At 60.5% G+C, this 115,343-nt stretch carries 101 protein-coding genes and 3 pseudogenes (1 of these 104 running past the window's edge); 50 read left to right on the top strand and 54 right to left on the bottom strand.

Annotation, left to right across the window (positions count from 1 at the left end; genetic code table 11):
• The 4 genes from CRO59_RS03285 to CRO59_RS03270 all read left to right on the top strand — a co-directional run.
• A protein-coding gene (locus CRO59_RS03285) for an ABC transporter permease (protein ID WP_097086391.1) crosses the window boundary here: on the top strand, positions 1 to 655 show its 3' portion. 281 nt of this gene lie to the left of the window's left edge; only the last 655 of its 936 coding nucleotides appear in the window; its start codon lies off the left edge, out of view; the stop codon is at positions 653 to 655.
• On the top strand, positions 645 to 1,454 hold the full coding sequence (locus CRO59_RS03280; RefSeq protein ID WP_097086390.1) for an ABC transporter permease: 810 nt from the start codon (positions 645 to 647) through the stop codon (positions 1,452 to 1,454). Before CRO59_RS03285 ends, CRO59_RS03280 begins: the two co-directional genes overlap by 11 nt.
• A 165-nt stretch (positions 1,455 to 1,619) precedes the next feature.
• The gene (locus CRO59_RS03275; protein WP_097086388.1) at positions 1,620 to 3,044 is read left to right on the top strand and encodes a gamma-aminobutyraldehyde dehydrogenase; all 1,425 of its coding nucleotides are present in this window, start codon (positions 1,620 to 1,622) and stop codon (positions 3,042 to 3,044) included.
• Positions 3,045 to 3,264: 220 nt separating this feature from the next.
• Positions 3,265 to 4,749, top strand: a complete 1,485-nt coding sequence (locus CRO59_RS03270) for an APC family permease (RefSeq protein WP_097086386.1) — start codon at positions 3,265 to 3,267, stop codon at positions 4,747 to 4,749.
• Between the two features lie 44 nt (positions 4,750 to 4,793).
• Here the strand turns inward: CRO59_RS03270 and CRO59_RS03265 are convergent, their stop codons facing one another.
• Together CRO59_RS03265 and CRO59_RS03260 are read right to left on the bottom strand one after the other, a co-directional pair.
• Positions 4,794 to 5,420, bottom strand: coding sequence for an RloB family protein (locus CRO59_RS03265; RefSeq protein WP_097086384.1), 627 nt, complete (start codon positions 5,418 to 5,420; stop codon positions 4,794 to 4,796).
• A 2-nt stretch (positions 5,421 to 5,422) separates the two neighbouring features.
• Positions 5,423 to 6,676, bottom strand: a complete 1,254-nt coding sequence (locus CRO59_RS03260; protein ID WP_097086382.1) for an ATP/GTP-binding protein — start codon at positions 6,674 to 6,676, stop codon at positions 5,423 to 5,425.
• A gap of 439 nt (positions 6,677 to 7,115) precedes the next feature.
• On the opposite strand from CRO59_RS03260, the gene CRO59_RS03255 reads away from it, so the two are divergent.
• Positions 7,116 to 7,622, top strand: a complete 507-nt coding sequence (locus CRO59_RS03255) for a Bro-N domain-containing protein (RefSeq protein WP_097086381.1) — start codon at positions 7,116 to 7,118, stop codon at positions 7,620 to 7,622.
• Between the two features lie 49 nt (positions 7,623 to 7,671).
• On the opposite strand, the gene CRO59_RS03250 is transcribed toward CRO59_RS03255, so the two are convergent.
• A complete protein-coding gene (locus CRO59_RS03250; RefSeq protein ID WP_003222012.1) occupies positions 7,672 to 7,857 on the bottom strand; it encodes a hypothetical protein in 186 nt (61 codons plus the stop codon).
• Positions 7,858 to 8,249: 392 nt separating this feature from the next.
• Between CRO59_RS03250 and CRO59_RS03245 the strand changes: the two genes are divergently transcribed.
• A complete protein-coding gene (locus tag CRO59_RS03245) occupies positions 8,250 to 9,878 on the top strand; it encodes a glucan biosynthesis protein D (RefSeq protein WP_097086379.1) in 1,629 nt (542 codons plus the stop codon).
• 159 nt (positions 9,879 to 10,037) lie between these two features.
• Here CRO59_RS03245 and CRO59_RS03240 read toward each other — a convergent pair whose 3' ends face one another.
• From CRO59_RS03240 to CRO59_RS03225, 4 genes are all read right to left on the bottom strand, one after another.
• Positions 10,038 to 10,571, bottom strand: a complete 534-nt coding sequence (locus CRO59_RS03240; protein WP_097086377.1) for a GNAT family N-acetyltransferase — start codon at positions 10,569 to 10,571, stop codon at positions 10,038 to 10,040.
• An 82-nt stretch (positions 10,572 to 10,653) separates the two neighbouring features.
• Entirely contained in the window at positions 10,654 to 11,760 is a 1,107-nt protein-coding gene (locus tag CRO59_RS03235) for an NADH:flavin oxidoreductase/NADH oxidase (protein ID WP_096795213.1), read from the bottom strand.
• Between the two features lie 268 nt (positions 11,761 to 12,028).
• A complete protein-coding gene (gene recJ, locus CRO59_RS03230) occupies positions 12,029 to 13,738 on the bottom strand; it encodes a single-stranded-DNA-specific exonuclease RecJ (protein ID WP_097086375.1) in 1,710 nt (569 codons plus the stop codon).
• A gap of 55 nt (positions 13,739 to 13,793) precedes the next feature.
• Positions 13,794 to 14,336, bottom strand: a complete 543-nt coding sequence (locus tag CRO59_RS03225; RefSeq protein ID WP_003222001.1) for a YaeQ family protein — start codon at positions 14,334 to 14,336, stop codon at positions 13,794 to 13,796.
• 146 nt (positions 14,337 to 14,482) lie between these two features.
• On the opposite strand from CRO59_RS03225, the gene CRO59_RS03220 reads away from it, so the two are divergent.
• Together CRO59_RS03220 and CRO59_RS03215 are read left to right on the top strand one after the other, a co-directional pair.
• A complete protein-coding gene (locus CRO59_RS03220; protein WP_027610976.1) occupies positions 14,483 to 15,682 on the top strand; it encodes a CaiB/BaiF CoA-transferase family protein in 1,200 nt (399 codons plus the stop codon).
• Complete coding sequence (locus CRO59_RS03215; RefSeq protein ID WP_027610975.1) at positions 15,630 to 16,589, top strand: TIGR02285 family protein; 960 nt, start codon at positions 15,630 to 15,632, stop codon at positions 16,587 to 16,589. The genes CRO59_RS03220 and CRO59_RS03215 overlap by 53 nt, the downstream gene beginning before the upstream one ends.
• Positions 16,590 to 16,764: 175 nt before the next feature.
• On the opposite strand, the gene CRO59_RS03210 is transcribed toward CRO59_RS03215, so the two are convergent.
• The 7 genes from CRO59_RS03210 to xerD all read right to left on the bottom strand — a co-directional run bounded on the left by CRO59_RS03210 (position 16,765) and on the right by xerD (position 24,070).
• On the bottom strand, positions 16,765 to 17,046 hold the full coding sequence (locus CRO59_RS03210; RefSeq protein WP_027610974.1) for a DUF3509 domain-containing protein: 282 nt from the start codon (positions 17,044 to 17,046) through the stop codon (positions 16,765 to 16,767).
• 162 nt (positions 17,047 to 17,208) lie between these two features.
• Positions 17,209 to 17,616 carry a response regulator transcription factor gene (locus CRO59_RS03205; RefSeq protein WP_027610973.1) on the bottom strand — a complete coding sequence of 136 codons (408 nt, stop codon included), beginning with the start codon at positions 17,614 to 17,616 and terminating at the stop codon, positions 17,209 to 17,211.
• A gap of 116 nt (positions 17,617 to 17,732) precedes the next feature.
• On the bottom strand, positions 17,733 to 19,097 hold the full coding sequence (locus CRO59_RS03200) for a transporter substrate-binding domain-containing protein (protein WP_096795209.1): 1,365 nt from the start codon (positions 19,095 to 19,097) through the stop codon (positions 17,733 to 17,735).
• A gap of 119 nt (positions 19,098 to 19,216) precedes the next feature.
• The gene (thrC, locus tag CRO59_RS03195; protein WP_027610971.1) at positions 19,217 to 20,626 is read right to left on the bottom strand and encodes a threonine synthase; all 1,410 of its coding nucleotides are present in this window, start codon (positions 20,624 to 20,626) and stop codon (positions 19,217 to 19,219) included.
• A gap of 66 nt (positions 20,627 to 20,692) precedes the next feature.
• Entirely contained in the window at positions 20,693 to 21,997 is a 1,305-nt protein-coding gene (locus CRO59_RS03190) for a homoserine dehydrogenase (protein ID WP_007908972.1), read from the bottom strand.
• Positions 21,998 to 22,128: 131 nt separating this feature from the next.
• A complete protein-coding gene (gene dsbC, locus CRO59_RS03185; protein ID WP_007967782.1) occupies positions 22,129 to 22,860 on the bottom strand; it encodes a bifunctional protein-disulfide isomerase/oxidoreductase DsbC in 732 nt (243 codons plus the stop codon).
• A 313-nt stretch (positions 22,861 to 23,173) separates the two neighbouring features.
• Positions 23,174 to 24,070, bottom strand: coding sequence for a site-specific tyrosine recombinase XerD (gene xerD / locus CRO59_RS03180; RefSeq protein ID WP_007967784.1), 897 nt, complete (start codon positions 24,068 to 24,070; stop codon positions 23,174 to 23,176).
• A gap of 108 nt (positions 24,071 to 24,178) precedes the next feature.
• Here xerD and CRO59_RS03175 point away from each other — a divergent pair, with 108 nt between their 5' ends.
• A complete protein-coding gene (locus CRO59_RS03175) occupies positions 24,179 to 25,987 on the top strand; it encodes a sodium:proton antiporter (RefSeq protein WP_097086373.1) in 1,809 nt (602 codons plus the stop codon).
• 32 nt (positions 25,988 to 26,019) lie between these two features.
• On the opposite strand, the gene CRO59_RS03170 is transcribed toward CRO59_RS03175, so the two are convergent.
• The 6 genes from CRO59_RS03170 to ffh all read right to left on the bottom strand — a co-directional run bounded on the left by CRO59_RS03170 (position 26,020) and on the right by ffh (position 30,108).
• Positions 26,020 to 26,433 (bottom strand): acyl-CoA thioesterase, encoded by a 414-nt coding sequence (locus tag CRO59_RS03170; RefSeq protein ID WP_007908981.1) that lies wholly within the window; start codon positions 26,431 to 26,433, stop codon positions 26,020 to 26,022.
• Between the two features lie 91 nt (positions 26,434 to 26,524).
• Positions 26,525 to 26,875 carry a 50S ribosomal protein L19 gene (rplS, locus tag CRO59_RS03165; protein ID WP_003175895.1) on the bottom strand — a complete coding sequence of 117 codons (351 nt, stop codon included), beginning with the start codon at positions 26,873 to 26,875 and terminating at the stop codon, positions 26,525 to 26,527.
• Between the two features lie 45 nt (positions 26,876 to 26,920).
• A complete protein-coding gene (gene trmD, locus CRO59_RS03160) occupies positions 26,921 to 27,673 on the bottom strand; it encodes a tRNA (guanosine(37)-N1)-methyltransferase TrmD (RefSeq protein ID WP_097086371.1) in 753 nt (250 codons plus the stop codon).
• A gap of 3 nt (positions 27,674 to 27,676) precedes the next feature.
• Positions 27,677 to 28,213, bottom strand: a complete 537-nt coding sequence (rimM, locus tag CRO59_RS03155; RefSeq protein ID WP_003221979.1) for a ribosome maturation factor RimM — start codon at positions 28,211 to 28,213, stop codon at positions 27,677 to 27,679.
• 5 nt (positions 28,214 to 28,218) lie between these two features.
• Positions 28,219 to 28,470, bottom strand: a complete 252-nt coding sequence (gene rpsP, locus CRO59_RS03150) for a 30S ribosomal protein S16 (protein ID WP_003185073.1) — start codon at positions 28,468 to 28,470, stop codon at positions 28,219 to 28,221.
• 261 nt (positions 28,471 to 28,731) lie between these two features.
• On the bottom strand, positions 28,732 to 30,108 hold the full coding sequence (gene ffh, locus CRO59_RS03145) for a signal recognition particle protein (RefSeq protein WP_007967791.1): 1,377 nt from the start codon (positions 30,106 to 30,108) through the stop codon (positions 28,732 to 28,734).
• A 195-nt stretch (positions 30,109 to 30,303) separates the two neighbouring features.
• Here ffh and CRO59_RS03140 point away from each other — a divergent pair, with 195 nt between their 5' ends.
• From CRO59_RS03140 to CRO59_RS03130, 3 genes are all read left to right on the top strand, one after another.
• Positions 30,304 to 31,116 (top strand): inner membrane protein YpjD, encoded by an 813-nt coding sequence (locus CRO59_RS03140; RefSeq protein WP_027610969.1) that lies wholly within the window; start codon positions 30,304 to 30,306, stop codon positions 31,114 to 31,116.
• A gap of 12 nt (positions 31,117 to 31,128) precedes the next feature.
• Entirely contained in the window at positions 31,129 to 32,361 is a 1,233-nt protein-coding gene (locus tag CRO59_RS03135) for a transporter associated domain-containing protein (protein ID WP_097086370.1), read from the top strand.
• A 346-nt stretch (positions 32,362 to 32,707) separates the two neighbouring features.
• Entirely contained in the window at positions 32,708 to 34,024 is a 1,317-nt protein-coding gene (locus CRO59_RS03130) for an MFS transporter (protein WP_047601383.1), read from the top strand.
• Positions 34,025 to 34,117: 93 nt separating this feature from the next.
• Here CRO59_RS03130 and purT read toward each other — a convergent pair whose 3' ends face one another.
• The 5 genes from purT to CRO59_RS03105 all read right to left on the bottom strand — a co-directional run bounded on the left by purT (position 34,118) and on the right by CRO59_RS03105 (position 37,415).
• Positions 34,118 to 35,299: a formate-dependent phosphoribosylglycinamide formyltransferase gene (gene purT / locus CRO59_RS03125; RefSeq protein ID WP_097086368.1), complete on the bottom strand. Its 1,182-nt coding sequence runs from the start codon at positions 35,297 to 35,299 to the stop codon at positions 34,118 to 34,120.
• Positions 35,300 to 35,398: 99 nt separating this feature from the next.
• A complete protein-coding gene (locus CRO59_RS03120; RefSeq protein ID WP_096795203.1) occupies positions 35,399 to 35,866 on the bottom strand; it encodes a VUT family protein in 468 nt (155 codons plus the stop codon).
• A gap of 165 nt (positions 35,867 to 36,031) precedes the next feature.
• Positions 36,032 to 36,247: a DUF1289 domain-containing protein gene (locus CRO59_RS03115; protein ID WP_096795202.1), complete on the bottom strand. Its 216-nt coding sequence runs from the start codon at positions 36,245 to 36,247 to the stop codon at positions 36,032 to 36,034.
• Entirely contained in the window at positions 36,244 to 36,768 is a 525-nt protein-coding gene (locus CRO59_RS03110) for a gamma carbonic anhydrase family protein (protein WP_025112181.1), read from the bottom strand. The genes CRO59_RS03115 and CRO59_RS03110 overlap by 4 nt, the downstream gene beginning before the upstream one ends.
• A 47-nt stretch (positions 36,769 to 36,815) precedes the next feature.
• Positions 36,816 to 37,415, bottom strand: a complete 600-nt coding sequence (locus CRO59_RS03105) for a CoA pyrophosphatase (protein WP_007967803.1) — start codon at positions 37,413 to 37,415, stop codon at positions 36,816 to 36,818.
• 146 nt (positions 37,416 to 37,561) lie between these two features.
• On the opposite strand from CRO59_RS03105, the gene CRO59_RS03100 reads away from it, so the two are divergent.
• The 7 genes from CRO59_RS03100 (at position 37,562) to nagE (ending at position 46,125) form a co-directional block, all read left to right on the top strand.
• Positions 37,562 to 38,113 carry an NUDIX hydrolase gene (locus tag CRO59_RS03100; protein WP_027610966.1) on the top strand — a complete coding sequence of 184 codons (552 nt, stop codon included), beginning with the start codon at positions 37,562 to 37,564 and terminating at the stop codon, positions 38,111 to 38,113.
• Positions 38,114 to 38,162: 49 nt separating this feature from the next.
• Entirely contained in the window at positions 38,163 to 38,678 is a 516-nt protein-coding gene (locus CRO59_RS03095) for a murein L,D-transpeptidase family protein (protein ID WP_027610965.1), read from the top strand.
• Between the two features lie 282 nt (positions 38,679 to 38,960).
• A complete protein-coding gene (locus CRO59_RS03090; RefSeq protein WP_027610964.1) occupies positions 38,961 to 39,692 on the top strand; it encodes a GntR family transcriptional regulator in 732 nt (243 codons plus the stop codon).
• Positions 39,693 to 39,716: 24 nt separating this feature from the next.
• Complete coding sequence (gene nagA / locus CRO59_RS03085) at positions 39,717 to 40,823, top strand: N-acetylglucosamine-6-phosphate deacetylase (protein ID WP_095138282.1); 1,107 nt, start codon at positions 39,717 to 39,719, stop codon at positions 40,821 to 40,823.
• Positions 40,804 to 41,826: an SIS domain-containing protein gene (locus CRO59_RS03080; RefSeq protein WP_097086366.1), complete on the top strand. Its 1,023-nt coding sequence runs from the start codon at positions 40,804 to 40,806 to the stop codon at positions 41,824 to 41,826. Before nagA ends, CRO59_RS03080 begins: the two co-directional genes overlap by 20 nt.
• Before the next feature lie 34 nt (positions 41,827 to 41,860).
• Positions 41,861 to 44,374, top strand: a complete 2,514-nt coding sequence (gene ptsP / locus CRO59_RS03075) for a phosphoenolpyruvate--protein phosphotransferase (protein WP_097086364.1) — start codon at positions 41,861 to 41,863, stop codon at positions 44,372 to 44,374.
• Between the two features lie 35 nt (positions 44,375 to 44,409).
• Positions 44,410 to 46,125: an N-acetylglucosamine-specific PTS transporter subunit IIBC gene (gene nagE, locus CRO59_RS03070; RefSeq protein WP_097086362.1), complete on the top strand. Its 1,716-nt coding sequence runs from the start codon at positions 44,410 to 44,412 to the stop codon at positions 46,123 to 46,125.
• An 82-nt stretch (positions 46,126 to 46,207) separates the two neighbouring features.
• Here the strand turns inward: nagE and CRO59_RS03065 are convergent, their stop codons facing one another.
• The 4 genes from CRO59_RS03065 to purL form a co-directional block, all read right to left on the bottom strand.
• Complete coding sequence (locus CRO59_RS03065; RefSeq protein ID WP_097086360.1) at positions 46,208 to 46,501, bottom strand: hypothetical protein; 294 nt, start codon at positions 46,499 to 46,501, stop codon at positions 46,208 to 46,210.
• Between the two features lie 244 nt (positions 46,502 to 46,745).
• The gene (locus CRO59_RS03060; protein ID WP_097086359.1) at positions 46,746 to 47,108 is read right to left on the bottom strand and encodes a DUF6124 family protein; all 363 of its coding nucleotides are present in this window, start codon (positions 47,106 to 47,108) and stop codon (positions 46,746 to 46,748) included.
• 1,147 nt (positions 47,109 to 48,255) lie between these two features.
• Positions 48,256 to 48,567, bottom strand: coding sequence for a YqfO family protein (locus CRO59_RS03055; RefSeq protein ID WP_097086744.1), 312 nt, complete (start codon positions 48,565 to 48,567; stop codon positions 48,256 to 48,258).
• 5 nt (positions 48,568 to 48,572) lie between these two features.
• A complete protein-coding gene (purL, locus tag CRO59_RS03050) occupies positions 48,573 to 52,469 on the bottom strand; it encodes a phosphoribosylformylglycinamidine synthase (protein ID WP_097086356.1) in 3,897 nt (1,298 codons plus the stop codon).
• Positions 52,470 to 52,754: 285 nt separating this feature from the next.
• Here purL and mltF point away from each other — a divergent pair, with 285 nt between their 5' ends.
• Positions 52,755 to 54,215, top strand: coding sequence for a membrane-bound lytic murein transglycosylase MltF (gene mltF, locus CRO59_RS03045; protein ID WP_097086355.1), 1,461 nt, complete (start codon positions 52,755 to 52,757; stop codon positions 54,213 to 54,215).
• A 126-nt stretch (positions 54,216 to 54,341) separates the two neighbouring features.
• Here mltF and pdxJ read toward each other — a convergent pair whose 3' ends face one another.
• The 8 genes from pdxJ to lptF form a co-directional block, all read right to left on the bottom strand.
• A complete protein-coding gene (gene pdxJ, locus CRO59_RS03040; RefSeq protein WP_097086354.1) occupies positions 54,342 to 55,085 on the bottom strand; it encodes a pyridoxine 5'-phosphate synthase in 744 nt (247 codons plus the stop codon).
• Between the two features lie 39 nt (positions 55,086 to 55,124).
• Positions 55,125 to 55,814 (bottom strand): DNA repair protein RecO, encoded by a 690-nt coding sequence (recO, locus tag CRO59_RS03035; RefSeq protein ID WP_097086352.1) that lies wholly within the window; start codon positions 55,812 to 55,814, stop codon positions 55,125 to 55,127.
• A gap of 168 nt (positions 55,815 to 55,982) precedes the next feature.
• Positions 55,983 to 56,885 carry a GTPase Era gene (gene era, locus CRO59_RS03030; RefSeq protein WP_003221935.1) on the bottom strand — a complete coding sequence of 301 codons (903 nt, stop codon included), beginning with the start codon at positions 56,883 to 56,885 and terminating at the stop codon, positions 55,983 to 55,985.
• Entirely contained in the window at positions 56,878 to 57,567 is a 690-nt protein-coding gene (gene rnc / locus CRO59_RS03025) for a ribonuclease III (RefSeq protein ID WP_024011703.1), read from the bottom strand. The genes era and rnc overlap by 8 nt, the downstream gene beginning before the upstream one ends.
• A gap of 183 nt (positions 57,568 to 57,750) precedes the next feature.
• Positions 57,751 to 58,605, bottom strand: coding sequence for a signal peptidase I (gene lepB, locus CRO59_RS03020; RefSeq protein ID WP_025112167.1), 855 nt, complete (start codon positions 58,603 to 58,605; stop codon positions 57,751 to 57,753).
• 9 nt (positions 58,606 to 58,614) lie between these two features.
• The gene (lepA, locus tag CRO59_RS03015; RefSeq protein WP_003221926.1) at positions 58,615 to 60,411 is read right to left on the bottom strand and encodes a translation elongation factor 4; all 1,797 of its coding nucleotides are present in this window, start codon (positions 60,409 to 60,411) and stop codon (positions 58,615 to 58,617) included.
• A gap of 172 nt (positions 60,412 to 60,583) precedes the next feature.
• Positions 60,584 to 61,645 carry an LPS export ABC transporter permease LptG gene (lptG, locus tag CRO59_RS03010; protein ID WP_007965162.1) on the bottom strand — a complete coding sequence of 354 codons (1,062 nt, stop codon included), beginning with the start codon at positions 61,643 to 61,645 and terminating at the stop codon, positions 60,584 to 60,586.
• Complete coding sequence (lptF, locus tag CRO59_RS03005; protein WP_097086350.1) at positions 61,638 to 62,759, bottom strand: LPS export ABC transporter permease LptF; 1,122 nt, start codon at positions 62,757 to 62,759, stop codon at positions 61,638 to 61,640. The genes lptG and lptF overlap by 8 nt, the downstream gene beginning before the upstream one ends.
• Positions 62,760 to 63,067: 308 nt before the next feature.
• Here lptF and CRO59_RS03000 point away from each other — a divergent pair, with 308 nt between their 5' ends.
• From CRO59_RS03000 to rlmF, 5 genes are all read left to right on the top strand, one after another.
• Positions 63,068 to 64,558 carry a leucyl aminopeptidase gene (locus tag CRO59_RS03000; protein ID WP_097086348.1) on the top strand — a complete coding sequence of 497 codons (1,491 nt, stop codon included), beginning with the start codon at positions 63,068 to 63,070 and terminating at the stop codon, positions 64,556 to 64,558.
• A 60-nt stretch (positions 64,559 to 64,618) separates the two neighbouring features.
• A complete protein-coding gene (locus tag CRO59_RS02995) occupies positions 64,619 to 65,047 on the top strand; it encodes a DNA polymerase III subunit chi (RefSeq protein ID WP_095138269.1) in 429 nt (142 codons plus the stop codon).
• A gap of 8 nt (positions 65,048 to 65,055) precedes the next feature.
• On the top strand, positions 65,056 to 65,442 hold the full coding sequence (locus CRO59_RS02990) for a DNA polymerase III subunit chi (RefSeq protein ID WP_097086346.1): 387 nt from the start codon (positions 65,056 to 65,058) through the stop codon (positions 65,440 to 65,442).
• Between the two features lie 249 nt (positions 65,443 to 65,691).
• Positions 65,692 to 68,538, top strand: coding sequence for a valine--tRNA ligase (locus CRO59_RS02985; RefSeq protein ID WP_007965170.1), 2,847 nt, complete (start codon positions 65,692 to 65,694; stop codon positions 68,536 to 68,538).
• Positions 68,539 to 68,772: 234 nt separating this feature from the next.
• Positions 68,773 to 69,792, top strand: coding sequence for a 23S rRNA (adenine(1618)-N(6))-methyltransferase RlmF (gene rlmF, locus CRO59_RS02980; RefSeq protein ID WP_097086343.1), 1,020 nt, complete (start codon positions 68,773 to 68,775; stop codon positions 69,790 to 69,792).
• 185 nt (positions 69,793 to 69,977) lie between these two features.
• Here rlmF and CRO59_RS02975 read toward each other — a convergent pair whose 3' ends face one another.
• A complete protein-coding gene (locus CRO59_RS02975; RefSeq protein ID WP_003221909.1) occupies positions 69,978 to 70,259 on the bottom strand; it encodes an HU family DNA-binding protein in 282 nt (93 codons plus the stop codon).
• Positions 70,260 to 70,654: 395 nt separating this feature from the next.
• On the opposite strand from CRO59_RS02975, the gene yejK reads away from it, so the two are divergent.
• The gene (yejK, locus tag CRO59_RS02970) at positions 70,655 to 71,659 is read left to right on the top strand and encodes a nucleoid-associated protein YejK (RefSeq protein ID WP_027610948.1); all 1,005 of its coding nucleotides are present in this window, start codon (positions 70,655 to 70,657) and stop codon (positions 71,657 to 71,659) included.
• A complete protein-coding gene (locus CRO59_RS02965; RefSeq protein ID WP_097086341.1) occupies positions 71,659 to 72,009 on the top strand; it encodes a glutaredoxin family protein in 351 nt (116 codons plus the stop codon). The genes yejK and CRO59_RS02965 overlap by 1 nt, the downstream gene beginning before the upstream one ends.
• A 117-nt stretch (positions 72,010 to 72,126) precedes the next feature.
• Here CRO59_RS02965 and CRO59_RS02960 read toward each other — a convergent pair whose 3' ends face one another.
• From CRO59_RS02960 to CRO59_RS02920, 9 genes are all read right to left on the bottom strand, one after another.
• Positions 72,127 to 73,062, bottom strand: coding sequence for a glutathione S-transferase family protein (locus CRO59_RS02960; RefSeq protein WP_097086339.1), 936 nt, complete (start codon positions 73,060 to 73,062; stop codon positions 72,127 to 72,129).
• An 84-nt stretch (positions 73,063 to 73,146) separates the two neighbouring features.
• Entirely contained in the window at positions 73,147 to 73,449 is a 303-nt protein-coding gene (locus CRO59_RS02955) for a GIY-YIG nuclease family protein (RefSeq protein ID WP_097086337.1), read from the bottom strand.
• A 39-nt stretch (positions 73,450 to 73,488) separates the two neighbouring features.
• Complete coding sequence (locus CRO59_RS02950; protein ID WP_097086334.1) at positions 73,489 to 73,959, bottom strand: nuclear transport factor 2 family protein; 471 nt, start codon at positions 73,957 to 73,959, stop codon at positions 73,489 to 73,491.
• A gap of 235 nt (positions 73,960 to 74,194) precedes the next feature.
• Positions 74,195 to 75,481: a CynX/NimT family MFS transporter gene (locus CRO59_RS02945; protein ID WP_097086332.1), complete on the bottom strand. Its 1,287-nt coding sequence runs from the start codon at positions 75,479 to 75,481 to the stop codon at positions 74,195 to 74,197.
• Complete coding sequence (locus CRO59_RS02940) at positions 75,471 to 76,130, bottom strand: FadR/GntR family transcriptional regulator (RefSeq protein ID WP_097086330.1); 660 nt, start codon at positions 76,128 to 76,130, stop codon at positions 75,471 to 75,473. Before CRO59_RS02940 ends, CRO59_RS02945 begins: the two co-directional genes overlap by 11 nt.
• A 135-nt stretch (positions 76,131 to 76,265) precedes the next feature.
• On the bottom strand, positions 76,266 to 77,030 hold the full coding sequence (locus tag CRO59_RS02935) for an amino acid ABC transporter ATP-binding protein (protein ID WP_003221897.1): 765 nt from the start codon (positions 77,028 to 77,030) through the stop codon (positions 76,266 to 76,268).
• Between the two features lie 13 nt (positions 77,031 to 77,043).
• Positions 77,044 to 78,141 carry an amino acid ABC transporter permease gene (locus CRO59_RS02930; RefSeq protein ID WP_096795183.1) on the bottom strand — a complete coding sequence of 366 codons (1,098 nt, stop codon included), beginning with the start codon at positions 78,139 to 78,141 and terminating at the stop codon, positions 77,044 to 77,046.
• Between the two features lie 10 nt (positions 78,142 to 78,151).
• Positions 78,152 to 79,333 carry an amino acid ABC transporter permease gene (locus CRO59_RS02925; RefSeq protein ID WP_097086328.1) on the bottom strand — a complete coding sequence of 394 codons (1,182 nt, stop codon included), beginning with the start codon at positions 79,331 to 79,333 and terminating at the stop codon, positions 78,152 to 78,154.
• Positions 79,334 to 79,398: 65 nt separating this feature from the next.
• Positions 79,399 to 80,430 carry an amino acid ABC transporter substrate-binding protein gene (locus tag CRO59_RS02920; protein ID WP_007965188.1) on the bottom strand — a complete coding sequence of 344 codons (1,032 nt, stop codon included), beginning with the start codon at positions 80,428 to 80,430 and terminating at the stop codon, positions 79,399 to 79,401.
• A 468-nt stretch (positions 80,431 to 80,898) separates the two neighbouring features.
• Between CRO59_RS02920 and CRO59_RS02915 the strand changes: the two genes are divergently transcribed.
• The 5 genes from CRO59_RS02915 to CRO59_RS02895 all read left to right on the top strand — a co-directional run bounded on the left by CRO59_RS02915 (position 80,899) and on the right by CRO59_RS02895 (position 86,205).
• Positions 80,899 to 81,555 (top strand): alpha/beta hydrolase, encoded by a 657-nt coding sequence (locus CRO59_RS02915; protein WP_097086326.1) that lies wholly within the window; start codon positions 80,899 to 80,901, stop codon positions 81,553 to 81,555.
• Between the two features lie 96 nt (positions 81,556 to 81,651).
• Positions 81,652 to 83,124 (top strand): ATP-dependent RNA helicase RhlB, encoded by a 1,473-nt coding sequence (gene rhlB, locus CRO59_RS02910; RefSeq protein WP_097086324.1) that lies wholly within the window; start codon positions 81,652 to 81,654, stop codon positions 83,122 to 83,124.
• A gap of 137 nt (positions 83,125 to 83,261) precedes the next feature.
• Complete coding sequence (locus CRO59_RS02905; RefSeq protein ID WP_097086322.1) at positions 83,262 to 84,206, top strand: ornithine cyclodeaminase family protein; 945 nt, start codon at positions 83,262 to 83,264, stop codon at positions 84,204 to 84,206.
• Positions 84,207 to 84,358: 152 nt separating this feature from the next.
• Positions 84,359 to 85,486, top strand: coding sequence for an FAD-binding oxidoreductase (locus CRO59_RS02900; RefSeq protein ID WP_097086319.1), 1,128 nt, complete (start codon positions 84,359 to 84,361; stop codon positions 85,484 to 85,486).
• 92 nt (positions 85,487 to 85,578) lie between these two features.
• The gene (locus tag CRO59_RS02895) at positions 85,579 to 86,205 is read left to right on the top strand and encodes a transcriptional regulator (protein ID WP_095138253.1); all 627 of its coding nucleotides are present in this window, start codon (positions 85,579 to 85,581) and stop codon (positions 86,203 to 86,205) included.
• Between the two features lie 100 nt (positions 86,206 to 86,305).
• Here the strand turns inward: CRO59_RS02895 and CRO59_RS02890 are convergent, their stop codons facing one another.
• The 6 genes from CRO59_RS02890 to CRO59_RS02865 form a co-directional block, all read right to left on the bottom strand.
• Positions 86,306 to 87,082: an ABC transporter substrate-binding protein gene (locus CRO59_RS02890; protein ID WP_027610934.1), complete on the bottom strand. Its 777-nt coding sequence runs from the start codon at positions 87,080 to 87,082 to the stop codon at positions 86,306 to 86,308.
• A gap of 289 nt (positions 87,083 to 87,371) precedes the next feature.
• A complete protein-coding gene (gene moaE / locus CRO59_RS02885) occupies positions 87,372 to 87,824 on the bottom strand; it encodes a molybdopterin synthase catalytic subunit MoaE (protein WP_007965204.1) in 453 nt (150 codons plus the stop codon).
• 3 nt (positions 87,825 to 87,827) lie between these two features.
• Complete coding sequence (gene moaD / locus CRO59_RS02880; RefSeq protein WP_097086317.1) at positions 87,828 to 88,070, bottom strand: molybdopterin converting factor subunit 1; 243 nt, start codon at positions 88,068 to 88,070, stop codon at positions 87,828 to 87,830.
• On the bottom strand, positions 88,067 to 88,540 hold the full coding sequence (gene moaC / locus CRO59_RS02875; protein WP_027610932.1) for a cyclic pyranopterin monophosphate synthase MoaC: 474 nt from the start codon (positions 88,538 to 88,540) through the stop codon (positions 88,067 to 88,069). The genes moaD and moaC overlap by 4 nt, the downstream gene beginning before the upstream one ends.
• Before the next feature lie 238 nt (positions 88,541 to 88,778).
• Complete coding sequence (locus CRO59_RS02870) at positions 88,779 to 90,173, bottom strand: PhoH family protein (RefSeq protein WP_027610931.1); 1,395 nt, start codon at positions 90,171 to 90,173, stop codon at positions 88,779 to 88,781.
• A gap of 337 nt (positions 90,174 to 90,510) precedes the next feature.
• Positions 90,511 to 91,587 (bottom strand): polysaccharide deacetylase family protein, encoded by a 1,077-nt coding sequence (locus tag CRO59_RS02865; protein WP_371917800.1) that lies wholly within the window; start codon positions 91,585 to 91,587, stop codon positions 90,511 to 90,513.
• A 313-nt stretch (positions 91,588 to 91,900) separates the two neighbouring features.
• Here CRO59_RS02865 and yaaA point away from each other — a divergent pair, with 313 nt between their 5' ends.
• From yaaA to CRO59_RS02795, 13 genes are all read left to right on the top strand, one after another.
• Positions 91,901 to 92,680: a peroxide stress protein YaaA gene (yaaA, locus tag CRO59_RS02860; protein ID WP_097086313.1), complete on the top strand. Its 780-nt coding sequence runs from the start codon at positions 91,901 to 91,903 to the stop codon at positions 92,678 to 92,680.
• An 811-nt stretch (positions 92,681 to 93,491) separates the two neighbouring features.
• The gene (locus tag CRO59_RS02855) at positions 93,492 to 94,808 is read left to right on the top strand and encodes a nucleotide sugar dehydrogenase (protein ID WP_007965217.1); all 1,317 of its coding nucleotides are present in this window, start codon (positions 93,492 to 93,494) and stop codon (positions 94,806 to 94,808) included.
• 97 nt (positions 94,809 to 94,905) lie between these two features.
• Positions 94,906 to 96,387 (top strand): mannuronan synthase, encoded by a 1,482-nt coding sequence (alg8, locus tag CRO59_RS02850; protein ID WP_171061828.1) that lies wholly within the window; start codon positions 94,906 to 94,908, stop codon positions 96,385 to 96,387.
• Between the two features lie 35 nt (positions 96,388 to 96,422).
• Complete coding sequence (locus tag CRO59_RS02845; RefSeq protein ID WP_097086309.1) at positions 96,423 to 97,592, top strand: alginate biosynthesis protein Alg44; 1,170 nt, start codon at positions 96,423 to 96,425, stop codon at positions 97,590 to 97,592.
• A gap of 15 nt (positions 97,593 to 97,607) precedes the next feature.
• Complete coding sequence (gene algK / locus CRO59_RS02840; protein WP_177408936.1) at positions 97,608 to 99,110, top strand: alginate biosynthesis TPR repeat lipoprotein AlgK; 1,503 nt, start codon at positions 97,608 to 97,610, stop codon at positions 99,108 to 99,110.
• Positions 99,107 to 100,588 carry an alginate export family protein gene (locus CRO59_RS02835; protein WP_097086305.1) on the top strand — a complete coding sequence of 494 codons (1,482 nt, stop codon included), beginning with the start codon at positions 99,107 to 99,109 and terminating at the stop codon, positions 100,586 to 100,588. The genes algK and CRO59_RS02835 overlap by 4 nt, the downstream gene beginning before the upstream one ends.
• Positions 100,589 to 100,614: 26 nt before the next feature.
• A complete protein-coding gene (algG, locus tag CRO59_RS02830) occupies positions 100,615 to 102,186 on the top strand; it encodes a mannuronan 5-epimerase AlgG (RefSeq protein WP_097086741.1) in 1,572 nt (523 codons plus the stop codon).
• Positions 102,187 to 102,196: 10 nt separating this feature from the next.
• Positions 102,197 to 103,657 (top strand): alginate O-acetyltransferase, encoded by a 1,461-nt coding sequence (locus CRO59_RS02825; protein ID WP_027610923.1) that lies wholly within the window; start codon positions 102,197 to 102,199, stop codon positions 103,655 to 103,657.
• Between the two features lie 8 nt (positions 103,658 to 103,665).
• Positions 103,666 to 104,790, top strand: a complete 1,125-nt coding sequence (locus CRO59_RS02820) for a mannuronate-specific alginate lyase (protein ID WP_097086302.1) — start codon at positions 103,666 to 103,668, stop codon at positions 104,788 to 104,790.
• Between the two features lie 194 nt (positions 104,791 to 104,984).
• Positions 104,985 to 106,550, top strand: a complete 1,566-nt coding sequence (locus CRO59_RS02810; RefSeq protein ID WP_007969546.1) for an MBOAT family protein — start codon at positions 104,985 to 104,987, stop codon at positions 106,548 to 106,550.
• Positions 106,551 to 106,560: 10 nt separating this feature from the next.
• A complete protein-coding gene (locus tag CRO59_RS02805; RefSeq protein ID WP_027610920.1) occupies positions 106,561 to 107,733 on the top strand; it encodes an alginate O-acetyltransferase in 1,173 nt (390 codons plus the stop codon).
• 15 nt (positions 107,734 to 107,748) lie between these two features.
• Positions 107,749 to 108,405, top strand: a complete 657-nt coding sequence (locus CRO59_RS02800; RefSeq protein WP_007969549.1) for an alginate O-acetyltransferase AlgF — start codon at positions 107,749 to 107,751, stop codon at positions 108,403 to 108,405.
• Between the two features lie 155 nt (positions 108,406 to 108,560).
• The gene (locus CRO59_RS02795) at positions 108,561 to 110,012 is read left to right on the top strand and encodes a mannose-1-phosphate guanylyltransferase/mannose-6-phosphate isomerase (RefSeq protein ID WP_003221833.1); all 1,452 of its coding nucleotides are present in this window, start codon (positions 108,561 to 108,563) and stop codon (positions 110,010 to 110,012) included.
• 74 nt (positions 110,013 to 110,086) lie between these two features.
• Here the strand turns inward: CRO59_RS02795 and CRO59_RS02790 are convergent, their stop codons facing one another.
• Complete coding sequence (locus CRO59_RS02790) at positions 110,087 to 112,939, bottom strand: RHS repeat domain-containing protein (RefSeq protein WP_097086300.1); 2,853 nt, start codon at positions 112,937 to 112,939, stop codon at positions 110,087 to 110,089.
• 178 nt (positions 112,940 to 113,117) lie between these two features.
• Between CRO59_RS02790 and CRO59_RS02785 the strand changes: the two genes are divergently transcribed.
• The 5 genes and pseudogenes from CRO59_RS02785 to CRO59_RS02765 all read left to right on the top strand — a co-directional run.
• A complete protein-coding gene (locus CRO59_RS02785) occupies positions 113,118 to 113,582 on the top strand; it encodes a hypothetical protein (RefSeq protein ID WP_027610918.1) in 465 nt (154 codons plus the stop codon).
• 36 nt (positions 113,583 to 113,618) lie between these two features.
• A complete protein-coding gene (locus CRO59_RS02780; protein ID WP_097093075.1) occupies positions 113,619 to 114,443 on the top strand; it encodes an SDR family oxidoreductase in 825 nt (274 codons plus the stop codon).
• Positions 114,444 to 114,513: 70 nt separating this feature from the next.
• A pseudogene (locus CRO59_RS02775) lies at positions 114,514 to 114,693 on the top strand (short-chain dehydrogenase); the annotation flags it as partial.
• Positions 114,694 to 114,754: 61 nt separating this feature from the next.
• A pseudogene (locus CRO59_RS02770) lies at positions 114,755 to 114,943 on the top strand (short-chain dehydrogenase); the annotation flags it as partial.
• Positions 114,944 to 115,004: 61 nt separating this feature from the next.
• A pseudogene (locus tag CRO59_RS02765) lies at positions 115,005 to 115,193 on the top strand (short-chain dehydrogenase); the annotation flags it as partial.
• Positions 115,194 to 115,343 lie beyond the last annotated feature (150 nt).

Genomic DNA, 115,343 nt, shown 5'->3' with positions numbered 1-115,343 from the left:
CGTGTCGATCGCCAGCGCTATCGTCGCGTTCCCGATTGCCTATTACATGGCGCGCTACACCACGGGCAAGACCAAGGCGTTTTTCTACATCGCGGTGATGCTGCCGATGTGGGCCAGTTACATCGTCAAGGCCTACGCCTGGACGTTGCTGCTGGCCAAGGGCGGTGTCGCGCAGTGGTTCGTGCAACATTTGGGACTGGAGCCGGTGTTGCAGTTCATACTCGGCATTCCCGGTGTCGGCGGCAGCACCTTATCGACCTCTCATCTGGGGCGGTTCATGGTGTTCGTCTACATCTGGCTGCCGTTCATGATCCTGCCGATTCAGGCCTCGCTGGAACGTCTGCCGCCATCGCTATTGCAGGCTTCCGCCGACCTCGGCGCCAAGCCGCGCCAGACCTTCATGCAGGTGATTCTGCCGCTGTCGATTCCCGGAATTGCTGCCGGCTCGATCTTCACGTTTTCGCTGACCCTGGGCGATTTCATCGTGCCGCAACTGGTGGGCCCGCCGGGCTACTTCGTCGGCAGCATGGTCTACGCGCAGCAAGGTGCGATCGGCAACATGCCGATGGCCGCAGCGTTCACGTTGGTGCCGATTGTGTTGATCGCGGTTTACCTGTCCATCGTCAAACGACTGGGGGCCTTCGATGCACTCTGAGCGCGCTTCACTGGGCCTGCGCATTGCCGCCTGGGGCGGGTTGGTGTTTCTGCACTTCCCGATCCTGATCATCTTTCTTTACTCCTTCAACATCGAGGAAGCCGCGTTCAGCTTTCCGCCGAAGGGCTTCACCCTGCACTGGTTCAGCGTGGCGTTTTCGCGGCCGGATGTGCTGGAGGCGATCAAGCTTTCGCTGCAGATTGCCGCCATCGCCACCTTGATCGCGATGGTGCTCGGTACGCTGGCTTCGGCAGCGTTGTACCGCCGCGATTTCTTCGGCAAGCAGGGCATTTCGCTGATGCTGATTTTGCCGATCGCGCTGCCGGGGATCATCACCGGGATCGCGCTGCTGGCGACGTTCAAGACACTGGAGATCGAGCCGGGGATGTTCACCATCATCGTTGGTCACGCGACCTTCTGCGTGGTGATCGTCTACAACAACGTCATCGCCCGTCTGCGGCGTACTTCGCAAAGTTTGATCGAAGCCTCGATGGATCTGGGTGCCGATGGTTGGCAGACCTTTCGCTACATCATCCTGCCGAACCTCGGCTCGGCGTTGCTGGCCGGCGGCATGCTCGCGTTTGCGCTGTCGTTCGACGAAATCATCGTCACCACGTTCACCGCCGGGCATGAGCGCACGTTGCCGTTGTGGCTGCTCAACCAGCTCAGCCGCCCACGGGATGTGCCGGTGACCAACGTCGTCGCCATGCTGGTGATGATGGTGACCATGCTGCCGATTCTCGGCGCGTATTACCTGACCCGGGGTGGCGAGAGTGTCGCGGGCAGTGGTGGGAAATGAATATCTGACAAACACCAAAATCCCCCTGTGGGAGCGAGCCTGCTCGCGAAGAAGCCGACACATCCAGCATTGATGTCGGCTGACACACCGCTTTCGCGAGCAGGCTCGCTCCCACAGGGTTATCGATTCGGCCAGAACAATAAAAGTGTTAGTGAGGACAACAACATGCAAACCAGACTCTTGATCAACGGCCACCTGGTTAACGGCGAAGGCCCGGCCCAACCGGTGCTCAACCCGGCGCTCGGCAGCATACTGGTGGAGATCAACGAAGCCTCCGAGGCCCAGGTCGACGCCGCCGTGCGCGCCGCCGACAACGCCTTCGCCGAGTGGTCGCAAACCACGCCGAAAGACCGTTCGCTGCTGCTGCTCAAACTCGCCGACGCCATCGAAGCTCATGGCGAGGAACTGGCCAAACTCGAATCCGACAACTGCGGCAAACCCTACAGCGCCGCACTGAACGACGAGATCCCGGCGATTGCCGATGTGTTCCGTTTCTTCGCCGGCGCCAGTCGTTGCATGAGCGGTTCGGCCGGTGGCGAATACCTGCCCGGCCACACCTCGATGATCCGCCGCGACCCGGTGGGTGTGATCGCCTCCATCGCGCCATGGAACTACCCGTTGATGATGGTCGCCTGGAAAATCGCCCCAGCCCTCGCCGCCGGTAACACCGTGGTGCTCAAGCCGTCGGAACAGACCCCGCTGACCGCGTTGCGTCTGGCCGAACTGGCGTCGGAAATCTTCCCGGCCGGTGTACTCAATCTGGTGTTTGGTCGCGGTCCTAGCGTCGGCAGCCCGCTGGTGACTCACCCGAAAGTACGCATGGTCTCGCTGACTGGCTCCATCGCCACTGGTTCGAACATCATTTCCAGCACCGCCGACAGCGTCAAACGCATGCACATGGAACTGGGCGGCAAGGCGCCGGTGATCATCTTCGACGACGCCGACATCGATGCGGCCGTTGAAGGCATCCGCACCTTCGGTTTCTACAACGCCGGACAGGACTGCACCGCCGCGTGCCGGATCTACGCGCAGCAGGGCATCTACGACAAGTTTGTCGAGAAGCTCGGCGCGGCGGTGAGCAGCATCAAATACGGCTTGCAGGATGATCCGTCGACCGAGTTGGGGCCGCTGATCACCGCGCAGCATCGCGACCGCGTCGCTGCTTTCGTGGAACGCGCCGTGGCGCAGTCGCACATTCGCTTGATCACCGGCGGCAAGGCTGTGGAAGGCGACGGTTTCTTCTTCGAACCGACGGTGCTGGCCGACGCGCAGCAGGATGACGAGATCGTCCGCCGTGAAGTGTTCGGGCCGGTGGTGTCAGTAACCAAGTTCACCGATGAAGCGCAGGCGCTGGAGTGGGCCAACGACTCCGACTACGGCCTCGCCTCCTCGGTGTGGACGGCAGATGTCGGACGCGCGCATCGCTTGTCGGCGCGGTTGCAGTACGGCTGCACCTGGGTCAACACCCACTTCATGCTCGTCAGCGAAATGCCGCATGGCGGTCAGAAATTGTCCGGCTACGGCAAGGACATGTCCATGTATGGGCTGGAGGACTACACCACGGTTCGGCATGTGATGTTCAAGCACTAAGCCTTTAAAAGCTTCGCGAGCAAGCCCGCTCCCACAGGGGGACGCATTCCAAGGTGGGAGCGGGCTTGCTCGCGAAGGCGTCACCTCGGTTTCAGGAAGAAAACCGGCATTACGCACCACCAGGATCCCAAAACAATAACTACCGACCCGGGCGGCGCCCGCAAAGCCCCGCCACGGCTTCGGCCATCCGAAATCTGCCGATTTCCCGGAGCAAACACCCATGAGTGCCTCACCCGAATTCTCCGCAGCCGTTGCCGACAGCGATGCCGAACAACTGCGCAAACTCGGCTACACCTCCAACTTCAACCGCAGCATGAGCCTGTGGGAAAACTTCGCCCTGGGCTTCACCTATCTGTCACCGGTCGTAGGGGTTTATACCCTGTTCGGCCTGTGCCTCGCCGCTGGCGGCCCACCGATGTTCTGGGCTTACCTGCTGGTCGGTTGCGGCCAGTTGCTGGTGTGCCTGATCTTCGGCGAAGTGGTTTCGCAGTTCCCGATTTCCGGTGGCGTTTATCCGTGGGCGCGGCGTCTGGTCGGCAAGAAATGGGCGTGGATGGTCGGCTGGATTTACTCCATCGCCCTGTGCGTGACCATTGCGGCGGTGGCTGTCGGTGCCGGCCCGTATCTGGCGGCGATGCTCGGGTTTGAGCCGAGCAACAACACCAACATCGTCATCGCGCTGGTGCTGACCTTGTTCGCCACGCTGGTCAATCTGAGCGGCACCAAAGTGCTGGCGCGTATCGCCATGTTCGGCTTCCTCTGCGAACTGGTCGGCGCAGTGATCGTCGGCGTGTACCTGCTGATCTTCGAGCGTCACCAGCCTCTGAGCGTGCTGTTCAACACCTTCGACATCCGCGTCGACGGCTCGTACCTGCCGGCCTTTCTCACCGCCTCGCTGGCCGGGATGTTCCTTTACTACGGCTTCGAGGCCTGCGGCGACGTTGCCGAAGAAACCCCGAACCCCAGCGCAAAAATCCCGGTGGCCATGCGCATGACCATCTACATCGGCGGCATCGCGGCGATGTTCGCCTGCCTGGCGCTGATCCTCGCCGTGCCGGACATGCAAGCGGTGATCAACGGCACCGACAAGGACCCGGTCACCACCATCCTCAACAACGCCTTCGGCCCGATCGGCTCGAAAGTGGTGATGGGCGTGGTGATGATTTCCTTCATCTCCTGCGTCATCAGCCTGCAGGCTGCGGCGAGTCGTCTGCTGTATTCCTACGCTCGCGACGAAATGGTCATCGGCAGCCGACTGCTGAAAAAGATTTCTCCTACAACCCAGGTGCCAGTTGCCGCACTGTTCGTGTCCGGTGTCCTGCCCGCCCTGATCATCGCCCTCGGCTTCTTCCTGCAAGACGCCGTGGCCACCATCGTCAGCTTCGCCGCCATCGGCATCTACCTCGCGTTCCAGATGATCGTGCTGGCTGCCCTCTACGCCCGCAGCAAAGGCTGGAAACCCAGCGGCAAATTCACCCTCGGCGCGTGGGGCTGGCCAGTGAACATCGGCGCGCTGGTGTATGGCGTCGGCGCAATCATCAACATGGCCTGGCCACGCACGCCGGATGCGGCGTGGTATGTGAACTATGCGATGGTGCTGAGCACGGCCATCGTGATTGGATTGGGGTTGGTTTATATGTGGATCGGCAAGCCGTATGACCATGGGAAGGCGCCGGCTGGGGATGCGTGGAAGGTGAGTCGCTAAATATCAGCAACCTGCCCGCAGGGAGGCGGACAGGGTGCAGGGTGCTAGATCAGTTGCGGCCTGGATAAGGTCTCGAACTCATCCATCAGCAAATGGATTTCCGTACTGGGATTGGGCTCACCACTGACGGCGACGTCCTCAAGCACTTTCGGCGCAAGCGTTCTCGCCCGCTGGAACGGCTCACCCAGCAACTGGGTGAAATAACTGATGTCCCTACCCTTCTCATAGCCCGCCATGTCGGGTTTCGTCCTCAAGCACTTGCTCACCAGGTCACCTGGGGAGTTTTTCCCCACGGCCCGGAATGGCTTGCGACTGAAACCAAAGTGCAAAAGAAGCCAGAACTCGAAACACGGATACGATGCGATAACGTAGATTTTTGGATGCGATCTGGCTGTATTCAACGCGCGCTCGAAACACAGATGTGTATCGCGATCCACCACACAAAATACCTTGTCAAAGCGTTTCTGCCGCATCACCGCCCGCTCCACGATACCGCTCGGGTGTGTCACGCCGCAATGGACGATCTCAACCTGAGCCCGGGCCCGAAAGTGAAACGCGGCCTCCTCCAGATAACGCTTTCCCGACTTACTGTCCTCGCAGAGCACCAGCACTTTGGGCTGTGGTTTGAAGCGTGACGCTTTTCGATCAAACGACTTGCTCGAACTCACCATGGTCAGCCCTGCCTGATCAGTGGCAGCCCGCGATAGCGTCCCTCGAAATAGCGCTTCTCGACGTCCTCGCTTTCCCGGCCTTCAAAGTCGTGCACGGAAAACAGACTTGTCGCGCCATATGCATCACGCTCCGAAATCCAGAACTGATCACGTCGCAGAATTTTTTCATTCATCAAGTGCGTGTCGTGAGTGGTGAAAATCAACTGAGTATTCAGCCCGCTGTCCAGATGTTTGCCAATCAGGACCCCGACGATTTCAGGATGCAGACTGCTGTTCAATTCGTCGACACAGAGAACGCCGCTGCCGCCAGCCTGATTCATCATGAACCACGGCAACCAGAAGCCGATCAGGTTCTTGGTGCCGCACGATTCTTCGGCAAAATCGAATTCAGCCTCGCCTGAGATACTGGCATGCGTCAGGGTCAACTTGTCTCCCTGCGCAGCGGCAATAAACTCCTTCAACGTCATCTTTCGATTGTCTGGAGGCGCAGTGGAATGCTCCGAACTGAGCTGGATCGCAGATACCGGAATATCCAGAGCGCAGAGAAAATCACGCAGATCACTGGTATGACTTTCAACCATCTGCAGAAAACGAATCGATGCGGTAGAGAGGCCCTGCATATTGCTCTGCTCGACTACCAGCAAACCTCTTTGAAACCAGCAAAATGGTGCGCGCAACTGCGTCAGCTCTTCGCTGCTGTGGGTAACGGCTTGTGCAATAAACAGCATCCTGGGACTGGTCAAACGCCGCCACGCACAATGCACGTCCTTACCGCCTTCAAGGGCTTTACCAAAGGTGTAATGCTCACCGAGGGAATCAACTTGACGGTTGTAGAGCAAGGTTTCCTTTCCTTTTGGATAACAGAGCAATTGTTCATGGACAATGCGCTGCGCTGTCAAGCCGAGCACGAATCGATAGCGCAACCCGCTTTGAACAAAGTCGTATTCAAAAACGCTGGGCGCTTCTCTTAGCGTCTCGTCAAAGCGAAAGGATGCAACCGGTAGTACGTCGCCATGGATGCCTGCGGGTGTCGCCAGCAATCTGCCGACGATGCCCATTGCGCGAATGAGCGACGATTTGCCAGAAGCGTTGGGTCCGTAAATGGCGGCGACCTTGAGCAGGTCCGGGAGCTTTTCAGTGCTCGTGCCGGCGCTGAAGACGTTTCGCGCCTTGCTCAGCCGAGGGCTCGCGACCATGGACAGCGTTTGCCTGTCCCGGAACGAGCGGTAATTGGAAACGGAAAATTCGATCAGCATGGATAAAACCTGCAGTTCGTTGCATGAATCTCCATAAATAAATGAAAAAACGCGCCTCAGACGCAGCCTGGCTGCAAGCAATGCAAAAACAGGCATTTCCTACAGACACAGCCTCCCCCAAAAAGCCCAATTTCCTACGCTGCGCGTCCACAGAGTAGACTTGTCGCCGCAAGCGCCTGACCGATAGGCTTTATCCCGTCGCTGCCAAATCAGCGACCCGGGGTCGAAGCCGGAAACTGTCAACGCGGTGCTTGCATGCCCTCCATTGAACTGTGGCTCTCGTAGCTTCAGTTTTGCTTTATGGCGGGCCGTGTGGCGCGGGCCTTCTGGCTTTTCCGTGTTTGACTGGAAGTATCCCGACTTCGAACGCCATACGGTTCGCCACCCAACTTGTCGAGGAGTTGATGGCGACTTTCCTACTCAAATCGGAAGTCACTACATGTCTGCACAAATCCAAAACTCATCGTCGACCCACTTCACCCCCACCGCCTTCACCCGCCACAACCGCTTCCTCCACGCCTTCATGCAAGACCACGAAGCCTGGTTCTGCGTGCAAGATCTCGGTCGCTTGATGGGTTACCCCCTGAACGAACGCCTTACCCTGAAACTCGATCCCGACCAGCGTCGCCATGTCCTCCTGCGTCGGAACGGCGAAATCATCGATTGCGCGATGGTCAGCGAGTCCGGCCTGTTCGCCCTGCTCGTCCATCACTTCGTCCCGGAAAACCGACACCTGCGCCAATGGCTGAGCCATGAAGTCATCCCGATGCTGCGCGAAACTCAATCAAGCCCTGTGGAAAACCACCCGAGCTTGAGCTCAATGCATTGGGCAGGCGTTACCGTACCGCTGCTGCACTGGCAACAGCAGGCGTGGGTCAAATGGCGGGATGTGCCGGAGTTGATGCGCGGCCAGCGGCCGTATCCAGTCCTGGGAACGTGTAGCTGATCCAAATAAAAAGGGGCGGACCTTTCAGTCCGCCCCTTTTTATTTCCACTCAAAACCGCGAAACACTGCGCATCGCATCCACCAGATACCGCATCGCAATCCGGTCGCTCTCCGACAACTCGCGATAACGCTCCACCAGCTTCAGCTCTTCAGAACTCAAACGACGCCTTCTGCGGCCGCTGCCGAGGCAGGGGAAGATGCCGAGCATTTCGGCGATACCTTGTATTTTTGCCATGGACGATGTCCTTCAATACTTCAAAGAATTGCTAAACCACCACATCGCCCTGCCCCTTACAGCAGCGCCGTGTGCCCTACCGGTCAACACCGGTCATGCCCATAGAATAGAAATTAAATCGGCGCTGAAAAGCGGTTTTTAGAGTAATTAGTCGAAAAAAGCAGATATGCCGCATAAATCAGAACGCCCTGTCAGATTTTTAACCGACATGTCTTGTTTCATTGACACTCTGTCACTGTGAATCAACGAATTTTGCTCGGCGAGCGAACCGTTTAAGCTAGCCGGCATCTGTTTATAGTCCGTTGCGTTTGGCCGAAGGCTTGTCCGAACCGTAATTTCTGATCCAGCACGTGCCAGGAACGGCGCGGGATTGCTCACGACAGGTTGTATTTATGCACCGCAGGAATTTGCTCAAAGCGTCGATGGCCATTGCGGCTTACACCGGTCTCTCGGCTTCCGGCCTGCTGGCCGCCCGTGCCTGGGCCGCCAATGGTGGCGCCGCCGACGGCGAGGCCCAGGCTTTCGACTTCGAAGCGCTGAAGCGCCAAGCCAAGCAATTGGCCGGAACAGCCTATCAGGACAGCAAACAGGTGCTGCCGCCGACTTTGGCGACCATGACCCCGCAGAACTTCAACGCGATCCGCTACGACGGCGATCATTCGTTGTGGAAAGAAAACAAGGGTCAGCTGGACGTGCAGTTCTTCCACGTCGGTATGGGTTTCCGTCAACCGGTGCGCATGTACAGCGTCGATCCGAAGACCCGCACCGCCCGCGAAGTGCATTTCCGCCCGACGCTGTTCAACTACGAAAACACCTCGGTCGATACCCAGCAGCTCAAGGGTGACCTGGGCTTTGCCGGTTTCAAGCTGTTCAAGGCGCCGGAGCTGGATCGCCATGACGTGGTGTCGTTCCTCGGCGCCAGTTATTTCCGCGCGGTGGATGCGACTGGCCAATATGGCCTCTCGGCCCGTGGTCTGGCCGTCGACACCTATGCGAAAAAGCGCGAAGAATTCCCTGACTTCACCAAGTTCTGGTTCGAGACTCCAGAGCAGAACGCCACCCGTTTTGTGGTCTACGCCCTGCTCGACTCGCCGAGCGCCACCGGTGCGTACCGCTTCGACATCGATTGCCAGGCCGAGCGCGTGGTGATGGAGATCGACGCCCATATCAACGCGCGTACCGCCATCGAACAACTGGGCATCGCACCGATGACCAGCATGTTCAGCTGCGGCACCCACGAACGCCGCATGTGCGACACCATCCACCCGCAGATTCACGACTCCGATCGCCTGGCGATGTGGCGCGGCAACGGCGAGTGGATCTGTCGCCCGCTGAACAACCCGGCGACCCTGCAGTTCAACGCGTTCGCCGACACCGATCCGAAAGGCTTCGGTCTGGTGCAGACCGACCACGAGTTCGCCAACTATCAGGACACCGTTGACTGGTACAGCAAGCGCCCGAGCCTGTGGGTCGAACCGACCACCGCGTGGGGCGAAGGCTCCATCGATCTGCTGGAAATTCCTACCACCGGCGAAACGCTCGATAACATCGTCGCGTTCTGGACCCCGAAGAAGCCAGTGGCCGCCGGCGACTCGCTGAACTATGGCTACAAGCTCTACTGGAGCGCCCTGCCACCGGTCGGCACGCCGCTAGCGCGAGTGCATGCGACCCGGTCGGGTATGGGTGGTTTCGTCGAAGGCTGGGCACCGGGCGAGCATTACCCGCCGGTCTGGGCCCGACGTTTTGCCGTGGACTTCACCGGTGGCGGTCTCGATCGCCTGCCGCAGGGCACCGGGATCGAACCGGTGGTCACCTGCTCCAACGGCAAGGTGCAGGACTTCAGCGTGCTGGTGCTCGATGACATCAAGGGTTACCGGATCCTGTTCGACTGGTACCCGACCAGCGACAGCGTCGATCCGGTGGAACTGCGCCTGTTCATCCGCACCAATGACCGCACATTGAGCGAGACCTGGCTGTACCAGTACTTCCCGCCGGCGCCGGACAAGCGCAAATATCCTTGATGATTTGAGGCGCCTGTAAGGGCCTCTTCGCGAGCAAGCCCGCTCCCACACTGGATCCCGGTCGATCACACAGTTTGCGACCGACACAGAACCAGGGTGGGAGCGGGCTTGCTCGCGAATGCGTCAGAACATTCAACATCGGTTATTGAAGAAACTGCGTCAGGTCAGTGGGCAATACAGATGAATGTCTCTGGGTTCTTGATCAAACAACTCTGGATCCGCCTGATCAACCAACCGGCAACCCTGTCTCTGATAAAACTCCACAGTGTTGCGCGATTCAGTCGCTGAAACATACAACGCCTCGGCACCGAATCGCCGGCCCTGCTCGCAGGCCAGCGCAAACAACTTCGCCCCCAGCCCTTGCCCGCGGTAATCACGGCTGATGTGCAGAAACTTCAACTGGCGCATGCTCAACCCCTGATTGTGAATAACCCGGTTATCCACAACCACCGCCGCGACCAGCGCCTGCCCATCGAAAACCCCGTACAACCAGCCACCGCGCCGCAAGCACTTCTCCAGCGCCAGCGCGTTTTCCTCAGCTTCTCCTTCCGGCCAGCCACGCATGTCGAAATGCACCGGATACAGAATCAATTCACCGTTTTCCAGCCGATAACATTCTTCAACCAGCTCACTGCGGTCGATCTGCGCCAGCAGCGGCAAGTCGTGTTCGGTCAGTTCTCGCTCGATCAACATGCTCGACTTCCTTGGCAAATGGCAGGCAAGAAAAAACCCGCCGGTTCAATGGCGGGTTTATAGACGTTGCGCCGGTTTGAAATCAATCGCGCAGATCGGATTCGTGAATCGGCTGATCACGATGGGTCGCGCGCTGATACTGCGCCGGCCATACCGCTTTGCGCCCGCCCAGATCATCGTCGGCATGCAGCGGCCAGTACGGGTCACGCAGCAGCTCGCGGGCGAGGAAGATGATGTCGGCCTGACAGGTGCGCAGAATGTGCTCAGCCTGCGCCGGCTCGGTAATCATGCCGACGGTGCCGGTGGCGATGCCTGATTCCTTGCGCACCCGTTCGGCGAAGCGCGTCTGATAACCCGGCCCCACCGGAATCTCGGCGTTGGCGGCGGTACCACCGGAAGAGACGTCGATCAGATCCGCTCCCAGTGCCTTGAGGCGGCGCGCCAGCTCCACGGTTTCATCCGGGTTCCAGCCGTCTTCGACCCAGTCGGTGGCCGAAACCCGGACAAACACCGGCAACTCTTGTGGCCAGACCTCGCGCACGGCCTCGGTGACTTGCAACACCAGCCGAATACGGTTTTCGAACGAACCACCGTATTGATCGCGGCGCTGATTGCTCAATGGCGACAGAAACTGATGCAGCAGATAACCATGGGCGGCATGCACCTCGACCACGCTGAAACCTGCGGTCAACGCGCGTTTGGCCGCAGCAACGAAGGCCTGGATGACTTCGGCGATTTGCCCTTCATCCAGCTGCTTGGGTTGCGTGTGTTGCGGGTCGAAGGCAATCGGTGACGGCCCGACCGGGATCCAGCCGCCATCCTCCGGTTTGACGCTGCCGTGTTTGCCTATCCATGGCCGATGGGTGCTGGCCTTGCGCCCGGCATGGGCCAGTTGAACGCCAGCAACCGCACCCTGAGCGGTGATGAAGCGGGTGATGCGTTGCAGCGGTTCGATCTGTTCGTCGTTCCACAAACCGAGGTCTTCAGCGGTGATTCGCCCGTCGGCGGTGACCGCCGTGGCCTCGGTAAAAATCAGGCCGGCACCGCCCACCGCGCGGCTGCCCAGATGCACCAGATGCCAGTCGTTGGCCAGACCGTCGACGCTGGAATACTGGCACATCGGCGACACGGCGATGCGGTTGGGCAGGGTCAGTTGGCGAAGGGTAAAGGGTTCGAGCAGCAGACTCATGGGGCACCTCTCAAATCAGTGGGCAGGCTCCAGGGTTCTGTTTGAAAAGTCGACGAGTGACAGGAAAAAGGTGCAGCACCCGCCCCCGCGGGCAAAACATTCGACAGACGTCACAAGGCCAATCAAGCAGTGCTTAGAGCCTAGTCGACAACCGGGGATGAGGGAGGGTTCAGAGTGATTCAGTGTGTGAAAGGGTGCTTTCGCGAGCAGGCTCGCTCCCACAAAGTCAACACCGTGCCTGTGGGAGCGAGCCTGCTCGCGAATGGCGTCAGCGCGGTTCGATGTGGGCAATCATCAGTTGCACCGTCTCGTTGCCCCGGAACTCGTTGACGTCGAGCTTGTAGGCCAGCTCGACCCACTGAATGGTCGGGTTCGGCCAGACATCACGGTCGATGCCGAAAGCGATGCCATCCAGCTTCACCGACCCGCACTCGCTTTTCAGCACCACTTTCAGGTGCCGCTCGCCGACCACCCGCTGCTCGACCAACTGGAACACGCCGTGGAACAGCGGCTCCGGAAAGTGCTGACCCCAAGGCCCGGCGTGACGCAGGGCACGGGCCAGTTCAAGGTGAAACTCTTCAACGGCCAGCGTGCCATCCGAAAGCATGCGCCCGGTCAGGTCTTCCTCACGAAGTTGCCGACGCACTTCGGCATCGAAAGCCTCGGCGAACAGCGGAAAATTCTCTTGCGGCAAGGTCAGACCGGCCGCCATCGCGTGGCCACCGTACTTGGCAATCAGGTTCGGATGCTGCGCCGCCACCACGCTGAGGGCGTCGCGAATGTGGAAACCCTGCACCGAACGCCCCGAGCCCTTGAGTAAACCGTCACCGGCATCGGCGAAGGCAATCGTCGGACGGAAATAACGTTCTTTCATCCGCGAAGCGAGAATGCCGATCACGCCCTGGTGCCATTCGGGATCGAACAGGCACAGGCCGAACGGCATCGATTCCACCGGCAAGTCCTTGAGCTGGGCCAGCGCCTCGCGCTGCATGCCCTGCTCGATGGATTTGCGATCCTGATTCATGCCGTCCAGTTGCGCGGCCATTTCCCGCGCCAGATTGGCGTCGGCAGTGAGCAGGCATTCGATCCCGAGGCTCATGTCGTCCAGGCGCCCCGCCGCGTTCAGGCGCGGGCCGACGATGAAACCCAGGTCGGTGGAGGTAATCCGCGCCGCGTCACGCTTGGCCACTTCAAGAATCGCCTTGATCCCCGGTCGTGCGCGCCCGGCGCGAATCCGCTCAAGGCCCTGATGCACCAGAATCCGGTTGTTGGCGTCCAGCGGCACCACGTCGGCAACGCTGCCCAGCGCCACCAGATCCAGCAGTTCGCCGATGTTCGGCTGCGGCTTGCTCTCATACCAGCCGAGGCTGCGCAGGCGTGCACGCAAGGCCATCAACACGTAGAAAATCACCCCGACCCCGGCCAGCGCCTTGCTCGGAAACTCGCAGCCGGGCTGGTTCGGGTTGACCAGCGCATCGGCCAGCGGCAGTTCATCGCCGGGCAAGTGGTGGTCGGTGATCAACACCTTGAGCCCGGCCTTCTTCGCCGCCGCCACGCCTTCGACGCTGGAGATGCCGTTGTCGACGGTGATCAGCAACTGCGGTTCGCGGGTCAGGGCAACCTCGACGATTTCCGGGGTCAGGCCATAGCCATATTCGAAGCGGTTCGGCACCAGATAATCGACATGCGCCGCGCCCAGCAGACGCAAGCCAAGCACGCCGACCGTACTGGCCGTCGCGCCATCGGCGTCAAAGTCACCGACGATCAGAATCCGCTGACGCTGCTCCAGCGCCGTCACCAGCAGATCCACTGCCGCCTCGATGCCCTTGAGCTGCTGGAACGGAATCAGCCGCGCCAGACTTTTATCCAGCTCCGCCTCGGACTGCACACCCCGTGCCGCGTACAAACGGGTCAGCAAAGGTGGCAGGTCACCGAGAAACGGCAGCGTGGCAGGCAACGGTCGAGGATCAATACGCATGGGGTAACGGAAACTTCTCTTGAATACGTAGGATTAATCAGTGAACGACGCAGGATCAGCCGCGTTCACCGGCCAGCCATTCCAGCTGGACTTCGTGCTGACCACGGTCGTCAGTGACGAAGATCGTGCCTTCGCTGATCATCACGTCCCACTTGATGACGCGCGGCATGTCCTTGGCCAGGGTTTCCAGCACTTCCTGCGGCACAGCGGCGATGTTGACGTTTTTCAGGTTCTTGGCCACCGGCACCACTTTGCCTTCCCACACGCGCAGGCTGCCGTAAGCCAGCAGGCTGGTGCGCTCGGTGCGACGCGAGCACCAGGTCAGACGATCAGCGTCTGGCTGACCGACTTCGATCCAGTGCAGAACGCGGTCATCCAGGCTTTTTTCCCACAGCGCAGGTTCATCCACGTCCGACAGACCACGACCGAACGAAAGCAGTTCGTTGTACCAGAGCGCGTAAGCCAGCAGCCGCACGGTCATGCGCTCTTCGGTTTCCGAAGGGTGACGGGCGATGGTCTGCTTGACGCTCTCGTAGACGCTGCGGTCGAGGTCAGTGAGGTTCAGTTCGAATTTGTAAGTGGTAGACGGCTGGGCCATGAACGGGCTTCTTGATACGAGGAAAGTCGGCAAGTCTAACCGATGCCGTAGGCAATCATCGAATTGATGGCGATCAACCTGCGGCGTCTGACAGCCGGCTATGTTAAAACGCTGTATCCGCTCAGCCTTGTCCTACAGGATTCAGTATGCCGTTCGCCAACAAACCGCTCAGCGGTGTGAAAGTCATTGAATTGGGTACGTTGATTGCCGGGCCGTTCGCCTCGCGCATCTGCGGCGAGTTCGGCGCCGAAGTGATCAAGATCGAATCGCCCGACGGCGGTGATCCGCTGCGCAAGTGGCGCAAATTGTATGAAGGCACCTCGCTGTGGTGGTTCGTCCAGGCGCGCAACAAGAAGTCGCTGACCCTGAACCTCAAGCACCCCGACGGCCTGGCGATCCTGAAAAAACTGCTGGGCGAAGCCGACATCCTGATCGAGAACTTTCGCCCCGGCGTGCTGGAAAAACTCGGGCTGAGCTGGGAAACCCTGCATGCGCTGAACCCGAAGCTGGTGATGGTGCGTCTGTCCGGTTTCGGCCAGACCGGGCCGATGAAGGATCAACCGGGCTTCGGCGCGGTCGGCGAGTCCATGGGCGGTTTGCGCTACATCACCGGCTTCGAAGACCGGCCACCGGTGCGCACCGGGATCTCCATCGGTGACTCGATTGCCGCGTTGTGGGGCGTCATCGGCGCGCTGATGGCGCTGCGTCATCGCGAGGTCAACGGCGGTCTCGGCCAAGTGGTCGATGTCGCGTTGTACGAGGCGATTTTCGCCATGATGGAAAGCATGGTGCCGGAGTTCGACGTGTTCGGCTTCATCCGCGAGCGCACCGGTAACATCATGCCGGGCATCACGCCGTCATCGATCCACACCAGTGCCGACGGCAAGCACGTGCAGATTGGCGCCAATGGCGACGCGATCTTCAAGCGCTTCATGCTGATCATCGGCCGCGAGGATCTGGCCAACGACCCGACACTGGCGAGCAACGACGGGCGCGACAGTCGCCGCGACGAGTTGTATGGCGTGATCGACCGCTGGGTCAATTCGCTGCCGCTGCAAAGCGTGCTCGACCTGCTCAATCAGGCAGAAGTACCGGCCAGCCGGATCTTCAGTGCCGAGGACATGTTCAGCGATCCGCAGTACCTCGCCCGGGAGATGTTCCTGCAGGCGAAACTGCCGGACGGCAAGCCTTTCAAGATGCCGGGCATCGTGCCGAAACTCTCCGAGACACCGGGTACTTCCGAATGGGTCGGACCGCAACTCGGTGAACACAATGCGCAGGTACTGCACGATCTTGGCTACGACGAACAGCAGATCGCCCGGTTGCGCGCAGACGGAGCTATCTAAGCTGAAACATCGGCAGACATCGGACGCCAACCGCGCCCACCACTGGTGGACGTGGCGGCTGTTCGGCCTGTTGTTTCTGCTCGCCCTGCCCGCCTGGGCGCAAGCGAAACCCACGCTGGTCTGGTTGCTGCGCGACCTGCCGCCCCTGACCATCTTCGAAGGCCCGAAAAAGGGCCAGGGCGTCATCGATCAACTGATGCCGATGCTGATCGCCGGCATGCCGCAATACGAACACACGCTGATGCGGGTCAATCGCGCCCGCGGCATGCAGATGCTGCACGAGCCGTCCTTTACCTGCGATCCGTCGCTGATCTGGAGCAAGGAGCGCACGCAATGGATCACTTTCTCTATCCCGGCGTTTCGCGCTGTCAGTAATGGTCTGGTGGTGCGTCAGAAGGATCGCGACGTACTGGCGCCGTACCTGATCGACGGTGAAGTCGATCTGCCGGCATTTCTGGCCAATGGCGAGATCAAGGTCGGAGTTGTCGCGGAACGCAGTTACGGAGAGTATCTCGACAGTCTGCTCAAGCAGGCTCCCGGCGGTGCGTTGACGCCGCATTATGGCAACGACGCCCTGAGCAGCCTGCTGGCGATGCAGCGCCTGGGGCGTCTGCAAGTGGTGCTGGGTTACTGGCCGGAGATCCGCTATCAGGCGCAGCAGGCGCAAATTGCCGAAGACGAACTGGTGTTCTTTCCGATTCGCGGCACCGGCAAGTATCTGTCTGGCTTTGTCGGGTGTTCCGATACTCCTCAGGGCCGTCAGGCGATCAGTGAGATCAACCAACTGCTGCGTACCCTGCCCCACGAGCAACTGAACCAGTCGTATGCCGACTGGCTGGACCCCGAAATGCGCACGGATTATCTGCAACAGGCGCGGATTTTTTTCGAGCAACAGGCCACGCAGTAAAACCTGCGGGCAAAAAGAAACCCCGAGCAGTGGGGAGACAACTCGGGGTTAAACGCGGTCTGCTTAAAGACCCGTAGCAGCAAGCGACAAGCACCGGAGCACAATGCTTGATCCTGCTGTTATGGGGTCTGACTGACGGGGATGCAGGAAGGTTCCCACAAAAAATATTTCATCTTTACAGGGCCGCACGCTTATCCAGCGCCGCATTGCGCAAGGCCGCAATCACACAGGGCTCCAGCCGCCCTTCAGCGATCAGGACGTCACGGTGCAAACCGTCGACCACATCGGTCAGCAGGCGTTTGTCGCTCAACTGCGCCTGATTGAATTCGCGCTCCACCACGAGGGCGCCGTTGCTGTTCTTCAGCGTCACCAGGCATTCGCCATGGGCGCCACACGGAGTCAACGTCACCTGATACGGGCTCAGAGCCTCACCGAGCAATAGACTGATACTTTCCATCTCGATCTCCACTCAATAGTCCGAAAACATTGTGCCTGGGGCGTGTTCACAATAAATGACCACCGGCCCGAGAAGAAAGTTCTGAATACCGCGCTGCTCCCGGAGCAGTTAGCGGTCTGTCAGAGCATGCACGGTGAAGATGACAGAAACATAACCATCGGCTCAAGCCCCCGCCGGATGGGCTGCCGCTTGCAGGTAGCTGTCCAGCAGCCCGCGCATCAGCACCGCCGAGACCGGCGTTTGCAAACGCCCCAGGAGTTTCAGCTCCTGCTGGTGCAGCAGGCTTTCGAGATCACTCAGCAGGCCGGGTGCCACACGCCCCAGCAGGATAAGCGCCCGCGCTTCCCGCCCGGCCACCAGATGACGGATCAGCGCCAGGCCCTCTCCGCCGCGCAGTTGCGGATCGCAAATCGCTATGTCGACCCGGGTGCGGCGCTCCAGCGAGCACTTTGCGGACGCCAGCGACGGCGCTGTCAGCACGTCGTAGATACCGACCGCATTGAGCATCTGGTGCAACGCCATCATTCGATAAGGATCGGGTTCGAGAATCAGTACTTTGAGCGAGCGCATGGACGACCTCTGAAACGGCAATCGCGGACTCGTCCGCAGTTGCCGCCCACTTTAGGGCAGCCTCCTTCAGTCCCCCATCGGAAAAGGAAACGCGTGATATAGGAAATTTCCCTATATCAATGCGGATGTCCCGTCGTTGCCGCATCACGCCGGGTGATGTCCGTCCACCCGCCGAGCAGGCCTCGCAACTCCCCACTGGCACAGTAAAACGGCACCGTCCATTGATAGATGTCGCGATTACCCTGCTTGAATTGCAGGCGACGTCTGCTGAAGCGGGTTCGGCGGGTTCTCAGCTGAATCATGAACTCCTCATGCAGCATGCCGGCGGTGGCACGCGGCAGGGCATCGACGTCGATCAAGCGACACCCCTGCACCTGCTCAAAGCGGATCGACAACGCCTCTTCGTAGCTTTTGTTACAGAGGATCAGACGCCCTTCCAGGTCGCGAACGAACACCGGGTCAGGCATGGCGTCTATCAGCGCGCGCTGGAAGACCAATTGATCACCGAGTTGGCTTTGCACGTCTCGATGCTGTTTGATCAGCGCCGCCATTCGCCGATGCCATAACAGCGACAACCCACAAAAAGCCCCCACCACAAACACACCCCAGTAGCCCAAACGCGACCAGTGTTGCCAGCCCGCAGCAGCTGGTTTCGGCCCGATGCCGCCCAGCCAGTTCAGGCGAATGGCCCGCAGTTCGGAAGCCGGGAACGCTTCAAGCGCCTTGTTCAGGATGCTCAGCAATTGCGGCTGACCCTTGCGCACGGCCAGAAGATCCGCCTCCCATTTTCCCTCCAGCAATTCGCCAACCTTCAGCAAGCCTGAGGGATAGAGCTGCGCACCGATTTCGTTTTCGATGGTGGCATAGGCCTCACCGCTTTCGACCAGCGCCCGTGCCTCGGCATAGGTTTTCACCGAACGTAATTCGATGGACGGATAATCGCGTCGGATCACCCCCTCCAGCGCATGCCGACCCGGCAACACCAGCACCCGTTTGGCCAACTGCTCCAGCGATTGCACTCCAGGCTCGCCGGCGCGGCCGACAAATACCCAACCGGCACCGCCAAAGGCATGACTGAAATCCAGACTCAAACGGCGCTCATCATTCATCGCCAGAGTCGTGCTCATGTCTGCGGCACCGGTTTCCAGGCGCTCGAGCATCTGCGCGGTGGAAAACGACTCCCGGTAAACGAATTGCAACCCGGTCATGGCGCTGATGCGTTTGAGCACATCATTGTTCAAGCCGCTCCAATGACCATGCTCATCCAGAAACAGGTACAACGGGTACTGCTCCGCCGCCACGATCACCGTCGGGTTATCGCGAACCCATTGCCGCTCTGCTTCATTCAGCACAACGGTGCCGATGTTCAACTGCTCTTCATCATGCGCGAGATGCGCCGCAACGCCCACGCGCCAGCCAACCAACAGGCACAGCAGAAAAACCCGCTTCAGGGCGTGTTTCCATCCTCTTTCAAACAGCATTGCCACTTCCTTCGTGATCGACTCACCCGTCCTTCATGGGCGAAAACCCGAGCAGTGTGGCAGCAGAAACAAAAAAGCCCGTCAGGAGACGGGCTTCAAAATGTGACAGCTTTTTCGGCTTACAGCGGCTTGCCGCGGTTGCCGTGCTGGCTGACAAAGGCCTGTACGGCTTTCAGCTCGTTTGGCAGAACGGTGCAGCGCTCGTTTCGCTCAAACAAATCAGAAAGATGTGCAGGCAGTTCGAGAGCTTTTCCTACACCCGCTTTCTCCACGGCATCCGGGAATTTCACCGGATGTGCGGTACCCAGGATCACCATCGGGATGTCCAGGCTGCGGCGGCATTCGCGCGCGGCCTTGACGCCGATGGCGGTGTGCGGATCCAGCACTTCGCCGCACTGCGCGTAGACTTCAGCGATGGTTTCGCAGGTTTGCGCATCGTCCACGGCCAGCGAGTCGAACAGCTTGCGGGCTTCGGTCCAGCGCTCTTGCTCGACGCTGAAACCACCGCCCTGCTTGAACGAATCCATCAGCCCGGCAATCGCCGCGCCGTTGCGACCGTGCAGGTCGAACAGCAGGCGTTCGAAGTTCGACGAAACCATGATGTCCATCGACGGCGACAGCGTGGCGTGCAAGGTTTCCTTGACGTACTGGTTGCCGCTCATGAAGCGGTGCAGGATGTCGTTGCGGTTGGTGGCGACGATCAACTGGTTGATTGGCAGGCCCATGTTGCGCGCCAGGTAACCGGCGAAGATGTCGCCGAAGTTGCCGGTCGGTACCGAGAACGCCACCGAACGCGCCGGGCCGCCCAGTTGCAGGGCTGCGTGGAAGTAGTAGACGATCTGGGCCATGATCCGCGCCCAGTTGATCGAATTCACCGCCACCAGACGCGTGCCCTTGAGGAAGCTCTGGTCGGCGAAGCTGTTCTTGACCATTTCCTGGCAGTCATCGAAGTTGCCTTCGATGGCGATGTTGTGGATGTTCTCGCCGACAATGGTGGTCATCTGCCGACGCTGCACTTCGGACACACGGTTGTGCGGGTGCAGGATGAAGATGTCGACGTTTTCGCAGTGCTTGCAGCCTTCGATGGCGGCCGAACCGGTGTCACCCGAGGTGGCACCGACGATGACCACGCGCTCGCCGCGCTTTTCCAGCACGTAATCGAGCAGACGACCGAGCAGTTGCAGGGCGAAGTCCTTGAACGCCAGGGTCGGGCCGTGGAACAGCTCGAGCACCCATTCGTTGCCGTTGAGCTGACGCAGCGGCGCAACAGCGCTGTGCGAGAACACACCGTAGGTTTCTTCGAGGATCTTTTTGAAATCGGCGTCCGGGATGCTGCCGGTCACGAACGGGCGCATGACCCGGAAAGCCAGCTCGTGATACGGCAGGCCGGCCCAGGAAGCGATTTCTTCCTGGGTGAAACGTGGCAGGTTTTCCGGGACGTACAGACCGCCGTCGGTGGCCAGACCGGCCAGCAGGACGTCTTCGAAATTCAGGGCCGGTGCCTGGCCGCGGGTACTGATGTAACGCATGACTGACTCCAATGGAGAGTGTGCACAACAGTGGCCCCTTTCACGGGGCCATTGCAGGACAACGACTTAGTTCAGGTGCTCGACGCGGATCCGCACAACCGGACCATTCACGCCGGCCAGGGCTTCGAGGGCGGCGATTGCATCGTTGATACGCTGCTCGACCACGCGGTGGGTCAGCAAGATCATCGGCACCAGACCGTCGTGTTCCTCGACTTCCTTCTGCATGATCGACTCGATGTTGATGCCGCGCTCCGAGAGGATGCTCGCCACCTGAGCCAGTACGCCCGGATGGTCCTTGGCCTGGATGCGCAGGTAGTAGGCACTTTCGCAGGCTTCGATCGGCAGGATCGGATGCGCCGACAGCGAGTCCGGCTGGAAGGCCAGGTGCGGCACGCGGTTTTCCGGATCGGACGTCATGGCGCGAACCACGTCCACCAGGTCGGCGATCACCGACGAAGCGGTCGGCTCCATGCCGGCACCGGCGCCGTAGAACAGGGTCGAACCGGCAGCGTCACCGTTGACCATCACGGCGTTCATCACGCCGTTGACGTTGGCGATCAGGCGATCGGCCGGGATCAGCGTCGGGTGTACGCGCAGCTCGATACCGGCAGCGGTGCTGCGCGCCACACCGAGGTGCTTGATGCGGTAGCCCAGCGCTTCGGCGTAATTCACGTCGGCGGTGGTCAGCTTGGTGATGCCTTCGGTGTAGGCCTTGTCGAATTGCAGCGGAATGCCGAACGCGATGGAAGCCAGAATCGTCAGTTTGTGCGCGGCGTCGATGCCTTCGACGTCGAAGGTCGGATCGGCTTCGGCGTAGCCCAGCGCTTGCGCTTCGGCCAGCACGTCTTCGAAGGTGCGACCCTTCTCGCGCATTTCGGTGAGGATGAAGTTACCGGTGCCGTTGATGATCCCGGCGACCCAGTTGATGCGGTTGGCGGACAGGCCTTCACGGATCGCCTTGATCACCGGAATGCCACCGGCCACAGCCGCTTCGAACGCCACGATCACGCCTTTCTCGCGTGCCTTGGCGAAAATTTCATTACCGTGAACGGCAATCAGTGCCTTGTTCGCGGTGACCACATGCTTGCCATTCTCGATGGCCTTGAGTACCAGCTCGCGGGCAACGGTGTAGCCGCCCATCAGCTCTATGACGATGTCGATCTCAGGGTTCGTGGCCACTTCGAAGACATCGTTGGTAATCGCAATACCGGTCGTCTGGAACTGAGGCTTTGGCGTGCGCATGGCAATTTGTGCCACTTCGATCCCACGCCCGGCACGACGAGCAATTTCCTCGGCGTTGCGCTGAAGTACGTTGAAGGTACCGCCACCGACGGTCCCTAACCCACAGATGCCTACTTTGACCGGATTCACTGTGAACTCCCCATGAAACGGCCGACGCAAGGTCGGCCGGAAAACAACCGCGTGTTCGCGGCTCTCTATTAATGGCCCGGCGATGTTGCTGCCGGACCATGATCGTCAAAGGCTGACCGTGACGATGCGAATTACTTGGCGCCCAGCGCCAGTTTGGCGACTTGTGGCGCCGGCTGGTAGCCCGGAATGACTTGTCCGTCAGCCAAAACGATGGCCGGTGTGCCGTTCACGCCGATCGACTGACCCAAAGCGAACTGTTTGGAAACCGGGTTCGCGCACTTGGCGGCCTTGATTTCCTTGCCATCGACCATTTTGTCCATGGCGGCTTTCTTGTCGGTCGAGCACCACACGGCTTGCAGTTGCTCGTCACCCGGCGAGCCGAGGCCCTGACGCGGGAACGCGACGTAACGCACTTCGATGCCGCGCTTGTTCAGCTCAGGCACTTCAGCGTGCAGCTTGTGGCAGTACGGGCAGGTGGTGTCGGTGAACACGGTGATGTGCGATTTGGTTTCGCCCACCGCCGGATACACCACGGTTTCGGCCACTGGAATGGCATTGATCAGTTTGGAGATGCCCAGGCGTTCGGTCTTCTCGGTCAGGTTGACCGGTTTGCCGTCCTTGAGCTGGAACAGGTAGCCCTGAACGATGTACTGGCCGTCGGCGCTGGCGTACAGCACGCGGCTGCCCTTGAGCTTGACTTCATACATGCCCGGCAACGGGCTGGCGCTGATGCTTTCTACCGGAACCTCGAGTTCGAGTTTTTCCAGGCTTTGACGAATGGCTTTGTCGGCCGCGTCATCGGCGACGGCAAAGGTGCTGACCAACGCAATGGCTGCGGCGGCGAAAATCTGGGTCAGACGCATGAGAACTCCTGAAGGCGGACAAATGAAACGGTCAGAACGCCCGTGCCGGAACACCGGGTCATAACCGTCCATCGTGCAAACCGGCAAAGCCTACCACATAAGGCTCGCATGGCCGAATGCGCCTGACACAAGACACTCAAGGCTGACTGGCACACATTATTGTGGTGAGGGGATTTATCCCCGATGCAGGCGCTGCGGTCGTAAATGGATACTTTGGTGTTTTTATTAAACCCAAAGTTTTTGGGGCTGCTGTGCAGCCCATCGGGGATGAATCCCCTCACCACAGGTAATGACTCCAACATTGAAGGTTGCATCAGCCTCTTGGGTGGTGTTTGGCATGGAGGTCCTGCAAGCGCGCACGCGCCACATGGGTGTAGATCTGCGTGGTCGACAAATCACTGTGCCCCAGCAGCATCTGCACCACCCGCAGATCGGCGCCGTGGTTGAGCAGGTGCGTGGCAAACGCATGGCGCAAGGTGTGCGGCGACAGCGATTTGCCGATCCCGGCGACTTTGGCCCAATGCTTGATCCGGTGCCAGAAAGTCTGGCGGGTCATCTGCTCGCCGCGCTGGCTGGGAAACAGCACATCGCTGGGGCGCCCGCCGAGCAGCTCGCTGCGGCCATCGCGCATGTAGCGTTCGACCCAGACAATCGCCTCCTCGCCCATCGGCACCAGCCGCTCCTTGCTGCCCTTGCCCATCACCCGCAACACGCCCTGACGCAGGTTGACCTGCTCCAGCGTCAGACTGACCAGTTCGGTCACCCGCAGACCACAGGCATACAACACCTCAAGCATGGCGCGGTCACGCTGGCCGATGGCTTCGCTCAGATCCGGCGCCTTGAGCAGCGCCTCGACGTCGGCTTCCGACAGCGACTTGGGCAAAGGCCGACCGAGTTGCGGCATGTCGACGCGCAAGGTCGGATCGACCGTAATCAGCTTTTCCCGCAGCAGATAGCGATAAAAGCCACGCACACCGGAAAGAAATCTGGCGGTGGAACGCGGTTTGTAGTTCTGCTCCAGACGCCAGGACAGGTGATCGAGGATCAACTCGCGACCGGCATTGATCAGCTCGAGGTTTTTCTCCTGCAGCCAGCCATTGAACAGCGCCAGATCGCTGCGGTAAGCGCCGCGGGTGTTGTCGGACAGGCCTTTTTCCAGCCACAGGGCGTCGAGGAATTGGTCAATCAGCGGATGGTCGATGGCAGGCATGGGCGCTCAAGACACACAACCTCCGAGGCTGTGCGCAAATGTAGAGTGAACTGTAGGAATGGCCGCTAGTCTTTCATAGCCCGCTAATTCAAGGAACAGGGAGCATCAATGAACGAGCAGCAAATTCTCTTGGCATTTGGCGGGATCGGCGCCGCGGCGCTGGGTTGCCAGTGGCTGGCATGGCGCCTGAAGCTGCCGGCAATTCTGTTTCTGTTGCTGACCGGGATTCTCGCCGGGCCGGTGCTGGGCTGGCTCAACCCGCAGGAAATGTTCGGCCCGCTGCTGATGCCGCTGGTGTCGCTGGCGGTAGCGTTGATCCTGTTTGAGGGCAGTCTGACCCTGCACCTGTCGGAATGGCGCGAGATCGGCAGCGTCGTGCATCGGCTGGTGACAATCGGCGCGCTCACGACCTGGGTGGTGATTGCCGTCGCGACCCACTTCCTGCTTGGCTTCGACTGGCTGCTGGCGATCCTGTTCGGCAGCCTGACGCTGGTGACCGGCCCGACGGTGATCGTGCCGATGCTGCGGGTGGTGCGGCCGAAAGCCTCGATCGCCAACATCCTGCGCTGGGAAGGCATCGTCATCGACCCGATCGGCGCCCTGCTCGCGGTGGTGGTCTACAGCTTCATCATTGCCCGCTCCGAAGGAAACGGCCTCGAACAGAGTCTACTGACCTTCGGCGGCGTGATTGTCTGCGGCAGCGTATTCGGGGTGGTCGGCGGCTGGGTGCTAGGCACCGTCATCCGTCGCCAGTGGCTGCCGGAATACCTGCACAACCTCGCCTCGCTGGCGGCGGTGCTGGGAATTTTCATTGCGTCCAATCAGGTGATGCACGAGTCCGGCTTGCTCGCGGTAACGCTGATGGGCATGTGGCTGGCAAACATGAAGGGCGTGGATGTGCGGCACATCCTGCACTTCAAGGAAAACCTCAGTGTGCTGCTGATTTCCGGGTTGTTTATCCTGCTGGCGGCGCGGCTGGATCTGCATGCCCTGATCGGCCTCGGGCCGTTGGTGCTGATTCTGCTGCTGGTGATTCAACTGATCGCACGCCCGTTGAACGTGCTGTTGAGCACCGCAGGTTCCAGCCTGAGCTGGCGTGAACGCGCCTTGCTGTGCTGGATCGCCCCGCGCGGGATCGTGGCGGCGGCGGTGTCGGCGATTTTCGCGATTCGCCTGGATCAGGCCGGACACGAAGGTGCGCTGCTGCTGGTGCCGCTGACTTTCGCGGTGATCATCGGCACCGTGGTGCTGCAAAGTGCAACCGCTCGACCACTCGCACGCTTGCTGAACGTCGCTGAACCGGCGCCGAGCGGTTTCCTGATCGTCGGCGCCAACGGCCCGGCGCGTCTGCTGGGCAAATCGTTGCAGCAACTGGGCAGCCGCGTGCTGTTGACCGATTCGAGCTGGGAGAATATTCGTGCGGCGCGCATGGAGGGTTTGCCGACGTACTTTGGCAACCCGGCTTCGCAGCATGCCGATGCGCATCTGGATCTGGTGGGGCTGGGCCACTTGCTGGCGCTGTCGCCTTCGGGCGAGCTGAACACCCTGGCGGCGATGCGCTTTCGCCATGACTTCGGTCATCAGCGTTTGTTCGGCCTGGCCAGTGGTCAGGAAAGTCGTCGCAGTGACAAGCATCGGGCAAGCCTGGAACATCGCGGCAATCAGCTGGGGAGCGAGGCGCTGACCTACGCCAAGCTGGCCAGCCTGATCAGCAACGGCGCCGAGGTCTACAGCACGACGCTGACGGACGGTTTCGGTTGGGAGGATTACCAGGCATTGCATGGCAATCGGGCGACGCTGCTGTTCATGCGCGATGACAGTGGCTGGGTGCATGTGGTGACGCCGGAGACCGTTTTGAAACCGGGATCCGGGTGGACGTTGTTGGCGTTGATTCAGCCTGAGAGCAGCGGTGCCTGAGCTGCTCGCGAATGGCGCGACTCGGTTCCAGATCAGGCTGCAAACCCAGGCAGCACCGGCACCGGCCGCTTGTCATCATCAATAGCGACAAAGCTGAACTGCCCATGAATCGCCTTCTCGCGGCCATCGCAACTCATGCTCTCGACAAACACTTCCACCTCGACCTTGAGGCTGGTATTGCCGACCTTGATCACTTTACCGACCAGTTCGACGATGGAGCCGGCCGGGATCGCGTGGTTGAAGTCGATGCGGTCGGTTGAAACAGTCACCAGCGGCAGGCGGCAGAAGCGGGTGGCGGTGATGAACGACACTTCGTCCATCCATGCCAGCGCGGTGCCGCCGAACAGGGTGTTGTGGTGGTTGGTGGTCGGCGGGAAGACGGCTTTGGTCACGCGGGTTACCGAGAGTTCGGTACGGCGCTGGATTTCCTGGTCGCGGGTGGTCATGGTTCTGGCCTGAAACAAAAATGCTGTGGATAAATTACAGGCAACAAAAAAGCAGCCCGTAGGCTGCTTTTTTCTGCATCGGAAGCTGGACTTAAGCCAGTTTTTCCTTGATGCGAGCTGCTTTACCCGACAGGTCGCGCAGGTAGTACAGCTTGGCTTTACGTACGTCACCGCGACGTTTAACAGCCATGCTGTCGATCTGCGGGGAGTAGGTCTGGAAAGTACGTTCTACGCCAACACCGTTGGAGATTTTACGAACGGTGAACGCACTGTTCACGCCGCGGTTACGCTTGGCGATGACAACGCCTTCGAACGCTTGCAGACGGGAACGATCGCCTTCCTTCACTTTCACCTGAACGACAATGGTGTCGCCTGGGGCAAAGGTAGGGATTTCTTTGGTCATCTGCTCTGCTTCGAGTGCAAGGATGATTTTGTTGGTCATGCTGTGCTCCTAAGGTAAATCAACTGATCTACCATCGATACGTTGTTAACTATCGTCCCGCTCGCGGATGTATTCCTCGAGCAGCTTCTTCTCTTCTCCAGAAAGCGAGCGGCTTTCCAGAAGATCGGCGCGTCGTTCATAGGTCCTACCAAGGGACTGCTGTAAACGCCAACGCCGGATATGCGCGTGATTGCCACTTAGCAACACGTCGGGAACACGCTGATCCGCATACACCTCAGGTCGGGTGTAGTGCGGGCAATCCAGCAGACCATCCGTAAAGGAATCTTCCTCAGCGGAATCCGCATGCCCTAAAGCTCCAGGCAGCAGTCGTGTAACCGCATCGATCATGACCATGGCCGGCAGCTCGCCGCCAGACAGTACATAGTCACCAATCGACCACTCTTCATCGACATGAGCCTCAATAAAGCGCTCGTCAATGCCTTCATAGCGGCCGGCAATCAGGATCAATGCATCCGATTTTGCCAACTCGCGTACCGCCGACTGAGTCAGTTGACGGCCTTGGGGGGACAGGTAAATCACCTTCGCCGCCTCCCCGGCTGCTACCTTGGCCTGAACCAGAGCATCTTCCAGGGGCTTGATCTTCATCACCATGCCCGGACCACCGCCAAACGGGCGATCGTCCACAGTGTGATGCCGATCCGTCGTGTAGTTCCGCGGATTCCAACAGGTCAGCTGCAACAGCCCCTGTTTGACCGCACGACTGGTAATGCCGTACTCACTGATGGCCGAGAACATCTCGGGGAACAGCGTAATGACGTCTACGCGCAGGCTGGCCATTGCTTAGAAGTCCGCGTCCCATTCCACCCGCATCACGCCTGCATCCAGGTCGATTGCCAGCACGCATTGCTCTGTGTAGGGCAACAACCGCTCGCGATCATCCAGGCTGCCCGCGCAGGGCTTGACCACCAATACATCGTTCGCGCCGGTCTCCAACAGGTGATCAACCTTGCCGAACAATTGCTCGTCCTGGTTGATGACGCTCAGACCCTGCAACTGGTACCAGTAGTACTCGTCGCCTGTCAGGTTGGGCAAAAGGCTTCGCGAGATGCAAATCTCGTAACCGCTCAGAAGACGGGCTTCATCGCGATCGTCGAGGCCTTTGAGCTTGGCAACCAGATCCTTTTGAGTGGATCGGCCGCTGACCAGCTCGACCTGTTTCACCACGCCTTCGCGCCGAAGCGTCCAGTTGCGGTAGTCCAACAGGTTTTCAATCGGATCGGTAAAGGAAAAGACCTTCACCTCGCCGCGAACGCCGTGAACCGAAAAAATCTTGCCGACAACGATCAGGTCATCAGCTTTTTCTGGCGTCGCGCTCATACTGCTCAGGCTGCAGCCTTGGCAGATTCCTTCAGCAACTGAGCAACACGCTCAGATGGCTGTGCACCAACGCTCAGCCAGTAGGCTACGCGCTCTTGGTTCACGGACAGACGGATTTCCTGACCACGGGCAACAGGGTTGAAGAAGCCAACCTGTTCTTTGTGGGAGCCGTCACGCGGGTTACGCGAGTCGGTTACGGTCAGGTGGTAAAACGGGCGCTTTTTGGAGCCGCCAAGGGCAAGACGGATTGTTAGCATGTGAACATCGTTCCTGTAGTCGGTGCTGCAAATCTAAATGCACAGCGGGCATGGGTGCCCGAAAGGCCGCATATTCTAAGGAATATCCGGACTTTTGCAAATGACTTTTTCCGGCGCCTATGGCATGCCGTGCGGATTTGCATATAGAGCCGTCGATGAAAACGGCCAGTCAGCTCCCGCCGAGTGCGGGTTTGCTGTTGATCCTGCGTCCTTGCAGGGTCTGCGCCGGTGCGACGACCGGCGAAGTCTTGGTGCCCTGAATCACATTTTCGGCATGCCGCCGCCGGGCAACATACCGCCCATGCCGCGCATCATTTTCGCCATTCCGCCTTTGGCGGTGAATTTTTTCATCATCTTCTGCATCTGCTTGTGCTGCTTGATCAAGCGACCGATGTCCTGCACCTGAGTGCCGGAACCCATGGCGATCCGGCGCTTGCGCGAACCGCTGATCAGCTCAGGGTCGCGGCGCTCGGCCGGGGTCATGGAGTTGATGATGGCTTCCATCTGCTTGAACTGCTTCTCTGCCGCGTTCTGGGCATTGCCCATTTGCGACAGGTTAACGCCGCCGATGCTCGGCAGCTTGTCCATGAGGCCGCCGAGGCCGCCCATGTTCTTCATCTGTTGCAGTTGATCGCGGAAGTCTTCGAGGTCGAAGCCCTTGCCCTTTTTCAGCTTCTTGGCCAGTTTGTCGGCCTTGTCCTTGTCGAGGGTCGCTTCAGCCTGTTCGATCAGGCTGAGCACGTCGCCCATGCCGAGGATCCGCGAAGCGATACGCTCGGGGTGGAACGGATCGAGCGCTTCGCTCTTCTCGCCCATACCGATGAACTTGATCGGCTTGCCAGTGATTGCGCGGACCGACAGTGCGGCACCGCCACGGGCATCGCCGTCGACCTTGGTGAGGATCACCCCGGTCAGCGGCAGCGCATCACCGAAGGCCTTGGCCGTGTTGGCGGCGTCCTGACCGGTCATGGCGTCGACCACGAACAGGGTTTCCACCGGGTTGATCGCGGCGTGCAGCGCCTTGATCTCGCCCATCATCTCTTCGTCGATGTGCAGACGACCGGCGGTGTCGACGATGACCACGTCGATGAATTTCAGTTTTGCTTCTTTAATAGCCGCGTTGGCGATGTCGACCGGCTTCTGGCTCAGATCGGACGGGAAGAACGTCACGCCGATGTCGTTGGCCAGGGTTTCCAGCTGTTTGATCGCAGCCGGACGGTAGATGTCCGCCGACACGACCATCACCGACTTCTTCTTGCGTTCTTTAAGGAAGCGCGCGAGTTTGCCGGCGGTGGTGGTTTTACCGGCACCCTGCAGACCGGCCATCAGAATGACGGCGGGCGGCACGGCGCTCAGGTTCAAGTCTTCGTTGGCCGCGCCCATCAGGCTTTCGAGTTCGGCCTGGACGATCTTCACGAAGGCCTGGCCCGGCGTCAGGCTGCGCGACACCTCGGTGCCGACAGCGCGCTCCTTGACCGAATTGACGAAGTCCTTGACCACCGGCAGGGCGACGTCGGCTTCGAGCAACGCCATGCGCACTTCGCGCAGGGTGTCTTTGATATTGTCTTCAGTCAGCTTGGCCTTGCCGGTGACATGGCGCAGCGTCTGCGAGAGACGGTCGGTTAAGTTTTCAAACATTGCGCGATCCTTTCAGGCCCTGTGTAGACCGGGATAATGGCGGCCCAGACCGGATTCAACATGTGCTCGGCGAGCCTGCGGCGTGGGCAGGTCGCGGATTATAGCGAAGACTGCGTCGGGCGGACACCTCGCACTTTCGTGGTGTGGCGGTTCTATGCCAAACTCAGCGCCTTTCGGGCCTGCCTAACAGGATTTATGCTCCCCTTGTCACCCAGTTTGCTGACTACCATCGCCGCCGCGCTTCTTTATGCCGCTGCGACCCTTTATCAGGGCACCCGCCTGGCCTCCGGCGCCAAGGCGAACAAGCGCCTGCTGGTTACGCTCGGCATCCTCGCCGTGCTGGCCCACAGCGCCAGCCTGCTCACTCACCTGCTGACGCCGATCGGCCTGGGCCTGGACTTCTTCAGCGCCGCCAGCCTGATCGCCGCGGCCGTCATCGCCCTGACACTGCTGGCCTGCTCGCGGATCCCGGTGGAAAACCTGCTGGTGCTGCTGTTCCCGCTCGGCGCGGCGACAGTGCTGCTGGCGCAGTTCGCCCCGGCCGGCACGGTACAGATCATCGACGAAGAACCGGGCATCCTCGCCCACATCCTGCTGTCGATCCTCGCCTACGGCATGTTCACCATCGCGGTGTTCCAGGCCTTGCTGCTGCTGGTGCAGGATCACCAGCTCAAGCACAAGCACCCGTCGGGCCTGATCAAGAACTTCCCGCCGCTGCAAACCATGGAAAGCCTGTTGTTCGGTTTCCTCTGGGCCGGCTGGACGCTGCTGTCGCTGTCGCTGATCTCCGGCTGGCTGTTCGTCGAGAACCTGTTCGCCCAGCATCTGGTACACAAGACCTTGCTGGCGTGCCTGGCCTGGATCGTGTTCAGCGTGCTGCTGTGGGGCCGTAATCGCCTTGGCTGGCGCGGCCACAAGGCAATTCGCTGGACCCTCGCCGGTTTCTGCCTGCTGATGTTGGCGTATTTCGGCAGCAAACTGGTTCGTGAATACATCCTGCACATCTGACGGGCGGCATAAATGGACGGTTTGCCCATAGGGCCGATGCTCGCGGTATTTGTCCTGCTGATTTTATGGTCGGGGCTGTTTACCGCCGTCGAAATCGCGCAGCAGCACTTGCTCGCGCAACGCACCGCCTCGCGCGCCAGCGATAAGCCGCTGGCGAAGCTGAGCTTCCCGCTCGACAGCCTGATCCTGTGCAACACCCTGTGCCGCGCCCTCGCGGTAATCATTGCCACGCTGCTGGCGATCTTCCTTTGCGAGGAGAACGGCCCGTGGGCCGCCTGCCTCGGTGCCGGTGCCGTGTTGCTGGTGTTTGCCGACTACTTTCCGCGCACCGTGGCCCAGCGCTACCCGGATGCGGTGCTGTCGTTCGGTAATACCCTGCTGGCGGTTCCGCTGAAGATTCTTTACCCGCTGGCGTGGCTGCTGAGCCGCATCAGCGGTTTGCTGCTGCGTCCCTTCGCGCGCAAACCCCAGGTGGTGCAGCAAAGTGAAGACGAAGAACCTGCCGACCCTGATAACGATCCGGAACACCCGTCTCGCACCCACCCGGTCTCAGGCATCCATGCGCTGGACAACATCACGGTCAACGACATTCTGGTGCCGCGCAGCGATGTCGACGGCATCAACCTCGACGACTCGATCGAAGCGATCGTCGAACAACTGCGCCACAACAAACGCACGCGCCTGCCGGTGTTCCACAGCGACATCAACCAGGTCGAAGCGGTGCTCAACACCCGGCAGATCCGCCATCTGCTCCACGATGGCCAACTGAGCCGCGAAGCGCTGCTGGCCGCCAGCTACGAACCGTACTTCGTCCCGGAAAGCACGCCGCTGCAACTGCAACTGCTGAACTTCCACAAGCAGCAGCGCCGCCTGGGCATGGTGGTGGATGAGTACGGCGAGGTGCTGGGCATCGTCACCCTGGAAGACATTCTCGAAGAAATCGTCGGCGAATTCGAAAGCGAGCACAGCCTCGACAACCCGCACATCCATCCGCAGGCCGACGGGCGCATGGTGATCGACGGCACAGCGTCGATCCGCGAACTGAACAAATGCCTGGGCTGGCATTTGCCGAGCGACGGACCGAAAACCCTCAACGGCTTGGTGACCGAGGCGCTGGAGACCATTCCGGACAGCGCGGTGTGCTTGAAGATCGGGCGTTATCGACTGGAGATTCTCGAGACCGAGGACAACCGGGTGAGCAAGGTGCTGATCTGGCATACAAGCTTGGTGCCCGCCAAGATCTAAGCGCTGTTGTGGCGAGGGAGCTTGCTCCCGCTGGGTTGCGTAGCGACCCCACCCTCTTGGCGGCCGCTGCGCGCCCGAGCGGGAGCAAGCTCCCTCGCCACAGTAAGCCCGACAGCTGCGATCTTTGCTCTTGTTCATTCGTTAGCCCCCTTCCTATAATCGAGCCGCTTACCCAAGCGCCGCCGAGCCCTGTGCTTACCCCGCACGCCAACGGTTTCGGTAATTTTCCGCACCACCCCGACGACTGTTCCTACTCGAAACAGCGCTCGCGTCTCATCCCACATCCCTGGGTGTTCAACCATAATAATTCGCTCCAACGGAGCTCATGACTGTCAGGGATCACCGCATGACGACCAGTACCGCTTACAGCGCCACCGCGCCTGCCCAGCCGACCAACTCCGCCACCCGCGTGGCGACGGCGAGCTTCATCGGCACCGCCATCGAGTTCTACGACTTCTACGTTTACGCCACCGCCGCTGCACTGGTGATCGGGCCGGTATTCTTTCCGCAGACGTCCGGCACCGCGCAGATGCTCTCGGCGTTTCTCACCTTCGGCATCGCCTTCCTCGCACGGCCGCTGGGTTCGGCGCTGTTCGGCCATTTCGGTGACCGCATCGGGCGCAAATCGACACTGGTCGCCTCGCTGTTGCTGATGGGCGTGTGCACCACGCTGATCGGCGTGCTGCCGGGTTACGACAGCATTGGCGCCTGGGCACCGATTCTGTTGTGTGTGCTGCGTTTCGGTCAGGGTTTGGGATTGGGTGGCGAATGGGGTGGCGCCGCGTTGCTGGCCACGGAGAATGCGCCCAAGGGCAAACGGGCGTGGTTCGGCATGTTCCCGCAGCTTGGCCCGTCAATCGGCTTTCTTGCAGCCAATGGCCTGTTCCTGACCCTGGCCATGACCCTCGATGACGAGCAGTTCCGCAGCTGGGGCTGGCGGATTCCGTTTCTGCTCAGCGCGGCACTGGTGATGGTCGGCCTGTATGTGCGCTTGAAACTCCACGAAACCCCGGTGTTCGCCAACGCCATTGCCCGTCAGGAGCGAGTGAAAGTGCCGCTGGTCGAGCTATTCAGCCAGTACTGGGCGCCCACTCTGCTCGGCGCGGCGGCGATGGTGGTGTGCTATGCGTTGTTTTACATCTCGACGGTATTTTCCCTGAGCTACGGCGTGTCCACCCTCGGCTACAGCCGTGAGACGTTTCTTGGACTGCTGTGTTTTGCCGTGCTGTTCATGGCCGCGGCAACACCGTTGTCCGCCTGGGCCAGCGACCGTTACGGGCGCAAACCGGTGCTGATCGTCGGTGGTGTGCTGGCGATTCTGTCCGGATTCCTGATGGAGCCATTGCTGACGCAAGGTTCGACCTGGGGCGTGGCGCTGTTCCTGTGCATCGAGCTGTTCCTGATGGGCGTGACGTTTGCCCCGATGGGCGCGCTGCTGCCGGAACTGTTTCCGACCCACGTGCGCTATACCGGCGCATCGGCCGCTTACAACCTCGGCGGGATCGTCGGCGCCTCGGCGGCTCCGTTCTTCGCACAGAAACTGGTGGCAATGGGTGGTTTGAGTTATGTCGGCGGGTATGTGTCGGCGGCAGCGGTGCTCAGCCTGATTGCTGTGCTGTGCCTTAAGGAAACGAGGAATAACGATCTGAATCAGGTTGCCTGACAGGAGATCAAAAGCTTCGCGAGCAAGCCCGCTCCCACATTGGAATGCATTTCCCTGTGGGAGCGAGCTTGCTCGTGAATGCCGCGCCTGGGTTTACAGCTCTACAACAACAGCCTGAGCAGCCCGGGTCGCCTTGGCACGCGCCGCCTCAATCGACTCATCCCGCGCCAACGCCACGCCCATCCGGCGCTGACCATTGACTTCAGGCTTGCCGAACAGACGTAACGCCGTATCCGGCTCGCTCAGCGCTGCGCCCAGGTTGGCGAACGCGGTCTGGGTCGACTGCCCTTCCACCAGAATCACTGCCGAAGCGGATGGGCCGAACTGACGGATCAGCGGCACCGGCAGACCGAGAATGGCGCGGGCGTGCAGGGCGAACTGCGACAGATCCTGAGAAATCAGGGTCACCAGACCGGTGTCATGCGGACGCGGCGAAACTTCGCTGAACCACACCTGATCGCCCTTGATGAACAGTTCGACGCCGAACAGACCGCGACCACCCAAAGCCTCGGTCACAGCCTTGGCCACGCGCTCGGACTCAGCCAGAGCAATCGGGCTCATGGCTTGCGGCTGCCAGGATTCCTGATAGTCGCCCTTCTCCTGACGGTGACCGACCGGTGCGCAGAACGTGGTGCCGCCGATGTGGCGCACGGTCAGCAGGGTGATTTCGTAGTCGAAATCGATGAAGCCTTCGATGATCACCCGACCTTTGCCGGCGCGACCGCCCTCTTGCGCGTAATCCCAGGCCCTCTGCACATCATCGGCGCTGCGCAGCAGGCTCTGGCCTTTACCCGACGAGCTCATGACTGGCTTGACCACGCACGGGAAGCCCAGGTCCTGAACGGCTTTGCTGTAGTCCTCGAAGGTGTCGGCAAAGTGGTACGGCGAGGTTGGCAGGTCCAGCTCTTCAGCGGCCAGGCGGCGGATGCCTTCGCGGTTCATGGTCAATTGCGCGGCGCGGGCGGTCGGAATCACGGTGAAGCCTTCGGCTTCCAGCTCGACCAGCGTGGCGGTGGCGATGGCTTCGATTTCCGGCACGATGAAGTGCGGCTTCTCGGCTTCGATGACTGCACGCAGCGCGGCGCCGTCGAGCATGTTGATCACGTGGCTGCGGTGCGCCACCTGCATCGCCGGCGCGTTGGCGTAACGGTCGACGGCAATCACTTCAACGCCCAGGCGTTGCAGCTCGATCACCACTTCCTTGCCCAACTCACCACAGCCACACAGCAATACGCGGGTCGCGGTCGGCGACAATGGAGTTCCGATACGGGTCATCTCAGGTCCTCAAAGAAGCGGATCATCGAGGAAAGCAACGCCAGACGCGCTTTCCATGGGGAGAAAGCGCGGCATTTTACATGAACCGCAGGGTTTGGCTCAGCTGGCGACAGCCTGTTTGCGCTCGCGCCAGGCCATGATCAGCCAGACGGCAGTGACGCCAGCGAACTTCGAGACCAGTGCAGTGATGATCACCGGTGGCGTCATCTGGTCGATCATGCCGAAAAAGATGAAGGTATCGAGCGGAATGCTCAGCGCCGAGCTGATCCACAGGCGGTCGCGCAACGGCCGTTTGGTGACGCTGAACACCAGCCAGTCGATGATTTCCGACACCGCGAACGCCGTGGCGCTGGCCAGGGCGATGGACGGATCGGAAGTGACGTAGGACAACACCAGCGCCGCCAGCATCGCCACGAGCGCACCGTGACCGAAACGGGTTTGCACCATGTCGCGCAACACGAATACCAACCCGCCCCAGGCCGACCAGATGATGTCCAGGTGTGGCGCGGTGGAGAAAGCGAAGTTGATCAGCACGACGCTGCTGATGTAGGCGATGAGGAAAATCATGGCGGCGACCTGGGAAATTGGCGCACAGGTTACTTCAGGCTTGGAGTCGGGCCAATAAGAAGTGGCGACTGTTCTGGCCTCTTCGCGAGCAAGCCCGCTCCCACAGTTGATCGAATGTGAACACAAATCCAATGTGGGAGCGGGCTTGCTCGCGAAGGCGGTTTGTCAGACGCCAGATTTCCCGGGGATCATCCACACCAACCCACTCGCCTTCGCCCGCTCATGACACAACCCCAGCACCACCCGCCGCTCGTCATTGGTCATCCGCCCCCAGCGGGTGATCTCAGCGACCGTACGCTGGCAACCGGTACAAATATCGTCGTCATCCAGTGCGCAGATATTCACACACGGCGAGGCAACCGGTCTTTCGGGAGTACTCATTCTTCCTGCTCGACCAGATCACGCGCATAGCGCTGCGAGTTATGCACATAGTGCGCGGCGCTGGCTTCGAGCATCTTCTTCTGCGGCTCGGTCAGCTCACGCACGACCTTGCCCGGCGAGCCCATCACCAGCGAGCCATCGGGGATCTCCTTGCCTTCGCCGATCAGCGAATTGGCGCCGATGATGCAGTTCTTGCCGATTTTCGCCCCGTTGAGGATCACCGCGTTGATGCCGATCAGGCTGTAGTCGCCGACGGTGCAGCCATGCAGCATGGCGTTGTGACCGATGGTCACGCCGGTGCCGATGGTCAGCGGATAGCCCATGTCGGTGTGCATCACCGTGCCGTCCTGGACGTTGCTGTTCTTGCCGATCAGGATCAGTTCGTTGTCGCCGCGCAATACGGCGTTGAACCAGACGTTGGCGCCCTCTTCCAGTCTGACCTTGCCCACCAGCACGGCATTGGGCGCGACCCAGCTCTGTGGATGGGTGTCGACGCGGGCGTCGCCCAGGCGGTATTTCATCTTGTTTTCCTCAGGGCTCACGATGACGGGCCATTCGAGCGATGGCTTCAGGTGTTGATATAGCTTTTGGGCGGATGATGCAGGCTGATCTGTTCGTCATAGAGCAGATTGATCAGTTCGACGATCATGATAGCGGTCAAACCCCAGATCTTGAATTCGCCGTAGCGATAACTCGGCACATACCAACTACGGCCCTGGTAATCGATACGGTGCGTGTGTTCGCGCGGATCTTTGCGGAAAAACTCCAGCGGCACGTTGAACACCGCTGCGATCTCGGCATCGTTGGCCTGGTATTCGACGAAGTCCGGGATCACCCCGACATACGGCGTGACCTTGATGCCGTGCAGGGAGATCAGCGGGCTGAGCGGGCCGATCACCTCGACCAGCCCCGGTGGCAGGCCGATTTCTTCCTCGGCTTCGCGCAGAGCGGTGAAGATCAGATCGGGGTCTTCCGGGTCGCGGCGACCGCCGGGAAAGGCCACCTCGCCGCCATGGGTCGAGAGGCCGCTGGCGCGCAGGGTCAGCACCAGCTCGGGTTCGTCACTGCGGGTGATCGGCACCAGAACAGCGGCCTCGGGGAAACGTTTATCGGTCTCCAGCGTGCGCGGTGTGTGGTTGCTTACCCTATGCAGTAGCTCGTCCAGCATGAGTGTTCTCGATCTGTGCCTTACCCTGCATCATGCACCAATCATTGCAGCCGCCCAAGCCCCTGACCGGGCCATGTCGCGAAACGACAACTTGCCGACCGGCACCGCTGCACGCCAAGATAGGCGCAGCATTCAGGAACCCCAGCATGAAATTTTGCAGCCAGTGCGGCAACCCGGTGACCCAGCGCATTCCCGAAGGCGACTCGCGGCTGCGATTTGTCTGTGACAGCTGTCAGACCATTCACTATCAAAACCCCAATATCGTCGCTGGTTGCGTCGCGACCTGGGGCAGTAAAGTGCTGCTCTGCCGCCGCGCCATCGAGCCACGCCTCGGTTACTGGACGCTGCCCGCCGGTTTCATGGAAAACGGCGAAACCATCGAGCAAGCCGCGATCCGCGAAACCGCCGAGGAAGCCTGCGCCCGAGTGCGTAATCTGAGCATCTACACGCTGATCGACGTGCCACACATCAGTCAGGTGCATGTGTTCTTCCGCGCCGAGCTGGCGGATCTGGACTTTGCCGCCGGGCCCGAAAGCCTCGAAGTACAACTATTCGACGAAGCCGACATCCCGTGGGACGAGCTGGCTTTCCGCACCGTGGGGCGTACCTTAGAATGCTTCTTCGCTGATCGCCGCGCCGAAAGCTACCCGGTTCGCTCCGAATCGATTCCGCCGTTGACGCAGCCTGCCATCACCTAAAAGCTTCTATAAATAAAATATCTGCGTCACTCCCTGGGGAATCGTTTCAATGCGCTGGTTGCTTGCCCTGTTTTGCCTGTCGTTCGTCACCGTGTCCCAAGCGTCATTCGTGACCACCGTGACGCCGTCGAATACCCCGATGATCGAAAAAATCCTGGTGCTCAAATCGGCTCATCAACTGCAATTGATCGCCGACGGCAAGCCGATCAAGACCTATCGCATTTCCCTGGGCAAGGGCGCGAAAAAAGGACCGAAACTGATTGAAGGCGACAAACGCACGCCCGAAGGTTTCTACTGGATCGACTGGCGCAAGGTCAGTGAAAAATTCAACCTGGCGATGCACATCTCCTACCCGAACATCAGCGACTCGGCCCGTGCCCGCCGCGAAGGCGTCGAGCCTGGCGGGATGATCATGATCCACGGCACCCCGGATTCGGAAGAAACCCCGGAAGACCTGTTTCACACCCTGGACTGGACCGACGGCTGCATCGCCATGCGCAACATGGACATGCGCGAAGTCTGGGGTCTGGTGCCGGACGGCACGATGATCGAGATCCGTCCTTAACCAGCGACCACTGGTCACCTGAAAAAAATAAATCAAAAGATCGCAGCCTGCGACAGCTCCTACAGGGTTGATACCACTTCCCACTGTAGGAGCTGTCGCAGGCTGCGATCTTTTGCTTTCTAAAGCCCACCCCTAATACCACTTCAAGCCACAACCCTCGAAACCCGCCATTTCATTGGGCTACACGCCAATTCCCCGCGTTGACATGGTATTCAAGTGGTATTAATTTCCGCCCCACAAGCGAGCCACAACAATCCTATACTCGCGTCGGAAATGACCTACATGAACGACCTCCAGGCCCTACGCCCAGATGACTCCCAGCCGACGCCGCTGTACCTGCAGCTGGCGCGCAATCTGGAATCGGCGATCCATTCCGGGCAGTGGAAGGCCGAGCAGGCGATGCCCTCCGAACGCAACCTCAGCGAGCAACTGGGTATCTCCCGGGTCACCGCACGCAAAGCGCTGGAAGTGCTGCTCGATCAAGGTCTGATCCGCCGCCTGCAAGGTTCCGGCACCTTCATCACACCCCGTCTGGAACAACCGCTGTCACGCCTCTCGGGCTTCAGCGAAATGCTTCGCCTCAAGGGCTTTGTCCCCAGCTCGCAGTGGCTGGAACGCGAAATCACCCTGCCGACTCACGAAGAACTGATCCGCCTGAGCCTGTCGCCGAACGACAAGGTCGCGCGCATGAAACGCCTGCGCAAGGCCGACGACACGGTGATGGCCATCGAGATGAGCACCCTGCCCGCCTCGATCATGCCCAAGCCGCACCTGGTCGGCGATTCGCTCTACGAATACCTCGACGGCATCGGCAAACCGATCGTCCGCGCCCTGCAGCACATCCAGGCGATCAACGCCTCGGACGAGTTCGCCGCGCTGGTCGGCATCGCCCCCGGCACCGCCATGCTGCTGATGACCCGGGTCGGCTACCTCGAAGACAACACACCGATCGAAGTCACCGACACCTATTGCCGCAACGACTACTACGACTTTGTTGCAGAGCTGCGTCGTTAAGAGCGGCCATAAGCGAGAACCAATATGTCCGAAGACAACATCCTCACCGCCAGCGGCTGGGTTCGCGGCCGGCTGATCCACGAACACGGCAAAGTCGTGTCGATCGAAGGCGTGCCCTGCGATCCGGCCGACAATGACCTGCCGTATCTGCTGCCGGGTTTCATCGACCTGCACGTGCATGGCGGTGGCGGCAAAGACATCATGGAAGGCGCCAGCGCCTTCGAGACCATCACCAAAACCCACGTGCGCTTCGGCACCACTTCGCTGCTGGCCACCACCATGACCGCGCCGAGTGCCGAGATCTCCAGCGTGCTGAAAGAGGTCGGCGAGTTCTGCGAACAGCGTCCGCAAGGTGCCGCCCGCGTCCTTGGTGTGCATCTGGAAGGCCCGTACATCAACCCCGGAAAACTCGGCGCGCAACCGAATTTCGCCCACACCGCGTTGATGGCCGAGGTCGAGGAATACCTGGCGCTGGCGCCGATCCGGGTGATCACCATCGCCCCGGAAATCGCTGGTCACGACGGATTGATTCGTGAACTGAGCAGCCGCGGCATCCGCATGCAAATCGGCCACACCCTCGGCAGCTATGAGGAAGGCGTCGCCGCCCTGGATGCCGGCGCCACCAGTTTCACCCATTTGTACAACGCCATGAGTCCGCTGCATCACCGCGAACCGGGGATCGTCGGCGCCGCGCTGGCCCACGCCAAATTCGCCGAACTGATCCCGGACTTGCTGCACGTGCATCCCGGTGCGATCCGCGTGGCCCTGCGTTCGATCCCGTGCCTGTACTGCGTCACCGATTCGACCGCCGCCGCCGGCATGCCCGACGGTGAATACAAGCTCGGCAGCCACACCGTGACCAAATGCCTGGGCGGCGTGCGCCTGCCCGACGGCACGCTGGCCGGCAGCACGCTGACCATGGATCAGGCCCTGCGCAACCTGGTGAAGATCGGTCTGCCGATCGCCGAGGCTTCGCAGCGTCTATCGCAATTTCCCGCCGACTACCTCGGCATCACTGAACGCGGGCGCCTGCAACCGGGGGCCTGGGCCGACTGCGTGCGGCTGGATCGCTCGCTCACACTGACCGCCGTCATGGTCGAAGGAGAAGACATTGACTTCAAAAATGCTTGAAGAGGCGCTGTCCTCGTTCGAGGCCGTGCAAGCCCAATTGCAACAACTCGACCCGCAGATGATCGAGATCGCCGGGCGCCTGCGCCGTCAGCCACCACAAGTGGCGATGACCGTCGCGCGCGGCAGCTCCGACCACGCGGCGAGCTACTTCGCCTACCTGACCATGCAGCAACTGGGGGTGCCGGTGGCGTCGTTGCCGATGTCGGTGGTGACCATGCAGCAGGCGCCGCTGAAGGTCAGCGGTCAGGTGGCGTTCGCGTTCTCGCAATCGGGGCAGAGCCCGGACCTGGTCAACAGCCTGCGTCTGTTGCGCAAGCGTGGCGCCCTCAGTGTGTCGATGGTCAACGCTGCCGATTCGCCGTTGGAAGCCGCATGTGAATTCAGCCTGCCGTTGCTCGCCGGTATCGAAAGCAGCGTCGCCGCAACCAAGAGTTTTATCGCGACCCTCAGCGCCAGCGCCCGGTTGATCGCGCACTGGAAAGAAGACCACGAACTGCTGGAAGCGCACAACGCTCTGCCCGAAGGCCTGCGCGAAGCGGCGCAGCAGGACTGGAGCGCGGCCATCGATGCCTTGCGAGATTGCGAACGGCTGATGGTCATCGGCCGTGGCGCCGGTTTTGCCATTGCCCAAGAGGCCGCGCTGAAATTCAAGGAAACCTCGGCCATTCAGGCCGAAGCGTTCAGCAGTGCCGAAGTCCGTCACGGCCCGATGGCGCTGATCGACGAGCATTACCCGTTGCTGGTGTTCGCCCCGCGCGGTGCCGAACAGGCCGGTCTGATCAGCCTTGCGGCAGAGATGCGTCAACGCGGCGCTCGCGTGCTGCTGGCCGCGCCGGACGACATCCTCGAACGCGACCTGACCCTGAGCCGCGCCGAACACCCAGCCCTCGACCCGATTCTGGCGATCCAGAGCTTCTACGTGATGGCCGCAGGTCTCGCCGTGGCCCGTGGCATGGACCCGGATCAGCCGCGCCACCTGAGCAAAGTGACCCGTACGCACTAAGCCCGAATGACTGCACACCTGATGAGACCGAGCCATGCACAACAACAATAAAGAGCTGACCCTCAGCGCCCCGCTCAGCGGCCCGGTGCTCACGCTCGCCAAAGTCCCGGACGCGGTGTTCGCCAGCGGCGCGATGGGTGACGGCATCGCCATCGACCCGCTGAATGACACCCTGTATTCGCCCTGCGCCGGGGAGATCATCCACGTCGCCCGCACCGGCCACGCGCTGACCGTGCGCGCCGACAACGGCGCGGAAATCCTTCTGCACCTGGGCCTCGATACCGTTGAACTGAACGGCGAAGGCTTCTCGATGCTGGTCAAGGAAGGCACGCGGGTCAGCAACGGCCAGCCGTTGTTGCGCTATGACCTGGACAAGGTCGGCCAGCAGTGCAAAAGCCTGGTCAGCCTGTTGATCCTGACCAACAGCCAGGATTTCCAGGTGCGCCCGATCACACTCAAAGCGGTGAAGGTCGGCGAGCCGTTGCTGCACATTATTGCCCGCAACGGTGCGGCTGCGAATGTTGAAGAAACTGGCGGGCCTGAGGTGCGTGGGCAAGTGTTGGTGGCTCATCGCGGCGGTCTGCATGCGCGCCCTGCCGCACTGATTCGGCAGACCGCACAAGGCTTCAAGAGCCAGTCGCAGCTGCACTTCGCTGGTAAGTCGGCGCCGTGCAACAGCCTGATCGGGCTGATGGGACTGGCCATCGGCGAGCAGGATGAGGTGCAGGTCAGCTGTCAGGGGCCGGACGCCGAAGCCGCGCTGCAAGCCTTGCTCAATGCCTTGGCGACCGCCCTGCCCGATGATCATCACGCTGCTGCACCGGTCAACGCCGCACCGCGCAAACGCCCCGCCGAGGCTGGCGTATTGCAGGGTGTGTGCGCCGCACCGGGTCTGGTCGGCGGGCCGCTGTTTCGCCTGAACGCGATCAGCCTGCCGGCAGATGCGGGCAATCATGCTCCGCTTGAGCAACTGCAGAAACTTGAAAGCGCGCTGAATCAGGTTCGCGGCGAAATCAACGCTACCCTCGCCCAAGCGAAAAAGCACAAGAGCACCGACGAAGAAGCGATCTTCTCCGCGCACCTGGCACTGCTCGAAGACCCGGCCCTGCTCGACGCCGCGCAGCATGCTATCGACCAAGGCACAGCGGCGACCCACGCGTGGAGCCAGTCGATCGACGTGCAGTGCGAAGTGCTGCAACACACCGGCAGTGCGCTGCTGGCCGAACGCGCCAACGACCTGCGCGACCTCAAGCAACGTGTCCTGCGCGCCCTGCTCGGCGAAGCCTGGCATTACGAAGTGCCGGCCGGCTCCATTGTCGCTGCGCATGAACTGACGCCGTCGGATCTGCTGCAACTCAGCGCGCAAGGTGTCGCCGGGTTGTGCATGGCCGAGGGCGGCGCGACTTCGCACGTGGCGATTCTGGCGCGCGGCAAAGGTCTGCCGTGCCTGGTTGCACTGGGCGCCGCTTTACTCGATCAAGCACAGGGTCAGTCGGTGGTGCTGGATGCCGATGGCGGCCGCCTCGAACTGACGCCGAACACCGAACGCCTGGCCGAAGTACAACAGGCGCAAATCGAGCGTCAGCAACGCCGCGATGCGCAACAAACCAAAGCCCATCTGTCCGCCGAAACCCGCAATGGCGTGGCGATCGAAGTGGTCGCCAATGTCGCCTCCAGCCATGAAGCGGCAGACGCCTTTGCCAACGGCGCCGATGGCGTCGGCCTGCTACGCACCGAATTTCTGTTCGTCGACCGGCAGACCGCGCCGGACGTCGACGAGCAGCGCGCCGCCTATCAAGCCGTGCTCGATGCCATGGGTGAGCACTCGGTGATCATCCGCACCATCGATGTCGGCGGCGACAAGCAACTCGACTACCTGCCGCTGCCCGCCGAAGCCAATCCGGTACTCGGCCTGCGCGGCATTCGTCTGGCCCAGGCCCGTCCGGAAATCCTCGATCAGCAATTGCGCGCACTGCTGCAAGTCAGCCCGCTGCGCCGTTGCCGGATCCTGTTGCCGATGGTCACCGAAGTCGACGAACTGCTGCACATCCGCCAACGGGTCGATGCGCTGTGCATCGAACTGGGTGTGACTCAGCGCCCGGAAATCGGCGTGATGATCGAAGTCCCGGCCGCTGCATTGCAGGCCGAACAACTGGCCGAGCACGCCGACTTCCTGTCGATCGGCACCAACGACCTGTCGCAATACACCTTGGCCATGGACCGCGACCACGCAGGTTTGGCCGCCCGCGTCGACGCCCTGCATCCGGCACTGCTGCGGCTGATCGCCATGACCTGCGCAGGCGCGGCGGTGCACAAACGCTGGGTCGGCGTGTGCGGTGCCCTCGCCTCCGATCCGCTGGCGACACCGGTGCTGATCGGCCTCGGCGTGACCGAGCTGTCGGTGAGCCCGGTGCAAATCGGTGAAATCAAGGATCGCGTGCGCCAGTTGCACGAAGCCGAATGCCAACGCCTCAGCCGCGACCTGTTGAAACTCAACAGCGCCGCTGCGGTTCGTCACGCCTGCCACCAGCATTGGCCTCTGCACTAACAACAAGCTCTCTATAAAGAGCAGGGAGAACCACCATGTACCAACTCTTCATCGAAGGCCTGCAACGCCTCGGCCGCGCGCTGATGCTGCCGATCGCGATCCTGCCGATTGCCGGCCTGCTGCTGCGTCTGGGTGACACCGACCTGCTGAACATCGCGATCATTCACGATGCCGGCCAGGTGATCTTCGCCAACCTGGCGATGATCTTCGCCATCGGCATCGCTGTCGGGTTTGCCAAGGACAACAACGGCACCGCAGGCCTGGCCGGAGTGATCGGTTACCTGGTGATGATCTCCACGCTCAAGGTGCTCGACCCGAGCATCAACATGGGCATGCTCGCCGGGATTGTCAGCGGCCTGATGGCCGGCGCGCTGTACAACCGCTTCAAGGACATCAAGCTGCCGGAGTACCTGGCGTTCTTCGGCGGCCGCCGGTTCGTGCCGATCGTCACCGGATTTGCGGCGGTCGGTCTGGGCGTGGTGTTCGGCTACATCTGGCCGCCGATCCAGCACGGCATCAACAGCTTTGGCAGCCTGATGATGGAAAGCGGCAGCTTCGGCGCGTTCGTCTTCGGCGTGTTCAACCGCCTGCTGATCGTCACCGGCCTGCACCACATCCTCAACAACATGGCGTGGTTCGTGTTCGGCAACTTCACCGACCCGACCACCGGCGCACTGGTCACCGGCGACCTGTCACGCTACTTCGCCGGCGATCCAAAGGGCGGCCAGTTCATGACCGGCATGTTCCCGATGATGATCTTCGGCCTGCCCGCCGCATGCCTGGCGATGTACCGCAACGCGTTGCCAGAGCGGCGCAAGGTCATGGGCGGGATCTTCCTGTCGATGGCTTTGACGTCGTTTTTGACCGGCGTTACCGAGCCGATCGAGTTCGCCTTCATGTTTCTCGCCCCGCTGCTGTATCTGCTGCATGCGCTGCTGACCGGGTTGTCGATGGCGATCACCAATGCGCTGAACATTCATCTGGGCTTCACCTTCTCCGGCGGTTTCATCGACATGGTGCTCGGTTGGGGTCGCTCGACCAATGGCTGGCTGGTGATCCCGGTCGGGCTGGCTTACGCCGTGGTGTATTACGCGGTGTTTGATTTCTGTATTCGTCGTTTCAATCTGAAGACGCCGGGGCGTGAGGATGTGGCGGCGGCTGACAAGGCAGTTCTCACCGAGAACGAGCGCGCTGCGGCTTACATCAAAGCCTTGGGCGGTGCCGAGAACCTGGTCACCGTTGGCGCCTGCACGACTCGTCTGCGCCTGGAAATGGTCGATCGCAACAAAGCATCCGATGCCGATCTGAAAGCGCTGGGTGCGATGGCGGTTGTGCGTCCGGGCAAGGGCGGCAGCTTGCAGGTAGTGGTCGGGCCACTGGCCGACAGCATCGCCGACGAAATCCGCCTCGCCATGCCGGCGCTGGGGCGTGCGTTGGTGGCTGCGCCTGCGGTGGTGGTCGAGGAATCGAAGGCTGCATTGGTCACTGCACCGGAAGCCCAACAATGGCTGACTGCCTTGGGCGGTAGCGAGAATGTGCTGCAGCTGGACTGCATCGCCCTGACCCGCATTCGCCTGCAACTGGTCGATGGTAAAGCGTTGTCCGAGGCTCAGTTGAAAGAGCTGGGTTGCCAGGGTGTCAGCCCGCTGGAGGGTGGGGTCTGGCATTTGTTGATTGGCGAGAAAGCGGCGAGTTTGAGTGGAGCGATTGAGGCGTTGGTGAACCGGAGTGAGGTCAGCGCCAAGGTATAACCCACAGCGAAACTCAACAGCCTCACTGATAAACGGAAAGCCGCTGGGCTGTGGAGCTCAGCGGCTTTTTATCAAGTGTTTACTAAGCCTTGACGGTGAACGTACGTGCTTGGGAGTGAAGGACCCGTCCTCTGGCCGTGATCGAATGAACTCCCAATGACAAAGCCGTCAAGATAAAGTGCCAATTGCCTGCAGCGTCAGCAACAACTCGCCCCTTCAAAGTAGCACCGTCGAAAATCTGGAGTTCATCGCCGGCAGACGCCAAGCCGCTCGACTGCACAACAGTGGAGGAGGTCGTACCGCCGTTTGGAATCTCCTCGCCTTGGCTGTCTTTCATGGAGGTAATTACCGGCACAGTGTTTTTTTCAGTAGACATCGCAAAATCCTTCTTACCTGTTGTGAATGGAAGTCTCATCAGACAGAAGTTTGCCGAATCGCACCACTGTCAGAAATTACAGGTAAGCGGTGGTTTCCGATGATTGGTCATCATCAAGACGAACCTAAGCATTGAATCCAAAACTTGATCGCCGACGGCCCGCTCCCACGTGAGGTCTCAATTCCCCAAAAAGGATATGAGATCCGCGACGGGACGAGCCGGTTTGCAATGATCATCCGATGAATCAGGTTTGCGGATCGACTCGATCCAGCGCTCGATTTACCGCCAGTTCGGCGAGCATGACGATTTGCTGAATCGCCAGTGCGGTACTGCGTTGCAGGCCGCTGAGTTCGCTGGCGAAGTTGCTGGCCATGGCACTGGCGCAGGCCAACGATTCGTAGGCGTGGGCCAGCAGGGTTTCTGTGTCGATGCTGGGGTTGACCAGGAACATCGTGCTGGGCTGATGCGCCTCAGCGGGTTGCGGGGTGAAGTAGAAATCGACAGCGCGCTTGATGGCTTCACGGTCTTTCGTCAGGTCTTCAACCCGGATGGCGTCTACGGGTGGTGCTATGGTTTCGTTGGGTGGGTCGGGGATCAGTTTGTCCATCGAACAAGTCCTTTTAAGTGTTGTAGCCACTTGTTCCCGATCTCACTCGAAGAAGAGGTGGCAGCTATGTACGGAGTGAGATTACCGGTAAGGACCCCAAATCCGGCCGGACCGAAGTCCGCCCGTACATAGCCGCCATAATGAATTGCTGACAGCGAAAGCTGGCCGCAATTATGGGGGCACTTGTCTGGGGATCCAAATCGGGTATCTCACCTCCCGGTCGCTGAATTGGCAGCGACAGACGAAGCCTAGAGACCGGACGTCCGAGGGACAACCTGAAAACCTTGTGGGAAGCTTCTGGTAATTCCACACACTCTTAAACACAAAACATCCCGTGTAGGAGCTGCCGAAGGCTCGGGCCGCGTTCGGACGATCTTTTGATCTGCCCTTTGACTGTAAAAAACCAAAGTCAAAAGATCGCAGCCTTCGGCAGCTCCTACAGGTGAGTACTGCACCAGATAGAGACTGGTCGGCTGTCAGGCCGCCATCGCTGGCAAGCCAGGCTCCCACAGGAGTTGTGGGCATCTGCAATGGATCAGTGAGCTATCAGGACGCCTTCGCGAGCAAGCCCGCTCCCACAGTTTGAACCCGGTGTATTCAGGTAGAGATTGGTCGGCTGTCAGGCCACCTTCGCCAGCAAGCTGGCTCCTGCAATTTAGCAAGCGCACACCCCATGCGGCGAAGCCGCCCCACTCCAGGATGAGCGCAAGCTCGGCTGTCGCTCTTGATCTTGATCCACGGGCGACGTCGGAAGGCTGAGTGGAGGGATTGATCCGGGCGTGGGAGCGCAGCGACCGTTTGGCGCAGCCAAACACAGCGAGAGGAGGTGCAGCGAAGCAAACCGGAGGCGCTGCGCCCGGATCAATACCGGAGCGAAGGGACCCCGAGCCTCAGCGAGCGGGCCGAACGCAGGAGCAAGCGTTTTGGGTTACTTTTTAGGCGTTTGTAAAAAGTGACTCGCCGTAAGGGCGAAACCGCCAGCCGCTGCACCCGAAGCAACGGATATTCACACAGTCAGCCAGAGCATGGTCGCCTGTCAGGGCGCCATCGCGAGCAGGCTCACTCCTACAGAAAAGCAAATCGCAGGCAACAAAAAACCCGCAGACAATCACTCATCTGCGGGCTTCCCGTTCCAGCGGCAGAAAGATCAGAAATCCTCCAGCCGCCACACCTCATAAGCCGGCGTCTCGTAAGGGTGGCTCAACTTCAAAGCAGCCACCACATCACCAATCAAAGCGTCACAAACCACAAGCTCAACCTTCCATTCCTCGACCCGCTCAACCTGCCCCGCCTCACCAATGAACGGCTGACTGCCGTCCAAAGGCCGAAACTGACCAGACCCAAGCACCTGCCAAGCACAGTGGTCATAGTCCCCGATCCGCCCACCACCGGCAGCGAATAAAGCGTCCTTGACCACCTCGACATGACTGTCAGGAACAAAAAATCCGAGCTTGTACACGACGCTTAGTTCACCCACACGCGAGCATTACGGAACATGCGCATCCAAGGAGCATCCTCGGTCCAGTCTTCCGAACGCCACGAGTTCTGCACCGCGCGGAACACCCGCTCCGGGTGCGGCATCATGATCGTCACACGACCGTCGCGGCTGGTGAGACCGGTAATCCCGCGCGGCGAGCCGTTCGGGTTGGCCGGGTAGGCTTCGGTGACCTTGCCGTGGTTGTCGACGAAACGCATCGCCACGCAACCGGACAGATCGGCTTCCAGCAAGGCTTCTTCGCTGGAGAACTCGGCATGGCCTTCACCGTGCGCGATGGCGATCGGCATACGCGAACCGGCCATGCCCTGCAGGAAGATCGAGTTCGATTCCTGGATCTGCACCATCGCCACGCGCGCTTCGAACTGCTCGGAGCGGTTGCGCACGAAATGCGGCCAGAACTCGCTGCCCGGGATCAGCTCGTGCAGGTTGGACATCATCTGGCAACCGTTGCACACACCGAGGGTGAAGCTGTCGTTACGCTCGAAGAAGCCCTGGAACGCATCGCGGGCACGGCTGTTGAACAGCGCCGACTTGGCCCAGCCTTCACCGGCGCCGAGTACGTCGCCGTAGGAGAAGCCACCGCAGGCCACCAGACCTTTGAACTCGTTCAGGTCGACGCGGCCAGCGAGAATGTCGCTCATGTGCACGTCGATCGCGTTGAAACCGGCACGGTCGAACGCTGCCGCCATTTCCACCTGACCGTTGACGCCCTGCTCACGCAGCACGGCAACCTGTGGGCGGATGCCTTTCTTGATGTAAGGCGCGGCGATGTCCTGGTTGACGTCGTAGCTCAGCTTGACGCTCAGGCCCGGGTTGTCTTCTTCCAGCAGCGCGTCGAATTCTTGCTCGGCGCAGTCGGCGTTATCGCGCAGACGCTGGATCTGGTAGCTGGTCTCGGCCCACTGACGTTGCAGCAGACGACGCTGGCCTTCGAACACCGTGTCACCGTTGAAGGTGATGTTGATCTGGCCGTTGTTGATAGGCTGACCGATCACCGACACGCAGTCACCCAGACCGGCCGCGCTGAACTGCGCGAGGATGTCTGGCGTGGCGTCCTGACGAACCTGGATCACCGCACCCAGTTCTTCGTTGAACAGGATCGCGGCGATTTCTGCCGAATTTTCAGCAACGCTGTCCAGGTTCAGGCTCAGACCGCAGTGGCCGGCAAAGGCCATTTCCACCACGGAGGTCAGTAGACCACCGTCGGAACGGTCGTGGTAAGCCAGCAGGTGACCGTCGGCGTTGAGGCCCTGGATCACCGCGAAGAAGGCTTTCAGGTCTTCGGCGTCGTCGACGTCCGGCGCCTGCTTGCCGAGCTTGCCGTGAACCTGAGCAAGGATCGAAGCACCCATACGGTTCTGACCGCGACCGAGGTCGATCAGGATCAGGTCGGTGGTGCCCTTGTCCATGCGCAGTTCCGGAGTCAGGGTCTGACGGATGTCAGCCACTGGGGCGAAACCGGTCACGATCAGCGACATCGGCGAGGTCACGGTTTTTTCTTCGCCGTTGTCGTTCCAGCGGGTGGCCATGGACATGGAGTCCTTGCCCACCGGAATGGTGATGCCCAGCTCAGGGCACAGTTCCATGCCGACCGCTTTCACGGTGTCGTACAGACGCGCGTCTTCGCCCGGGTGGCCGGCGGCGGACATCCAGTTCGCCGACAGTTTGATGTCGGAGATCTTGTTGATACGCGAAGCGGCAATGTTGGTCAGGGTTTCGCCGATGGCCATGCGGCCCGACGCCGGAGCGTCCAGCAGCGCCAGCGGAGTGCGCTCGCCCATGGCCATCGCTTCACCGGTGTAGACGTCGAAACTGGTGGCGGTGACGGCGACGTCGGCCACCGGAACCTGCCACGGGCCAACCATCTGGTCACGGGCGACGAGGCCGGTGATGGTGCGGTCGCCGATGGTGATCAGGAAGCTTTTGCTCGCCACGGCCGGGTGATGCAGGACGCGCTCGATGGATTCGCTGATGTCGAGGTTAGACGGATCGAAATCGTCGCCCAGCTCGGCTTCGCGAACCACCGAACGGTGCATGCGCGGGGCCTTGCCCAGCAACACTTCCAGTGGCATGTCCACCGGGTTGTTGCCGAAGTGGCTGTCCGTCACGGTCAGTTGCGGCTCGGCAGTGGCTTCGCCGACCACGGCGAACGGGCAGCGCTCACGTTCGCAGATCGCCTGGAAGCGCTCGAAGTCGGCCGGGCCGACCGCCAGAACGTAACGTTCCTGGGATTCATTGGACCAGATTTCGTGCGGGGCCATGCCCGGCTCGTCGTTGGGAATGTTGCGCAGTTCGAAACGGCCACCACGGTCGCCGTCGTTGACCAGTTCCGGGAAGGCGTTGGACAGACCGCCCGCACCCACGTCGTGGATGAAGCTGATCGGGTTCTTGTCGCCCAGTTGCCAGCAACGGTCGATGACTTCCTGGCAGCGACGTTCCATCTCAGGGTTTTCACGCTGTACGGAAGCGAAGTCGAGATCCGCCGAGCTGGTGCCGGTGGCCATCGAGGAAGCGGCGCCGCCGCCCAGACCGATCAGCATTGCCGGGCCGCCAAGCACGATCAGCTTGGAGCCGACCAGAATCTCGCCTTTCTTGACGTGTTCTTCACGGATGTTGCCCATGCCGCCCGCGAGCATGATCGGCTTGTGGTAACCACGAACTTCATCACCGTGCGGGGTGGAGATCGACTGTTCGAAGGTACGGAAGTAGCCGGTCAGGGCCGGACGACCGAATTCGTTGTTGAACGCGGCGCCGCCCAGCGGGCCTTCGATCATGATGTCCAGCGCGGTAACGATGCGCTCAGGCTTGCCGTACGGCACTTCCCACGGCTGTTCGAAGCCCGGGATCTGCAGGTTGGACACGGTGAAACCGGTCAGGCCGGCCTTTGGCTTGGCGCCACGACCGGTTGCACCTTCGTCGCGGATCTCGCCACCGGAACCGGTGGAGGCACCCGGGAACGGGGCGATCGCGGTCGGGTGGTTGTGGGTTTCGACCTTCATCAGGATGTGCACCGGCTCCTGCACCGCGCCGTACTGGCGGGTTTCCGGATCCGGGAAGAAGCGGCCGGCGACGTTTCCGACGATCACCGAAGCGTTGTCCTTATAAGCGGACAGCACGCCTTCGTTGTGCATCTGATAGGTGTTCTTGATCATGCCGAACAGGCTTTTTTCCTGGCTTTCGCCGTCAATATCCCAACTGGCGTTGAAGATCTTGTGGCGGCAGTGCTCGGAGTTGGCCTGGGCGAACATCATCAGTTCGATGTCGTGCGGGTTGCGCTTGAGACCGTTGAAGGCGTTGACCAGATAATCGATCTCGTCTTCGGCCAGGGCCAGGCCCAGCTCGGTGTTGGCCTTTTCCAGCGCGGCGCGGCCGCCACCAAGAATGTCGATCGCGGTCAGCGGCTTCGGCTCGGCGTGGCTGAACAGACCGGCGGCCTGTTCCAGATTGCCCAGAACGATCTGGGTCATGCGGTCATGCAGCACGTCGGCGATTTGCTGGGCCTCGGCGTCGCTGAACTGGCCGGCCACGTAGAACGCGATGCCGCGTTCCAGGCGCTGGATCTTGCTCAGGCCGCAGTTGCGGGCGATGTCGCTGGCCTTGCTCGACCATGGCGAGATGGTGCCGAAACGCGGCAACACCAGAAACAGACGACCGGTCGGCTCTTGTACCGGAACGCTTGGGCCGTACTTCAGAAGGCGCGCAAGCACCTGCTGTTCGTCGCCGGTCAGGACGCCGGTGACTTCGGCGAAGTGAGCGAATTCAGCATACAGGCCACTGACAGCTGGAACCTTCTGGCTCAGTTGCTCAAGGAGTTTGCTGTGGCGAAAGGCAGAAAGGGCAGGAGCGCCGCGCAGGATCAACATCTTCGGGACAGCCTCGGGAAGGGGTGTGCTTTGAGGCCGTGCATTCTAGCCTAAACCGCCCTCAACATCACCCGAAACGCTACGCACGGTTGCACTCGGATATCAATCTGTGTTTCTGCCTTTGAAGTCAAATTTAAAGGGTGTGCGAGCAGCGCTTATTTTTTCTGTCACAAAATGCCGTTCAGCCCCATTCCTGCGGGGTTTCGTGCGGTTTTGTGACGTCTAGCAGACAAGCCGCTCACTGTCGAGATATGGCGCCCGCAGCCGTTTGCGTATACTGCGCAGATGTTTTTCCCAACGGCTTTGCGTCCGCGGTACGCCAAATGGCTGATCGCAACCGGACTCTTCCTGATGCTCGGTGGCTGTGTTGATAAACCCAACACACTCGAGCGCGTAAAGGAGGATGGTGTGCTGCGGGTGATTACCCGTAACAGCCCCGCCACCTACTTTCAGGATCGCAGCGGTGAAACCGGCTTCGAATACGAGCTGGTGAAACGCTTCGCCGACGATTTGGGGGTCGAACTGAAGATCGAGACCGCCGACAACCTCGATGACCTGTTCAATCAGATCGGCAAGCCGAACGGCCCGGTGCTGGCGGCGGCAGGTCTGGTCAGCAGCGAGGATCGCAAGAAGCAGGTGCGGTTTTCCCACTCCTACCTCGAAGTCACTCCGCAGATCATCTACCGCAACGGCCAGTCGCGCCCTACCGACCCGGGCGATCTGGTCGGCAAGAAAATCATGGTGCTCAAGGGCAGCACCCACGCTGAACAACTGGCGGAGCTGAAAAAGAAATTTCCAGGCATCGAATACGAAGAATCCGACGCCGTTGAAGTGGTCGACCTGTTGCGCATGGTCGATGAAGGCCAGATCGACCTGACGCTGGTCGACTCCAACGAAGTGGCGATGAACCAGGTGTACTTCACCAACATCCGCGTGGCCTTCGACCTCGGCGATGCGCGCAGCCAGAGTTGGGCGGTGGCCGCCGGCGAAGACAACAGCCTGCTCAACGAGATCAACGCCTACCTCGACAAGGTGCAGAAGAACGGCACCCTGCAGCGCCTGAAAGACCGCTATTACGGCCATGTCGATGTCCTCGGCTACATGGGCGCCACTACCTTCGCCCAGCACTTGCAGCAGCGCCTGCCCAAATACGAACAGCACTTCAAGACCTACGCCAAGAAAGAGAAAGTCGACTGGCGCCTGCTGGCGGCCATCGGTTATCAGGAATCGCTGTGGCAACCGGCAGTCACTTCGAAAACCGGCGTGCGCGGTTTGATGATGCTGACCCAGAACACCGCTCAGGCGATGGGCGTGTCGAACCGTCTCGATCCCAAGCAAAGCATCATGGGCGGCGCCAAGTACCTGGCCTACATGAAGGATCAGCTCGACGAATCGATTCAGGAACCGGACCGCACCTGGTTTGCGCTGGCGGCGTACAACGTCGGCAGCGGTCACCTCGATGACGCACGCAAACTGGCGTCCCGCGAAGGCCTGAACCCGGACAAGTGGCTGGACGTGAAGAAGATGCTGCCGCGCCTGTCGCAGAAGCAGTGGTACAGCAAGACCCGCTACGGCTACGCCCGGGGCGGCGAGCCGGTGCATTTCGTGGCGAACATCCGTCGCTACTACGACATCCTGACCTGGGTGACCCAGCCGCAGCTTGAAGGCGATCAGGTGGCCGAGGGCAATCTGCATGTGCCCGGTATCGACAAGTCAAAACCGGCTCAAGAGCCTGCCCCGCTCTAACCACCGCCCCAAAAACAAATGTGGGAGCGAGCCTGCTCGCGAAGGCGTCGTGTCAGTCGACATCATGGTTGACTGATTTACCGCTTTCGCGAGCAGGCTCGCTCCCACAGGTTTTTGTGTCGAGGCTTAGTGCTTGGCGGCAGCCAAGATCAGCGCCTTCATCTCGGACACTGCAGACTTGAACCCGACGAACAACGCATGCGCCACCAGCGCATGGCCGATGTTCAATTCGTTGATGCCCTTGATCGCCGCCACGGCTTCGACGTTGTGATAATGCAGGCCATGCCCGGCGTTGACGATCAGGCCCTGCGCCAGACCGAACGCCACGCCGTCCGCCACACGCTTCAGCTCTTCAGCGACTTCGCTCGGAGTTTCGGCATCAGCGTAACGCCCGGTGTGCAGTTCGATGGCCGGCGCACCGACGCGCTTCGACGCAGCGATCTGGCGTTCGTCAGCATCGATGAACAACGACACTTCGCTGCCGATCTTCGACAGGCGCTCGACCGCTGCCCTGATGCGTTCTTCCTGCCCCGCTACATCCAGACCGCCTTCAGTGGTCAGTTCCTGACGGGTTTCCGGGACGAGGCAAATGTGCGCCGGACGGATGCGTTCGGCGAACGCCATCATTTCTTCGGTGACGCCCATTTCGAAATTCATGCGGGTCTGCAGCACATCCTTGAGCAGCAGCACGTCGCGCTCCTGAATGTGCCGGCGGTCTTCACGCAAGTGCACGGTGATGCCATCGGCGCCCGCCTCTTCCGCGTCCAGCGCTGCCTTGACCGGATCCGGGTAGCGTGTGCCACGGGCCTGACGCAGGGTGGCGACGTGGTCGATGTTCACGCCAAGAAGAATGCGATTGCTGGTGGTCACGGATGCGCTCCTGAAGGGAAATATTCGGCGCACAGCATATCAGGGCTTGCGAAATAGCTCGCGGCTGACGAGGGGGCGACCGCCCAAGTGCACGGCCAGTGCCTGACGCATCAGACGCTTGGCGGCAGACAGTGCGCCGGGAGCGGTCCAGTCGGCTTCGGCCATGGCCAGCAGTTCGGTGCCGTTGAACAGGCCCGGCTGCAACAGAAACACCCGTTCAAGCCCGGCGTCCACTTGCAGACGATAGAGACCGTCCGGCGCGACCGGTTCGCTGTGGATATCGGTGTTCAGGGAGAAGCCGTAACCGAGATCGTCCAACAGGCGCCATTCGAAAGAACGCAGTAGTGGCTCCAACGGGCGACCCTCGGCCAGGGCCAGCAGTGTTGCAGCGTAATGGTCGAACACCGCCGGGTGCGGGTCTTCGGCAGGCAGCAGGCGGATCAGCAGCTCATTGAGATAGAGGCCACTGAACAGCGCCTCACCGACCATCCAGGTCGCGTTGCCGGCACTTTCCATTCGCCCGACGTTCTTCAATTCACCCTTGCCACGAAACTCGACTTCCAGCGGCACGAACGGTCGCGCCAATGTCCCGGCCTTGCCCCGCGCACTGCGCAACACCGCCCGCAGCCGCCCTTGCGGCGTGAGGAAGTCGACCAGCGCGCTGGTTTCGCGGTAGGCGCGCGAATGCAGGACGTAGGCGAGCTGGACGGGAGGTGGGGTTTGCGACATGGAGTTCTCGATGAAGAAACGCAGTTTTTACACACCACCCAAAAACCAAATGTGGGAGCGAGCCTGCTCGCGAAAGCGGAGTGACAGTCAACATCAATGCTGAATGTTACATCCCTTCGCGAGCAGGCTCGCTCCCACAGTGGGTATCGGTGTTCTCTGGAACGGTGATTACAGGTCGCCGTAACCCAGCGAACGCAGTGCACGCTCGTCGTCGGACCAGCCGCCCTTCACCTTGACCCACAGGTTGAGCATGATCTTGGAGTCGAACAGCAGCTCCATGTCCTTGCGCGCCTCGGTGCCGATGCGCTTGATGCGCTCGCCTTTGTCGCCAATGATGATTTTCTTCTGGCCGTCACGCTCGACGAGGATCAGCGCGTGGATGTGCAGGGTCTTGCCCTGCTGCTTGAACTCTTCGATCTCGACGGTGATCTGGTACGGCAGCTCGGCGCCCATCTGGCGCATGATTTTCTCGCGCACCAGTTCAGCGGCGAGGAAACGGCTGCTGCGGTCGGTGATCTGGTCTTCCGGGAAGAAGTGATCGTTCTCCGGCAGGTGATCGGCGATGACCTTTTCCAGCGCGTCGAGGTTGTGCCCGTGTTGCGCGGAAATCGGGATGATCTGTGCGTTCGGCAGCTGTTCCTGCAACCACGACAGGTGCGGCATCAGCTCGGCCTTGTCTTCGATGCGGTCGGTCTTGTTCAATGCGACGATCAGCGGGCCGGTCACGTACTGCACGCGCTCCAGGACCATCTGGTCTTCTTCGGTCCACTTGGTGCGATCGACTACGAAGATCACCACGTCGACGTCTTTCAATGCTGCCGAAGCGGTTTTGTTCATGTAGCGGTTCAGGGCCTTTTCGCCCCCCTTGTGCATGCCGGGGGTGTCGACGTAGATCGCCTGCACGTCACCCTCGGTCTTGATCCCGAGCATGTTGTGACGGGTGGTCTGCGGCTTGCGCGAGGTGATCGCGAGCTTCTGGCCGAGGATGTGGTTGAGCAACGTCGACTTGCCGACGTTGGGACGGCCGACGATGGCAACGTAGCCACAGCGAGTTGCGTTTGTATCAGTCATTGCCATTCTCCACGCCCAGGGCAATCAGTGCTGCGGCGGCCGCTACCTGTTCGGCAATACGACGGCTCACACCCTGACCTCGGCTTTTTTCATTCAATAAGACAACTTCGCACTCGACGAAGAAGGTACGGCAGTGCGGCTCACCCTGGATATCCACCACTTCGTAGCGTGGCAGTTCGCAACCGCGCGATTGCAGGTGTTCCTGCAGACGGGTCTTGGGATCCTTGTTGGTGTCGACCAGCGTCAGGCCTTCGAACTCACCGGCCAGCCAGGCCAGTACGCGCTCGCGAGCGACGTCCATGCCGGCATCGAGGTAGATCGCGCCGATCAACGCTTCCAGGGCATCGGCCAGAATCGATTCGCGACGGAAGCCACCGCTTTTCAGTTCGCCCGAGCCCAGACGCAGGTAGTCGCCCAAGTCGAAACCACGGGCCAGTACGGCCAGTGTCTCACCCTTCACCAAACGTGCACGCAAACGCGACAATTGGCCTTCGCGGGCCAGCGGGAAGCGATCAAACAGCGCCTCGCCGGCGACGAAGTTGAGGATGGCATCGCCGAGGAATTCCAGGCGTTCGTTGTTACGCCCGGCAAAGCTGCGGTGCGTGAGGGCCAGCAGCATCAGCTCCTGATCCTTGAAGGTGTAACCGAGCTGGCGCTCGAGACGGCTTAGAGAAACGCTCACGGTTTACCCACGCTGAGTTCGTGGCTGGATTCCACTGCCATCGCCGGGGTACGGCGCAGGCCTGGGACAATTAACGCTGTGTTCAAAAATGACGTCCTGAATATCGTGGCTTCATGCCCTGGTGCCGATTTGTGTCGACTCCAGAAATGCATTCGGCGCTGTGGTCAACAGCGCCGTGATTGATTACTTGATCAGGCCAACCCGCGAGAAATTCGGCAGGTGGCTGAGTTTCGGTTCCGGCCAGCTCATCCAGACAGCGAAGGCTTTGCCGACGATATTCTGGTCGGGAACCATGCCCAGCAGATCCTTGGGAATGTTCGGGTCATCCCAGTAGCGACTGTCGTTGGAGTTGTCGCGGTTGTCGCCCATCATGAAGTAGTGCCCGGCCGGCACGGTCCAGGTATGGTCCGGCGTAGCGCGGTAGCGGCTCATTTCCTTGCGGATCAGGTGCTCGGCAGCGCCGAGTTTTTCCTTGTAGAGTTCCGCGCTGCCCAGCGTGCCCGGCTCGGAGCCGACCAGTTGCTCGGCAATCGACTCGCCATTGACCAACAGACGCTTGTCGGCGGTGTAACGCACCGTATCGCCCGGCAGACCGACTACACGCTTGATGTAGTTGACGTTCGGGTCGCTCGGGTAGCGGAACACCATCACATCGCCACGCTGCGGATCACCGACTTCGATGATTTTCTTGTCGATCACCGGCAGGCGGATCCCGTAAGAAAACTTGTTCACCAGAATGAAGTCGCCGACGTCCAGGGTCGGTTTCATCGAGCCGGATGGAATCTGGAACGGTTCCACCAGGAACGAACGCAGCACCAGCACGATGAACAGCACCGGAAAGAACGACTTGCCGTATTCAACCAGCAACGGCTCTTTGTTCAGCTTCTCGACCACCACGGGCTCGGGCTGGCTGACACTGCCTTGATAAGAGGCAATGGCAGCACGCCGACGCGGCGCCAGGAACAGCAGATCGAGCAACGCCAACAGGCCGCAGACGAACACGGCGATGACCAGCAACAGCGGGAAATTTAGTGACATAGGACCTGACTATTCCAACCTGAGCACGGCAAGGAAGGCTTCTTGTGGAATTTCCACGTTGCCGACCTGCTTCATGCGTTTCTTACCGGCCTTTTGCTTTTCAAGCAGCTTTTTCTTACGGCTTACGTCACCGCCGTAGCATTTGGCCAATACGTTCTTTCTGAGTGCCTTGACGGTTGTCCGGGCAACGATCTGACCGCCAATGGCCGCCTGGATCGCCACGTCGAACATCTGACGAGGAATCAGTTCTTTCATCTTCTCGGTCAACTGGCGACCTTTGAAGTGCGAATTGTCACGGTGCACGATCAACGCCAGGGCGTCGACCTTGTCACCGTTGATCAGCACGTCCAGTTTCACCAGATTAGCCGATTGGTAACGATCGAAATGGTAATCCAGCGAAGCATAGCCACGGCTGGTGGATTTGAGACGGTCGAAGAAGTCCAGGACCACTTCGTTCATCGGCAGGTCGTAGGTCACCTGGACCTGATTGCCGAGGAACAGCATGTCGACCTGTACGCCGCGTTTCTCGATGCACAGGGTGATGACGTTACCCAGGTGCTCCTGCGGAACCAGGATGTTGGCCCGCACGATCGGCTCGCGCATGTCTTCGATGGCCGACACATCCGGAAGCTTGGATGGGTTGTCGACGTAAATCGTTTCACCGGTTTTCAGCACCAGCTCGAAAATTACCGTTGGCGCGGTGGTGATCAGGTCCAGGTCGTATTCGCGCTCGAGGCGCTCCTGGATGATCTCCATGTGCAGCATGCCGAGGAACCCGCAACGGAAGCCGAAGCCCAGTGCGTCGGAGCTTTCCGGGGTGTACTGCAGCGACGAGTCGTTCAGGGTCAGTTTCTGCAGCGCTTCGCGGAAGTCCTCGAAGTCGTCGGAGCTGACCGGGAACAGACCGGCGTAAACCTGCGGCTGAATGCGTTTGAAACCGGGCAGAACCGGTACATCCGGAGTCGAGCTCAGGGTCAGGGTGTCACCGACCGGTGCACCGTGAATGTCCTTGATGCTGGCGATGATGAAGCCCACTTCGCCAGCCTTGAGGTCAGCGGTAGCAGTGTGCTTCGGATTGAATACACCAACGCTGTCGACCAGGTGGATCTTGCCGGTGGATTTCACCAGGATCTTGTCGCCCTTCTTCACGCGGCCATGACGCACGCGCACCAGGGAAACAACGCCCAGGTAGTTGTCGAACCAGGAATCGATGATCAACGCTTGCAGCGGATCTTCGATGTTGCCGGTCGGCGCAGGAATCGTCGCGACCAGACGCTCGAGCACTTCGTCGACACCCAGGCCGGTCTTGGCGCTGCAGGTGACGGCGTCGGTGGCGTCGATGCCGATGATCTTCTCGATCTCGTCCTTGACGCGGTCCGGCTCGGCCTGTGGCAGGTCGATCTTGTTCAGCACCGGCATGACCTCGAGGCCCTGCTCGATGGCGGTGTAGCAGTTGGCCACGGACTGGGCTTCAACACCCTGACCGGCATCGACCACCAGCAACGCACCTTCACACGCGGCCAGGGAACGGCTGACTTCGTAGGTGAAGTCGACGTGACCCGGGGTGTCAATGAAGTTCAGCTGGTAGGTGACGCCATCTTTGGCTTTGTAATAGAGGGTAACGCTGTGGGCCTTGATGGTGATCCCGCGTTCGCGCTCCAGATCCATGGAATCCAGTACCTGGGCTTCCATTTCACGCTCGGCCAGGCCACCGCACATCTGGATGAAACGGTCAGCCAGCGTCGACTTGCCATGGTCAATGTGGGCGATGATGGAGAAATTGCGGATATGACTCAAATCACTCACGGATCAACACTCAAAAAGGCTGCAGGCTTGGCCCGCCGAAAAATAGCCGGGAATTGTACCTGATACACGGCGCAAGCGTCACGTTCGCCTGTCACCCCGATTGCATACGAAAACGCCCCGATCTGTCGACCGAGGCGTTTTCGCGGTTACAGCGTTGGCAACAACGCGGCCATCAGCCGGCCCGTCGCAGCAACCACACACCCGCCAGCGCACAGACCGTGGCCGGCACCAGCACCGCGAACAGCGGCGAGAAACCGAACACCAGGCTCGAAGGGCCAAGCAGATCCTGGACGATGCGGAAGGTGAAGCCCACCAGCACACCGGTGAACACTCGCTGACCGAGGGTGACCGAGCGCAACGGACCGAAGATGAAGGAGATCGCCATCAGCACCAGCGCGGCGGTGACCAGCGGCTGCAACACCTTGACCCAAAATGCCAGCCAGTAGCGGCCATTGCTCAGGCCTTGATCCGCCAGATAGTGGATATAGCCCCACAGACCGGAAATCGACAGCGACTCAGGCGCCATCACCACCGTGTTGAGCAGTTGCGGGCTCAGCGACACGTCCCACTCCTCGCTCGGCGCATTCACCACTTCGGTGCTGCGCTCGTGGAACACCGTGGTGGTCACGTCGCTGAGCAGCCAGCGCTTGCCGTCGAACTCCGCACGCTTGGCGAAGCTGGAGCTGAGCAGGTGGCGCTCTTTGTCGAAGTGATAGCGGGTCACCCCATACAACAGGCCGTCGGGTTGCACGGCGTTGATATGGATGAATTCCTCACCCTGACGGTGCCACATGCCGTGCTTGGCGCTCTGCGCATCGCCGCTGCCTTGCGCCAGCGAGCGATTGGCCTGGGCCATGCTTTCGGTGGCCGGTGCCACGTACTCGCCGATCAGCACGCCGGCCAGCATCAGCACCAGCATCGGCTTCATGACGGCCCAGACGATGCGCCCGATGGACACACCCGCGGCACGCATGACCGTCAGCTCGCTGCTGCTGGCCAGACTGCCAAGGCCGATCAGACAGCCGATCAGCGCGGCCATCGGCAACATTTCATACAGGCGACGCGGCGCGGTGAGTAGGACGAAGCTCAGCACATCGGTCAGCGTGTAGGTATCGCTGACGTCGCTCATCTCGTCGATGAAGGCAAACAGGGTCGCCAGACCCAGAATGATCGCCAGCACGGCGATGATCGCCACGAATACGCTGCTGCCGATGTAGCGGTCGAGTTTAACCACGGGCCACCTCCAGCGCAGCGCTGCGACGGCTGGCCAGCTTCAGGCGCAACGGCTCCCAGTACAGCAGGCCGAGACCGATGACCAGGAAGATCCCGTGCACCCACCACAGGCCAAGGGCCGGCGGGATCTTGCCTTTTTCGAGGGCGCCGCGGGCGGCAATCAGGATGGTCAGGTAAGCCATATATAGAAGAATCGCCGGCAGCAGCTTCAGGAAACGGCCCTGACGCGGATTGACCCGCGACAGCGGCACCGCCATCAGGGTCACGATGAACACCAGCAACGGCAGGGAAATCCGCCATTGCAGTTCGGCCCTGGAACGCTCGTCGTCGGCGCCCAGCAGGGTCGAAGTCGGGATCGCGTCACGGTCGGTGACTTCGTCACTGGCATCAGGTTTTGGCAGCAATACGCCGTAGGTGTCGTATTTGATCGCGCGGTAATCGGCCTGACCCGGGCTGCCGTCATAGCGATAGCCGTTGTGCAGGATCAGGTAGCGGTTGCCGTCAGAGTGGATCTCCTGACGGCCCTTCTCGGCCACCAGCACGGAAATCCCGCGGTCCTTCTGATCGGAGCCGAGGTTTTTCTGCGAGATGAACACGCCACCGAGGTTGACTCGATCGTCGGTCAGGCTTTCGGTGTAGGTCACCCGAGTGCCGTCACGCAACGCCTGGAAACGGCCAGGTTCGAGGGTATCGAATTCGGTCAGGGCGTCCTGCTTGTTCAGCAGCAACTGAAACTGGTTAGCGCCTTGCGGGGCCAGACTCAGGCTCAGCCACGCCACCACCAGTGCCACCAGCGTCGCCGGAAACAGGGTCATGCGCAGCAGACGCTGCTGACTCATGCCGGTGGCCGAGAGCACGGTCATTTCGCTTTCGAGGTACAGCCGGCCGTAAGCCAGCAGGATCCCGAGAAACAGGCCCAACGGCAGGATCAGCTGCATGAAACCCGGCAGACGGTAACCCATGATCAGGAACAGCGATCCCGGATCGAGTTGGCCCGCAGCGGCCTGGGCAAGGTATTTGATGAAGCGACCGCTCATGATGATGACCAGCAGCACGGCGCTGACGGCGCTCAGGGTCAACATCACTTCACGGGACAGATAACGGAAGACGATCAAACCAGACACTCCAGGGTTGTCAGGCTAAGGCGGCCAAACAAGCAAACGTTTCGAGCGACCCGCAAGGCAGAGCCGTCGAAAAAAGATGCGGCATTATCCTGTGATTGAGGGCGCCTGTCACTGCGCACACTCACCCAAGCGTAGATTCCGTTGAAGATCGCACAACCGAGGGTTGTCAGGCGCGGTGAGCGAGGTTCAAACTGCCGCCTTCGTCGCAGGCACAGACCTGCGCCTCTTCTATCTATAAGCAGGCGACTGCGGACACCGTCGAACGCCTGTGTGTTGACCATTCATTCAGGGATCCGGACATGGAACTGGTTGTAAAAAGCGTTAGCCCAGAAACGTTGAAAACCGCCACCCTGGTGGTTGCCGTCGGCGAAGGCCGCAAACTCGGCGTCGCCGCCAGACAGGTCGACGAGCTGAGCGGTGGCGAGATCAGCGCCGTGCTCAAGCGTGGCGATCTGGCCGGCAAGGTCGGTCAGAGCCTGCTGCTGCACAGCCTGCCGAATCTGAAAGCCGAGCGCGTGCTGCTGGTCGGCGTGGGCAAGGATGAAGAACTGGGTGACCGTCCGTTCCGTAAAATCGTGGCTGGCATCCTCAATACCCTGAAAGGTCTGGGTGGCAGCGATGCCGTGCTGGCCCTGGATGAAATCATCGTCAAGAACCGCGACAGCTACGGCAAGACCCGTCTGCTGGCGGAAACCCTGGTGGACGGTGAATACACCTTCGACCAGTTCAAGAGCCAGAAAGCCGAACCGCGCGCCCTGAAGAAAATCACCCTGCTGACCATCAAGGCTGCTCAGGCTGAAGTGCAGCGCGCCGTGAACCATGCCACCGCGATCGCCAACGGCATGGCCTTCACCCGTAATCTGGGCAACCTGCCGCCGAACATCTGCCACCCGACCTTCCTCGGCGAGCAAGCCAAGAACCTCGGCAAAGAGTTCAAGGATCTGAAAGTCGAAGTCCTCGACGAGAAGAAGATCAAATCCCTGGGCATGGGCTCGTTCTACGCCGTCGGCCAAGGCAGCGCCCAACCGCCGCGCCTGATCGTCATGCAATACAACGGTGGCAAGAAATCCGAGAAGCCTTACGCGCTGGTCGGCAAAGGCATCACCTTCGACACCGGCGGCATCAGCCTCAAGCCGGGCGCCGGCATGGACGAAATGAAGTACGACATGGGTGGCGCGGCCTCCGTGTTCGGTACCCTGCGTGCCGTGCTCGAACTGAAACTGCCGATCAACCTGGTGTGCATCCTCGCCTGCGCCGAAAACATGCCGAGCGGCAATGCTTCGCGTCCGGGCGACATCGTCACCACCATGAGCGGCCAGACCGTGGAAATCCTCAACACCGACGCCGAAGGCCGTCTGGTGCTGTGCGATGCCCTGACCTACTCCGAACGCTTCAAGCCGCAAGCGGTGATCGACATCGCCACCCTGACCGGTGCCTGCGTGGTTGCACTCGGTGCACACACGTCTGGCCTGCTGGGCAACAACGACGAACTGATCGAGCAACTGCTCAGCGCCGGCAAAGCCGCTGACGACCGCGCCTGGCAACTGCCGCTGTTCGACGAATACCAGGAGCAACTGGACAGCCCGTTCGCCGACATCGCCAACATTGGCGGGCCGAAGGCCGGCACCATCACCGCCGCGTGCTTCCTGTCGCGCTTCACCAAGAACCTCAACTGGGCGCACCTGGACATCGCGGGCACCGCATGGACCAGCGGCGGCAAGGACAAGGGCGCCACCGGCCGTCCGGTTCCGCTGCTGACCCAATACCTGCTGGACCGCGCCAAAGCCTGAAACCGATGAACCTGGGCGGCGTCACTCTACGGTGACGCCGCTCAAGGCTCAGGAACCGCAATGACCAAAGTCGACTTCTATATCCTGCCCAGCGCCGACCCATCGGCTCGCCTGGACTTTGCCTGCAAGCTCACCGAGAAAGCCTGGCGCATGGGCCATCGCATCTACCTGCATTGCAGCGATGCTGCTCAGCGTGACGATCTCGATGCGCGCCTGTGGGCGTTCAAGGGCGAAACGTTCGTGCCGCACGGCCCTGCCGAGAGCGAACCGGACGGTTTGATAGTGCTGGGACTGGGCGCTGACTGCGGCGAGCATCAGGATCTGCTGGTCAACCTCGACCTGAAAGTCCCGGCTTTCGCCAGCAAATTCGCCCGCGTGGCGGAAGTGGTGGTGGAAGATCCGACGATTCGCGCGGCGGCACGGGAGAGTTTCCGTTTCTACCGCGAACAGGGCTATCCTCTGCAAGATCACCGTTTACAGCGACTCTGAGTACGCCGATGGACACTCCAAAACCGCTGCAAAAGCCCGCACACCTGCTGGACGATCTCGAATCGATCCGCCAGTTGCTCGGCGATGACAACCTGCAACCGCCCTTGCTGACCGACACGGTCGAGGACGGCGAACAGGAACAGATTCCGATGCTGTTCGAGGCCGTCGACGCCACGCCGCCGACCATCGAACCGCCACCTGCTCCGGCCCCGGCACCTGCTGCCGCACCTGTGGATAAAGGCCCGGACGCCCTGCTGCACCTGGACAGCGAACTGCGCGCCGCTGCGCAATTGATCATGCAGGATGTGATCGACGACTTCGCGCCGCACATCGAAACCGAAATCAAACGCCGCCTCGAGGCGCGGATGGAACGGCTCCTCAGCCAGTACGAATAACCCGGATGGATCTCCTTGTGGCGAGGGGATTTATCCCCGATCGGCTGCGCAGCAGTCGTGAACCCTGCAAATACGCAGCGTGATTGAAATATTAGGGCTGCTGCGCGGCCCATCGGGGATAAATCCCCTCACCACAAGGCTCCCCCCAACATTCGTGTCCGCCCAGCCTCCCCCCGCTCGCCCTCGGCCCCATGCCCCGCTATACTTCCCGGCTTTTCCTGAATAAATGCCAATAGGGTCCCGCCGCGCATGGATAAGACCTACCAGCCGCACGCCATTGAAACTTCCTGGTACAACACCTGGGAGTCCGAGAACTATTTCGCACCGCAAGGCGCGGGCGATTCCTACACCATCATGATCCCGCCGCCGAACGTCACCGGCAGCCTGCACATGGGTCACGGTTTCAACAACGCGATCATGGACGCCCTGATCCGTTTCCGCCGCATGCAGGGTCGCAACACCCTGTGGCAGCCGGGCACCGACCACGCCGGTATCGCCACGCAGATGCTGGTGGAGCGTCAACTGGAAGCCACCGGCCAGAACCGCCATGACCTGGGCCGCGAGAAGTTCCTCGAGAAAGTCTGGGAGTGGAAAGATCAGTCCGGTGGCAACATCAGCCGCCAGATCCGCCGCCTCGGCTCGTCCGTGGACTGGAGCCGCGAGCGCTTCACCATGGACGACGGTCTCTCGGAAGCGGTTAAAGAAGCCTTCGTACGCCTGCACGAAGACGGCCTGATCTACCGCGGCAAGCGTCTGGTCAACTGGGACACCAAGTTGCACACGGCGATTTCCGACCTCGAAGTGGAAAACCACGACGAGAAAGGTTTCCTGTGGAACCTCAAGTATCCGCTGGCTGACGGCGCGAAAACCGCTGAAGGCAACGATTTCCTGATCGTCGCGACCACCCGTCCGGAAACCATGCTCGGTGACTCCGCCGTCGCGGTTAACCCGAACGATGAGCGCTACAAAGCCCTGATCGGCAAATTTGTCGAGCTGCCACTGGTTGGCCGCCGCATCCCGATCATCGCCGACGATTACTGCGATCCAGAGTTCGGCACCGGTTGCGTGAAGATCACCCCGGCCCACGATTTCAACGACTACGAAGTCGGCAAGCGCCACAACCTGCCGCTGCTGAACATCTTCGACAAGAACGCCAACGTGCTGCCAGCAGCCCAGGTGTTCAACCTCGACGGCACGTTGAATGACAGCATCGACGGCAAGATCCCGGCCGAATACGCCGGTCTCGAGCGTTTCGAAGCGCGCAAGCAGATCGTCGCTGCGTTCGACGCCGCCGGCCTGCTGGTCAGCGTCGACGATCACAACCTGAAAGTGCCGAAAGGCGACCGCTCCGGCACCGTCATCGAGCCGTGGCTGACCGACCAGTGGTACGTGTCGACCAAGCCTCTGGCTGAACCGGCGATTGCCGCCGTTGAAGACGGCCGTATCCAGTTCGTGCCAAAACAGTACGAAAACATGTACTTCTCGTGGATGCGCGACATCCAGGACTGGTGCATCAGCCGTCAGCTGTGGTGGGGCCACCGGATTCCGGCCTGGTACGACGAGTCGGGCAAGGTCTACGTCGGTCGCGACGAAGCCGAAGTGCGGGCCAAGCACAACCTCGGCCCGGACGTTGCACTGCAACAGGACAACGACGTGCTCGACACCTGGTTCAGTTCGGGCCTGTGGACGTTCTCCACCCTAGGCTGGCCGGAAAAGACCGAGTTCCTGAAGAAATTCCACTCCACCGACGTACTGGTGACGGGCTTCGACATCATTTTCTTCTGGGTTGCCCGGATGATCATGCTGACGATGCACCTGATCAAGAACGAGGACGGCACGCCGCAAGTACCGTTCAAGACTGTTTACGTGCACGGTCTGGTGCGTGATGGCCAGGGCCAGAAAATGTCCAAGTCCAAGGGCAACGTCCTGGACCCGCTGGACATCATCGACGGTATCGAGCTGGAAGCACTGGTGCAGAAACGCACCTCCGGCATGATGCAGCCAAAACTGGCGAAGAAGATCGAGAAGCAGACCCGCGACGAGTTCGCCGACGGCATCGCCAGCTACGGCACCGACGCCCTGCGCTTCACCTTCTGCTCGTTGGCCTCGACCGGTCGCGACATCAAGTTCGACATGGGCCGCGTCGAAGGCTATCGCAACTTCTGCAACAAGATCTGGAACGCCGCGCGTTATGTTCTGGACAAGGGCGAAGACTGCGGCCAGAACGGCGAAGCCTACGAGCTGTCGCTGGCGGATCGCTGGATCATCTCGCAACTTCAGCGCACCGAAGCCGAAGTGACCCGTCAACTGGATCAGTTCCGTTTCGACCTCGCCGCGCAAGCGCTGTACGAGTTCATCTGGAACCAATACTGCGACTGGTACCTGGAACTGTCCAAGCCAGTGCTGTGGGACGAAAACGCGCCGGTCGAGCGTCAGCGCGGCACCCGTCGCACGCTGGTGCGCGTACTGGAAGTGGCGCTGCGTCTGGCGCATCCGTTCATGCCGTTCATCACTGAAGAAATCTGGCAGCGCATCGCGCCGCTGGCCGGCATTCAGGGCAAGACGATCATGCTGCAGCCTTGGCCGGTGGCCAACGAGGAACGCATCGATCCAGCCGCCGAAGACGACATCGAGTGGCTCAAGGGCCTGATGCTCGGCACACGTAACATCCGTGGCGAAATGAACATCGGCCCGGGCAAACCGCTACCGATCTACCTGAAGAACGTCAGCGCTGAAGATCAGCGTCGCCTGACAGAGAACGAGGCGCTGCTGAAGAAACTGGCGCGTCTGGAATCGATCACCGTTCTGGCGGCTGGCGAAGAAGCGCCGCTGTCCGCCACCGCTCTGGTGGGTGAGATGGAAGTGCTGGTGCCGATGGCCGGTCTGATCGACAAGGGCGCCGAACTGGCACGTCTGGACAAGGAAATCCTGCGTCTGCAGGGCGAAGTCCAGCGGGTTGGTGGCAAGTTGTCCAACGCCGGTTTCGTCGACAAGGCCCCGGCCGAAGTCATCGAGAAGGAACGCGCCAAACTGGCCGAGGCTGAACAGGCCCTGGGCAAACTGGCCGAGCAGCACGCGCGGATTTCCAGCCTGTAAGGGCAAGCCGCAATGAAAAAGGGAGGCCCGCAAAGGCCTCCCTTTTTTATTCAAGAATCGCTACAAATCCCCTGTGGGAGCGGGCTTGCTCGCGAAGGCGGTGTGTCATTCAACCTATGTGTTGGTGGACACACCACTTTCGCGAGCAAGCCCGCTCCCACAGTTTGAACGGTGTTGCCTTTAGATGTGGGACAATACCCGCCACTTTCAGCCATACCCGAATCGATCACACCCATGAACGCCCCCCGCACCCCCAAACCTGCGCGCAAGAAGCCTGATGCCGCGACCCCGGCCAAAGCCGTCGAGCCGCGTGAAAAGGCCAGCCTGCACCCGCGCAATCGCCACCAGGGTCGCTACGACTTCCCGGCGCTGATCAAGACCACGCCGGAACTGGCGAAATTCGTGATCACCAACCCGTACGGCAAGGAAAGCATCGACTTCGCCAGCCCCGACGCGGTGCGCGTGTTCAACCGGGCGCTGCTCAAGGCGTTCTATGGCATCGAGCATTGGGACATCCCGGCGGACTATCTGTGCCCACCGGTCCCGGGCCGTGCCGATTACGTGCATTTCCTCGCCGACCTGCTGGCCAGCATGAACGACGGCAAGGTCCCGCGCGGTGCGATCGTCAACGTGCTGGACATCGGCATGGGCGCCAACTGCGTTTATCCGCTGATTGGTAACAGCGAATACCGCTGGCACTTCCTCGGTTCGGAAATCGACCCGACGGCCGTGGCCGCCGCCCGAGCCATCGTCCAGTCCAACGACCTGAACAAGGTCATCAAGCTGCGCCAGCAGGAAAACCGCAAGCACATCCTGATCGGCTTGCTGGAGCCGGGCGAGCGCTTCGACCTGACCATGTGCAACCCGCCGTTCCACGCTTCGATGGAAGAGGCGACCAAGGGCAGCGAGCGCAAATGGCGCGCACTGGGCAAGGCAGACCCGAAACGCAAACTGCCGGTGCTGAACTTCGGTGGCCAGTCCGCCGAGCTGTGGTGTGAAGGCGGTGAAGCGCGTTTCGTGACACAACTGATCGCCGAAAGCGCGCACTTCCAGCACAAGGTGCTGTGGTTCAGCACGCTGGTGTCGAAAGCCTCGAACCTGCCCGCCATCGAAACCGCGCTGAAGAAGGCCGGCGTGCTGGAAAGCCAGGTGGTGGAGATGTCGCAAGGGCAGAAACAGAGCCGCTTTGTGGCGTGGACCTTTCAGACCAAGTCCGAGCAGCAGATCTGGCGGCGCGAGCGCTGGGTTCGCTGACACTGAGCTACTTGTGGGAGCGGGCTTGCTCGCGAAAGCGGTGTATCAGCCGACATCAAGGTGACTGACACACCGCTATCGCGAGCAGGCTCACTCCTACAAAGGTTCGAGGTGCATCGCCAAATCGCAGGCACAAAAAAACCGTGCCCGGATCACTCCGGTGCACGGTTTTTTATCGCTGCGTCTTACTTGTTCACAGCGTCGGTCAGGCCTTTGGCCACAACCAGCTTGATCACTTTCTTGGCAGGGATTTCGATGGCAGCGCCAGTCGAAGGGTTACGGCCAGTGCGGGCAGGACGCTCGGTCACTTTCAGCTTGCCGATACCTGGCAAGGTGATTTCGCCGCCGTTTTCCAGCTGATCGGCAACGATTTGGCCCAGTTGGTCCAGAGCGTTACGCGCGGTGGTTTTCGGCGCGTCGATAGCTTCAGCGATGTCAGCGATCAGTTGGTCTTTAGTAAGAGCCATGTAGTGTTCCTTCCCTATCAAATTCATATGGATTGCAGAGTGCAGTGTCAGCCATCGAGCCCGATCTTCTGGATCTGGCACCCTCGGCGATAACCACGACGAGTCGGGTTATAGATGCCGAAATCAGGGTTTGGTTCGACCTGACAAATGCTGATTGCACGCTTAACGCAGTGACTTCGCGTAAGACCGGGCAAAACTAGCACAGAGACGGGGAAATATCCGCCTCTAGCTACCCATTTGGTCAGCTTTATTGCTCTAAATCGGTAAAAAACTGCATAAGGGCACCCACCCGCCCTGGATTTGCCCTTCACCCCGCGCCAAAACCAGTGGTTGCGGTACACTGGGCGCTTTTTCGGGGGAGCCTGCCCTCCTCCCTTCCACCAGCCGAGAAGCCCATGCCGATCCGTCATTGCATCGTCCACCTGATCGACAAAAAACCCGACGGCACGCCCGCAGTTCTGCACGCCCGTGACTCTGAACTGGCTGAGTCCGCGGCCATCGAGAACATGCTCGCCGACCTCAACGAGAGCTACAACGCCAAACAGGGCAAAGCCTGGGGCCTGTTCCACCCGGAATCCGGTGCGTTCCCGTTCAGCGGCTGGCTGAAGGAATACATGGAAGGCGGCAAGGACTTCGCCGCGTTCAGCAAAGTCGCGGTCGAGCATCTGCAGAAGTTGATGGAAGAGTCGAACCTGTCGGTCGGCGGCCACGTGCTGTTCGCCCACTATCAGCAAGGCATGACCGACTACCTGGCGATTGCCCTGCTGCACCACAGCGAAGGCGTGGCGGTGACCGATGAGCTGGACGTGACGCCGTCGCGTCACCTCGACCTCGGCCAGCTGCACCTGGCGGCGCGGATCAACGTCTCCGAGTGGCAGAACAACAAGCAGTCCAAGCAGTACATCTCGTTCATCAAGGGCAAGAACGGCAAGAAGGTTTCGGAATACTTCCGCGACTTCATCGGCTGCCAGGAAGGTGTCGATGGCCCGGGCGAGACACGCACGCTGCTCAAGGCCTTCAGCGACTTCGTCGAGAGCGAAGACCTGCCGGAAGACTCCGCCCGCGAAAAAACCAAGACCCTGGTCGATTACGCCAGCAGTCAGGCCAAGCTCGGCGAGCCGATGGGCCTGGAAGAGCTGTCGGAGCTGATCGACGAAGAACGGCCGAAAGCCTTCTACGATCACATCCGCAACAAGGACTATGGCCTGTCGCCGGAGATTCCGGCGGACAAACGCACCCTTAACCAGTTCCGCCGCTTCACCGGCCGCGCCGAAGGCCTGTCGATCAGCTTTGAAGCGCACCTGCTGGGTTCGAAGATCGAGTACGACGAAGAGGCTGGCACCCTGATCATCAAGGGCCTGCCAACCTCGCTCACCGATCAGCTCAAGCGCCGCAACTGATGCTCGGCAATGTGCTGAAGAAGGTTGCGCTGGTTCTGCTGGTGGTCGTGGTCTATCAGAACTGGGGCAAGATCGAGCGGGTGTTCAACCCGTCGCAGATGGTCTCTGAACAGGTTCGCGCCAACGCCCATGTCGTGCTGTATGCCACCGACTGGTGCGGCTACTGCAAGCAGACCAGGCGCTTTCTCGACAGCAAGGGGATTCCTTTCAGGGAATTTGATATCGAGAAGAACGCCGAGGCGCGCAAGGCGTATGAGGCGCTGGGTGGGCGCGGGATTCCGCTGATCGACGTGAATGGCACGTTGATTCGCGGGTTCGACCCGGATGAGATCCTCGCCGCCCTGAAATAACAACTGTGGGAGCGGGCTTGCTCGCGAAAGCGGTGTGCCAGTCAATAATGATCGCGACTGATTCACCGCATTCGCGAGCAAGCCCGCTCCCACAGGTTTTGTATCTGACTTGCGAGATCAGCGAGCTTCGATGCGGAAACCAAAGCGCGGGAAGTGCACATGCACCACGCCGCCACGCGGGTCTTCACGGCGCAGGATCAGCTCTTCGCGGCCAGCAAACAGCAACTCACCCACCACCGGATCAACCCCGTAATCTGTCGCGGCAATCGCCACCTGCTGCCCGGCCTTGAAACCGTTCGGATCGACAAACTGCTCATCCGGCAGCGCCGCCGGCGTCGAACTGCGCGCCACTTCCAGCGCCTCCTCGGCAGTCATTTCGCTCGCGGCACCATGACCAAAGCCCAGCACACGGCCCAGCCAGGCAGTCACGGCCGGATATTCATCGACCAACGGCGCAGTGACGTGCGTCGCCTTGAGGAACCACAGCGGATGCGCCAGGGCGAAGTCGGCAATCGACGGCTCACCGAACAGGAAGTCGCCCTGCTCGCGCTGCAACTGCTGCTCAAGCCGCGCCATGATCGTTGGCCATTGGTGCTTGGCCTGTTCGGCTGACAGCCGGGTGGCGCTGCCGCCACTGAACAAGCCGGCACGGTCAGCAATAAACGCTTTGATCGCTTCCGGCGGCAACTTGCCGAAACGCACGGCCACCGATTCCGGCTGGAATACCAGGCTGACTGCATGCTGGAACACCACCGAATCGGCCCAAGCGGCGAAGCTGGCGCCGGTCATTTCCTGGCCTTCCGGGAAAAACGCCGGCAGGGCTTTTTCCTGCTCCAGACGACGGGCGATCAACGATGTATCGCAATAGATGTCGGCGCCGATCTGCAACACCGGGGTCTTGCGATAGCCACCGGTCAACGCGGTCAGATCCGGCTTGGGCATCACCGGCGAAATGTGCACCGAGCGCCAGGAAAGCCCCTTGAAGCCCAACAGCAGACGAGCCTTTTCGGCAAATGGAGAGGTCGGGTAATGATGCAGAATCAACTCGGACATGCTCGGCTCCGCCGCACAGAAAGTGAGTCCGCAGCTTAGCGTGCATTTGATTAGCAGCCTACAGATCTGCCTGATGGGAACCGATCAGTCAGATTGATAAGACGCGACCAGGCATTCCTTGGCGCTCTTGCGCAGCTTTTTGATCAGCCGTTCCTGGCGCAGCGCGTCGCTCTTGTCGCGGCAACGCTCGGTGTAGACCAGCGCCATCGCCGGGCTGGACAGGAAGAAGCGTGCGCCCTTGCCGCTTTGATGCTTGGCGAAGCGGCGCACCGGGTCGTCGCTGATCCCGCAGTACAGCGAACCGTTGGCCGCGCGCACGAGGTAGACGAACCAGGCCTTGCTCGCTGGCTCGACGACTTCAACCGGTTTTTCGCTGAGGCTGGTCACTTCGGGATCTGGATGTGTAGGAAACAGGCCGCGATCTTATCAGCGAGTAGCCTGAAATGCCTTCAGACCTTTCAGCGCCTGCGCCCGGACCGCGTTGCGCACCAGCGGAGTCCAGCCGAGCAGCAGGCCTTTGAAACCCAACGCCTGCCGCGACCAGCGCCACAGGTCGAAGTGATCGTGGTGCTCGCAGATCTTGCCGTCGCGAAAGACGAAGCGCGCCTGGATATCGTTGATTACCACGTTGCCGGTCTGGCTGAACAGGTAAGTCGCCACCCAGTGCGCGCCGCCGCTGCGCTCGTCGGCGCGGACATTGTCGAAAGTCAGGGAGAAGTCCTTGGCGCGGGTGGTGAGCATGCGCCACATGTCGCCGACATCGCGCCCGCGCAGTTCACCGAAGGCCGGATCGCTGAACACCACATCGTCGGTATAGCAGGCGGCCATGGCCTCGGCGTCGAGGCGCTGGAAGGCCTGGTAGAAGCGGGTGATCAGGGCGGCGTGGGCTTCGCTCATGGGCAAACTCCGGAAATGGACAGATTGCCAGCACGATAAGCTGCAAATCGCAGAAACACTATCGGCATTCGTGCACCGAATGCCACGCAAGATTCAAAGCACCGCAAAAACTGTGGGAGCGAGCTTGCTCGCGAAGAGGCCGGCACATTCAACATGATCTGTGCCTGAACCACCGTCTTCGCGAGCAGGCTCGCTCCCACATGGGATATCACTGGCCCCAAAAAAGGGTTAAGCGTCAGATTTTTTCGCTTTGCACTTGCACGTACAGCGCCCGGCCGGCACCCAGCCCGGCAATGATCGCACCGGTGCCAATGATGCCGAAGATCCAGCCCACCGCATTCCAGCCGCCGGTCCAGTCATGCACCACGCCGACCGCGAACGGTCCCATCGACGCCAAGGTGTAGCCGAAGCCCTGGGACATACTCGACAGGTTCGCCGCCACATGCGAATCCCGCGAGCGCAACACGATCAAGGTCAACGCCAGACTGAACGTACCGCCCTGCCCCAGCCCCAGCAGAATCGCCCAGCCCCACAGCCCTTCAATCGGCGCATACAGGCAACCGAACAGACCACCGAGGGTCAGCGCCATCACCACCACGATCGCCAGGCGCTGATCCTTGCCACGGGTCGCCAGCCACGGCGCAGCCAGCGAACTGGCGAGCTGGATGATCACCGAACCGGACAGCACCAGGCCGGCCTGGGTCGGAGTCAGGCCGCGGCCGATCAGGATCGACGGCAACCAGCCGAACACGATGTACGCCAGCGACGATTGCAGGCCCATGTACAAAGTCACTTGCCACGCCAGTGGATCGCGCAGCAGACCTTTCACCCGATAGGCGACGTTGTGCGCGCCGTGTTTCTGCCCGACTTGCGGCAGCCAGAACAGCGCCGCCACCAGCGCCGGGATTACCCAGAAGCCCAGGCCCAGTGCCCAGCTGTGGTCGAAGTGTTCGCTCAACGGCACGGTGGAACCCGCGGCCATTGCCGCGCCCAGGCACAGGGCCATGGTGTACACGCCGGTCATGGTCCCGGCGTGTCTGGCGAAGTCGCGTTTGACGATGCCCGGCAGCAGCACGCCGATAATGCCGATGCTCGCACCGCCAAGCACGCTACCTGCAAACAGCCCGATCTCACCGAAGTTGCTGCGCACAATAATCCCGGCGGCCAGGGTCAGCAGAATCCCCAACACCACCCGTTCAGCGCCGAAACGCCGCGCCAGAATCGGCGCCAGCGGTGCGAACAAGCCCAGGCACAACACCGGCAACGTGGTCAGCAGACCGGCCTGAGCCGCAGACAGGCCAAGGCTTTTCGACACTTCGCTGAGCAGCGGCGCCATGCTCGACAGCGCCGGGCGCAGGTTCAGCGCCACCAGAATCAGCCCCAGCAACAACAGCCACGGCCGGCGCACCAGCGGATGGCTTTGCTGCACTTGCTCGTCATCGGCCTCGGCGTCGATCAGTAGCTCTTCGAGCTCCGCCGTGCGCTTGGGGATTGGGAGGTTTTTCTCGCTTTCAAGGTTCATTGATCAACTGCCTCGATATGGCTTTGGCCCGTTCCGGGTCGCGTTGTTCGACGGCATCGAGCAACTCGATGTGCAGGTCGAACACTTCCTGACGGCGCGGGACGATGTTCAGCGTCTGGCGCAATTGCGCGCCGACGATGCTGGAGAAATAGCGATACAACTCGCTGAGGGTGGGGTTGTGCGCGGCGTCCACCAGACGGCGGTGGAACACCAGATCGCAGGCAATGTAAGTGTCGAGATCGCCGTGGTAGTGGCTCCCGCTGGTGCCGAGCGCTTCGCGCAGTGCGAGCAGGTCTTCATCGGTGCGGCGCAGCGCGGCCAGGCCAATCGCCTCGACTTCGAGGATGTGCCGGGTCTCGCGCGCCTGCTCCAGCGAGCAACGGGACAACGCCTTGAGCGTGTCCATCGGATCGACCACTGCGCGCAGATAACTGCCGTCGCCCTGCCGGATTTCGATCAACCCGGAAAACGCCAGCACGCGCATGGCTTCGCGCACCGTGTTGCGGCTGATGCCCAGTTCGGCGCACAACTCAGGCTCGGTCGGTAGCCGTTCGCCGACCTGCCACACGCCATCGGTTATGCGCTGGCGCAACTGATCCAAGGCCTGATCGACCAGGGATCGCTTGATCAAAGGTGAGATGTCTGTCATGAAATTCGCCCTTTCATCCAATCATAGGATGAATTTTCTGACATGGTAGTCAGGCAGCCGAATCGGCACAAGGGGCAAATCGCGGGCAAAAAAAACCCGGAACAGGTCCGGGTTTATTTCACTGGCTGATTTCGATCAATGCAGGATCTGGCTCAGGAACAGCTTGGTACGGTCATTTTGCGGGTTGTCGAAGAAGTCGTTCGGCGCCGCCTGTTCGACGATTTCGCCCTTGTCCATGAAGATCACACGGTTGGCCACGGTGCGGGCGAAGCCCATTTCGTGGGTCACGCAGAGCATGGTCATGCCGTCCTCGGCGAGACCGATCATGGTGTCCAGCACCTCTTTCACCATCTCCGGGTCGAGTGCCGAAGTCGGTTCGTCGAACAGCATGATTTTCGGTTTCATGCACAGCGCACGAGCGATCGCCACACGCTGTTGCTGACCGCCGGACAGTTGCCCCGGGAATTTATGCGCCTGCTCCGGAATGCGTACGCGCTCCAGATAATGCATGGCGATTTCCTCGGCCTTGCGCTTGGGCATCTTGCGCACCCACATCGGCGCCAGCGTGCAGTTCTGCAGGATGGTCAGGTGCGGGAACAGGTTGAAGTGCTGGAACACCATGCCGACTTCGCGACGGATCGCTTCGATCTGCTTGAGGTCGTTGGTCAGCTCCACGCCGTCGACAACGATGCGCCCCTGCTGGTGCTCTTCCAGACGGTTGAGGCAGCGGATGGTGGTCGATTTGCCGGAACCCGACGGGCCGCACAGGACGATGCGCTCGCCCTGTTTGACGTTGAGGTTGATGTCTTTCAGCACGTGGAACTGGCCGTACCACTTGTTCACGCCCTGCATCTGGATAATGCCTTCAGGGCCGACAGGCTTTTTGATTGCTTCGCTCATTTACAGAGAACTCCTAACGCTTGTGGCCAGTGTCGAGCTTGCGTTCCAGATGCATGGAATAGCGCGACATACCAAAACAGAAAATCCAGAACACCAAGGCGGCGAACACGTAGCCTTCGGTGGCCATGCCCAGCCATTTCGGGTCGGCAGCGGCTTGCTTGACGCTGTTGAGCAGGTCGAACAGGCCGATGATGATCACCAGGCTGGTGTCCTTGAACAGCGCAATGAAGGTGTTGACGATGCCCGGAATCACCAGCTTCAGGGCTTGCGGCAGAATCACCAGGCCCATGGCGCGCCAGTAACCGAGGCCCATCGCCGCAGCCGCTTCGTACTGACCTTTGGGGATCGCTTGCAGACCGCCGCGCACCACTTCGGCAACGTAGGCCGACTGGAACAGGATCACCCCGATCAGCGCCCGCAGCAGCTTGTCGAAGTTCATGCCTTCGGGCAGGAACAGCGGCAACATCACCGAGGACATGAACAGCACCGTGATCAACGGCACGCCGCGCCAGAACTCGATGAAGGTCACGCAGACCACACGAATCGCCGGCATGTTCGAGCGCCGGCCCAGCGCCAGAATGATCCCCAGCGGCAAGGCGCCGGCGATACCCACGGTGGCGATGACCAGGGTCAGCATCAGACCGCCCCACTGGCTGGTCGCCACGGCGTCGAGGCCGAACACGCCACCGTGCAGCAGGCACCAGGCGACAATCGGGTAGATCACCAGGAAGCTCAGACCGTACACCGCTTTACGCGGGAAGCGCGAGATGAACAGCGGTGCCACGCCGATCACCGCCAGCCACACGGTCAGGTCGACGCGCCAGCGCAGGCCGGTCGGGTAGTAGCCGTACATGAACTGGCCGAAACGCTGCTGAATGAACACCCAGCAGGCGCCGTCCCTGGTGCAGTCGGCGCGGGTGGTGCCGACCCAGTTGGCATCGAGAATCGCCCAACTGAGGATCGGTGGTACCACGAGGTAGATCAGATAAAACGCAAACAGGGTCAGCAGGGTGTTGAGCCAGCTGGAAAACATGTTCGCGCGTATCCATGCCATCGGGCCGAAGACCTTGGCCGGCGGTGGCATGTCGGGTTTGAAAGTATGGGTTGTCATGCGCGTTTCCTCACCGCTCGATCAGCGCAATGCGCTTGTTGTACCAGTTCATCAGCAGGGAAATGCTGATACTGATCGCCAGGTACACGCTCATGGTGATGGCAATGACTTCGATGGCCTGACCGGTCTGGTTGAGCACGGTGCCGGCGAACAGCGAAACCATTTCCGGATAACCGATACCGGCGGCCAGCGACGAGTTCTTCGCCAGGTTCAGGTATTGGCTGGTCAGCGGCGGAATGATCACTCGCAAGGCTTGCGGAATGATCACCTTGCGCAGGGTCGGGCCGTTGCGCAGGCCGAGCGAACGCGCCGCTTCGGTCTGGCCATGGCTGACCGACTTGATCCCCGAACGGACGATTTCCGCGATGAACGCGGCGGTGTACACGGTCAGCGCCAGGGTCAACGCGAGCAGTTCCGGGATCAGCACCCAGCCGCCGACGAAGTTGAAACCCTTGAGTTGCGGCATTTCCCAGTGCAGGGGGGCACCGAAGATCAGCGCGCACAAGGTCGGGATCACCAGCAGGATCGCCAGGCCGGTCCAGAACTTGTGGAACGGGACGCCGGTGTCTTCGAAACGCTTGTTGGCCCAGCGGCACATCAGCACGATGGCGACAATGGCCAGCACCACGCTGATGAAGAACGCCCAGAAGCCGTCAGCCATTTGCGCGGCCGGCATGTTCAGGCCACGGCTGCTGACGAAGAAGGTGTCGCCGAAGTTGTGGCTGTTGCGCGGTCCCGGCATGGTCAGGAATACCGCGAAGTACCAGAACAGGATCTGCAGCAGCGGCGGAATGTTGCGGAACACTTCCACATACACGGTCGCCAGTTTGCTGATGATCCAGTTCGGCGACAGCCGCGCCACACCGATGATGAAGCCCAGCAGGGTCGCCAGGATCACGCCGATGAAGGTCACCAACAGGGTGTTGAGCAGGCCGATCACGAACACCCGAGCGTAACTGTCCGCTTCGGTGTAGGAGATCAGGTGTTGAGCGATGCCGAACCCGGCACTGCGCTCCAGAAAGTCGAAACCGGAGGTGATGCCCCGGTGCTGCAGGTTGGTCTGGGTGTTATCGAACAGATACCAGCCCATGGCGACCACCGCCACGACGGTGATGATCTGAAACAGCCACGCACGCACTCGCGGATCGCTGAGGCTGAGCCTCTGCTTTGGTGCGCCGATTGAATTTTGCATGAAGTGCCCCGGAAGAAATGGAACAGAACATCACCCGGCGGTTGGCCCGCCGGGTGATAGAACCATTAGCGCACTGGTGGTGCGTACTGAATGCCGCCGTTGGTCCACAGCGCGTTCAGGCCACGGTCGATTTCCAGCGGAGTGCTCTTGCCGAGGTTTTTCTCGAAGATTTCACCGTAGTTACCGACCTGCGAAACGATTTTCACAACCCAGTCCTTCGGCAGTTTCAGGTCTTTGCCGTATTCACCGTCAGCACCCAGCAGACGGGCGACGTCCGGGTTCTTGGTGGATTTGGCTTCTTCCAACACGTTTTTCGAGGTCACGCCGGCTTCTTCAGTGTTCAGCAGCGCGTAGCCAACCCAGCGAACGATCGCCAGCCACTCGTCGTCGCCGTTACGTACGACCGGGCCCAGTGGTTCTTTGGAGATGGTTTCCGGCAGCACCACGTAGTCTTTTGGCGAAGCCAGTTTGCTGCGCTGTGCGTACAGCTGCGACTTGTCGGAGGTCAGCACGTCGCAACGACCGGATTCCAGCGACTTGGCGCTTTCATCGGAGGTATCGAAAGTGATCGGGGTGTACTTCAGGCCGTTGGCGCGGAAGTAGTCGGACACGTTCAGTTCGGTGGTGGTACCGGCCTGGATGCAGATGGTTGCACCGTCCAGTTCCTTGGCACTTTTCACGCCCAGCTTGTTGTTGGCCAGGAAGCCCACGCCGTCGTAGTAAGTGATGAAGCCCGGGAATTTCAGGCCCATGCCGGCGTCACGCGAGCTGGTCATGGTGGTGTTGCGCGAGAGCAGATCGATTTCGCCGGACTGCAGCGCGGTGAAGCGCTCCTTGGCGTTCAACTGGCTGAACTTGACCTTGTTGGCGTCGCCGAATACGGCAGCGGCCACAGCGCGGCAGACGTCAGCGTCGATCCCGAGGATCTTGCCCGAAGCGTCCGGCACCGAGAAACCCGGCAGACCGTCGCTCACGCCACATTGCACGAAACCTTTCTTCTGCACGGCATCCAGGGTTGCACCCGCCTGAGCGAACCCGCTGACGCCGAGTACTGCTGCTGCAGTCACGACCGCCAGAGTGGATTTCAACATCTTCATTCAAACCTCCAGTTTTGCTCTTGTTGTGTCGGAGCTTGAGTCCAGTCGCACCCTTTTGAGGCGTTGTTGACCCGTGTTGGCTTTTTTTGGGGTCAACCGACGTAAGACCTTCGCTATGAGTCTAGTAGGAGAAAATCCACATCATGGACAACTCACTTCTCACCAATCGGCCGAACGGGCTGTAGCCCTTTCACGTTCGCTTTGCCCGTAGCGGCCATTGGCGAACATCCATCACCGGATTCTTTGCAATCCCGTCGCAAGACGTACACTGATAGTGTTACCGCAAGGCGTAGGACGCTTCGTACAGAATCCTCCATAGCAAAGCCCGTACCACACCGCTTGCTGAAGCGATTGCGCGACAGGTCAATAGCAAAACTTGTAGCCTTGCGACATCTTCTTAACGGATCGACCGGACGCGCACCTCAATCACGCACTTATTGAGAGCGCCCGCACATTTTTGGAGCAGCCATGACCGACCCCCTGATTCTTCAACCCGTAAAGCCTGCAGACGCCTGCGTAATCTGGCTGCACGGCCTCGGCGCGGACCGCTATGACTTCTTGCCGGTCGCCGAAGCGCTGCAGGAAAGCCTGCTGACTACCCGCTTTGTATTGCCGCAAGCGCCAACCCAGCCCGTCACCATCAATGGTGGTTACGAGATGCCGAGCTGGTACGACATAAAGGCCATGAGCCCGGCGCGGTCGATTGACCGTGAGCAGTTGGAAGCGTCGGCGGATCGCATCATTGAATTGATCGAAAAGGAGCGCGCCAGCGGAATAGACGCTTCGCGGATTTTTCTCGCCGGGTTTTCCCAGGGGGGCGCCGTCGTTCTGCACACCGCTTATATAAAGTGGCAAGGTCCGTTGGGTGGCGTACTTGCCCTGTCCACCTATGCCCCGACCTTCACTGATGAGATGGAGCTTTCAGCCAGTCAGCAGCGTATTCCCGCGCTGTGCCTGCACGGCCAGTTCGACGGCGTGGTGCAGAACTCGATGGGGCGCAGCGCCTATGAGCATTTGGTGAAGCATGGTGTCACCGTGACATGGCAGGAATACCCAATGGAGCACGAAGTGTTACCCGAAGAAATTCGCGACATCGGCGTCTGGCTGGCTGAACGCCTGCGTTGATCGTTTCAGCGCGAACGCCCCTTTGATCATCCCACTACGCCGCGCCCGTTTCTTGCATTACACTGGCCGGCGTACATTCCTTAACCAATTGATGAGATGACCGTGCTCAAAGCACTCAAGAAAATGTTCGGTAAAAGCGAGGCTGAGCAGCTCGCGCCAGTCCCCAGTGCGCCGTCGCACGTCCCCGGCCCTCGCAGCGATGCGCCCAAGGCTGAACGTCCGGCTCCGGTAGCGACACCCCAGCCCGAGCCGCAACCTGCCGTCGCCACCGAACCGGTCCGCGCCGAAGCGCCGAAACCACCCCGGCCGCGCCGCGAACCGAAGCCCAAGGCACCGGTCATTCCCTGGAAACTCGAAGATTTCGTTGTCGAACCCCAGGAAGGCAAAACCCGCTTTCACGATTTCAAGCTCGCTCCGGAACTGATGCACGCCATCCAGGACCTGGGCTTCCCGTACTGCACGCCGATCCAGGCGCAGGTGCTGGGTTTCACCCTCGCCGGCAAAGATGCCATCGGCCGCGCGCAGACCGGTACCGGCAAGACCGCCGCGTTCCTGATCTCGATCATCACTCAGTTGCTGCAGACGCCGCCGCCGAAAGAACGCTACATGGGTGAGCCCCGTGCGCTGATCATCGCGCCGACCCGCGAGCTGGTGGTGCAGATCGCCAAGGATGCTGCAGACCTGACCAAGTACACCGGCCTCAACGTGATGACGTTCGTTGGCGGCATGGACTTCGACAAGCAGCTCAAGCACCTCGAAGCGCGCCACTGCGACATCCTCGTCGCCACCCCGGGCCGTCTGCTCGACTTCAACCAGCGCGGCGACGTGCATCTGGACATGGTCGAAGTGATGGTGCTGGACGAAGCCGACCGCATGCTCGACATGGGCTTCATCCCGCAAGTGCGGCAGATCATTCGCCAGACCCCGCCGAAGTCCGAGCGTCAGACCCTGCTGTTCTCCGCGACCTTCACCGAAGACGTGATGAACCTGGCCAAGCAATGGACCACCGATCCGGCAATCGTTGAAATCGAAGTCACCAACGTGGCCAACGAAAACGTCGAGCAGCACATCTATGCCGTGGCCGCGGCTGACAAATACAAACTGCTCTACAACCTGGTCAACGACAACGGCTGGGAACGCGTGATCGTCTTCGCCAACCGCAAGGACGAAGTGCGCCGTATCGAAGAACGCCTGGTGCGTGACGGCATCAACGCCGCGCAACTGTCCGGCGACGTGCCGCAGCACAAGCGCATCAAGACCCTCGAAGGCTTCCGCGAAGGCAAGATCCGCGTGCTGGTGGCCACCGATGTCGCCGGTCGCGGCATCCACATCGACGGCATCAGCCACGTGATCAACTTCACCCTGCCGGAAGTGCCGGACGACTACGTACACCGCATCGGCCGTACCGGTCGCGCAGGCGCTGACGGCGTATCGATCAGCTTCGCCGGCGAGGACGACTCCTACCAACTGCCGTCGATCGAAGAGAAACTCGGTCGCAAGATCAGCTGCGAAACACCGCCGACGCACCTGTTGCGCGCTGTTGAACGCAAGCGTCCGCAGCCGCAGTAAGCGATCTGTAACGCAAAAAGCGCAGCCGGCAACGGACTGCGCTTTTTTTTGCCCGGCGTTTTCAACAGGCGCTTGCGATAGACAACTAAAAGTCCATAATGGACAAATTAGTTTATATCCAGACCGCGGAGCCTGACATGTCCAGTACACCCTACGTGATCGACCACACCCAGGCCCGCGAGCTGCTGGCGCGCATCGACGTGCCGCAGATCCTGCGAAAACTGTTCCGCGACCTCGCCGCCGGCCACGCCGTGCAACCGGCGCAGCAGTTGGTGGAGTTTCCGCAGGGCGCCGGCGACTTCATCAATTATCTGGGGGTGCTGGCCGAGGACGGCGTGTACGGGGTCAAGACCTCGCCGTACATCGTCCGCGAGCAAGGGCCACTGGTGACAGCGTGGACCCTATTAATGTCGATGAAAACCGGCCAACCGCTGCTGCTTTGCGATGCCGGCGAGCTGACCACCGCACGCACTGCAGCGACCACCGCCGTTGCAGTCGATGCCCTCGCCCCGCTGAATGCCCAACGACTGGCGATCATCGGCAGCGGCAAGGTTGCCCAGGCTCATTTGCATTACGTGAAAGGTCTGCGCGACTGGCAGAACATCAGCGTGTATTCGCCGAGCCTGTCTGAAGACGCTGAAACCCGGGCGCTGCTGAAAGAGATCTACCCGGGGGTGAAGATTGCCGACAGCCGCGATGTCGCCCTCACAGACGCGGACGTGATCATGCTCTGCACCTCGTCCGCCGGCCCGGTCATCGACCCGGCCAGCTTGAGCAAACCGGCGCTGATCACCTCGATCAGCACCAACGCGCCACGCGCCCATGAGGTGCCGCCGCAGAGCCTGGGCGACATGCAAGTGTTCTGTGACTATCGGCTGACCACGCCGGGCTCGGCCGGTGAGATGTTGATCGCGACCGAGCAGCATGGCTGGGACAAGTCTGCGATTGTCGGTGACCTCGCCGACCTGCTCAGCGAGAAAGTGCCGCGCCCTGATTACGACCGTCACGTATTTTTCCGTTCAATTGGCCTGGGCCTGGAAGACATTGCGCTGGCGAATGCGGTTTATCAATTAAATAACTGACACCACACATCCCATTGTGGGAGCGGGCTTGCTCGCGAATGCGGCCTGACATTCACCGAAGATGTCGACTGATACACCGCTTTCGCGAGCAGGCTCGCTCCCACAGTGGACTAGTGAACGCCTTGATATTGCGTAAACACCGGAGACCTTTCATGAGCCAGGCAGATTTCATCATCATCGGCGGCGGGATTGCCGGCGCTTCCACCGGTTTCTGGCTGTCGCCCCACGCCAAAGTGATCGTGCTCGAACGTGAATCGCACCCGGCCTATCACTCCACCGGGCGTTCTGCCGCGCTGTACACCGCCGCCTACGGTACGCCGCAGGTGCGCGCGCTGACACTGGCCAGCCGTGAGTTTTTCGACCATCCGCCGAGCGGCTTTTGCGAGCACCCATTGCTGACACCGCGCGGCGAAATGACCGTGGACTTCAGCGGTGACGCCGCCGAGCTGAACAACCAGTACCTCAGCGCCAAAGCCACAGTGCCAGAAATGCAGCTGCTCAGCGCCGACGAAGCCTGCGCCCGTCTGCCGATCCTGCGTCGGGAAAAAGTCCACGGCGCGATCTACGATCCGACCGCCAGTGACATCGACACCGACGCCCTGCATCAGGGCTACCTGCGCGGTATCCGCCGCAACAACGGCGAGGTGCACACCGATTGCGAAGTGCTGGGCCTGACGCGCGACGCCGCTGGCCTCTGGCAGGTGCAAACCAACGGTCAGACCTTCAGCGCGCCGGTCATCATCAACGCCGCCGGCGCCTGGGCTGACCAGATCGGCGCACTGGCTGGCGCTCAAGCGCTGGGCCTGCAACCGAAACGCCGTGCGGCGTTCATTTTCGCCGGCCCCGAGGGCGTGGACATTCATCACTGGCCGATGCTGGTCAGTCTCGACGAGTCCTTCTACATGAAACCCGACGCCGGGATGTTCCTCGGCTCGCCGGCCAACGCCGACCCGGTCGAACCGCATGACGTGCAACCGGAAGAGCTGGACATCGCCATGGGCATCTATCAGATCGAAGAGGCCACGACCCTGACCATTCGCCGCCCGACCCGCACCTGGGCCGGACTGCGCAGCTTCGTCGCCGACGGTGATCTGCTCAGCGGTTTCGATCCGCAGGTGCCGGGGCTGTTCTGGGTCGCGGCCCAGGGCGGTTACGGTATTCAGACTTCACCGGCCATGGGCCAGGCCAGCGCGGCATTGGTGCGTGGTCAGCCGTTGCCTGAGTCGTTGCAGCAGTTCGGCCTGAGCAGCGCCATGCTCTCCCCTTCACGACTGCGCTGATGGCCCCTGCGGATGACGCGCCCAACGGATTGCGGCACACTCGCAGCGCCCCCGTGCACGGGGGCGCTGACGCCGCCTGGAGCTCCACAATCATGACCGCCCCCGAATTCGATCCGGCCCTGGATAACTTCCGTGCCATCGCCGACGCCATCGCCACGCTGTTCTTTCCCCACGCCGAGGTGGTGCTGCACGACCTGCGCACGCAGAAGGTCGACTACATCGCCAACAACCTGTCCAAGCGCGAGATCGGCGACGATTCATCGCTTGAAGACATGCTCAGCGAGGAGGTCAGTGAGCGCAACATCGGCCCGTACGAAAAGCTCAATTGGGACGGCCAGAAAATCCGCAGCCTGAGCACCGTGCTGCGCGACCGCGAAGAGCGGCCGCTGGCGGTGCTGTGCATCAACCTGAATATTTCGCTGTTCGAGAATGCCAAGGCTGCGCTGGATCTGTTCCTGTCGCCGAGCAAACTGATCCCGCAGCCGGATTCACTGTTTCGCGATGACTGGCAGGAACGCATCAACACCTTCCTCCACGCCTGGCTGCGCGAGCGGCAGCTGAGCCTGAATCTGCTGACCCGCGATCACAAGCGCGAACTGGTGCTGGCGCTGCACGCCGAAGGCGCGTTCAAGGGCAAGAGCGCCTCGAACTATGTGGCCAATGTGCTGAACATGGGGCGGGCGACGGTGTACAAGCATTTGAAGGAATTGAAGGGCTGAAGATCTGCATTGGCATTTCCGGCCCCATCGCGAGCAGGCTCACTCCTACAGTTGGAATGCGTTCCCCTGTAGGAGTGAGCCTGCTCGCGATAGCGGACTATCAGTCGCCGTAGATGTCGGACTTGAAGTACTTCTGGGAAATCTTCTGATATTCGCCACTCGCACGAATCCCGTCGATGGCCGTGTTCAACTCGCTGACCAACTCGGTATTGCCCTTGCGCACCGCAATCCCCGCGCCCTCGCCCACGTACTTCGGATCCTTCAGCTCCGGCCCGACAAACGCATAGCCCTTGCCGCGTGGCATCGACAGGAAATCGTTCAGCGGGATGGTGTCGGCGAAAATCGCATCGAGCCGCCCGGCCGCCAGGTCCATGTAGATTTCTTCGTTATTGCCGTAGCGCTTGACGTTGATGCCCTTCGGTTCGAACACCTCGGTAGCATAACGATCGGTGGTGGTGGCGCGCTGCACGCCGACGGTCTTGCCCTTGAGGCTGGCGTATTGGTCATCGACCGTGGCGCCTTCCTTCATCACCAGTCGCGACGACGTGAAGTAGTACTTGTGGGTGAAATCCACCGACTTCTTGCGGTCTTCGTTGATGGTCATCGACGACAGCGCCATGTCGATTTTCTTCACTTTCAGCGAAGGGATCAGGCCATCGAACTCACCCTCGACCCACACGCATTTGACCTTCATCTGTGCGCACAGGGCGTTGCCGATGTCGTAGTCGAAACCGACGATTTCACCCTTGTCGGTTTTCGAAGCGAACGGTGGATAAGCGGCCTCGATGCCGATGCGCAAGGTTTTCTCGGCGGCAAACGAGCTGGTGCACGCCAACAGGCTCAGGGCCAGACCGGTAATCAGGGGGAGTTTCTTCATGTTCGTTCTCTCGCGGGTTGTTGTTGGTTTGGCAAGACGAAGAAGAGCAGCTGGAAGCAGGGAGCTACGAGCGGCAAGATTGACGTTTTTTTGTACTTATAAATCCATGTTGGACTTATATGTACATTCCGTCAATTGGGCAAAGAAAGAGGATTTTGGTGATGCAGGTGACGTCGCGAGCAGGCTCGCTCCCACAGGGGATCTGTAGCGAACACAATATCTGCGTTCATGAAGATCCAATGTGGGAGCGAGCCTGCTCGCGAAGACGGACTTGAAGGCGCTATAAAAACTATTTTTTCCAGCGATCCGCAGCGGCATGATCACTGTCACGCCCCTCGACCCAGCGCGGGCCGTCACTGGTGTTTTCTTTCTTCCAGAACGGCGCGCGGGTTTTCAGGTAGTCCATGACGAAAGCGCAGGCGTCGAACGCCGCCTGGCGATGGGCACTGGCCGCACCGACAAACACGATCGGCTCGCCAGGCTCCAGCGCGCCGATGCGGTGCAGCACTTCCAGCTTCAACAGCGGCCAGCGCTGCTCGGCCTCGACGGCAATCTTGCCAAGGGCTTTTTCGGTCATGCCCGGATAATGCTCGAGGAACATACCCGCCACATCCAGACCGTCGTTGAAGTCGCGCACGTAGCCGACAAAACTCACCACCGCGCCGACACCGACATTCGCCGCGTGCATCGCGTTGACTTCAGCGCCGGGATCGAACGCCGTGGACTGCACTCGAATCGCCATGCCTCAGCCTCCGGTCACGGTGGGGAAAAATGCCACTTCGTCGCCATCGCTCACCGGCTCGTCGAGCTGGCACAGGTCTTCGTTGCGCGCGCACATCAGGTTCTGTTCGCTCAGCACTTCGGCACCCTGGCGTTGCGCGAGCAGCGCACGCACAGTGTCGACCGTGGCGAAATCGCCTTCGACCTCCACCGAGTCCACGCCCAGTGCTTCACGATAACGGGCAAAGAATTTAACCGTCAGCTTCATGGCTGCTCCGCCTGAAAATGCCCGCTCTTGCCGCCGACCTTCTCCAGCAGACGCACGCTTTCGATGATCATGCCGCGATCCACCGCTTTGCACATGTCATAGATGGTCAGTGCGGCGACGCTGGCAGCGGTCAGTGCTTCCATCTCTACGCCGGTCTGCCCTGACAGCTTGCAGCGGGCGACGATGCGCACACTGTCGTCACCTTCGGCGCTGAGCTCGACCTTGACCCCGGTCAGCATCAGCGGATGGCACAGCGGGATCAGATCGCTGGTTTTCTTCGCCGCCTGAATGCCGGCAATGCGCGCCACGGCAAACACGTCGCCCTTGGGATGGCCGCCGCTGACGATCATCTGCAGGGTTTCGGGGAGCATGCGCACCAGCGCTTGGGCCGTCGCCTCACGGAACGTCACGGCTTTTTCAGTGACGTCGACCATGTTGGCGCGACCTTGGGAATCGAGATGAGTCAGCACGGGATTACTCCTGATCAGGAGCAGGGATTGTAAACCTGTGGGTCAAATTTCCGCATCACTGATTATGAAATCACCACTGTCCCCTGTGGGAGCGAGCCTGCTCGCGAAAGCGGATTCAGATTCACTATAGATGTCGACTGATACACCGCATTCGCGAGCAGGCTCGCTCCCACAGGGGATATGCATTTATCAATAAAAAACCGGGCGGCTTTTGAGCCACCCGGTTTTGTTGGAAGGGTTACAGATGCGATTCGGCGTATTCGGCCAGAATCGAGCGTGGCACCCCTTGCAGGGTGATGTGCACCCCGTTGGGGAAATCCTTGAAGCGTTCGGTCAGGTAGGTCAGCCCGGAGCTGGTCGCGGACAGGTAAGGGGTATCGATCTGTGCCAGGTTGCCCAGGCACACCACTTTGGAACCGGCACCGGCCCGGGTGATGATGGTTTTCATCTGGTGCGGCGTGAGGTTCTGGCATTCGTCGATCAGGATCAGGCTCTGCTGGAAGCTGCGACCACGAATGTAGTTGAGCGATTTGAACTGCAACGGCACTTTGCTGAGGATGTAATCGACGCTGCCATGGGTGTTTTCGTCATCCATGTGCAAGGCTTCGAGGTTGTCGGTGATGGCGCCCAGCCAAGGCTCCATTTTTTCCGCTTCGGTGCCGGGCAGGAAGCCGATTTCCTGGTCCAGGCCCTGCACGCTACGGGTCGCAATGATCCGGCGATAGCGCTTGCTGACCATGGTCTGCTCGATCGCTGCAGCCAGCGCCAGAATGGTTTTACCGGAGCCGGCGGCACCCGACAGATTGACCAGGTGAATGTCCGGATCCAGCAAGGCATACAGCGCCAGGCTCTGGTAGATGTCACGCGGTTTGAGGCCCCAGGCTTCCTGATGCAGCAGCGGTTCCTGATGCAGGTCGAGGATCAGCAGTTTGTCTTCCTGGATTTCCTTGATCCAGCCGACAAAGCCTTGTTCGTCAATGATGAACTCGTTGATGTGCACCGCCGGCAGGTTGTCGATCAACTGCACCTGATGCCAGGTGCGGCCGTGATCCTGACGGGTTTCGACTTTGCTGACGCGATCCCAGAAGGAGCCGGTCATGTTGTGATAGCCGTTGGGCAGCAGGGACACGTCGTCGACCAACTGGTCGGTGCTGTAGTCCTCGGCATCGATCCCGCAGGCGCGCGCCTTGAGGCGCATGTTGATGTCTTTGGTAACCAGCACCACGGCCTTCTTCGGATCACGGGTGTGCAGGTCGATCAACTGGTTGATGATTTTGTTGTCGTTCAGATGCTCGGGCAGAATCAGGTTCGATTCGGCCTGTTTGCTCATCAGAATTGACAGCAAGCCCTTTGGCCCGCCCTTGCCGCGCTGGATCGGCACACCCAGTTCAACGTCCTCGGGGGAGGCATCGCCCAGGGTCTTGTCGATCAGCCGGATCGCCTGGCGGCATTCGGCAGCAACGCTGTGATGGCCGCTCTTGAGCTTGTCCAGCTCTTCGAGCACGGTCATCGGGATCGCGACGTGGTGTTCTTCGAAATTCAGCAGGGCATTTGGATCGTGAATCAATACGTTGGTATCGAGTACATAAAGGATTGGCTGGTTGGAAGAAGGGCTACGTCCGTGATCATCCATACTCGGTCACCTTTGTGGGAGCCATTCGACGCAATACCTGGGCGGTGCTGCGCCTCGAAGTGACTGCCGAATTCATCCACGAGGGCCTGGATGAACTGCACACAAAAGGAGTCTTGGAAGACGCCACCTGTGTTGCAGGTTTCGGCGGTCTGTCTTCGTAATACTCCAAAACCCATGACATAAAAAAGCACTTTGACGGTTTTTTTAAGTTTATTTTGCAGAGTGACGAAAAGCCCTTGGCGGACCGTCCAGACCCCGCTAAAGTCGGAAGTCCGCCTGCATCGAATTCTCTGGAAAAATCGCCCCAAGCCCAATGTTTCCGGGCTTTTTCCGTTTGTCAGCGAAACCCGTCCTGACAGTCTTCAAAGCCGATGCCGCTTTGCGCAGTTTGCGTGATCAGCCACGGCAACGCGGTCTTCACCGCATCCTGTTTCATGTTGAAATTGATCACCCCGTGACGCCACAGCAGCATCAGGGTCAGCACCCGCTGCGCACTCTGTGCGCCCTTGAGCTTGCCGGCACCATCCTGGGCATCGATGTCCCACAGCGCCACTTGCAGGCCCTGATTGCGCAAGAAGCTGCCGGCATCACTGCGGCGCTGCCCCACCGGCGGACGGAACAGCGGCACATAGTTCTCCGGCAACTTGTTCTTCACCAGATCGGCGCTGCGGCGCACCGAGTCCTGCCAGTCCTGCCAATAGCTGTGGGAACGGAACTCCCAACCCTGCACGCCCACACACTGTTTCGAGAACTCCGATTGCAGGTTGCTCAGCGAGCGATCGGCCAGACGCGCCTGTACATCCTTGCCCAACAGGAAGAACGTGCCGCTGAGATTGGATTTGCGCAAGTAGTCGGCAATCCAGTCGGTGTTGTCCGGCTGCAGATTGGCGGCGCTGTCGAAGCTCAGCAGAAACAGTCGATCGTGCATCTCGTCGCCGTTGCGCTCGTAGTCGCCGAATTGATCGACTTCGCTGCTGGTTTGCGGTGACAGCGCGGCCTTGCGCATCAGCTCGTCCAGATACTGCAGATGAAACAACCGGCTCGGCTCGGCCCACTTGGTGTAATAGCTGTCGTCGCTGACCACGAACTTGGCGGCCTGCTCGCGCAGGGTCGGCAGGTCTTCGACGAGGAAGCAGAACGAGGCATCCTGATCGCAGCTCTGCTGGGCGAAGTTGTAGTTGGCCAACAGACGTTCCCAGAGCCGCTGGCGCAGGCGGCTGATCGCGTCGACGTTGACCGTGCGCAGCCCAAGGCGCTGGGCCAGCGCGGCCTCGTCCAGCGCTTCGGTGCCGAGCAGGCCCCGGGCGAACATGAGGATTTCCGCGCGCGAGGCGACGTCGAACAGCGTCGGGCTGCTCAGTTGCTCCGGCCAGGTGCTGCGATCCAGCGTCGCCACATCGCCCGGCGCCGCCATGGCCCCGAAGCTCAACAGCCACGCGGTGAATAAAAGAACAATGCGCAAAGGGGTGTCTCCATAACCAAACCCGCGCGGCACTATAGCTGATCCCGCACGATTCCCCTCAGCCACTCCGATTCCCTGTGGGAGGGGGCTTGCTCCCGAATGCGGTGTGTCATCCAACAGATGGGCAGGCTGATACGGCCTCTTCGGGAGCAAGCCCCCTCCCACAGGGAAATGTGGCGAGCCGTCGATCACCTATGGGCTTGATAGCTGGAGTCAACCCGGCCAACCCCCTAGAATCGCCCCCACGATTAAAGGAGACGACTTCATGCTGATGGTGATTTCCCCCGCCAAGACCCTCGATTACGAAACACCGCCGGCGACCCAGCGCTTTACCCAGCCGCAATACCTCGATCACTCTCAGGAGCTGATCCAGCAGCTGCGCGAACTGAGCCCGGCACAGATCAGCGAACTGATGCACGTGTCCGACAAGATCGGCGGCCTGAATGCCGCGCGTTTCGGCTGCTGGACGCCCGCCTTCACCCCGGAAAACGCCAAGCAGGCGCTGCTCGCGTTCAAGGGTGACGTGTACACCGGCCTCGACGCGCAATCGTTCAGCGAAGCTCAGTTCGACTATGCGCAAAAGCACTTGCGCATGCTCTCCGGTCTCTATGGCCTGCTGCGTCCGCTGGACCTGATGCAGCCGTATCGTCTGGAAATGGGCACCAAACTGGCCAACGCCCGTGGCAAGGACCTGTACGCGTTCTGGGGTACGCGCATCAGCGAATGGCTCAACGAAGCACTCGTCGAGCAAGGCGACGATGTGCTGCTGAACCTGGCCTCCAACGAGTACTTTTCGGCGGTCAAACGCAGCGCCCTGAACGCCCGGATCATCAACACCGACTTCAAGGACCTGAAGAACGGCCAGTACAAGATCATCAGCTTCTACGCGAAGAAGGCCCGCGGCCTGATGAGCCGTTTCGTGATTCAGGAAAAAATCAACGATCCTGCCCTGCTCAAGCAGTTCGATGTGCAGGGTTATCGCTACAGCGCCGAGCAATCGAAACCGGACAATCTGGTGTTTCTGCGCGACCACGCCCCGGAATAAAGCATGCCCATTGCACGACTCTTTCTATAAAGAGTCGTGCAGCTCGCACGACGTCAAAAATCCCTCGCCACATTTCGCCGTTTTATTGGCGCCATAAAATCGTCCCCCGCAATTCTAATTTTAGTTTCACTCGACAGCCGCACTTTTTTTCAGTAGTGGCACGTAAATTTTTTTACGGTAGTGGCACAAAACTATCTAGCTCGATTACGCACCGATTAACAAAGGCCCAAATCGAAAGTGCTATCAAATTGAGACCAGTGCCATCTTTGGCAATATTTCAAAAAATTTCAGATTTCGCGATGAGCGGGTAGGAACTATGTCCAAATGCATAGCTCATACCACCGGTAACGATTCTCGCCGAGTTTGTACGAGATAACTTACGCAGAGCGGAGAACCATGTAACCAAGTTGTCACAGCAACTTGCCTAGATGGTTCACTCATCTGATCAACTAACGATGGATAGGTGATACGCACCATAAACATCCTCTACAAGGCCAAGGCTGCGCCCCTGTAATTGTGCTCGCCTGAGCACCCAACCGCTTGATCTACGGGCCTTTCGTCCGACATCAGGTGGACTGAACACATGCACAAGAGTCTTCCAGCAAGAAGTTCCGCTGCATAACAGGGCAAGTCATAACAACTAAGGCCTAGTTGCGCACATCTTGAGTGCACTTATTTAGACACTCGGAACTTAGTATGCCTGCACACGGCATTGTGGCGCCTGTATGCCGCACTTTCGAGTGCACTATGACCGCTGAACACCATTAACTCCGGCCATCTAATGGCTTGATAAAACACAGAGGTAATTGCGATGCGCATCAGCATATTTGGTTTGGGTTACGTTGGCGCAGTGTGTGCCGGTTGCCTGTCTGCACGGGGCCATGACGTGGTTGGCGTCGATGTTGCCAAAGACAAGATCGACATGATCAACGCCGGCAAGTCGCCGATTGTGGAACCGGGTCTGGGCGAACTTCTGGCTCAGGGTATCGAGACCGGTCGTCTGCGCGGTACGACCAACTTCGCCGAGGCGATTCGTGACACCGACCTGTCGATGATCTGCGTCGGTACGCCGAGCAAGAAGAACGGCGACCTGGAACTGAACTACATCGAGGCGGTGTGCCGCGAGATCGGTTTCGTACTGCGTGAAAAAACCACCCGCCACACCATCGTGGTACGCAGCACCGTGCTGCCGGGCACCGTCGCCAACGTGGTGATCCCGATCCTCGAAGACTGCTCGGGCAAGAAGGCCGGTGTCGATTTCGGCGTCGCGGTCAACCCGGAATTCCTGCGTGAGTCCACCGCGATCAAGGACTACGACCTGCCACCGATGACCGTCATCGGCGAGTTCGACAAGGCCTCGGGCGACGTTCTGCAATCGCTGTACGAAGAACTCGACGCGCCGATCATCCGCAAGGACATCGCGGTCGCCGAGATGATCAAGTACACCTGCAACGTCTGGCACGCGACCAAAGTGACCTTCGCCAACGAGATCGGCAACATCGCCAAAGCGGTCGGCGTCGATGGTCGTGAAGTGATGGACGTGGTCTGCCAGGACAAGACCCTCAACCTGTCCCAGTACTACATGCGCCCGGGCTTCGCCTTCGGTGGTTCGTGCCTGCCCAAAGACGTGCGCGCCCTGACCTACCGTGCAGGTTCGCTTGACGTCGAAGCACCGTTGCTCAACTCGCTGATGCGCAGTAACGAATCGCAAGTGCAGAACGCCTTCGACATCGTTGAAAGCCACGACAAACGTAAAGTCGCCCTGCTCGGTCTGAGCTTCAAGGCCGGTACCGACGACCTGCGCGAAAGTCCGCTGGTGGAACTGGCCGAAATGCTGATCGGCAAGGGTTACGACCTGAGCATCTACGACAGCAACGTCGAGTACGCCCGTGTTCACGGCGCGAACAAGGACTACATCGAGTCGAAGATCCCGCACGTGTCGTCCCTGCTCAACTCGGACTTCGATTCGGTGATCGACAACTCCGACGTGATCATCCTCGGCAACCGCGACGAGAAATTCCGCTCGCTGGCCCAGGAAGCACCGCAAGGCAAACAGGTCATCGACCTGGTCGGCTTCATGGCCAAAGCCACCAACCCGGGTACTCGCACTGAAGGTATCTGCTGGTAAAGCAGCGCCAAGCGACAAGCCTCGAGCTGCAAGCAAAGCGTTTCGCTTGCAGCTTGAAGCTTGCAGCTCGAAGCCTCTCTTACCTTGGATGACGTCGATGACCAAGCTCAAACATTTCTTTCTGCAATCCGCCGGCTGGCTTTTGTTTCTGAGCCTGTTGTTGGGCCTGGCCTTGATGCTGCCCACGTCCACGTTCGACTCCGAGTCGAAGGACTTTATTTTCCTGATTGGCGCCGTGGGTATCTGGCGCTACTCGATGGGTGCAACGCACTTTGTGCGCGGCATGATTTTTCTCTACATCGTTTACCCGCACCTGCGCCGCAAAGTGCGCAAGCTGGGTAAGGCGGCGGACCCGTCGCATGTGTTTCTGATGGTCACCAGTTTCCGTATCGACGCGCTGACCACCGCGCAGGTCTACAGCTCGGTGATCCGCGAAGCCATCGACTGCGAACTGCCGACCACCGTGGTCTGCTCGATCGTCGAAATGTCCGATGAGCTGCTGGTCAAGGCGCTGTGGGCGCGGATGAATCCGCCAGACCGCGTGAAGCTCGACTTCGTGCGCATTCCCGGCACCGGCAAGCGCGATGGCCTGGCTTATGGTTTCCGCGCGATCTCCCGTCACCTGCCGGACGACCGTGCCGTGGTGGCCGTGATCGACGGCGACACCGTGCTCGGCGAAGGCACCGTGCGCAAGACCGTGCCGTGGTTCCAGCTGTTCGGCAACGTCGGTGGCCTGACCACCAACGAATTCTGCGAAGTACGTGGCGGCTACATCATGAGCGAATGGCACAAGCTGCGTTTCGCCCAGCGTCACATCAACATGTGCTCGATGGCCCTGTCCAAGCGCGTGCTGACCATGACCGGGCGTATGTCGGTGTTCCGCGCCACCGTGGTGACCGATCCGGAATTCATCGCCGACGTCGAAAGCGACTCGCTGCAACACTGGCGCCTGGGCCGTTTCAAGTTTCTCACCGGCGACGACAAGTCGAGCTGGTTCAGCCTGATGCGCCTGGGTTACGACACCTTTTACGTGCCGGACGCCGCGATCAACACCGTTGAGCATCCGCCGGAAAAGAGCTTCATCAAGGCCAGCCGCAAACTGATGTTCCGCTGGTACGGCAACAACCTGCGCCAGAACTCGCGAGCGCTGGGCCTGGGTGTGAAACGCCTCGGTGCCTTCACCTCGGTGGTGCTGTTCGATCAGCGCGTATCGATGTGGACGTCGTTGCTGGGCCTGACCGTGGCGATCATCGCCAGCTTCAAGTACGGCGGCGCGTTCATCCTCGCCTACCTGCTGTGGATCGGTATCACCCGCCTGATTCTGACCCTGCTGCTGTCGTGCTCCGGTCACCGGATCGGCCCGGCCTATCCCGTGATTCTGTATTACAACCAGATCGTCGGTGCGCTGGTGAAGATCTACGTGTTCTTCCGCCTCGACCAGCAATCCTGGACGCGCCAACCCACTTCCCTGACCCGTGATCTCGCCAGCTTTCAACGTTGGTTCAACACCTGGTCGTCTCGGACCATGACCTTCTCCGCCGGCAGCATTTTCGTCGCCGTGCTGCTGATGATGGTCTGACCTGCCCCTATTGAATTAACAAGGAAATCGCCCCCATGAATACCGCCGTCAACGCCAACGTAGTGCATGAATCCGAAGCCCAGCGTCAGCACGCCCGAGTGAAAATCCCGGCCAAACTGCGCTTCTTCGGCCCGGACCGGACGCCGGTCGAAGCGCGGGTCCTCGACCTGTCCGCCGGTGGTCTGGCGTTCAACGCCGGGCAACTGCCGCTGACCATCGGCGAGGTGTACAAGGCACGTCTGCAATTCGTCATCGACAACCTCGGTCTGGCCATGGACGTCGAACTGCAAGTGCGCTCCTACGATCGCCAGAGCGGCCGCGCCGGTTGCCAGTTCCAGAACCTGGAACCGCAGGATATTTCCACCCTGCGCCACCTGATCACTTCGCACCTGGCCGGCGACATCGTCAGCATGGGTGAAGTACTGGCGACCCTGCAGCGCGACAACTTCACCAAGGCGCGCAAGGTCAAGGACGGCGGGAGCGGCATGACCCCGTTCGGGCGTCTGAAAGCCGTGACTTTCAGCGCCGGCATTTTCGCCATCGGTCTGGTCGCTTTCGGTTTCGTCTTCAAGTCGGTGTACGGCATGTACTTCGTCAGCCACGCGCAAGCAGGTCTGGTCAGCGTGCCGGGAATGAACATCACCATGCCGCGTGACGGCACGGTGCAGAGCCCGGTCAAGTCCGACGGCGTCGCCGCCAAAGGCGCGCCGCTGGCGACCTTCAGCACCAGCATGCTCGACGTGCTCAAGGGCCATCTGGACGAAGACCAGTTGCAACCGGCCAAGGTTGAAGAACTGTTCGGCAAGCAAATGACCGGCACCCTGACTTCTCCGTGCGATTGCACCGTGGCCCAGCAACTGGTGGCTGACGGTCAGTACGCGAGCAAGGGCGACGTGATTTTCACCCTGGTACCGCGCAACACCCAGGCCACCGTCGATGCGCGCTTCTCCTATCGCCAGTTCGGCGACGTGCGTCCGGGGACGCCAGTGAGCTTCCAGATCGCCGGCGAAGACCAGACCCGCACCGGCAAGATCGTCAGCAGCACCAGCCTGAAAAGCGCCGACCTGTCCTCCGACATCCGCGTGCAGATCCAGCCGGACGAACCACTGGACAGCAGCTTCGCCGGGCGCCCGGTGGAAGTGAACAGCGATCGAGGTCCGAACCTGAACTGGCTGATCGACAAAGCCATGGCTGCCGGTCTTTAAGTCGAGGACATGCCTGTGACTACTCCTATCTTGAACACACCGCCGAACCTGTGGGAGCGAGCCTGCTCGCGAAAGGATCAGCGCGGTTTGTCTGAAGTACCGAGTCGACTGCTTCGCGAGCAGGCTCGCTCCCACATGGGTTTGATGGTGTGCTCGCTGGCACTGGCGGTAAGTCTCGCCGGTTGCGCCGGCCTGCCCGACCAACGCCTGGCCAACGAAGCGCTCAAGCGTGGCGACACCGCCACCGCCGCGCAAAACTACCGCGCACTGGCTGATCTGGGTTACAGCGAGGCGCAAGTCGGTCTCGCCGATATCCAGGTCGACAGCCGCGACCCCGAGCAGATCAAACAGGCCGAAGCGACCTACCGCGCCGCCGCCGATGTTTCGCCACGGGCCCAGGCCCGTCTCGGTCGCCTGCTGGTAGCCAAGCCCGGGTCAACCGAAGCCGAGCACCACGAAGCCGAAAGCCTGCTGAAAAAAGCCGCCGCCAATGGCGAAGGCAACACGTTGATCCCGCTGGCGATGCTGTACCTGCAATTCCCGCACAGCTTCCCGAACATCAACGCGCAGCAGCAGATCGATCAGTGGCGCAAATCCGGCTACCCCGAAGCCGGTCTGGCGCAGGTGCTGCTGTATCGCACCCAAGGCACTTACGACCAGCATCTGGATGACGTGGAAAAGATCTGCAAGGCCGCGCTCAACACCACCGACATCTGTTACGTCGAACTGGCCACGGTCTATCAGAAACGGGCCCAGCCGGAGCAACAGGCCGAGCTGCTCAAGCAGATGCAGGCCGGTTACAGCCGTGGCACGGTCAGCGCGCAGCGCGTCGATTCGGTGGCCCGCGTGCTGGCCGATTCGACCCTCGGCAAGACCGACGAGAAGACCGCGCAGTCGCTGCTCGAACCGATCGCACCGGGCTACCCGGCATCGTGGGTGACCCTCGCGCAACTGCTCTACGACTTCCCGGAACTGGGCGACGTCGATCAGATGATGAAGTACCTGGACAACGGCCGCGCCGCCGACCAGCCGCGCGCCGAACTGTTGCTGGGCAAGCTCTACTACGAAGGCAAACTGGTGCCGGCCGACGCCAAAGTCGCTGAAGAACACTTCCAGAAAGCCGTCGGCCGCGAAGTCGCCGCCGACTACTACCTCGGCCAGATCTATCGCCGTGGTTACCTGGGCAAGGTCTATCCGCAGAAGGCTCTCGACCACCTGCTGACCGCCGCGCGCAACGGCCAGAACAGCGCCGATTTCGCCATTGCCCAACTGTTTTCCCAAGGCAAGGGCACCAAGCCCGACCCGCTCAACGCCTACGTATTCAGCCAATTGGCCAAGGCGCAGAACACCCCGCAAGCCGATGAACTGGCGACCACCCTGGCCGCGCAATTGCCGCCCGAGCGTCTGGCCGAAGCCCAGCGCCTGCTGCAACAGGAACAGGCCAGCCGTGGCGCCCTGAACCAGAACACGCTGCAACTGCACGCCCTGCAAGAAGAAGACGGCGAGGAATCCCTATGAAGTTGAATCCCTTTGTGAAGGCCGGCATTGGCCTCACGTTCGCGCTGATCTGGTCTTGCCCGACACTGGCCGCGATCACTGAAACCAAGAACTTCGGCCTGGAAGTGAAAATCACCGGCCAGTCCGAAGACGACCGCGACCTCGGCACCGCCAGCGGCGGCGACGTCAACGGTGTGGGCCTGGACCTGCGTCCTTGGATCTACGGCGAAAGCGGCGCGTGGAGTGCCTACGCCATGGGCCAGGCCGTGACCTCGACCGACATCATCGAGACCGACACCTTGCAGCAGTCGGACGGTGAGCAAACCACCGACAACAGTGATCGCAAAACCAAGAAAAACTACTTGGCGATGCGCGAGTTCTGGGTCGGCTACAGCGGCCTGACGCCGTACCCCGGCGAGATGCTCAAGCTCGGTCGCCAGCGCCTGCGCAATGACGACGGGCAATGGCGCGACACCAACATCGAAGCGCTGAACTGGACCTTCGACACCACCCTGTTGCGCGCCAACGTCGGTGTTGCCGAACGCTTCAGCGAATACCGCACCGACCTCAAAGAGCTGGCACCAAAAGACAAGGATCGCCTGCACGCCTACGCCGATGCCGCCTACCAGTGGACACCCGGCAACTGGGTCGGCATTCGTGGTCATCACACTCACGACGACGGCAAACTGGATTATCCAGAGCCGGGCGTTGCCGGTGATTCGCTGGACAAAAAAGAGAACGGCGATATCAGCTGGCTCGGCCTGACGGCCGACAGCGACGCCTACAACTGGCGCAACACCAACACCGTCAACTACTGGGGCAGCATCACCGGCATGAGCGGCGACCTTGATTCGGTCAACCCGCTGAACGCCGATGGCAGCCGTCCGGCCCAAGCCAAGCGCAGTGATGACATCAACGGCTGGGCCACCGATCTGGGCGTGCGTCTGCGCCTCGATCCGCAGTGGCAGGTCGGTGCGGCCTACGCCCGCGCCAGCGCCGATTACCAGCAGAACGGTCTGGAAAGCAACCGCTCCAACTACACCGGTACCCGCTCGCGCGTGCACCGTTTCGGCGAAGCATTCCGTGGCGAAATGAACAACATGCAGACCGCGACCCTGTTCGGTTCGTGGATGCTCAACGACCAGTACGACGCCAGCCTGATCTACCACAAGTTCTGGCGCGTGGACGGCAACAAGCCGGTGGGCAGCAACGGCATCAACGCCGTGGAAAACAACACCGACGACGTCACCGGCGCGATCCTCTCCAGCACCTCGCTGCCGCTGCAGGATGGCAACAAGGATCTGGGTCAGGAAATGGACCTGGTGGTGACCAAGTACTTCAAGCAAGGCTTGCTGCCGGCGGCGTTGAGCCAGTCGATCGACGAGCCGTCGGCGCTGGTGCGCTTCCGTGGCGGTGTGTTCAAGCCCGGTGATGCCTATGGCAGCCAGGTCGATTCGTACATGCACCGCGCGTTCATCGACGTGATCTGGCGCTTCTGATGCAAACCGCCAAGGGAGTGCCCGACATGCACCATGCAAGGAAAGGCTCGCTCAGCCTGTTGGCCGGCGCCATGCTGCTGGCCTCCGCTGGCGCGTTCGCCACGGTGGAACCGGCCAAGCCGGTGACCACCGCCAAAGAGCTGCAACAAGCCAAGACCTACACCGTCAGCAGCGCGCCGACCGAGGCGCTGGAACTGGCCAAGCCGAAACTGCCCGACCTGTCCGGCTTCACCGCCGAAGCCGCTGCCGCGAAGATCAATCGCAGCAAACCGGGCAAGATCAGCGTGCGCCGGATGATGCAGGAAGACGCCCTGAAGGACTTCATCGGCGGCGACAACAAGATGGCCGAATGGGTGGTGCGTCAGCACGGCATCCCGCAGGCGATCTTCGTCGACGACGGCTACCTGAACCTCAAGGATCTGGCGCAGAAACTGCCCAAGCAGTACTTCAGCGAGACCTCGCCGGGCGTGTACCTGGCGAAGCTGCCGATCGTGGTAGGCCGTAAAGGCATCCTTGAAATCGACGGCCAGACCCAGGAGTTGCGCCTGTCGCAAGAGGCCGGTTCGTTCCTGGTCAACGACGGTCAGCTGTTCGTGCGTGACACCAAAGTCACCGGCTGGCGCGAGAAGGACAACGGCCCGGCCACCTTCCGTTCGCCGAAGGAATTCCGGCCGTTTCTGCTGGCCTGGGGCGGCACCGAGACCTACATCGTCAACAGCAAGATGGCCAGTTTCGGCTACGCCAACAGTAAGTCGTACGGGGTGAGTATTTCCCAGTACACGCCGAACATGGCCAAGGTGCTCAAGCGTCCCGAGCCGACCGGCTGGATCGTCGGCTCCGAGTTCTCCGACATGTGGTACGGCTTCTACTGCTACGAGACCCGCGACTTCGTGGTCAAGGGCAACACCTACAAGGACAACATCGTCTACGGCATCGACCCACACGACCGTTCCCACGGTCTGATCATTGCCGAGAACACCGTCCACGGTACGAAGAAGAAGCACGGCATCATCATTTCCCGAGAAGTGAACGACAGCTTCATCTTCAACAACAAGAGCTACGACAACCACCTCTCGGGCCTAGTGATCGACCGTAACAGCGTCAACAACATCATCGCCTACAACGAGATCTACAAAAACCACACGGACGGCATCACGCTTTACGAGTCCGCCGACAACCTGCTGTGGGGTAACAAGGTCATCAGCAACAAACGTCACGGCATCCGCATTCGTAACAGCGTGAACATCCGCCTCTACGAAAACGTCGCCATGGCCAACGGGCTGACCGGCGTCTACGGCCACATCAAGGACCTGACCGACACCGACCGTGACATCAAGCTCGACCCGTTCGACGCGCAAGTCTCGCTGATCGTGGTCGGCGGTGAACTGGCGGCCAACGGCAGCGGCCCGATGGCCATCGACTCGCCGTTGAGCGTCGAGCTATATCGCGTATCGATGCTGGCGCCGACCAAATCCAGCGGCATCAGCTTCAACGGCATCCTCGGCGAGCGCCAGGATGAAATTCTCGACCTGCTGGTACGCCAGCAGAAAGCCGTGCTGATCGACCCTGTCGAACGCCAGACCGAATTGCAGGACTGAGGATAATTTTATGCACCCACACTTGATCAAATTACTCAGCCTGTCGGCCCTGACCGTGGGCATTCTGGCGGCCAGCAATGCTGCCCGCGCCGATGACACGGCGGGCGCCACCCCGCCAAAATTCAGCGCCGAACCGTGCTGCAACCTGTGCCCGGCCGCCCATGACGCGAAGAACTACACCACGCGCTACCAGCAGAACTTCACCACCCTGGTGCAGGCGCAGGGCGACTGGCTGTTCCGTACCCAGGAAGATTTGCGCACCGAGTTCAACACCACTCCGGCCGGCTACAAACGCCTGCAACAGCTGCACGATGCGTTCAAGGCCAAAGGCGTCGAACTGGTGATCGTCTATCAGCCGACCCGTGGCCTGGTGAACCGCAACAAGCTCAATCCGCAGGAAAAAGCCGCGTTCGATTACGAGAAAGCGCTGGGCAACTACAAGACCATGCTCGGCCGTTTCGCGCAGATGGGTTACGTGGTACCGGACCTGTCGCCGCTGACCAACGAATCGCTGCCGGACACCCTGCCCGCCCACGATTTCTACTTCCGCGGCGACCAGCACTGGACCCCATACGGTGCCCAGCGCACAGCGAAAATCGTCGCCGAGAAGGTCAAGCAGATCCCGGCCTTCGCCGACATTCCCAAGCGTGAATTCGAAACCAAACGCACCGGGCGCATGGGCAAGACCGGCACCCTGCACAACATGGCCGGGCAACTGTGCGGCACCAGTTACGCGATCCAGTACATGGACCAGTTCACCACCGAGCCGAAAGGCGAAGCCGGTGACGGCGACCTGTTCGGTGACTCCGGCAACCCGCAAATCACCCTCGTGGGTACCTCGCACAGCGGCAAGAACTACAATTTCGCCGGCTTCCTCGAAGAGGCCATTGGCGCCGACATTCTCAACGTCGCCTTCCCCGGCGGTGGTCTGGAAGGTTCGATGCTGCAGTACCTCGGTAGCGACGAATTCCAGAAGACCCCGCCGAAGATTCTGATCTGGGAATTCTCGCCGCTGTACCGCCTCGACCAGGAAACCATCTATCGCCAGATGATGTCCCTTCTCGACAACGGCTGCGAAGGCAAGGACGCGCAAATGTCCGCCAGCACCACGCTCAAGCCTGGCGGCAAACAGGAACTGCTGGTCAACAGCAAAAACCTGAACCTGCAGAACAGCAGCCATCAGGTCGACATCCGCTTCGCCGACCCCTCGGTGAAAACCCTGCAAGCCACCCTCTGGTACATGAACGGTCGCCACGAGGACATCAAGATCGAGAAACCGGAAACCTCCGACACCGACGGTCGTTTCGCCTTTGAGCTGCGCACGGACGAAGACTGGGCCTCGCAAAATCTGCTGGCTGTCGAAGTCCAGGGCCCCGAAGCGGGCACCGCGCCGCAAAAAGTCGAAGCGAAAATCTGCAAACGCAACGTATTCCCGGGCGCTGGGCCACAAACCGCTCAGCTCGGGCAATGAGGTCTGCTATGCGAAATCGAACGATCAAACACTTGCTTGCGCCATCCCTGCTGACCCTGGCGATGTTCGCCGGGGCCACTCAGGCCGCCGCACCACTGCGTCCGCCGCAGGGCTATTTCGCGCCTGTGGATAAATTCAAGAGCGGCGACAAGAGCGAAGGCTGCGACGCGATGCCGGCGCCGTACACCGGGCCCCTGCAATTTCGCAGCAAGTACGAAGGCTCGGACAAGGCCCGCGCGACCCTGAACGTGCAATCGGAAAAAGCCTTCCGCGACACCACCAAGGACATCACCACGCTGGAGCGCGGCACCGCCAAACGAGTGATGCAGTTCATGCGCGACGGTCGTCCGGAGCAGCTCGACTGCACGCTGAACTGGCTGACCGCGTGGGCCAAGGCCGATGCGTTGATGTCGAAAGACTTCAACCACACCGGCAAATCGATGCGCAAATGGGCGCTGGGCAGCATGGCCTCTTCGTACATTCGCCTGAAGTTCTCCGACTCGCATCCGCTGGCCACGCATCAGCAAGAAGCGCAGCAGATCGAGGCGTGGTTCAGCAAGATGGCCGATCAGGTGGTCAGCGACTGGGACAACCTGCCGCTGGAAAAAACCAACAACCACTCGTACTGGGCCGCGTGGTCGGTGATGGCTACCGCCGTCGCCACCAACCGTCGCGACCTGTTTGATTGGGCAGTGAAGGAATACAAGGTCGGGGTCAATCAAATCGACGCCGACGGCTTCCTGCCCAACGAACTCAAGCGCCAGCAGCGCGCCCTCGCCTATCACAACTACGCCCTGCCGCCACTGGCGATGATCGCCAGTTTCGCCCAGGTCAACGGTGTCGATCTGCGTCAGGAAAACAACAGCGCGCTCAAGCGTCTGGGTGACCGGGTGCTGGCCGGGGTGAAAGACCCGGATGCGTTCGAGGAAAAGAACGGCAAAAAACAGGACATGACCGACCTGAAAGAGGACATGAAATTCGCCTGGCTCGAACCGTTCTGCACCCTCTACACCTGCCCGGCGGATGTGATCGAGAAGAAGCACGGCATGCAGCCGTTCAAGACCTTCCGCCTCGGCGGCGACCTGACCAAGGTCTACGACCCGTCGCATGAGAAGGGCAACAAGGGTTCGTAAGAGTGAATGCAATCCCCTGTGGGAGCGGGCTTGCTCGCGAATGCCGTCTGACATTCAAAACTGATGTCGACTGACACACCGCCTTCGCGAGCAAGCCCGCTCCCACAGTGAAGTGATGTCGCCCCCTGAATTTTCACGGGGGGTTTGGGGGGGCTTTGGCCCTTGACTGTTGGTTCAAACATGGAGAGATCGGGATGGTATTTTCATCCAACGTGTTCCTGTTTCTGTTCTTGCCGATCTTTCTCGGCTTGTACTACTTAAGCGGGCAACGCTATCGCAACCTGTTGCTGCTGATCGCCAGCTACGTGTTCTACGCGTGGTGGCGGGTGGACTTCCTGGCGCTGTTCGCCGGCGTCACCCTGTGGAACTACTGGATCGGCCTGAAAGTCGGTGCCGCCGGCGTGCGCACCAAACCGGCACAGCGCTGGCTGCTGCTCGGCGTGGCGGTCGACCTGTGCATCCTCGGCTACTTCAAATACGCCAACTTCGGCGTGGACAGCATCAACGCGATCATGACCTCGTTCGGTCTGGAGCCGTTCATCCTGACCCACGTGCTGCTGCCGATCGGTATCTCGTTCTACATCTTCGAGTCGATCAGCTACATCATCGACGTGTATCGCGGCGACACCCCGGCCACCCGCAACCTGATCGACTTCGCGGCGTTCGTGGCGATCTTCCCGCACTTGATTGCCGGCCCGGTCCTGCGTTTTCGCGACCTCGCCGACCAGTTCAACAACCGCACCCACACCCTCGACAAGTTCTCCGAAGGTTGCACGCGGTTCATGCAGGGTTTCATCAAGAAAGTCTTCATCGCTGACACCCTCGCCGTGGTCGCCGACCACTGCTTCGCCCTGCAAAACCCGACCACCGGGGATGCCTGGCTTGGCGCGCTGGCCTACACCGCACAGCTGTATTTCGACTTCTCCGGTTACAGCGACATGGCCATTGGTCTGGGCCTGATGATGGGTTTCCGCTTCATGGAAAACTTCAAGCAGCCGTACATCAGCCAGTCGATCACCGAGTTCTGGCGCCGCTGGCACATCAGCCTGTCGACTTGGCTGCGTGACTACCTGTACATCACCCTCGGCGGTAACCGTAAAGGCACGCTGATGACCTATCGCAACCTGTTCCTGACCATGCTCCTGGGTGGTCTGTGGCACGGCGCGAACATCACTTACATCGTCTGGGGCGCCTGGCACGGCATGTGGCTGGCGATCGAAAAAATGCTCGGCATCAACACCTCGCCGCGCAGCCTCAACCCGATCCGCTGGGCGCTGACCTTCCTGCTGGTGGTGATGGGCTGGGTGATCTTCCGTGCCGAAAACCTGCACGTCGCCGGGCGCATGTACGGCGCGATGTTCAGCTTCAGCGACTGGTCGCTGTCGGAACTCAACCGCGCCAGCCTCACCGGTCTGCAAGTGGCGACCCTGGTGGTGGCGTACGCAACCCTGGCGTTCTTCGGCCTGCGTGATCTGTACACCAACCAGCCTCCGGTGAAGAGCAAACCTGAAGTCAACGTCGAGGCCAACGGCCCTGCCACCGCGACCCCGGGCATGATCAAGGCAGCCCCCGGCGAGAACCCGGCGAGCATCCATGAGCCTGGCTACACCGTCGGCGTCGAGGCGCAGGTGCAACCGGCCTACTGGACGGCGGACTGGTCACGCTACGTGATGCGCGGGCTGATCCTGCTGCTGTTCATCGCCTCGATTCTCAAACTCTCGGCGCAAAGCTTCTCGCCGTTCCTTTACTTCCAGTTCTGAGGGATCTGACATGACCCGCTCATTACGCATCTTCTACATCGCGCTGTTTCTGGTGACCCTGCTGGTGCTCGGTCTGTGGTCGGTGCGCAGCTTCTTCGGCTTCAGCACCAACGCCGATGCGACCGTGCTTAACGGTCGCTGGACCAAAGCCGTGGAAACCCACTACGACGATCAGTTTCCGATCAAGCGTCTGGGCACCAACCTCTGGGCGGCGCTGGATTTCAAACTGTTCAACGAAGGTCGTCCAGGCGTAGTGCTCGGTCGCGATCAGTGGCTATACAGCGACGAGGAATTCAACCCGATCGTCAACGAAGAACTGAACCTGCAAGGCAACTACGCGCTGGTCGAAGGCGTGCGCCAGACCCTGAAAGAGAAAGGCGTGAAACTGGTGATGGCCATCGTGCCGGCCAAGGTGCGTCTGTACCCGGAACACCTGGGTGAAGTGAAACCGGCGAGCATCCACGCCAACCTCTATCAGGACTTCCACGCCCGTGTCGCCGCAGACAAGATCCTCGCCCCGGACCTGCTTGGCCCACTGCAAAAAGCCAAGCAGAACGGTCAGCAAGTGTTCCTGCGCACCGACACCCACTGGACCCCGGAAGGCGCTGAAATCGCCGCCAACACCCTGGCCAAGACTATCGCCGACAAGTTCCCGCTCAGCGGCGAGCCACAGCGCTTTGTCACCACGCCAGCGGAGAAGGTCACGCACAAGGGCGACCTGCGTCTGTTCCTGCCACTGGATCCGCTGTTTGAAAACCTGATGCCGGCACAAGAGCCGCTGCAGAAGCGCAACACCGTGGCCGCCGAGCAGCCTGCCGGTGACGACGCGCTGTTCGCCAGCAGCGAAGTACCGGTCGCACTGATCGGTACCAGCTACAGCGCCAACCCCAACTGGAACTTCGTCGGTGCGCTGAAACAAGCGCTGCACAGCGACGTGGTCAATTACGCCGAGGACGGCCACGGCCCGATCCTGCCGATGCTCAGCTACCTGAAAAGCGATGACTTCAAGAACAGCCCGCCACAGGTGCTGATCTGGGAGTTTCCTGAACGATATCTGCCTGTGAACAACGAAATCGGCGACGCCGACCCACAGTGGGTCGCAGAGCTCAAACAAGCCGGTGCTCGCCAACAAAACGTAGCTATCAACACTAAATCCGAGACGCCCGATCGGGCGCAAAACTGAAAGAGAGGTAACACCATGACTTTCACTACTACTCCTCGTCGTCTCGCCAAACGCTTCGCATTGGTTGCGGGTCTGAGCGTGCTGTCGGTCCAGGCCTTTGCCGGTGGTGACGCCGCGCTGTACGGCCCGACCGCGCCGAAAGGCTCGACCTTCGTGCGCGTCTACAACGCCAGCAACGCCGAAGTCAGCGCCACCGTCGGCAGCACCAACCTGAGCGACGTTGCGCCACTGGCCAGCAGCGACTTCAGCTTCATGCCGGGCGGCGACTACAGCGCCAAGGTCGGCAGCCAGACCCTGCCGGTCAAACTCGCCGGTGACCACTACTACACCCTGGTCAACAACGCGTCCGGCGCGCCGCAACTGATCGAAGAACCACCGTTCAAGAACAAGCAGAAATCCCTGGTGCGCGTGCAGAACCTCAGCGACAAGCCGCTGACCCTGAAGACCGCCGACGGCAAGACCGACGTGGTGCCGAACGTGGCTGCCAAGGGCCGTGGCGAACGTGAAATCAACCCGGTGAAAGTCAGCCTGGCGCTGTACGAAGGCGACAAGAAAGTCGGCGACGTGAAACCGGTCGCCCTTGAGCGCGGTGAAGCAGCGGTGCTGTACGTCACCGGTTCCGGCAGCAGCCTGTCGCCAGTCTGGGTGAAACGCCCGGTGTCGACTCGCTAACCAATTTCATGAACTGACGCAGTAACCCTGTGGGAGCGAGCCTGCTCGCGAATACGGTCCGACATCCAACATCAATGTCGACTGATGTACCGCTTTCGCGAGCAGGCTCGCTCCCACAGGGCCTCTAACCAATCGATTTTTATGGAGTAAACAATATGATTCCGGTGATCTTGTCAGGTGGTAGCGGTTCACGTCTTTGGCCGCTTTCGCGTAAGCAATTCCCTAAACAATTCCTGGCCCTGACCGGTGAACACACGCTGTTCCAGCAAACTCTGGAGCGCCTGGTGTTCGAAGGCATGGACACGCCGATCGTGGTCTGCAACAAGGATCACCGCTTCATCGTCAACGAACAGTTGGCCAACCGTAACCTCGAATGCCAGCGCATCCTGATGGAACCGTTCGGCCGCAACACCGCACCAGCGGTAGCGCTGACTGCAATGATGTTGGTCAACGAAGGTCGTGACGAACTGATGCTGGTGCTGCCGGCCGACCACGTACTGGAAGACCAGAAAGCCCTGCAACGCGCCCTCGCCCTGGCCACCGTCGCCGCCGAAAACGGCGAAATGGTGCTGTTCGGCGTGCCGGCGACCAAACCGGAAACCGGTTACGGCTACATCAAGTCCACTGGCGATTCGCTGCTGCCGGAAGGCGTCAGCCGCGTCTCGCACTTCGTCGAAAAACCCGACGTCAAACGCGCCACCGAATACGTCGAATCCGGCGGCTACTACTGGAACAGCGGCATGTTCCTGTTCCGCGCCAGCCGCTTCCTCGAAGAGCTGAAAAAGCACGATCCGGACATCTACGACACCTGCCTGCTGACCCTCGAGCGCAGCCAGCAGGACGCCGACACCGTTACCCTGGACGAAGCCACCTTCGCCTGCTGCCCGGACAACTCCATCGACTACTCGGTGATGGAAAAAACCCAACGCGCCTGCGTGGTGCCGCTGTCCGCTGGCTGGAGCGATGTCGGTTGCTGGTCGTCGCTGTGGGAAGTCAACGAGAAAGACGCCAACGGCAACGTCAGCAAAGGCGATGTGGTCATCCAGGACAGCAAGAACTGCATGATCCACGGCAACGGCAAACTGGTGTCGGTGATCGGTCTGGAAAACATCGTCGTGGTCGAAACCAAGGACGCGATGATGATCGCCCACAAGGACAAGGTTCAGGGCGTCAAGCAGATGGTTAACACCCTCAACGAGCAGGGTCGCAGCGAAACCCAGAACCACTGCGAGGTCTACCGTCCGTGGGGCTCGTATGACTCGGTGGACATGGGTGGCCGCTTCCAGGTCAAGCACATCTCGGTCAAACCGGGCGCGTGCCTGTCGCTGCAGATGCACCACCACCGCGCCGAGCACTGGATTGTGGTCAGCGGCACTGCTGAAGTGACCTGCGATGACAACGTGTTCCTGCTCTGCGAAAACCAGTCGACCTACATCCCGATCGCCTCGGTGCATCGCCTGCGCAACCCGGGCAAGATCCCGCTGGAAATCATCGAAGTGCAATCGGGCAGCTACCTGGGCGAAGACGATATCGAACGCTTCGAAGATATCTACGGTCGCTCCACCCCGATCGAACGTGGCGTGTCGGTGAAAACCATCGCGCAGTGATCGCCCGGCAATGAGAAGCCCCCGTCCAGCCCGCTGCGTCCCCTATCCGCAGTGGGTTGGGCGGGGGCTTTTTTTCAACTCAACGAATGTTGTCGAGTCAGCCTTGGCCGGGAATGTCCCCCCAGCGATTGCTGCCTTCCCGCGTAGGGAGCCGGTGCGAGCAGTCCGATAAAGTCCTGGGTCCGCCGCAGGCTCTGCAGCGTACTGGACGTTTGCATCGACAAGTCGGAGACCGCTTCGAAAAGCTCCGGATCCGCGCTGCCGGTGGTTGCCAGCTCGGTAAGGATGGCCTGCGTCCTGAACTCGACCATGTCGATGTTTGCCGAAAGATGTTCATAAGTGTTGCTTAACGCCTCAGCATTCAGTCCCTGCGCTGCATGGATGAATTCCCGCCCCGTCTGGAACAGCCCCCGAGTTTCTGGTCCCAGTTTTTCAGAGACTGCCTCGATCACTTTGCCCTCGACCTTGGCGCGCGCCATTTGGGTCAAGCGTGATCGACCGTCGGCTGTGCGCGGATCATGCGCTGCCAATTGCAGTTTCACTGTGGCAAGACTCAGCTTCTTTTTCGGCTCGACGCTTTCAACCAGAACCTTGGGATTCAATTCGCTGCCCTTGAAATGGATAGGTCGGTTCAACTGATAGGTGTCCACCACCTTGTCGATGGCTGTACCCGCCAACTTATCGGCGACCTTCGTGCCAATCTTGCCCCCAAGCGAACCGGCTACCGGTCCGAACACGGTGCCCATTGCAGTGCCAATCGTGCCCCCTGCGGCTTGAGCGCCTGCGCTGAACATGCTGCTGGCCAGTTGCGTCCCGACGCGCCTGGCCAAGGCCTGAAACCGGTGTCGCGCCTGAGTGTGATTGAGCAATGAGTTTCTGACGTCCGCTGCCGCCGAGGTCATCGTGCTCATTAATGCCTGCTGCTTTTGCACACTGTCAGCCAACTCAGATGTGGCGGTCTTCCCGCCCCCATCGGTGTCGACATGGTTCATGGGCGAGTTACCCACCATCTGATACAGGTTCGGCCCGTCGATAAAGCCTTTCGGGTCAGGATTCAACCAGCGCTGCAACCACGGCATGTAATAGCGATAGCCGTAATAATAGAGACCTGTGGCATCGCGCTCCTTGCCCGAATAACGCAGGGTTTTGTAACTGGCCTCGGTGTCCTTGCTCCACGCCGTTTCACCGAACGGGAAGAAAGTTTCTTGACTGATGAGCCGGGCATCCTCGCCCAGTTCCAAGCAGGTCGATCCGAGATGATCCGTCAGCGTGTACCGATAATGGTCATTGGAACCGGTGGGCGGAGCACTTTCCCAGTGCAGCACGTGTACACGGCTGATGTGGCCCTCGACGGAAATCACTTGCAGTTGTTCACCGGTGGCCGTGTCGGTACGTAGCTCCAGCCCAGGCAAATAGCGCACCTGGGCCGAGACGCCGCGGGCATTCGTCTGTAACGAGCGAATCTTGCGCACACGTTGGCCGGCACCGTCGTAGCAATAGTGTTCACGGTCATTGGGGCCGCTGGCACGTTCGACCGGCGTGACCGCTTGCAACTGATTACGCAGATTCCACGTCAATGAACTCCCCGCGTACAGCGCTCGCAAATTGCCACGGGCATCGAACGCCGCGGCAATCTCCTCTTCCGTCGGTGGCACGCCATTACGGTAAGGCAAACAGCGATTACTTGATCGCGCAGCTTTGAGCTCGCGGCCATTGCGCGCGCCAACATGCGTCAGCAGCAGCAGATTGCCGGATTCATCGTAGTCGAAGGTCTGTCGATAATTGCTCACTGCTGCCGGATCGTCACGTCCGATGGACGCCGGACCTTGAGTAGCAGCACCTGCTTCCCAACCGGTGGCCACATGCAACTGGTAGAAGCTGTCATAGTCGAAACGCCTGACAGGATCGATACGCTGGTTGGCGAAATACCGGATCGGCAGTGCCTTGTCCTCGATGCTCAGCAAGTTGCCCATCGGGTCATAGTCGTAGATCAGATGTTGCAATACCTCGCCCCCGACTTTCCTCGCATGGCGGGTTCGCAAACGACCGTCCTCGGGCTGATAGGTCAGCGTCGTCAGCACACCATTGCCCGCCAGTTCCTGAGTGACTTGCCCATCAGCGTTGTAACGAATGTCGCTCACCAGCGTTTGCGCTTTGGTCTGGTGCCGCAATTGCAGATGGCAGGCACGCAACTGACCGTCCAGCGTCAACTCGCGGTCCTGTCGATTATCACGTGCATCGACTTGTTCGAGTACCTGCCCCAGCGGCCCGAAGCGCCAGCGGGTCGTTGCACCGTCACCGGGCTCCAGCAAGCGCTGGCGGTCATCAACGTTTTGCGGCCAATCGGGGACGCTGGGGTCGAGGGTGAAGTGCCGCGTGCTTTCAATGCATTGCCCACTGATTGCAAAGCTTTGCGAGCACACACTACCCGCCGGATCATCGTGCCGAATCAACTGGCCCAGCTGATTCCGGGAGGGATCACCCGCGCCGGGCTGACCGTAAGTGAGACGTTCGACGCACCGCCTAGGCTCGGATGCGCCTTCTTCGAACACGGCAATCGGACGCAGCAGCGGGTCGTGTTGCACCTCGCGCCAGGTCTCTCGACTGTCCCAGTCGTACAGCGTCTCGGCACCCAGCCCGTACAACGCCAGCTGCGTACCGGCATCGACGCTGTCGGAGCGCAGCGTTTGCCCGATCAACGAATAAAGGGTGCGCAGATTCGCTGGCGTCAGCGGCTCGGTCGTTTGCAGTGCCCACAGGCGCGGATCCCACTGTTCCACAACCCTTCCGGCAGCGTCACGCACCGTGCGATTGACGCGGGTTTGAGCTGGGCAAAGGTCGTCGGCACGCCAATAACCAACCGTCCGAACCTGCAGTCCGCGCGGGTCGCTTACTGAAAGCGTCGGTGTTTTGCCATGTTTGTTCATCAGCTTGCTCCCGGCACTAGCGTTATCCATGCTTCAGGGCATCAGAGCATCCGCGCTTTGCGATTTTCAACTGTCAGAAATTACAGTACCGACTGACGGTACATTCGGAATACGCGCGAATGTCCATTGCGCCGGCCCTCCGGTAGGATGGTACTCACGAACCAAGGAGCCTTCCCTCATGTTCATCGGCATCCTGCTGATCATCACCTGGTTGATTCTGCTGCTGCGCTATCCCGCCAAGGCTGTGCCGGTCTCCGTGGCCGCGGCTATCGGTCTGGGCCTGGTGGCCATGTGGGTGGTGTGGCTGGACAACCGCGAGCTCAAGCAACTGGCGCGCCTTGAGATGCGCATCAGCTATGCACCGGAACAATGCCCGGCAGATCGGCCGCTGCAATTGAAAATGAAAAACGGCAACGACGTGCCGCTGACTGAACTGCGCTGGCGCATCGCAGCTTACGCGCCGGGCGACACGGTCAATCTGGCCGACAACCAATACACCGCCCCGCGCTATCGCGGCCCCGGCGAACTGCAGGCCGGTGGCGACTGGGAAGACTGCCTGCCGATGCCTCCACTGCGCCCCGGTTATCGCCCACAAACCCTGGAGTTTCGTGCCGAGCGCTTGCAGGGCAGTTTCTCCGACTGATCCCCCTCCTCCCATTTTTTGCACAAGGAATGCGCCATGCCCGTTGCGTTGATTACCGGTTGCTCCAGCGGCATTGGCCGCGCCCTCGCTGACGCGTTCAAAGCCGCCGGTTACGAGGTCTGGGCCAGTGCGCGCAAGGCTGAAGACGTCGCGGCCCTCGCCGCTGCGGGGTTCAGCGCAATCGCGCTGGACGTCAATGACAGTGTGGCGCTGGAACAACTCGCTGAGCGCATCAACCAGCAACACGGCGGCCTCGACGTGCTGATCAACAACGCCGGTTATGGCGCGATGGGGCCGCTGCTCGACGGCGGCGTACCGGCCATGCAGCGTCAGTTCGAAACCAATGTGTTCTCGATTGTCGGCGTTACCCGCGCCCTGTTTCCGGTACTGCGCCGGGCCAAGGGGCTGGTGGTGAATATCGGCAGTGTCTCAGGGGTACTGGTCACGCCGTTCGCCGGCGCCTACTGCGCCTCGAAGGCCGCGGTGCATGCGCTGAGCGATGCGCTGCGCATGGAGCTGGCGCCGTTCGGTATCCGCGTGATGGAGGTGCAGCCGGGAGCGATTCAGTCGAGCTTCGCCAAGAATGCCGGGCATGAAGCGGAGCAACTGATCAACGAGCAATCACCGTGGTTTCCGTTGCGTGAGGGGATTCGTGCGCGGGCCAAGGCATCGCAGGACAAGCCGACCCCGGCCAGTGAGTTTGCGGCTGAGTTGCTCAAGGCTGTGCAGCAGAACACGCCGCCACGCTTGATCCGCATTGGTAATGGCAGCCGCGCGTTGCCATTGCTGGCGACGTTATTGCCCAAGGGATTGCTGGAGTCGACGTTGATGAAGCGGTTCGGGTTGCGCGGCCAGCTCTGAGACCGAGTCGACGCTTTCGCGAGCGGGCTCGCTCCCACAGGAGAATGCATTCCAAATGTGGGAGGACAAACCGACGCCGGCCAGTGAGTTTGCGGCTGAGTTGCTCAAGGCTGTGCAGCAGGGCACGCCGCCTCGCTTGATCCGCATTGGTAATGGCAGCCGCGCGTTGCCATTGCTGGCGACGTTATTGCCCAAGGGATTGCTGGAGTCGACGTTGATGAAGCGGTTCGGGTTGCGCGGCCAGCTCTGAGACCGAGTCGACGCTTTCGCGAGCGGGCTCGCTCCCACAGGAGAATGCATTCCAAATGTGGGAGGACAAACCGACGCCGGCCAGTGAGTTTGCGGCTGAGTTGCTCAAGGCTGTGCAGCAGGGCACGCCGCCTCGCTTGATCCGCATTGGTAATGGCAGCCGCGCGTTGCCATTGCTGGCGACGTTATTGCCCAAGGGATTGCTGGAGTCGACGTTGATGAAGCGGTTCGGCTTGCGCGGCCGGCTCTGAGACCGGGTTGACGCTTTCGCGAGCAGGCTCGCTCCCACAGGAGAATGCATTCCAAATGTGGGAGGAGAAATCGACGCCGGCCAGTGAGTTTGCGGCTGAGTTGCTCAAGGCTGTGCAGCGGGGCACGCCGCCAAGATTGATCCGCATTGGTAATGGCAGCCGGGTGTTGCCGTTGCTGGCGACGTTGTTGCCCAAGGGATTGCTGGAGTCGACGTTGATGAAGCGGTTCGGGTTGCGCGGCCAGCTCTGAGACCGGGTTGACGCTTTCGCGAGCAAGCCCGCTCCCACAGGAGAATGCATTCCAAATGTGGGAGCAACTGTCTTACTGCCACCGTTCGTCACCGCCACTCTGTGCCGTCTCGCAGCATGGCATTCAATCTGATCAGCAGTATTCGCATAC

The sequence above is a fragment of the Pseudomonas sp. LAMO17WK12:I5 genome, assembly GCF_900215165.1.
Taxonomy (GTDB): Bacteria; Pseudomonadota; Gammaproteobacteria; order Pseudomonadales; family Pseudomonadaceae; genus Aquipseudomonas; species Aquipseudomonas putida_A.
The sequence above is the reverse complement of the archived record's forward strand: the minus strand, read 5'-3'. Positions and strand labels throughout refer to the sequence as shown.

Excerpts from the sequence above, each read along its gene's own strand:
- thrC (WP_027610971.1), bottom strand. The coding sequence starts at position 20,626 with ATGCGTTACATCAGTACCCGCGGCCAGGCACCGGCCCTGAATTTCGAA.
- CRO59_RS03260 (WP_097086382.1), bottom strand. The coding sequence starts at position 6,676 with ATGCTGATCGAATTTTCCGTTTCCAATTACCGCTCGTTCCGGGACAGG.
- lepB (WP_025112167.1), bottom strand. The coding sequence starts at position 58,605 with ATGTCACTAAATTTCCCGCTGTTGCTGGTCATCGCCGTGTTCGTCTGC.
- CRO59_RS02820 (WP_097086302.1), top strand. The coding sequence starts at position 103,666 with ATGCGAAATCGAACGATCAAACACTTGCTTGCGCCATCCCTGCTGACC.
- mltF (WP_097086355.1), top strand. The coding sequence starts at position 52,755 with ATGTTTTTCCCAACGGCTTTGCGTCCGCGGTACGCCAAATGGCTGATC.
- CRO59_RS02985 (WP_007965170.1), top strand. The coding sequence starts at position 65,692 with ATGGATAAGACCTACCAGCCGCACGCCATTGAAACTTCCTGGTACAAC.
- CRO59_RS03240 (WP_097086377.1), bottom strand. The coding sequence starts at position 10,571 with ATGTTGATCGAGCGAGAACTGACCGAACACGACTTGCCGCTGCTGGCG.
- rlmF (WP_097086343.1), top strand. The coding sequence starts at position 68,773 with ATGAACGCCCCCCGCACCCCCAAACCTGCGCGCAAGAAGCCTGATGCC.
- CRO59_RS03265 (WP_097086384.1), bottom strand. The coding sequence starts at position 5,420 with ATGGTGAGTTCGAGCAAGTCGTTTGATCGAAAAGCGTCACGCTTCAAA.
- ffh (WP_007967791.1), bottom strand. The coding sequence starts at position 30,108 with ATGTTTGAAAACTTAACCGACCGTCTCTCGCAGACGCTGCGCCATGTC.
- CRO59_RS02900 (WP_097086319.1), top strand. The coding sequence starts at position 84,359 with ATGAGCCAGGCAGATTTCATCATCATCGGCGGCGGGATTGCCGGCGCT.
- CRO59_RS03135 (WP_097086370.1), top strand. The coding sequence starts at position 31,129 with ATGGACGGTTTGCCCATAGGGCCGATGCTCGCGGTATTTGTCCTGCTG.
- algG (WP_097086741.1), top strand. The coding sequence starts at position 100,615 with ATGCACCATGCAAGGAAAGGCTCGCTCAGCCTGTTGGCCGGCGCCATG.
- CRO59_RS02890 (WP_027610934.1), bottom strand. The coding sequence starts at position 87,082 with ATGAAGAAACTCCCCCTGATTACCGGTCTGGCCCTGAGCCTGTTGGCG.
- CRO59_RS03175 (WP_097086373.1), top strand. The coding sequence starts at position 24,179 with ATGAACGAGCAGCAAATTCTCTTGGCATTTGGCGGGATCGGCGCCGCG.
- CRO59_RS02805 (WP_027610920.1), top strand. The coding sequence starts at position 106,561 with ATGACCCGCTCATTACGCATCTTCTACATCGCGCTGTTTCTGGTGACC.
- rplS (WP_003175895.1), bottom strand. The coding sequence starts at position 26,875 with ATGACCAACAAAATCATCCTTGCACTCGAAGCAGAGCAGATGACCAAA.
- moaE (WP_007965204.1), bottom strand. The coding sequence starts at position 87,824 with ATGGCGATTCGAGTGCAGTCCACGGCGTTCGATCCCGGCGCTGAAGTC.
- CRO59_RS02810 (WP_007969546.1), top strand. The coding sequence starts at position 104,985 with ATGGTATTTTCATCCAACGTGTTCCTGTTTCTGTTCTTGCCGATCTTT.
- CRO59_RS03065 (WP_097086360.1), bottom strand. The coding sequence starts at position 46,501 with ATGTCTACTGAAAAAAACACTGTGCCGGTAATTACCTCCATGAAAGAC.
- CRO59_RS02855 (WP_007965217.1), top strand. The coding sequence starts at position 93,492 with ATGCGCATCAGCATATTTGGTTTGGGTTACGTTGGCGCAGTGTGTGCC.
- CRO59_RS02800 (WP_007969549.1), top strand. The coding sequence starts at position 107,749 with ATGACTTTCACTACTACTCCTCGTCGTCTCGCCAAACGCTTCGCATTG.
- CRO59_RS03220 (WP_027610976.1), top strand. The coding sequence starts at position 14,483 with ATGCCGTTCGCCAACAAACCGCTCAGCGGTGTGAAAGTCATTGAATTG.
- CRO59_RS02780 (WP_097093075.1), top strand. The coding sequence starts at position 113,619 with ATGCCCGTTGCGTTGATTACCGGTTGCTCCAGCGGCATTGGCCGCGCC.
- ptsP (WP_097086364.1), top strand. The coding sequence starts at position 41,861 with ATGCACAACAACAATAAAGAGCTGACCCTCAGCGCCCCGCTCAGCGGC.
- CRO59_RS02940 (WP_097086330.1), bottom strand. The coding sequence starts at position 76,130 with ATGACAGACATCTCACCTTTGATCAAGCGATCCCTGGTCGATCAGGCC.
- CRO59_RS02975 (WP_003221909.1), bottom strand. The coding sequence starts at position 70,259 with ATGGCTCTTACTAAAGACCAACTGATCGCTGACATCGCTGAAGCTATC.
- CRO59_RS02845 (WP_097086309.1), top strand. The coding sequence starts at position 96,423 with ATGAATACCGCCGTCAACGCCAACGTAGTGCATGAATCCGAAGCCCAG.
- CRO59_RS03090 (WP_027610964.1), top strand. The coding sequence starts at position 38,961 with ATGAACGACCTCCAGGCCCTACGCCCAGATGACTCCCAGCCGACGCCG.
- CRO59_RS03200 (WP_096795209.1), bottom strand. The coding sequence starts at position 19,097 with ATGCTGTTTGAAAGAGGATGGAAACACGCCCTGAAGCGGGTTTTTCTG.
- CRO59_RS03060 (WP_097086359.1), bottom strand. The coding sequence starts at position 47,108 with ATGGACAAACTGATCCCCGACCCACCCAACGAAACCATAGCACCACCC.
- CRO59_RS02915 (WP_097086326.1), top strand. The coding sequence starts at position 80,899 with ATGACCGACCCCCTGATTCTTCAACCCGTAAAGCCTGCAGACGCCTGC.
- CRO59_RS02870 (WP_027610931.1), bottom strand. The coding sequence starts at position 90,173 with ATGGATGATCACGGACGTAGCCCTTCTTCCAACCAGCCAATCCTTTAT.
- CRO59_RS03255 (WP_097086381.1), top strand. The coding sequence starts at position 7,116 with ATGTCTGCACAAATCCAAAACTCATCGTCGACCCACTTCACCCCCACC.
- CRO59_RS03270 (WP_097086386.1), top strand. The coding sequence starts at position 3,265 with ATGAGTGCCTCACCCGAATTCTCCGCAGCCGTTGCCGACAGCGATGCC.
- rhlB (WP_097086324.1), top strand. The coding sequence starts at position 81,652 with ATGACCGTGCTCAAAGCACTCAAGAAAATGTTCGGTAAAAGCGAGGCT.
- rimM (WP_003221979.1), bottom strand. The coding sequence starts at position 28,213 with ATGAGCGCGACGCCAGAAAAAGCTGATGACCTGATCGTTGTCGGCAAG.
- era (WP_003221935.1), bottom strand. The coding sequence starts at position 56,885 with ATGACTGATACAAACGCAACTCGCTGTGGCTACGTTGCCATCGTCGGC.
- trmD (WP_097086371.1), bottom strand. The coding sequence starts at position 27,673 with ATGGCCAGCCTGCGCGTAGACGTCATTACGCTGTTCCCCGAGATGTTC.
- CRO59_RS03205 (WP_027610973.1), bottom strand. The coding sequence starts at position 17,616 with ATGCGCTCGCTCAAAGTACTGATTCTCGAACCCGATCCTTATCGAATG.
- CRO59_RS02865 (WP_371917800.1), bottom strand. The coding sequence starts at position 91,587 with ATGGCGGCGCCGGGCGATGTGGCGACGCTGGATCGCAGCACCTGGCCG.
- CRO59_RS02935 (WP_003221897.1), bottom strand. The coding sequence starts at position 77,030 with ATGAGCGAAGCAATCAAAAAGCCTGTCGGCCCTGAAGGCATTATCCAG.
- CRO59_RS02795 (WP_003221833.1), top strand. The coding sequence starts at position 108,561 with ATGATTCCGGTGATCTTGTCAGGTGGTAGCGGTTCACGTCTTTGGCCG.
- xerD (WP_007967784.1), bottom strand. The coding sequence starts at position 24,070 with ATGCCTGCCATCGACCATCCGCTGATTGACCAATTCCTCGACGCCCTG.
- recO (WP_097086352.1), bottom strand. The coding sequence starts at position 55,814 with ATGTCGCAAACCCCACCTCCCGTCCAGCTCGCCTACGTCCTGCATTCG.
- CRO59_RS02835 (WP_097086305.1), top strand. The coding sequence starts at position 99,107 with ATGAAGTTGAATCCCTTTGTGAAGGCCGGCATTGGCCTCACGTTCGCG.
- CRO59_RS03120 (WP_096795203.1), bottom strand. The coding sequence starts at position 35,866 with ATGATTTTCCTCATCGCCTACATCAGCAGCGTCGTGCTGATCAACTTC.
- nagA (WP_095138282.1), top strand. The coding sequence starts at position 39,717 with ATGTCCGAAGACAACATCCTCACCGCCAGCGGCTGGGTTCGCGGCCGG.
- CRO59_RS03245 (WP_097086379.1), top strand. The coding sequence starts at position 8,250 with ATGCACCGCAGGAATTTGCTCAAAGCGTCGATGGCCATTGCGGCTTAC.
- rpsP (WP_003185073.1), bottom strand. The coding sequence starts at position 28,470 with ATGCTAACAATCCGTCTTGCCCTTGGCGGCTCCAAAAAGCGCCCGTTT.
- CRO59_RS02895 (WP_095138253.1), top strand. The coding sequence starts at position 85,579 with ATGACCGCCCCCGAATTCGATCCGGCCCTGGATAACTTCCGTGCCATC.
- CRO59_RS03115 (WP_096795202.1), bottom strand. The coding sequence starts at position 36,247 with ATGAGTACTCCCGAAAGACCGGTTGCCTCGCCGTGTGTGAATATCTGC.
- CRO59_RS03275 (WP_097086388.1), top strand. The coding sequence starts at position 1,620 with ATGCAAACCAGACTCTTGATCAACGGCCACCTGGTTAACGGCGAAGGC.
- moaD (WP_097086317.1), bottom strand. The coding sequence starts at position 88,070 with ATGAAGCTGACGGTTAAATTCTTTGCCCGTTATCGTGAAGCACTGGGC.
- CRO59_RS02920 (WP_007965188.1), bottom strand. The coding sequence starts at position 80,430 with ATGAAGATGTTGAAATCCACTCTGGCGGTCGTGACTGCAGCAGCAGTA.
- CRO59_RS03225 (WP_003222001.1), bottom strand. The coding sequence starts at position 14,336 with ATGGCCCAGCCGTCTACCACTTACAAATTCGAACTGAACCTCACTGAC.
- CRO59_RS02965 (WP_097086341.1), top strand. The coding sequence starts at position 71,659 with ATGCTCGGCAATGTGCTGAAGAAGGTTGCGCTGGTTCTGCTGGTGGTC.
- CRO59_RS03250 (WP_003222012.1), bottom strand. The coding sequence starts at position 7,857 with ATGGCAAAAATACAAGGTATCGCCGAAATGCTCGGCATCTTCCCCTGC.
- alg8 (WP_171061828.1), top strand. The coding sequence starts at position 94,906 with ATGACCAAGCTCAAACATTTCTTTCTGCAATCCGCCGGCTGGCTTTTG.
- CRO59_RS02905 (WP_097086322.1), top strand. The coding sequence starts at position 83,262 with ATGTCCAGTACACCCTACGTGATCGACCACACCCAGGCCCGCGAGCTG.
- CRO59_RS03100 (WP_027610966.1), top strand. The coding sequence starts at position 37,562 with ATGAAATTTTGCAGCCAGTGCGGCAACCCGGTGACCCAGCGCATTCCC.
- CRO59_RS03000 (WP_097086348.1), top strand. The coding sequence starts at position 63,068 with ATGGAACTGGTTGTAAAAAGCGTTAGCCCAGAAACGTTGAAAACCGCC.
- CRO59_RS02960 (WP_097086339.1), bottom strand. The coding sequence starts at position 73,062 with ATGTCCGAGTTGATTCTGCATCATTACCCGACCTCTCCATTTGCCGAA.
- CRO59_RS02785 (WP_027610918.1), top strand. The coding sequence starts at position 113,118 with ATGTTCATCGGCATCCTGCTGATCATCACCTGGTTGATTCTGCTGCTG.
- dsbC (WP_007967782.1), bottom strand. The coding sequence starts at position 22,860 with ATGCGTCTGACCCAGATTTTCGCCGCCGCAGCCATTGCGTTGGTCAGC.
- yejK (WP_027610948.1), top strand. The coding sequence starts at position 70,655 with ATGCCGATCCGTCATTGCATCGTCCACCTGATCGACAAAAAACCCGAC.
- CRO59_RS03095 (WP_027610965.1), top strand. The coding sequence starts at position 38,163 with ATGCGCTGGTTGCTTGCCCTGTTTTGCCTGTCGTTCGTCACCGTGTCC.
- recJ (WP_097086375.1), bottom strand. The coding sequence starts at position 13,738 with ATGCGTATTGATCCTCGACCGTTGCCTGCCACGCTGCCGTTTCTCGGT.
- CRO59_RS02990 (WP_097086346.1), top strand. The coding sequence starts at position 65,056 with ATGGACACTCCAAAACCGCTGCAAAAGCCCGCACACCTGCTGGACGAT.
- CRO59_RS03110 (WP_025112181.1), bottom strand. The coding sequence starts at position 36,768 with ATGAAATACCGCCTGGGCGACGCCCGCGTCGACACCCATCCACAGAGC.
- yaaA (WP_097086313.1), top strand. The coding sequence starts at position 91,901 with ATGCTGATGGTGATTTCCCCCGCCAAGACCCTCGATTACGAAACACCG.
- CRO59_RS03130 (WP_047601383.1), top strand. The coding sequence starts at position 32,708 with ATGACGACCAGTACCGCTTACAGCGCCACCGCGCCTGCCCAGCCGACC.
- CRO59_RS02930 (WP_096795183.1), bottom strand. The coding sequence starts at position 78,141 with ATGACAACCCATACTTTCAAACCCGACATGCCACCGCCGGCCAAGGTC.
- CRO59_RS02950 (WP_097086334.1), bottom strand. The coding sequence starts at position 73,959 with ATGAGCGAAGCCCACGCCGCCCTGATCACCCGCTTCTACCAGGCCTTC.
- CRO59_RS03170 (WP_007908981.1), bottom strand. The coding sequence starts at position 26,433 with ATGACCACCCGCGACCAGGAAATCCAGCGCCGTACCGAACTCTCGGTA.
- CRO59_RS02825 (WP_027610923.1), top strand. The coding sequence starts at position 102,197 with ATGCACCCACACTTGATCAAATTACTCAGCCTGTCGGCCCTGACCGTG.
- CRO59_RS03105 (WP_007967803.1), bottom strand. The coding sequence starts at position 37,415 with ATGCTGGACGAGCTACTGCATAGGGTAAGCAACCACACACCGCGCACG.
- CRO59_RS02995 (WP_095138269.1), top strand. The coding sequence starts at position 64,619 with ATGACCAAAGTCGACTTCTATATCCTGCCCAGCGCCGACCCATCGGCT.
- purL (WP_097086356.1), bottom strand. The coding sequence starts at position 52,469 with ATGTTGATCCTGCGCGGCGCTCCTGCCCTTTCTGCCTTTCGCCACAGC.
- purT (WP_097086368.1), bottom strand. The coding sequence starts at position 35,299 with ATGACCCGTATCGGAACTCCATTGTCGCCGACCGCGACCCGCGTATTG.
- nagE (WP_097086362.1), top strand. The coding sequence starts at position 44,410 with ATGTACCAACTCTTCATCGAAGGCCTGCAACGCCTCGGCCGCGCGCTG.
- CRO59_RS02790 (WP_097086300.1), bottom strand. The coding sequence starts at position 112,939 with ATGAACAAACATGGCAAAACACCGACGCTTTCAGTAAGCGACCCGCGC.
- CRO59_RS02945 (WP_097086332.1), bottom strand. The coding sequence starts at position 75,481 with ATGAACCTTGAAAGCGAGAAAAACCTCCCAATCCCCAAGCGCACGGCG.
- CRO59_RS03140 (WP_027610969.1), top strand. The coding sequence starts at position 30,304 with ATGCTCCCCTTGTCACCCAGTTTGCTGACTACCATCGCCGCCGCGCTT.
- CRO59_RS03235 (WP_096795213.1), bottom strand. The coding sequence starts at position 11,760 with ATGAGTCTGCTGCTCGAACCCTTTACCCTTCGCCAACTGACCCTGCCC.
- CRO59_RS03280 (WP_097086390.1), top strand. The coding sequence starts at position 645 with ATGCACTCTGAGCGCGCTTCACTGGGCCTGCGCATTGCCGCCTGGGGC.
- CRO59_RS03210 (WP_027610974.1), bottom strand. The coding sequence starts at position 17,046 with ATGGAAAGTATCAGTCTATTGCTCGGTGAGGCTCTGAGCCCGTATCAG.
- CRO59_RS02925 (WP_097086328.1), bottom strand. The coding sequence starts at position 79,333 with ATGCAAAATTCAATCGGCGCACCAAAGCAGAGGCTCAGCCTCAGCGAT.